The organism is Flavobacterium kingsejongi, from assembly GCF_003076475.1.
In the GTDB taxonomy this organism is placed as follows: domain Bacteria; phylum Bacteroidota; class Bacteroidia; order Flavobacteriales; family Flavobacteriaceae; genus Flavobacterium; species Flavobacterium kingsejongi.
Map to the genome: position 1 here is coordinate 1,960,140 of NZ_CP020919.1, position 115,343 is coordinate 2,075,482.

General features: G+C 36.4%; 124 protein-coding genes (2 of these 124 cut by a window edge). 109 read left to right on the forward strand and 15 right to left on the reverse strand.

Annotated features, from left to right (window positions below; genetic code table 11):
• From FK004_RS08475 to FK004_RS08485, 3 genes are all read left to right on the forward strand, one after another.
• Positions 1-209, forward strand: the end of a protein-coding gene (locus FK004_RS08475) for a VOC family protein (protein ID WP_108736880.1). The gene continues 220 nt to the left of window position 1, outside the view; only the last 209 of its 429 coding nucleotides appear in the window; its start codon lies beyond the left edge, outside the window; it ends in the stop codon at positions 207-209.
• 192 nt (positions 210-401) lie between these two features.
• Positions 402-656: a hypothetical protein gene (locus FK004_RS08480; RefSeq protein WP_227871692.1), complete on the forward strand. Its 255-nt coding sequence runs from the start codon at positions 402-404 to the stop codon at positions 654-656.
• Positions 657-676: 20 nt separating this feature from the next.
• Positions 677-1,051, forward strand: coding sequence for a VOC family protein (locus FK004_RS08485; protein ID WP_108736882.1), 375 nt, complete (start codon positions 677-679; stop codon positions 1,049-1,051).
• Here the strand turns inward: FK004_RS08485 and FK004_RS08490 are convergent.
• The 4 genes from FK004_RS08490 to FK004_RS08505 form a co-directional block, all read right to left on the reverse strand.
• The gene (locus FK004_RS08490) at positions 1,048-2,280 is read right to left on the reverse strand and encodes a cation:dicarboxylate symporter family transporter (protein ID WP_108736883.1); all 1,233 of its coding nucleotides are present in this window, start codon (positions 2,278-2,280) and stop codon (positions 1,048-1,050) included. The two genes, FK004_RS08485 and FK004_RS08490, sit on opposite strands and share 4 nt — an antisense overlap.
• Positions 2,281-2,378: 98 nt before the next feature.
• Complete coding sequence (locus FK004_RS08495; protein ID WP_108736884.1) at positions 2,379-2,930, reverse strand: hypothetical protein; 552 nt, start codon at positions 2,928-2,930, stop codon at positions 2,379-2,381.
• 34 nt (positions 2,931-2,964) lie between these two features.
• Complete coding sequence (locus tag FK004_RS08500) at positions 2,965-5,040, reverse strand: TonB-dependent receptor family protein (RefSeq protein ID WP_108736885.1); 2,076 nt, start codon at positions 5,038-5,040, stop codon at positions 2,965-2,967.
• A 169-nt stretch (positions 5,041-5,209) separates the two neighbouring features.
• On the reverse strand, positions 5,210-6,493 hold the full coding sequence (locus FK004_RS08505; protein WP_108736886.1) for a PQQ-dependent sugar dehydrogenase: 1,284 nt from the start codon (positions 6,491-6,493) through the stop codon (positions 5,210-5,212).
• Between the two features lie 171 nt (positions 6,494-6,664).
• On the opposite strand from FK004_RS08505, the gene FK004_RS08510 reads away from it, so the two are divergent.
• The 5 genes from FK004_RS08510 (at position 6,665) to FK004_RS08530 (ending at position 10,907) form a co-directional block, all read left to right on the forward strand.
• Positions 6,665-7,192: a phosphoribosyltransferase gene (locus tag FK004_RS08510; RefSeq protein ID WP_108736887.1), complete on the forward strand. Its 528-nt coding sequence runs from the start codon at positions 6,665-6,667 to the stop codon at positions 7,190-7,192.
• A 66-nt stretch (positions 7,193-7,258) separates the two neighbouring features.
• The gene (locus FK004_RS08515) at positions 7,259-7,831 is read left to right on the forward strand and encodes an adenylate kinase (RefSeq protein WP_108738788.1); all 573 of its coding nucleotides are present in this window, start codon (positions 7,259-7,261) and stop codon (positions 7,829-7,831) included.
• Positions 7,832-7,892: 61 nt separating this feature from the next.
• Complete coding sequence (locus FK004_RS08520) at positions 7,893-9,116, forward strand: hemolysin family protein (RefSeq protein ID WP_420358896.1); 1,224 nt, start codon at positions 7,893-7,895, stop codon at positions 9,114-9,116.
• A gap of 139 nt (positions 9,117-9,255) precedes the next feature.
• Positions 9,256-10,263 (forward strand): GTPase ObgE, encoded by a 1,008-nt coding sequence (obgE, locus tag FK004_RS08525; protein WP_108736889.1) that lies wholly within the window; start codon positions 9,256-9,258, stop codon positions 10,261-10,263.
• Between the two features lie 329 nt (positions 10,264-10,592).
• Complete coding sequence (locus tag FK004_RS08530; RefSeq protein ID WP_108736890.1) at positions 10,593-10,907, forward strand: DUF7716 domain-containing protein; 315 nt, start codon at positions 10,593-10,595, stop codon at positions 10,905-10,907.
• A gap of 57 nt (positions 10,908-10,964) precedes the next feature.
• On the opposite strand, the gene FK004_RS08535 is transcribed toward FK004_RS08530, so the two are convergent.
• A complete protein-coding gene (locus tag FK004_RS08535) occupies positions 10,965-11,666 on the reverse strand; it encodes a LytR/AlgR family response regulator transcription factor (protein WP_108736891.1) in 702 nt (233 codons plus the stop codon).
• On the reverse strand, positions 11,663-12,709 hold the full coding sequence (locus tag FK004_RS08540) for a sensor histidine kinase (protein WP_108736892.1): 1,047 nt from the start codon (positions 12,707-12,709) through the stop codon (positions 11,663-11,665). Before FK004_RS08540 ends, FK004_RS08535 begins: the two co-directional genes overlap by 4 nt.
• Positions 12,710-12,721: 12 nt before the next feature.
• On the opposite strand from FK004_RS08540, the gene FK004_RS08545 reads away from it, so the two are divergent.
• The 6 genes from FK004_RS08545 to FK004_RS08570 all read left to right on the forward strand — a co-directional run bounded on the left by FK004_RS08545 (position 12,722) and on the right by FK004_RS08570 (position 19,834).
• Complete coding sequence (locus tag FK004_RS08545; protein ID WP_108736893.1) at positions 12,722-12,916, forward strand: hypothetical protein; 195 nt, start codon at positions 12,722-12,724, stop codon at positions 12,914-12,916.
• Positions 12,917-12,928: 12 nt separating this feature from the next.
• Entirely contained in the window at positions 12,929-13,741 is an 813-nt protein-coding gene (locus FK004_RS08550) for a DUF5694 domain-containing protein (protein ID WP_108736894.1), read from the forward strand.
• A gap of 14 nt (positions 13,742-13,755) precedes the next feature.
• Positions 13,756-15,165: a S41 family peptidase gene (locus FK004_RS08555; RefSeq protein WP_108736895.1), complete on the forward strand. Its 1,410-nt coding sequence runs from the start codon at positions 13,756-13,758 to the stop codon at positions 15,163-15,165.
• A 252-nt stretch (positions 15,166-15,417) separates the two neighbouring features.
• Positions 15,418-17,559, forward strand: coding sequence for a S46 family peptidase (locus FK004_RS08560; RefSeq protein WP_108736896.1), 2,142 nt, complete (start codon positions 15,418-15,420; stop codon positions 17,557-17,559).
• Positions 17,560-17,730: 171 nt separating this feature from the next.
• Positions 17,731-18,426, forward strand: coding sequence for a tetratricopeptide repeat protein (locus FK004_RS08565; protein ID WP_227871693.1), 696 nt, complete (start codon positions 17,731-17,733; stop codon positions 18,424-18,426).
• Between the two features lie 46 nt (positions 18,427-18,472).
• Complete coding sequence (locus FK004_RS08570) at positions 18,473-19,834, forward strand: UDP-N-acetylmuramate--L-alanine ligase (RefSeq protein WP_108736898.1); 1,362 nt, start codon at positions 18,473-18,475, stop codon at positions 19,832-19,834.
• 12 nt (positions 19,835-19,846) lie between these two features.
• Here the strand turns inward: FK004_RS08570 and FK004_RS08575 are convergent, their stop codons facing one another.
• Entirely contained in the window at positions 19,847-20,428 is a 582-nt protein-coding gene (locus FK004_RS08575) for a DUF1287 domain-containing protein (RefSeq protein WP_108736899.1), read from the reverse strand.
• A gap of 91 nt (positions 20,429-20,519) precedes the next feature.
• Between FK004_RS08575 and radC the strand changes: the two genes are divergently transcribed.
• The 6 genes from radC (at position 20,520) to FK004_RS08605 (ending at position 25,207) form a co-directional block, all read left to right on the forward strand.
• Positions 20,520-21,215 (forward strand): RadC family protein, encoded by a 696-nt coding sequence (gene radC / locus FK004_RS08580; RefSeq protein ID WP_108736900.1) that lies wholly within the window; start codon positions 20,520-20,522, stop codon positions 21,213-21,215.
• A gap of 79 nt (positions 21,216-21,294) precedes the next feature.
• Positions 21,295-21,921 carry an ABC transporter ATP-binding protein gene (locus tag FK004_RS08585; RefSeq protein ID WP_108736901.1) on the forward strand — a complete coding sequence of 209 codons (627 nt, stop codon included), beginning with the start codon at positions 21,295-21,297 and terminating at the stop codon, positions 21,919-21,921.
• Complete coding sequence (locus FK004_RS08590; protein WP_108736902.1) at positions 21,918-23,180, forward strand: ABC transporter permease; 1,263 nt, start codon at positions 21,918-21,920, stop codon at positions 23,178-23,180. The genes FK004_RS08585 and FK004_RS08590 overlap by 4 nt, the downstream gene beginning before the upstream one ends.
• 105 nt (positions 23,181-23,285) lie before the next feature.
• Positions 23,286-23,729 carry a hypothetical protein gene (locus FK004_RS08595; protein WP_108736903.1) on the forward strand — a complete coding sequence of 148 codons (444 nt, stop codon included), beginning with the start codon at positions 23,286-23,288 and terminating at the stop codon, positions 23,727-23,729.
• Positions 23,730-23,736: 7 nt separating this feature from the next.
• Positions 23,737-24,426, forward strand: coding sequence for a YjjG family noncanonical pyrimidine nucleotidase (locus FK004_RS08600; RefSeq protein ID WP_108736904.1), 690 nt, complete (start codon positions 23,737-23,739; stop codon positions 24,424-24,426).
• Between the two features lie 16 nt (positions 24,427-24,442).
• Positions 24,443-25,207 (forward strand): hypothetical protein, encoded by a 765-nt coding sequence (locus FK004_RS08605; RefSeq protein WP_108736905.1) that lies wholly within the window; start codon positions 24,443-24,445, stop codon positions 25,205-25,207.
• Positions 25,208-25,241: 34 nt separating this feature from the next.
• Here FK004_RS08605 and FK004_RS08610 read toward each other — a convergent pair whose 3' ends face one another.
• The gene (locus tag FK004_RS08610; RefSeq protein ID WP_108736906.1) at positions 25,242-26,519 is read right to left on the reverse strand and encodes a replication-associated recombination protein A; all 1,278 of its coding nucleotides are present in this window, start codon (positions 26,517-26,519) and stop codon (positions 25,242-25,244) included.
• A 190-nt stretch (positions 26,520-26,709) separates the two neighbouring features.
• On the opposite strand from FK004_RS08610, the gene FK004_RS08615 reads away from it, so the two are divergent.
• Positions 26,710-27,516, forward strand: a complete 807-nt coding sequence (locus FK004_RS08615) for a rhomboid family intramembrane serine protease (RefSeq protein WP_108736907.1) — start codon at positions 26,710-26,712, stop codon at positions 27,514-27,516.
• 46 nt (positions 27,517-27,562) lie between these two features.
• Here the strand turns inward: FK004_RS08615 and rlmB are convergent, their stop codons facing one another.
• The 4 genes from rlmB to FK004_RS08635 form a co-directional block, all read right to left on the reverse strand.
• Positions 27,563-28,297, reverse strand: coding sequence for a 23S rRNA (guanosine(2251)-2'-O)-methyltransferase RlmB (gene rlmB, locus FK004_RS08620; protein WP_108736908.1), 735 nt, complete (start codon positions 28,295-28,297; stop codon positions 27,563-27,565).
• Positions 28,298-28,365: 68 nt separating this feature from the next.
• On the reverse strand, positions 28,366-29,946 hold the full coding sequence (locus tag FK004_RS08625; RefSeq protein ID WP_108736909.1) for a SusD/RagB family nutrient-binding outer membrane lipoprotein: 1,581 nt from the start codon (positions 29,944-29,946) through the stop codon (positions 28,366-28,368).
• Positions 29,947-29,964: 18 nt separating this feature from the next.
• Positions 29,965-33,090, reverse strand: a complete 3,126-nt coding sequence (locus FK004_RS08630; RefSeq protein WP_108736910.1) for a SusC/RagA family TonB-linked outer membrane protein — start codon at positions 33,088-33,090, stop codon at positions 29,965-29,967.
• A 520-nt stretch (positions 33,091-33,610) separates the two neighbouring features.
• Positions 33,611-35,278 carry a BamA/TamA family outer membrane protein gene (locus FK004_RS08635; protein WP_227871694.1) on the reverse strand — a complete coding sequence of 556 codons (1,668 nt, stop codon included), beginning with the start codon at positions 35,276-35,278 and terminating at the stop codon, positions 33,611-33,613.
• 180 nt (positions 35,279-35,458) lie between these two features.
• Between FK004_RS08635 and rpsL the strand changes: the two genes are divergently transcribed.
• The 42 genes from rpsL (at position 35,459) to FK004_RS08845 (ending at position 62,589) form a co-directional block, all read left to right on the forward strand.
• Entirely contained in the window at positions 35,459-35,842 is a 384-nt protein-coding gene (gene rpsL / locus FK004_RS08640; protein WP_007136570.1) for a 30S ribosomal protein S12, read from the forward strand.
• Positions 35,843-35,868: 26 nt separating this feature from the next.
• Positions 35,869-36,345 carry a 30S ribosomal protein S7 gene (gene rpsG, locus FK004_RS08645; RefSeq protein WP_108736911.1) on the forward strand — a complete coding sequence of 159 codons (477 nt, stop codon included), beginning with the start codon at positions 35,869-35,871 and terminating at the stop codon, positions 36,343-36,345.
• A gap of 9 nt (positions 36,346-36,354) precedes the next feature.
• Entirely contained in the window at positions 36,355-38,511 is a 2,157-nt protein-coding gene (gene fusA / locus FK004_RS08650) for an elongation factor G (protein ID WP_108736912.1), read from the forward strand.
• An 11-nt stretch (positions 38,512-38,522) separates the two neighbouring features.
• Positions 38,523-38,828, forward strand: a complete 306-nt coding sequence (gene rpsJ / locus FK004_RS08655; RefSeq protein ID WP_108736913.1) for a 30S ribosomal protein S10 — start codon at positions 38,523-38,525, stop codon at positions 38,826-38,828.
• A 93-nt stretch (positions 38,829-38,921) separates the two neighbouring features.
• Complete coding sequence (gene rplC / locus FK004_RS08660; RefSeq protein ID WP_108736914.1) at positions 38,922-39,542, forward strand: 50S ribosomal protein L3; 621 nt, start codon at positions 38,922-38,924, stop codon at positions 39,540-39,542.
• Positions 39,542-40,171 (forward strand): 50S ribosomal protein L4, encoded by a 630-nt coding sequence (rplD, locus tag FK004_RS08665; protein ID WP_108736915.1) that lies wholly within the window; start codon positions 39,542-39,544, stop codon positions 40,169-40,171. The genes rplC and rplD overlap by 1 nt, the downstream gene beginning before the upstream one ends.
• 6 nt (positions 40,172-40,177) lie before the next feature.
• A complete protein-coding gene (gene rplW, locus FK004_RS08670) occupies positions 40,178-40,468 on the forward strand; it encodes a 50S ribosomal protein L23 (protein ID WP_108736916.1) in 291 nt (96 codons plus the stop codon).
• A gap of 15 nt (positions 40,469-40,483) precedes the next feature.
• On the forward strand, positions 40,484-41,308 hold the full coding sequence (gene rplB, locus FK004_RS08675) for a 50S ribosomal protein L2 (protein ID WP_108736917.1): 825 nt from the start codon (positions 40,484-40,486) through the stop codon (positions 41,306-41,308).
• Between the two features lie 9 nt (positions 41,309-41,317).
• Complete coding sequence (gene rpsS / locus FK004_RS08680) at positions 41,318-41,596, forward strand: 30S ribosomal protein S19 (RefSeq protein ID WP_014085019.1); 279 nt, start codon at positions 41,318-41,320, stop codon at positions 41,594-41,596.
• Between the two features lie 6 nt (positions 41,597-41,602).
• Positions 41,603-42,013 (forward strand): 50S ribosomal protein L22, encoded by a 411-nt coding sequence (rplV, locus tag FK004_RS08685; protein WP_108736918.1) that lies wholly within the window; start codon positions 41,603-41,605, stop codon positions 42,011-42,013.
• Positions 42,014-42,021: 8 nt separating this feature from the next.
• Positions 42,022-42,774, forward strand: coding sequence for a 30S ribosomal protein S3 (rpsC, locus tag FK004_RS08690; RefSeq protein ID WP_108736919.1), 753 nt, complete (start codon positions 42,022-42,024; stop codon positions 42,772-42,774).
• 20 nt (positions 42,775-42,794) lie between these two features.
• Positions 42,795-43,214 carry a 50S ribosomal protein L16 gene (gene rplP, locus FK004_RS08695; RefSeq protein WP_108736920.1) on the forward strand — a complete coding sequence of 140 codons (420 nt, stop codon included), beginning with the start codon at positions 42,795-42,797 and terminating at the stop codon, positions 43,212-43,214.
• Between the two features lie 12 nt (positions 43,215-43,226).
• On the forward strand, positions 43,227-43,418 hold the full coding sequence (gene rpmC / locus FK004_RS08700; RefSeq protein WP_108736921.1) for a 50S ribosomal protein L29: 192 nt from the start codon (positions 43,227-43,229) through the stop codon (positions 43,416-43,418).
• A 17-nt stretch (positions 43,419-43,435) separates the two neighbouring features.
• Complete coding sequence (gene rpsQ / locus FK004_RS08705; protein ID WP_108736922.1) at positions 43,436-43,693, forward strand: 30S ribosomal protein S17; 258 nt, start codon at positions 43,436-43,438, stop codon at positions 43,691-43,693.
• Between the two features lie 2 nt (positions 43,694-43,695).
• A complete protein-coding gene (gene rplN, locus FK004_RS08710; RefSeq protein WP_007803649.1) occupies positions 43,696-44,064 on the forward strand; it encodes a 50S ribosomal protein L14 in 369 nt (122 codons plus the stop codon).
• A gap of 13 nt (positions 44,065-44,077) precedes the next feature.
• Entirely contained in the window at positions 44,078-44,392 is a 315-nt protein-coding gene (gene rplX / locus FK004_RS08715; protein WP_108738790.1) for a 50S ribosomal protein L24, read from the forward strand.
• Between the two features lie 2 nt (positions 44,393-44,394).
• On the forward strand, positions 44,395-44,946 hold the full coding sequence (gene rplE / locus FK004_RS08720) for a 50S ribosomal protein L5 (RefSeq protein ID WP_108736923.1): 552 nt from the start codon (positions 44,395-44,397) through the stop codon (positions 44,944-44,946).
• Between the two features lie 3 nt (positions 44,947-44,949).
• Positions 44,950-45,219, forward strand: a complete 270-nt coding sequence (gene rpsN / locus FK004_RS08725) for a 30S ribosomal protein S14 (RefSeq protein ID WP_108736924.1) — start codon at positions 44,950-44,952, stop codon at positions 45,217-45,219.
• 69 nt (positions 45,220-45,288) lie between these two features.
• Complete coding sequence (rpsH, locus tag FK004_RS08730) at positions 45,289-45,687, forward strand: 30S ribosomal protein S8 (protein ID WP_108736925.1); 399 nt, start codon at positions 45,289-45,291, stop codon at positions 45,685-45,687.
• 15 nt (positions 45,688-45,702) lie between these two features.
• Complete coding sequence (gene rplF, locus FK004_RS08735; protein ID WP_108736926.1) at positions 45,703-46,245, forward strand: 50S ribosomal protein L6; 543 nt, start codon at positions 45,703-45,705, stop codon at positions 46,243-46,245.
• A gap of 11 nt (positions 46,246-46,256) precedes the next feature.
• Positions 46,257-46,613 carry a 50S ribosomal protein L18 gene (gene rplR, locus FK004_RS08740; RefSeq protein ID WP_108736927.1) on the forward strand — a complete coding sequence of 119 codons (357 nt, stop codon included), beginning with the start codon at positions 46,257-46,259 and terminating at the stop codon, positions 46,611-46,613.
• A gap of 6 nt (positions 46,614-46,619) precedes the next feature.
• Positions 46,620-47,144: a 30S ribosomal protein S5 gene (rpsE, locus tag FK004_RS08745; protein WP_108736928.1), complete on the forward strand. Its 525-nt coding sequence runs from the start codon at positions 46,620-46,622 to the stop codon at positions 47,142-47,144.
• A gap of 12 nt (positions 47,145-47,156) precedes the next feature.
• Positions 47,157-47,339 (forward strand): 50S ribosomal protein L30, encoded by a 183-nt coding sequence (rpmD, locus tag FK004_RS08750; protein WP_108736929.1) that lies wholly within the window; start codon positions 47,157-47,159, stop codon positions 47,337-47,339.
• Positions 47,340-47,351: 12 nt separating this feature from the next.
• Positions 47,352-47,804, forward strand: a complete 453-nt coding sequence (gene rplO, locus FK004_RS08755; protein ID WP_108736930.1) for a 50S ribosomal protein L15 — start codon at positions 47,352-47,354, stop codon at positions 47,802-47,804.
• A gap of 13 nt (positions 47,805-47,817) precedes the next feature.
• The gene (gene secY, locus FK004_RS08760; RefSeq protein ID WP_108736931.1) at positions 47,818-49,152 is read left to right on the forward strand and encodes a preprotein translocase subunit SecY; all 1,335 of its coding nucleotides are present in this window, start codon (positions 47,818-47,820) and stop codon (positions 49,150-49,152) included.
• Between the two features lie 4 nt (positions 49,153-49,156).
• Positions 49,157-49,372, forward strand: a complete 216-nt coding sequence (gene infA, locus FK004_RS08765) for a translation initiation factor IF-1 (RefSeq protein ID WP_007136545.1) — start codon at positions 49,157-49,159, stop codon at positions 49,370-49,372.
• Positions 49,373-49,384: 12 nt separating this feature from the next.
• Positions 49,385-49,501, forward strand: a complete 117-nt coding sequence (gene ykgO / locus FK004_RS08770; RefSeq protein WP_108736932.1) for a type B 50S ribosomal protein L36 — start codon at positions 49,385-49,387, stop codon at positions 49,499-49,501.
• Between the two features lie 2 nt (positions 49,502-49,503).
• Complete coding sequence (rpsM, locus tag FK004_RS08775) at positions 49,504-49,878, forward strand: 30S ribosomal protein S13 (protein ID WP_108736933.1); 375 nt, start codon at positions 49,504-49,506, stop codon at positions 49,876-49,878.
• 8 nt (positions 49,879-49,886) lie between these two features.
• The gene (gene rpsK, locus FK004_RS08780) at positions 49,887-50,270 is read left to right on the forward strand and encodes a 30S ribosomal protein S11 (RefSeq protein WP_108736934.1); all 384 of its coding nucleotides are present in this window, start codon (positions 49,887-49,889) and stop codon (positions 50,268-50,270) included.
• An 84-nt stretch (positions 50,271-50,354) separates the two neighbouring features.
• Positions 50,355-50,960 carry a 30S ribosomal protein S4 gene (gene rpsD / locus FK004_RS08785; protein ID WP_108736935.1) on the forward strand — a complete coding sequence of 202 codons (606 nt, stop codon included), beginning with the start codon at positions 50,355-50,357 and terminating at the stop codon, positions 50,958-50,960.
• A 21-nt stretch (positions 50,961-50,981) separates the two neighbouring features.
• On the forward strand, positions 50,982-51,974 hold the full coding sequence (locus FK004_RS08790) for a DNA-directed RNA polymerase subunit alpha (RefSeq protein ID WP_108736936.1): 993 nt from the start codon (positions 50,982-50,984) through the stop codon (positions 51,972-51,974).
• A gap of 38 nt (positions 51,975-52,012) precedes the next feature.
• Positions 52,013-52,504 (forward strand): 50S ribosomal protein L17, encoded by a 492-nt coding sequence (gene rplQ / locus FK004_RS08795; RefSeq protein WP_108736937.1) that lies wholly within the window; start codon positions 52,013-52,015, stop codon positions 52,502-52,504.
• 230 nt (positions 52,505-52,734) lie between these two features.
• The gene (carA, locus tag FK004_RS08800) at positions 52,735-53,847 is read left to right on the forward strand and encodes a glutamine-hydrolyzing carbamoyl-phosphate synthase small subunit (protein WP_108736938.1); all 1,113 of its coding nucleotides are present in this window, start codon (positions 52,735-52,737) and stop codon (positions 53,845-53,847) included.
• A gap of 174 nt (positions 53,848-54,021) precedes the next feature.
• Complete coding sequence (gene eno, locus FK004_RS08805) at positions 54,022-55,314, forward strand: phosphopyruvate hydratase (RefSeq protein WP_108736939.1); 1,293 nt, start codon at positions 54,022-54,024, stop codon at positions 55,312-55,314.
• A gap of 356 nt (positions 55,315-55,670) precedes the next feature.
• The gene (locus FK004_RS08810; protein ID WP_108736940.1) at positions 55,671-56,954 is read left to right on the forward strand and encodes a citrate synthase; all 1,284 of its coding nucleotides are present in this window, start codon (positions 55,671-55,673) and stop codon (positions 56,952-56,954) included.
• Positions 56,955-57,106: 152 nt separating this feature from the next.
• Positions 57,107-58,021: a dimethylarginine dimethylaminohydrolase family protein gene (locus FK004_RS08815; protein WP_108736941.1), complete on the forward strand. Its 915-nt coding sequence runs from the start codon at positions 57,107-57,109 to the stop codon at positions 58,019-58,021.
• Between the two features lie 35 nt (positions 58,022-58,056).
• On the forward strand, positions 58,057-58,992 hold the full coding sequence (gene ctlX / locus FK004_RS08820) for a citrulline utilization hydrolase CtlX (protein ID WP_108736942.1): 936 nt from the start codon (positions 58,057-58,059) through the stop codon (positions 58,990-58,992).
• Positions 58,993-59,406 carry an RrF2 family transcriptional regulator gene (locus tag FK004_RS08825; RefSeq protein ID WP_108736943.1) on the forward strand — a complete coding sequence of 138 codons (414 nt, stop codon included), beginning with the start codon at positions 58,993-58,995 and terminating at the stop codon, positions 59,404-59,406.
• Positions 59,407-59,483: 77 nt separating this feature from the next.
• Positions 59,484-59,720 carry a DUF2061 domain-containing protein gene (locus FK004_RS08830; RefSeq protein WP_108736944.1) on the forward strand — a complete coding sequence of 79 codons (237 nt, stop codon included), beginning with the start codon at positions 59,484-59,486 and terminating at the stop codon, positions 59,718-59,720.
• The gene (locus FK004_RS08835; protein ID WP_108736945.1) at positions 59,717-60,433 is read left to right on the forward strand and encodes a phosphoadenylyl-sulfate reductase; all 717 of its coding nucleotides are present in this window, start codon (positions 59,717-59,719) and stop codon (positions 60,431-60,433) included. Before FK004_RS08830 ends, FK004_RS08835 begins: the two co-directional genes overlap by 4 nt.
• Positions 60,434-60,435: 2 nt before the next feature.
• The gene (gene cysD, locus FK004_RS08840; RefSeq protein WP_108736946.1) at positions 60,436-61,341 is read left to right on the forward strand and encodes a sulfate adenylyltransferase subunit CysD; all 906 of its coding nucleotides are present in this window, start codon (positions 60,436-60,438) and stop codon (positions 61,339-61,341) included.
• 3 nt (positions 61,342-61,344) lie between these two features.
• Complete coding sequence (locus FK004_RS08845; RefSeq protein WP_108736947.1) at positions 61,345-62,589, forward strand: sulfate adenylyltransferase subunit 1; 1,245 nt, start codon at positions 61,345-61,347, stop codon at positions 62,587-62,589.
• A 60-nt stretch (positions 62,590-62,649) separates the two neighbouring features.
• Here FK004_RS08845 and FK004_RS08850 read toward each other — a convergent pair whose 3' ends face one another.
• Positions 62,650-63,270, reverse strand: coding sequence for a MarC family protein (locus tag FK004_RS08850; protein WP_108736948.1), 621 nt, complete (start codon positions 63,268-63,270; stop codon positions 62,650-62,652).
• 112 nt (positions 63,271-63,382) lie between these two features.
• Here FK004_RS08850 and FK004_RS08855 point away from each other — a divergent pair, with 112 nt between their 5' ends.
• From FK004_RS08855 to FK004_RS08865, 3 genes are all read left to right on the forward strand, one after another.
• The gene (locus tag FK004_RS08855) at positions 63,383-63,958 is read left to right on the forward strand and encodes a carboxypeptidase-like regulatory domain-containing protein (RefSeq protein WP_108736949.1); all 576 of its coding nucleotides are present in this window, start codon (positions 63,383-63,385) and stop codon (positions 63,956-63,958) included.
• Complete coding sequence (locus FK004_RS08860) at positions 63,945-64,469, forward strand: hypothetical protein (protein ID WP_108736950.1); 525 nt, start codon at positions 63,945-63,947, stop codon at positions 64,467-64,469. The genes FK004_RS08855 and FK004_RS08860 overlap by 14 nt, the downstream gene beginning before the upstream one ends.
• Positions 64,470-64,540: 71 nt before the next feature.
• Complete coding sequence (locus FK004_RS08865) at positions 64,541-64,906, forward strand: CoA-binding protein (protein WP_108736951.1); 366 nt, start codon at positions 64,541-64,543, stop codon at positions 64,904-64,906.
• Between the two features lie 84 nt (positions 64,907-64,990).
• On the opposite strand, the gene FK004_RS08870 is transcribed toward FK004_RS08865, so the two are convergent.
• Complete coding sequence (locus tag FK004_RS08870) at positions 64,991-66,508, reverse strand: sodium:solute symporter (protein WP_108736952.1); 1,518 nt, start codon at positions 66,506-66,508, stop codon at positions 64,991-64,993.
• A gap of 149 nt (positions 66,509-66,657) precedes the next feature.
• On the opposite strand from FK004_RS08870, the gene recR reads away from it, so the two are divergent.
• The 28 genes from recR to FK004_RS09010 all read left to right on the forward strand — a co-directional run bounded on the left by recR (position 66,658) and on the right by FK004_RS09010 (position 99,542).
• Positions 66,658-67,275: a recombination mediator RecR gene (recR, locus tag FK004_RS08875; RefSeq protein WP_108738791.1), complete on the forward strand. Its 618-nt coding sequence runs from the start codon at positions 66,658-66,660 to the stop codon at positions 67,273-67,275.
• 107 nt (positions 67,276-67,382) lie between these two features.
• Positions 67,383-68,165, forward strand: a complete 783-nt coding sequence (locus tag FK004_RS08880; protein WP_108736953.1) for a polysaccharide biosynthesis/export family protein — start codon at positions 67,383-67,385, stop codon at positions 68,163-68,165.
• Between the two features lie 6 nt (positions 68,166-68,171).
• The gene (locus tag FK004_RS08885; RefSeq protein ID WP_108736954.1) at positions 68,172-70,613 is read left to right on the forward strand and encodes a polysaccharide biosynthesis tyrosine autokinase; all 2,442 of its coding nucleotides are present in this window, start codon (positions 68,172-68,174) and stop codon (positions 70,611-70,613) included.
• 4 nt (positions 70,614-70,617) lie between these two features.
• A complete protein-coding gene (locus FK004_RS08890) occupies positions 70,618-71,481 on the forward strand; it encodes an ABC transporter permease (RefSeq protein WP_227871695.1) in 864 nt (287 codons plus the stop codon).
• 23 nt (positions 71,482-71,504) lie between these two features.
• Entirely contained in the window at positions 71,505-72,485 is a 981-nt protein-coding gene (locus FK004_RS08895; RefSeq protein WP_108736955.1) for an SDR family oxidoreductase, read from the forward strand.
• A 135-nt stretch (positions 72,486-72,620) separates the two neighbouring features.
• On the forward strand, positions 72,621-74,021 hold the full coding sequence (locus FK004_RS08900; protein ID WP_108736956.1) for a nucleotide sugar dehydrogenase: 1,401 nt from the start codon (positions 72,621-72,623) through the stop codon (positions 74,019-74,021).
• A gap of 2 nt (positions 74,022-74,023) precedes the next feature.
• The gene (locus tag FK004_RS08905; RefSeq protein ID WP_170108550.1) at positions 74,024-75,301 is read left to right on the forward strand and encodes a nucleotide sugar dehydrogenase; all 1,278 of its coding nucleotides are present in this window, start codon (positions 74,024-74,026) and stop codon (positions 75,299-75,301) included.
• Between the two features lie 35 nt (positions 75,302-75,336).
• Positions 75,337-76,341, forward strand: a complete 1,005-nt coding sequence (locus FK004_RS08910) for a mannose-1-phosphate guanylyltransferase (protein ID WP_108736957.1) — start codon at positions 75,337-75,339, stop codon at positions 76,339-76,341.
• 127 nt (positions 76,342-76,468) lie between these two features.
• Positions 76,469-77,518 (forward strand): dTDP-glucose 4,6-dehydratase, encoded by a 1,050-nt coding sequence (gene rfbB, locus FK004_RS08915; protein ID WP_108736958.1) that lies wholly within the window; start codon positions 76,469-76,471, stop codon positions 77,516-77,518.
• Positions 77,519-77,523: 5 nt separating this feature from the next.
• Positions 77,524-78,063: a dTDP-4-dehydrorhamnose 3,5-epimerase gene (gene rfbC / locus FK004_RS08920; RefSeq protein WP_108736959.1), complete on the forward strand. Its 540-nt coding sequence runs from the start codon at positions 77,524-77,526 to the stop codon at positions 78,061-78,063.
• Positions 78,064-78,077: 14 nt separating this feature from the next.
• A complete protein-coding gene (rfbD, locus tag FK004_RS08925) occupies positions 78,078-78,944 on the forward strand; it encodes a dTDP-4-dehydrorhamnose reductase (RefSeq protein WP_108736960.1) in 867 nt (288 codons plus the stop codon).
• Positions 78,945-79,042: 98 nt separating this feature from the next.
• Positions 79,043-79,921, forward strand: coding sequence for a glucose-1-phosphate thymidylyltransferase RfbA (rfbA, locus tag FK004_RS08930; protein ID WP_108736961.1), 879 nt, complete (start codon positions 79,043-79,045; stop codon positions 79,919-79,921).
• Between the two features lie 115 nt (positions 79,922-80,036).
• Positions 80,037-81,377, forward strand: coding sequence for a lipopolysaccharide biosynthesis protein (locus tag FK004_RS08935; protein ID WP_108736962.1), 1,341 nt, complete (start codon positions 80,037-80,039; stop codon positions 81,375-81,377).
• Positions 81,358-82,554, forward strand: a complete 1,197-nt coding sequence (locus tag FK004_RS08940; RefSeq protein ID WP_157956062.1) for a glycosyltransferase — start codon at positions 81,358-81,360, stop codon at positions 82,552-82,554. Before FK004_RS08935 ends, FK004_RS08940 begins: the two co-directional genes overlap by 20 nt.
• On the forward strand, positions 82,551-83,786 hold the full coding sequence (locus FK004_RS08945; RefSeq protein ID WP_108736964.1) for an O-antigen ligase family protein: 1,236 nt from the start codon (positions 82,551-82,553) through the stop codon (positions 83,784-83,786). Before FK004_RS08940 ends, FK004_RS08945 begins: the two co-directional genes overlap by 4 nt.
• On the forward strand, positions 83,783-84,991 hold the full coding sequence (locus FK004_RS08950) for a glycosyltransferase (RefSeq protein WP_108736965.1): 1,209 nt from the start codon (positions 83,783-83,785) through the stop codon (positions 84,989-84,991). The genes FK004_RS08945 and FK004_RS08950 overlap by 4 nt, the downstream gene beginning before the upstream one ends.
• Positions 84,988-86,124, forward strand: coding sequence for a glycosyltransferase (locus tag FK004_RS08955; RefSeq protein ID WP_108736966.1), 1,137 nt, complete (start codon positions 84,988-84,990; stop codon positions 86,122-86,124). Before FK004_RS08950 ends, FK004_RS08955 begins: the two co-directional genes overlap by 4 nt.
• Positions 86,125-86,140: 16 nt before the next feature.
• A complete protein-coding gene (locus tag FK004_RS08960; RefSeq protein WP_108736967.1) occupies positions 86,141-87,175 on the forward strand; it encodes a polysaccharide biosynthesis protein in 1,035 nt (344 codons plus the stop codon).
• A gap of 162 nt (positions 87,176-87,337) precedes the next feature.
• Positions 87,338-88,456 (forward strand): polysaccharide biosynthesis C-terminal domain-containing protein, encoded by a 1,119-nt coding sequence (locus tag FK004_RS08965; RefSeq protein WP_108736968.1) that lies wholly within the window; start codon positions 87,338-87,340, stop codon positions 88,454-88,456.
• A gap of 45 nt (positions 88,457-88,501) precedes the next feature.
• Positions 88,502-89,641 carry a non-hydrolyzing UDP-N-acetylglucosamine 2-epimerase gene (gene wecB, locus FK004_RS08970; RefSeq protein ID WP_108736969.1) on the forward strand — a complete coding sequence of 380 codons (1,140 nt, stop codon included), beginning with the start codon at positions 88,502-88,504 and terminating at the stop codon, positions 89,639-89,641.
• Between the two features lie 4 nt (positions 89,642-89,645).
• A complete protein-coding gene (locus FK004_RS08975) occupies positions 89,646-90,854 on the forward strand; it encodes a glycosyltransferase family 4 protein (protein ID WP_108736970.1) in 1,209 nt (402 codons plus the stop codon).
• Positions 90,851-91,753 carry an NAD-dependent epimerase/dehydratase family protein gene (locus FK004_RS08980; protein ID WP_108736971.1) on the forward strand — a complete coding sequence of 301 codons (903 nt, stop codon included), beginning with the start codon at positions 90,851-90,853 and terminating at the stop codon, positions 91,751-91,753. The genes FK004_RS08975 and FK004_RS08980 overlap by 4 nt, the downstream gene beginning before the upstream one ends.
• Before the next feature lie 3 nt (positions 91,754-91,756).
• A complete protein-coding gene (locus FK004_RS08985; RefSeq protein WP_108736972.1) occupies positions 91,757-92,719 on the forward strand; it encodes an MraY family glycosyltransferase in 963 nt (320 codons plus the stop codon).
• A complete protein-coding gene (locus FK004_RS08990) occupies positions 92,716-93,150 on the forward strand; it encodes a WxcM-like domain-containing protein (protein ID WP_227871696.1) in 435 nt (144 codons plus the stop codon). Before FK004_RS08985 ends, FK004_RS08990 begins: the two co-directional genes overlap by 4 nt.
• Positions 93,137-94,276: a DegT/DnrJ/EryC1/StrS family aminotransferase gene (locus tag FK004_RS08995; RefSeq protein WP_108736973.1), complete on the forward strand. Its 1,140-nt coding sequence runs from the start codon at positions 93,137-93,139 to the stop codon at positions 94,274-94,276. Before FK004_RS08990 ends, FK004_RS08995 begins: the two co-directional genes overlap by 14 nt.
• Positions 94,277-94,357: 81 nt before the next feature.
• Positions 94,358-96,322 carry a polysaccharide biosynthesis protein gene (locus tag FK004_RS09000; RefSeq protein ID WP_170108551.1) on the forward strand — a complete coding sequence of 655 codons (1,965 nt, stop codon included), beginning with the start codon at positions 94,358-94,360 and terminating at the stop codon, positions 96,320-96,322.
• Between the two features lie 90 nt (positions 96,323-96,412).
• Positions 96,413-97,189 (forward strand): polysaccharide biosynthesis/export family protein, encoded by a 777-nt coding sequence (locus tag FK004_RS09005; protein ID WP_108736974.1) that lies wholly within the window; start codon positions 96,413-96,415, stop codon positions 97,187-97,189.
• Between the two features lies 1 nt (position 97,190).
• Positions 97,191-99,542 carry a GumC family protein gene (locus FK004_RS09010; RefSeq protein ID WP_108736975.1) on the forward strand — a complete coding sequence of 784 codons (2,352 nt, stop codon included), beginning with the start codon at positions 97,191-97,193 and terminating at the stop codon, positions 99,540-99,542.
• 84 nt (positions 99,543-99,626) lie between these two features.
• On the opposite strand, the gene FK004_RS09015 is transcribed toward FK004_RS09010, so the two are convergent.
• Positions 99,627-100,352, reverse strand: a complete 726-nt coding sequence (locus FK004_RS09015; protein ID WP_108738796.1) for a tyrosine-protein phosphatase — start codon at positions 100,350-100,352, stop codon at positions 99,627-99,629.
• 236 nt (positions 100,353-100,588) lie between these two features.
• Between FK004_RS09015 and FK004_RS09020 the strand changes: the two genes are divergently transcribed.
• The 15 genes from FK004_RS09020 to FK004_RS09090 form a co-directional block, all read left to right on the forward strand.
• Positions 100,589-101,851 (forward strand): ABC transporter ATP-binding protein, encoded by a 1,263-nt coding sequence (locus FK004_RS09020; protein WP_108736976.1) that lies wholly within the window; start codon positions 100,589-100,591, stop codon positions 101,849-101,851.
• A gap of 8 nt (positions 101,852-101,859) precedes the next feature.
• On the forward strand, positions 101,860-103,404 hold the full coding sequence (locus FK004_RS09025) for a glycosyltransferase (protein WP_108736977.1): 1,545 nt from the start codon (positions 101,860-101,862) through the stop codon (positions 103,402-103,404).
• Positions 103,401-104,300 carry a glycosyltransferase family 2 protein gene (locus FK004_RS09030; protein ID WP_108736978.1) on the forward strand — a complete coding sequence of 300 codons (900 nt, stop codon included), beginning with the start codon at positions 103,401-103,403 and terminating at the stop codon, positions 104,298-104,300. Before FK004_RS09025 ends, FK004_RS09030 begins: the two co-directional genes overlap by 4 nt.
• 5 nt (positions 104,301-104,305) lie before the next feature.
• On the forward strand, positions 104,306-105,190 hold the full coding sequence (locus tag FK004_RS09035; RefSeq protein WP_108736979.1) for a glycosyltransferase family 2 protein: 885 nt from the start codon (positions 104,306-104,308) through the stop codon (positions 105,188-105,190).
• Positions 105,191-105,203: 13 nt separating this feature from the next.
• On the forward strand, positions 105,204-106,112 hold the full coding sequence (locus FK004_RS09040; protein ID WP_108736980.1) for a glycosyltransferase family 2 protein: 909 nt from the start codon (positions 105,204-105,206) through the stop codon (positions 106,110-106,112).
• A gap of 4 nt (positions 106,113-106,116) precedes the next feature.
• Entirely contained in the window at positions 106,117-107,328 is a 1,212-nt protein-coding gene (locus FK004_RS09045; RefSeq protein WP_108736981.1) for a glycosyltransferase family protein, read from the forward strand.
• 5 nt (positions 107,329-107,333) lie between these two features.
• Positions 107,334-108,248 carry a glycosyltransferase family 2 protein gene (locus FK004_RS09050; protein WP_157956063.1) on the forward strand — a complete coding sequence of 305 codons (915 nt, stop codon included), beginning with the start codon at positions 107,334-107,336 and terminating at the stop codon, positions 108,246-108,248.
• 5 nt (positions 108,249-108,253) lie between these two features.
• A complete protein-coding gene (locus tag FK004_RS09055; RefSeq protein WP_108736983.1) occupies positions 108,254-109,216 on the forward strand; it encodes a glycosyltransferase family 2 protein in 963 nt (320 codons plus the stop codon).
• Positions 109,200-110,213 carry a glycosyltransferase gene (locus FK004_RS09060; protein ID WP_108736984.1) on the forward strand — a complete coding sequence of 338 codons (1,014 nt, stop codon included), beginning with the start codon at positions 109,200-109,202 and terminating at the stop codon, positions 110,211-110,213. The genes FK004_RS09055 and FK004_RS09060 overlap by 17 nt, the downstream gene beginning before the upstream one ends.
• 6 nt (positions 110,214-110,219) lie before the next feature.
• Positions 110,220-111,134, forward strand: a complete 915-nt coding sequence (locus FK004_RS09065; protein ID WP_108736985.1) for a glycosyltransferase family 2 protein — start codon at positions 110,220-110,222, stop codon at positions 111,132-111,134.
• On the forward strand, positions 111,124-111,798 hold the full coding sequence (locus FK004_RS09070; RefSeq protein WP_108736986.1) for an acylneuraminate cytidylyltransferase family protein: 675 nt from the start codon (positions 111,124-111,126) through the stop codon (positions 111,796-111,798). Before FK004_RS09065 ends, FK004_RS09070 begins: the two co-directional genes overlap by 11 nt.
• A complete protein-coding gene (locus FK004_RS09075; RefSeq protein ID WP_108736987.1) occupies positions 111,798-112,841 on the forward strand; it encodes an N-acetylneuraminate synthase family protein in 1,044 nt (347 codons plus the stop codon). The genes FK004_RS09070 and FK004_RS09075 overlap by 1 nt, the downstream gene beginning before the upstream one ends.
• A 41-nt stretch (positions 112,842-112,882) precedes the next feature.
• Positions 112,883-114,004, forward strand: coding sequence for a UDP-N-acetylglucosamine 2-epimerase (gene neuC / locus FK004_RS09080; protein WP_108736988.1), 1,122 nt, complete (start codon positions 112,883-112,885; stop codon positions 114,002-114,004).
• A gap of 8 nt (positions 114,005-114,012) precedes the next feature.
• Positions 114,013-114,939, forward strand: a complete 927-nt coding sequence (locus tag FK004_RS09085) for a polysaccharide deacetylase family protein (protein WP_108736989.1) — start codon at positions 114,013-114,015, stop codon at positions 114,937-114,939.
• A gap of 97 nt (positions 114,940-115,036) precedes the next feature.
• Positions 115,037-115,343, forward strand: partial view of a hypothetical protein gene (locus FK004_RS09090; RefSeq protein WP_108736990.1) — the 5' end (the start) only. Its footprint extends 1,085 nt past the window's final position; only the first 307 of its 1,392 coding nucleotides appear in the window; it begins with the start codon at positions 115,037-115,039; the stop codon falls past the right edge of the window.

The window sequence follows — 115,343 nt, forward strand, 5'->3', positions numbered from 1 at the left end:
ATAAATTTGACCTCATCGTAGGAAATAATTTCTCGATGTCATTGAATACGGATGCCGAAGCCGAAGCGACTACACTTTTTACAGCCTTATCGGAGGGTGCAGAAATCAGGATGCCCTTGCAAAAAACATTTTGGGGAGCTTACTTTGGGATGCTGGTTGATAAGTTTGGCATTCAGTGGATGGTAAACTACGATTACGAACAGGAATAGTTTTTACCTTATGGATAAAACCACTTTAAAGGAACATATAAAGCTCGGTATTTTTGTAGGCGAATAGGAGACCAGCGGTTGTGTTTTTGCCACCGAAACTTCCCAGGCAGTTGCTATTCAGGTACTGATGTCTATGAATGGCTTCCGGGTGGTTTTTTCCTGTTACACCGGGTAAAAGTTACCATCGGAAATGTGGGAACAGAAAGTACGGAGATTATAGGCTGGAATGCCAAGGAGCAGCTCTTCTTAGTGCGTAGCTTTGATGCTTTTGGCAATTGTGAAGAATATTCGATGGATTTGTGTAGTGGATTCCTGTCATTCCGAAGTACAGAACTGCGGTTTCGTGGCGCTTTTTCGGAAGATAAGCAGGAGCTTTCCGGGATTTGGGAAAAAGATGATGGCGTTGGCTGGTATCCACAGATGGAAATCAGGGTGATCCGTCGGTAATGCATTTAAAAAAAGATAGTATGCTACAATTTAAACAAGCATTCAGTAGTTTTTCAGTGAAAGACCTGGAAGGTGCTAAAAGATTTTACGGGCAGACCTTAGGGCTTGAAGTCACCACAGGAGCAGAAGGCGTGCTGGAATTACATGTTCGCGGACAGGATATTATTATCTATCCGAAATCTGATCATCTGGCGGCAACATTTACAGTGCTGAATTTTACCGTAGCCCATCTGGCCGCAGCGGTACGGGAACTTTCTAAACTGGGTGTAGTATTTGAAAAATATGATCTTCCCGGAATCCAGACGGGGACGGATGGTATCTTTAGGGACGGTGATAGGGCTATGGCCTGGTTTAAAGATCCAGATGGAAATGTGATTGGCCTGATCGAAAATTAATCGAGCTTCATTGGATTCTCGACCTGCAGGAATTCATTTTCATTTTTGGAAATTACAATCGTTGCCACACCGTTCCCGATAAAATTGGTAATGGCGCGGGCTTCGCTCATAAATTTATCAACGCCCAACAGGAATGCAAGGCCTTCTACCGGGATTTTATGAATGGCCGTCAGCGTGGAAGCGAGTACGATAAAACCACTTCCGGTTACACCGGCAGCACCTTTGGAAGTAATCATCAGGAGCCCGATGATGGTTAGGATTTCGCCAAAGCTGAGGTGTACGTCATAGAGTTGAGCCAAAAAGATGATACACATGGAAAGGTAGATGGAAGTACCGTCCAGATTAAAGGAATAACCGGTAGGGACGACGAGCCCGACCACCGATTTGCTACAGCCCATGCGCTCCAGTTTTTCCATAAGGCTTGGCAGCGCAGGTTCCGAAGAGGAAGTGCCCAACACAATGAGCAACTCTGCTTTCATAAACTTCAGGAAATCCAGGATACGAATCTTGTAATACCGTAAGATACTGCCCAGTACCACAAATATAAAGAGCGCCATCGTGATGTATACGGTGACCATCAGTTTTCCCAATGGAATTAATGTCTGCAATCCAAACTTTCCGATTGTATAGGCCATTCCCCCAAAAGCACCTAATGGGGCAAGGTACATGACGATTTTAAGAACCCTGAAAACCACTTTAGAACATTTATATAAATAGCCTACAATAATTTCCCTCTTACTGTAATAATTCAGTGCGATACCGCAAATTATAGCGGCAAGCAACACCTGTAGCGTGAAGTTGTCCAGAAAAAAATGCCACCAGTCAAAATCGGTTTTGGGATTGGTGGTGTATTGGCTGGCATCCTGAATGTCGAGACCTGACTTGTCGATTTTTCCCGGTTGAATAATATAGGCGGCAAGGATTCCAATCGCAAGGGCAAATGTGGTAACTACCTCAAAATACAGTAGTGCCTTGATACCGATGCGCCCTACTTTCTTTAGGTCTCCCATACCACTAATACCCAATACAATCGTCAGGAAGATAATCGGGCCGATAAAAAGTTTAACTAATGAGATAAAAGAATCGCCCACAACTTTCATTTGTACTGCAGTATCGGGTTTATAATTCCCCAACAATATTCCTGAAACAATAGCAATCAATACCCAAAAGGTAAGATTGGTAACGATATTAAATAGTAAACTGTTTTTTTTGGTTGGTACGTCCTGCATGATATAGCCTTTGTATAAAAAGTGGCTAATATATCATTTAATTTGAGAAGTAAGCGATCACAGGAAAAATGTAAAACTATAATGCTCAGTGCCTGATTTTATATTTTTCTCAGCAGTTCTTTGGCGGCAGCCTGATAGGCAGGGGAATGGTGTGCGAAATCCTTGGATAGTATATCCCGGAGTTCGGGATATACCCAGTCTATCTGTTTTCCGGTTTCGTATAATGCCCGCATCGCATAGGCCTTTGTGGCTGTCTTACTGTCGTTAATCAGCCAGTCGAAGCAGGATTCAGTAATTAGGATAATCTGTTTATCATCTAAAAAAGGAAGATTGTGTTTTGCTTTTTTGCTATGGTGCTTTGCGGCAAACATACAGATTTTGGAAATCGATCGCAGCGCACCTTCATGACGGTATTCCGAAAGGGTACGGCAAAACAGATCCAGGTAGGGAACGAGCCATTCAATTTGGCTTTCCAAAACCAGCTCCAGTATCCAACAGGCTTTATGGTGGTTTTTATCGTTAAGGTTAAATGTTACTGACATAAGGTCCGGAAATAATTCGGGATGTTCAAAGATATAACCTGAATTAAAATCCCGGCTGGGACGGTGTGCCGAACTGTTTTCGATATTGCGGTAGAGCGTTTCATTCATCTTTTCCGGAAATTACAGTGGCAAAATACAACAATTAAAAAGAATAATTAAAAGAGAGACTGGCATAATAGTTTACGGGTAATCCGGGATAATAATACCGTGGAGTAGCACTGCCCACACCAGTAGCATTTACCAATACCATTGCTGCATACTTCTCATTTAATGCGTTGTTGATGCCGGTGGCAATGTGGGAAGTGAAACCCGGGAGCAGGGTAAACCGGTAGCCGGTTTTAAAATTGACAATCCGGTAAGCATCGGAATACATGGTATTTCCATCATTTAAGGGAATACGGTCTACGAATTCAAATTCTCCCGAAAGGTATAGGCCAAAACGGCTCGTGATCATAATACCGCTATTCACCTTGTTCGAGGGTACGCCAGTGAGGTGGTTTCCAGAAAAATCGGTTCCGTTATTCAGGAAGGTGTCAAATCTATAGCGTCCCAAAGAGGCTGTTGCAAAAGGCTGCACTGAAAAAGTGCCGTTTAGCGAAGCGTTGTAATGTATACTGACTTCAAGGCCCTGATGAATGGTTTTGCCGGCATTAATCCCGATGTATTGGTCATCACCCACCCGTTGGGCAACAAGCAGGTCTTTGATCTGCATGTGGTACAATGTGATTTCGGTGTATAATCGTTTGTCCAGCCAGTACAGTTTACTGCCGATTTCAAAATTATATCCGGTTTCGGGTTTGATTTCAGCATTGATATTTCCCGAATCGGTAAGGGTTTCTGCGACACTGGGCAACGAGAATCCTCGGCTGGCCGAAGCATAAAAGGTTTGATGACTGGTAGGTTTGAACAGGAAAGCCAGTTGTGGGGACCAAATGGGGTCATAACTATAGGTTTCCGGAGGCGATTGAGGCATTCGGTTCTCGAGTTCAAATTGTGTCGTGTTAACGCTTAATCCGGCCTGTATTTCGGTTTTTGGGGAAAATTGGATCCGGAACTGTAAAAAAGCATTGTAAAACTCCCGGTATTGCTGGGTATCGGAAATAGGATTGCCTTCGAGGCTCCCCACGCCATTGTTTTGCTGGTACAGGTTCTCAAGCGTTTTACCTTTATAATGATCCCGAAAATATTCGAAACCTGCAATAAACCTGCTGTCCAGGCTGGCGATATGGAAATTCCCGGTGAACTGCGTACGTCCGCCAAATGCGGCTGTTTTTTGTTTTAGAATATCAAAAGGGCGAGGCTCGTTGCTGTCCTTGGTAGCGGCATACACAGAGGTATTGTTCCGGATGCCTGGTGACAGGTCGAATTCGTAGGAAAGGCCCACCATATAAGCGGTATAGTCTTCAAATCCCTTAGCGGCTTTCCAGGTGGGCGCGGCTAAAGAGGGTGTTTGCTCAAAACTTTCCCGGCTTACGGAGCTCGGGATAAAAGCTTTCATGTCGGTATAATTGGCAATGTAGGTGAGTTTGCTGTGGGGTTTCCGAAACAGCTCGCCGGCCAATGTAACCCCTTCCCGGTTGTAGGCACTGTTTTCGCGCCATCCGTCAGTTTTGAGTTTGTGGTAGTTGATGTTCAGGCTGGATTGTGGCGTGTCCAGGCTGTAATTGATATTGTTTTTGACCAACCCGAATGAGCCGTGTGTACTTGTGATGGAAGCGGTGCTTCCGGGAGCAGCGGCAGTAATAGGCGTGAGTAGGATGGCGCCGCCCAATCCTGCACCATATACACTGGACAAAGGCCCTTTGATGATTTCAACCTGTTGTATGTTTTCAATATTGAGGTCTTCGATAGTGGTCTCGGCATCTCCGGAGGTGAGTGGAATGCTGCCATAAAAAGCACGGATCTTATTGGTGCCGTAGGGTGTCCGGGCACCGATGCCACGAATACTGATGCGGTTGGTGTTGATCACAGCAGACTGCATGTACACTCCTGCAATACGATTCAGTGCCGGGCTGATGTCCGTAAGGTTATTCCGCTGGAGGTCGGCAGCGCTTACGATGCCAATTGCAGCAGGTGCATTGAGCAGGCTGTCATTGATATGGAAGGCGCTGATGTGGACTATTTCCAATTGCTGCGAAAGGGAATCTTTGGGTTTTTCCTGGGCAGATGCCAGAAAGGCAGTACCCAAAAAACAGAGTAAAAAGTAATATTTGGACATAGGCCTTTACAGTGTAGATAAGCGGGTTTATGGTGTAAGAGTAGCCCCGATGGAAACAATTATCCTTTTTCCCGGACCGATAACTCCCGGCCGGGAAAAAGATAATGTGTACAGCGGGAACAGGGATCAATGGTAAATCCCGAACCTTTTGCTCCTTAATAGTTGTAGTTTATTTTTTATTGGCGGTTACTTGCCAAATGGTATTGGCACTGTCATCATTCACCAATAGGGAACCGTCTTTCATCACTGTGACAGCTACGGGACGGCCATAGACTTCGGCTTTATCTTCATTGGCGATAAATCCCGTCAGGAAGTCCTGTGGCTTGCCGGAAGGTTTACCGTCTTTAAACGGAATGAATAAGACTTTATACCCGCTGAGTTTGGATCGGTTCCAGGAACCATGCTGTCCTACAAAAGCACCATTTTTATAACTGGCAGGAAAGGCATCTTTAGTATAAAATGCAAAACCGAGGGAAGCGGTATGCGGGCCAACGGGAACGTCAGGAACAATGGCTTTGGCCACCAGGTCTTTGGCGTGTCCTTTCATACGGGGATCTTCGATTTGCCCATAATAAGAATAAGGCCAGCCATAAAAGCCGCCCTTTTTAACGCTGGTTACATAGTCCGGAACCAGTTCGTCACCCAGTTCGTCACGCTCATTAACAGCAGTCCACAATTCGTGATTGACCGGATTCCAGTCCATCCCAACAGGATTACGGATCCCACTGGCATAGATGATTTCGCCAGAACCATCGGGATTGATTTCAAGGATATTGGCACGACGCACTTCTTTATCCATGCCATTTTCGCCGTTATTACTCCCTGAGCCTACAGAAATATATATTTTAGAACCGTCGGCACTGGCCAACAGGTTACGCGTCCAGTGGTTGTTATAGCCACCTGCGGGAAGGGTTACGATTTTTTCGCCTTTGCCTTCCAGTTTCAGTTGGCCTTCTTTATAAGGAAAGCGGTATAAGCCGTCAGTATTGGCGATATAGAAATAATTGTTGAGTATGAGCATACCAAAAGGTTTATTGAGGCCGTCTTTGAATACCTGGCGGGTTTCAAATACACCATCTTTATCACTGTCGCGGAAAACGCTAATCTGGTTGGCACTACTGGAAGTATTGCTTTCTACGACGAATATATCATTATTAGGAGCGATATACGTCGAACGCGGATTTTTGAGGCCGTCGGCAAATTTAGTAACTGTAAATCCGGCGGGTGCTTTTGGTGTCGTTCCTACCGGCCAGTCTTTCATACTGCTGTTCTTGGTTACGGATTCTGAGGAATAAGGTGCAGGAAGTACCAAATCGCCAATAGCGGTTTTGACAGTTGTGCTGCCTTGCTTGGCAATGGCTTCTTTTTCAGATTTTTTTACCTGGCCGTTACCATTACATGAGCTGAGTAATAGTCCTCCGGCGAGGAATAAATAGAGGGGAATGGTTTTCATAGATTTGGGGTTTTGGAAGTTATTTCATTGCTAAAGAGTACAATTTACCAAATTCAGAATCGGAATAAAAAAGGAAGCTCTAATATTAATTATTATTTAACTGTTAAAAGTAGTTTCCATAACTCGCTACAATTTCTGTATATTTGCAAATTATTTTAAAAACTAATACAAGTGATACAAATTCACGATAAAGAGTTCGTACCTTTTTTAAGTGCCTCAGCCATTGATAGTGCGATAGCAGCGATGGCCCAAAAAGTAGCAGAAGACCTGCAGGATGAAATCCCAGTTTTCATCGGTGTACTGAACGGTGCATTTATGGTCGTTTCCGATTTTATGAAACACTATTCGAAGCCCTGTGAAGTAAGTTTTGTGAAGATGGCCTCCTATGAAGGGACTTCAACAACCAATGATGTGAAACAACTGATCGGGCTGAACCAGGATTTATCCGGGAAAACAGTGGTGATTATTGAAGATATTGTCGATACAGGAAACACAGTAGTGGAACTGAAAAAGATATTTGAAGGCCAGAACGTAAAAGATTTTAAAATCGCCACCCTGTTTTTCAAGCCGGAAGCGTATAAAAAAGATATCAAAATTGATTATATTGGTATTGAAATTCCAAACAAATTTATTGTAGGCTTTGGACTGGATTATGACGGATTAGGGCGTAACCTGCCGGAAGTATACCAGCTAAAGTAAATGAATGGGGCATTCCCAGTGTCTGCCCAGATCCAATCGAACAACTATAAACAACCATACAACAGAATGATTAATATCGTATTATTCGGGAAACCGGGAGCCGGAAAAGGAACACAGGCAGAATTTTTAAAAGAAAAATACCATCTCACGCACATTTCTACTGGAGATGTTTTTCGTTACAATATTAAAAACAATACTGATTTGGGCATCGAAGCTAAATCATACATGGATAAAGGCGAACTGGTTCCGGATGCAGTAACCATCAAAATGCTACAGGATGAGGTAGAAAAAAATCCGGGTACGAAAGGATTTCTTTTTGACGGGTTCCCAAGGACACTGGCACAGGCAGAAGCTTTGGAAGCATTTTTAGCGACTAAAGGCTGGTCTATTACCGCGACAATAGCTTTGGAGGCTGATGATGAGATTTTAGTGCAGCGTTTGCTGGAAAGAGGGAAAACGAGTGGACGACCAGACGATCAGGATGAAGATAAAATCCGGAACCGTTATGAGGAATACAATGAGAAGACAGCTCCATTAATTGAATATTACCAGGCAAAAAACCTGTTCCGTCCGGTAGATGGAATCGGCTCTGTTGCTGAAATCACCGAACGCCTGAGTAAGGTGATCGATAATCTATAATTTATAACCCTTGGAAATAGCCATAATATTTTTCTTAATTCTCCTGAACGGAGTTTTCTCGATGTCGGAAATCGCTTTGATTTCTGCACGGAAAAATCGTTTGGAAACTTCCGCTAAAAAAGGAAATGCCAGTGCAAAGACTGCATTGGATTTAGCCAATTCACCCAATAAATTCCTGTCTACAGTACAGATTGGAATTACACTGATTGGTATCCTTACCGGTATTTATTCCGGGGATAAAGTGACCACTGACGTTAAAGTATTCCTGGATAGTTATCCGGCATTACATCCTTATTCCGGAAATCTTTCGGTAGGGATCGTTGTGGTTATACTGACCTTTTTCTCCCTCGTACTCGGAGAATTGGTTCCCAAACGTATCGGATTGAACTATCCGGAGGCCATTGCCAAAATGGTGGCGGTACCGATGAAAGTCATTTCGATTATTACGGCGCCTTTTATCTGGTTGCTGACCAATTCTACGGAATTCCTGTTGAAAGTGTTCCGGATCCGTCCGACCGCTGATGGGAAAGTAACCGAAGAAGAGATTAAAGCGATCATTAAAGAAGGTACTGAAGTAGGGGAAGTTCAGGAAATTGAACAGGATATTGTGGAACGTGTTTTTCACATTGGAGACCGTAAGGTAAACTCGCTGATGACACACCGTAAGGCTCTCGTATACCTTTCTATGGAAGATAATACGGAAGAACTTAAAGCTAAAGTGCTGGAAGAAATCCACTCGGTATATCCGGTTTGTGAAGATAACCTGGATGATCTGGTTGGGGTGGTACTGCTGAAAGATTTATTTGCCAATTTTGAAAAAGGCACGGTTGACCTTCGGGCGATTACTAAAGAACCGGTCTACCTGATTGAGCATACCTCGGCATATAAAGCTTTGGATGTTTTTAAGAAAACCAAGGTACACTATGCCATCGTTACTGACGAATACGGCGTCGTACAAGGTATGATTACCTTAAATGATATTTTGGAAGCCCTCGTAGGAGATGCTTCTGATTTTTACCATGAAGAATTTCAGCTGATCGCCCGTGAAGACGGAACGTGGCTGGTAGACGGTCACTATTCGCTGCATGACTTCCTGACGTATTTTGACCTGGATGAGCTCATCAATGATTATGAGGTCACTACAGTAAGCGGATTGATTATGACCGAACTATCCTATATTCCCAAAGAAGGCGAAAAACTGATCTGGAACCTGTTTGAACTGGAAGTAATCGATATGGACGGGGTGAAAATTGACAAAGTATTGGTACGTTCCCTAAAAGAATAAAGTCACGGAGCGTGACAGCAAAAATAGCGTTGGATTTCAAAGCCGGCCATCGCAGGCTTTGATAGTGTTGAATGAAGAATAACGAATGCCGGATGATAAGGATTAAAAACCACAGCATCGAGGCAGTAAACAAAACAAAATGACAGAAGGAAATTTCGTAGACTACGTAAAAATTTATGTTTCATCCGGGAAAGGCGGAAAAGGATCTACGCACCTGCACAGGGAAAAATTTATTGAAAAAGGAGGCCCTGACGGAGGTGATGGCGGTCGTGGTGGACACGTTTACCTGATTGGAAATAAAGGATTATGGACGTTGTTCCACCTGAAATTTGCAAGACACGTCAAAGCCGGTCACGGTGGCGATGGTGGAAGCGCACGAAGTACAGGTTCTGATGGAGAAGATAAATTTATCGAAGTGCCGTTAGGAACTGTAGTACGGGACAAAGAAACCGATGAAATCCTGTTCGAAATTACCGAACATGGGGAAAAAAGAATTATAGCCAAAGGTGGTAAAGGTGGTTTGGGGAACTGGCATTTTAGGAGCTCCACCAACCAGACACCACGGTATTCCCAGCCGGGTATGCCAGCGGAAGAGAATGATATTGCACTGGAACTGAAAGTGTTGGCGGATGTAGGCCTGGTAGGTTTTCCAAATGCAGGTAAATCGACATTGTTGTCGGTGCTTACTTCTGCAAAACCAAAAATTGCCGATTATCCTTTTACGACCTTAAAGCCGAATTTAGGAATCGTCGCTTATCGTGACTTTCAGTCTTTTGTAATTGCCGATATCCCGGGGATTATTGAAGGTGCTGCAGAAGGAAAAGGACTGGGGCATTATTTCCTGCGTCATATCGAACGGAACTCAACATTGCTGTTTTTGGTACCCGCAGATGCGCCAAGTATCAAGGAAGAATACGATATCCTGATCAATGAGCTGACGAAATACAATCCAGAGATGCTGGATAAAGAACGCCTGTTGGTTGTGTCCAAATGCGACATGCTCGATGAGGAACTTCAGGCAGAGATGAAAATACAAATGGATGCCGACTTTAAGGATATTCCATATATGTTCATTTCTTCTGTGGCACAACAGGGATTGACAGAATTAAAAGATAAACTTTGGAAAATGCTGAACGAAGAAGTATAAGCCTAAAATAGAATACTATAAAAAAGATCACCTTTTCGGGTGGTCTTTTTTTATGGGTTACTAATAGATCAATAAAAAATGATCCTGGGTTTTGTATCCAGTATAAGCAGCACTGAAGTATTGTATCAAATAAGAATTAATTTGCCCCTACCGAAATGCTATCTGCTATAGCATAAAGAAAAACATAATGATTTGTTGCGGGCTACAGTTACTATAGCTATAAAAATCTATTTTATGTAGTATCTTGTTCATTAAATCAGGCAATAGGAATGAAGACGAAGAATGAAAGCAATGCAATAACAAACAATACTGATTAAACACTACAAATCATGGATGAGCATACGATTAGAATGGTATTAGAGACTATAGATCAGCAGCCTGAAACCTGGCTGTATCTGCCGCCCCAGCAATGGACTCTGGAAACAAAAGGAATATTCTCTCAGGACAGCAGTGAATTGGCCGAAGATGAAATTGGAATTCCTCAGGAATATCAGGACAAAGGCTGGATTGCAGCGTTGGATCAGGCGACTATAGAAGATATAGTGCTGAACGCAAAAGAGCAAAAAGAGACGGTATCGGTTGAAGAACTATTTGAAGCTTTCCTGTTTTATTATGAGAATGATGCCTTTATTTCATTTGAATAAAGTAACTTTTACATGCGATTAAGCGGTAGGAAAGTATCATAATCCGGAGCCTCACTTTCATATTTTATACTCTTCGATTTTTCGAAAAAAAGCATCTTTATAAGTCGCGCCGACAGGCAGTTCTTTGCCATGGAGGAACACCGAAAAGTTATCAGTAGATTCGATATGCTGGAGTGCAATGATATATGATTTGTGGATTTGTACAAAATCAGTTGAGGGTAGCGATTCCAATATGTTTTTCAGGGAAGAATGGGTAATCAGCATAGTAGCGGTAGTATGCAGGCAAACATAATTCTGTAATGCTTCCGCATATAGGATATCCCGGATAAACACTTTTGATAATTTGTTTTTACCATCTGTCCGTACAAAGAGGAAATCCTGTTGCATGACCGGAGTTGTTGCTACAGGAAGGGTATTCAGTTTGGAAGCCGCCTGGTAAAACCGTTCAAAAGCGATGGGTTTCAGCAGATAGTCTGTTGCATTCAGGTCAAATCCTTCCAAAGCAAAATCGGGATAAGCCGTGGTGAAAATTACTTTACAGGATTTTGGGATAATCTTAGAGAGTTGTAACCCGGTAAGCTGTGGCATCTGTATATCGAGAAAGACCACATCTACTTCATTTTGTCCCAGGAATGCCAGTGCCTGTAAGGAATCGGAAAATGAACCGACTTTATCCAGGAACGTAATTTTAGCGACATAATTTTCCAGTAACCGTATGGCTGGTGGTTCGTCATCTACAATGATACATTTCAGTTTCATAGACCTTGATTTAGGGGAATCTTAAGATAGGTCGTAAAGATATCATTTTCCTGTTTTTTATCCAGTATAAAGTTGTCTTTATAATAATACTCCAGCCTTTTACTCAGGTTATTAAAGCCAATCCCGGTAGAATCGTATTGTTCCCCCCGGGCAATAGTATTAACGGTATGGATTTCGAGCTGATTGTCACCAATTTTAATGGTGATACGGCCCGGTTTATCCCGTTGGTTCAGTATCGCATGCTTGAAGACATTCTCCACAAAATGAATTAATACTGCAGGAAGCAGCGTTTGCGTTCCGGGAGTCCCCTGTACAGTAAAGTCTAGGAAAAGCTGGTTTTCAAAACGTTTCTCCTGAAGCAGGATATAATTTTTGATAAAGTCAATTTCCTTGCTCAGGCTGGTGGTTTCCTTGTCGTTTTCGGTAATTACATAGCGCAGTAAATCGGATAATATAAGCAGGTCTGCAGCAGTATTAGGATCGCGTAAAGCAAGATCACTGTAGAAGGAATTTAGCGTGTTAAAGAGGAAATGAGGGCTTACCTGTGCTTTGAGCAGGTGTAGTTGCGCCTTTTGGTTCTCGAGCAGCAGTTCCTGGTTTATTTTCTGATAGGCCTGGAATTGCCAGAATAAATAGGAAAAAGTACTGATAACCCAGGCTGGAAGCCCATAGAAAAAATTATCACGGATATAGTAGCCTACTTTCCTGGTATTCTCCCCATAATTGTGTGCGCCGGTCAGGTTGTAAATTATAACTTCTTCGATGACGTAGCGGATACCTGCAAACAGGAGCAGTATAACCGGAATCATGAGCAGGTAAAAGAAGATCCGTTTACGGTTCAGAAACCAATGGCAAAAAGTATAAAAATTAATGGTATAGGTGAACAGTGTTGCCAGCATGTAACTGATCGAAAACAGTATGGTGGGCCATTTGAACGCTTCTGCAATTGGATTCTGATCTATACCAATATCCCAAAGGATATTAAGCAGCAGCAGTCCCAGGAAAAGCAGTAAGTGGTAATAAAAGGGGATTTTTGGTTTCATAGTAACGGAATAATGATCAAAAATACAATTATTGGAGCAAGCTATACGCTATTTTACGGCAACAGTAGATTTGTAGTGATGAACGGCCAAAATATGGTGATGAAATTGGCAATGCCCTTTTTTAAGGCGTTCGTCTACCGTAAAAAAGCATTGGTCAAACGCTTTTCGAGAGTTCGGATAATGCCAGTAGCTTTGGATCAAATTTAAAAAACATACATCATGGCAAAGCTTACCGTATTGATTACCCTATTCCTATTGGCAACTGCTACAATGCTTCAGGCACAGGCACCCATAGCTAAAAAGAAAATCCTGTTGATCGGGTCTTTTCATTTTCAAAATCCCGGTTTGGATGTCGCTCAAGTGAATACCTTTAATGTAATGACCGAAAAAAGTCAAAAGGAACTGGAGCAAATAGCCAATAAGATCCAGAAATTTGGTCCCGATAAGATTTTTGTAGAGTGGTCGGCTGCTAAACAGAACACGTTGGATAAGTTCTACAACCTTAATAGCGACAGCCTCCTGAGATCGAGTGCTGATGAAATTGTGCAGGTCGCCCTACGATCGGCTAAGAAACTGCACCATACCAAGCTGTATGGTATTGACAACCGCAATAGCGAATTTCCCTATGACAGCCTTGTGAAAGGAATGAAGGATGCCGGGCAGGATGCTTTGTTAGAAGCGAATGAACAGAATATGAAAAACTACGAAATAGAATCGAACAGAAAACGAAAAACGTATACGCTAACCAAACTGTTACTGGATTTGAACGGAAAGGACTATGTCGATATGGATCTTCAATGGTATCTGAATATTGCCAACCGCGCTGGAAAACCAGATAATGGCGTAGGAGCATACCTGGTTTCGGAATGGTACAAACGTAATTTATATATGTATGCATTGGTACAAAAACTGACAGAGAGCAAGGATACGTCTGTTATGGTACTGTTGGGGGCAAGCCATGCTGCGATGTTCCGGGAATTCATACGTCACGATCCACAATTTGAGTTAGTGGAACTGAAGTCCATTTTATAATTCCGACAGTATAGATGAGACCGTATTGTATAGTGCTATTCCTGCTCTTGTGTGGTTGGAATAGCATCGCTCAGGATAGTACCTGGATTTCGAAGAAAGCAATGCTTCAGGATATTGATCTTTTGATTGCTAAAATAGAATATTCACATGTGAACGCATATCATTACAGAACAAAAGAGGAATGCCAGGAATTTGTGGCACAGCTGAAACAGGAATTACCGGACTACTGCAGCCCATTTGATTTTTGGCGTAAACTGGAAACTATTTTCGTTTTTATGAATGATGCCCATACCCGGACATATCCACGGGCCTATTATAAAGCCTACATAGAACGGAAAGGATTGTTTGTACCTTTTACGATTCAAAAAAAAGAAGAGCAGTATACTATTGCTAAAAATCTTTCTGCATCTGCTGCGATTGATAGTTGTAGCACCCTGAAAGCGATTAACGGAATAGCGATGCCTGATATCTTTGCACAATTGTTGCTCCATTCGTCACAGGAACTTGATTTTTTGGATGAGAATTATATCACGACTTCTTTTCCCTACCTGATTTGGAAAGTATACGGATGGGAATCGCCCTATACGATTGATTTTTATGATCGTCAGGATAAGGAACATACAATTGTTGTGGAAGGGATTTCGGCCAAGGTAAAAAATGAGGCGAATGGAACAAAGCAGCATCGGGAAGTAGCTACGTTGGAATTTGTACAGGATACGATCGCAGTGATGACCATCCTGGATTTTGCCCAAAAGTCAAGACGGTATTATCGCAGATTTTACCGGAAGAGTTTCCGGGCAATGGATAAGCACAAAAGTACAACCCTGATTCTCGACTTTCGGGGGCATAACGGAGGCGACAGCCGATATGGTGATGACCTGGGGAAATATTTTGCCAACAAGCCTTTCCGGAGTTCCGCTGAAATCCAATGGAAAGTGACACCGGAATTCAAAATGCAATTTGCGGCACTGTATATTCCCGGAGTTTTGCGATGGGCAAAATTCTTATATGGGATTAATCCGCATACTAAAGCAATCTGGCATACCAAGGACAATGCTATTGCAGTAGTGCCAAGTCCAATGATCAAGCCGTACAAAAAAATATTGAGGTGTAATAGAAAAACCTATTTGCTAATTGATAATGATACTTTCTCGGCAGGCTCCATGTTTGCCGCAATGGTTAAGGATTATGGGTTAGGAACTTTGGTAGGGCAACCTACAGGCAGTGTTTCTTCTTTTTATGCGGATCCGATTATGTGGTACCAACTACCCAATTCCGGAACTACTTTTCAAGTTTCTACAAGCCTGAATATAAGGCCCAATGGTAAACTAGATCATCAGAGCATACTGCCGGACGAGATTGTCCCTGATGGTAAAGACAGCCTGGAATATCTGTTACAGAAAATCGGTGGGATGACACCGTAGTAGTGCTGATATCTGAAAAGGGAGGAATTGAGAAAATTAATTATCGTATTGCAGCCAAAGGCATTTCAAAATTAAAAGTTAAAAGATATCGTAGAAAAGTGAGTTTTAAGGCGTGTTTTATTATCAAATTCTCAAAATAAACTATATTCGCACTTCTAAAGAGAAAGTTAATTTTCATCCGGTAATGTAACATTATTAGGTTCCGGAAGACTATTAGCTTATTCAAAACTAACTTTTATAAATTCATACGAAATGAAAAAAATTATTTTATTCCTGGCCATGTCTATGATGGTTATCCCTGTAAAAGCGGATGAAGGAATGTGGTTTTTGATGTTCATCGAGCGTCTTAATCACAGGGATATGGAAAAAATGGGGCTGCAACTGACTTCTGAAGAAATCTACAGCATCAACCACTCCAGTATCAAAGATGCAATTGTACAATTTAACGGTGGCTGTACAGCTGAAATTATTTCCAACCAGGGATTAGTTTTGACCAATCACCACTGTGGTTATGATGCTATCGCAGAGGTTTCAACCCCGGAAGCAAACTACCTGAAAAATGGATTTTGGGCTAAAACAAAAGGCGCTGAACTTCGCCCTAAAAATATGTCAGTTCGTTTCTTCGTACGAATGGATGATGTTTCCAAAAGAATCTTATCCAAAGTAAATGATAAAATGACAGAGCCTGAAAGAGCGAAAGCGATTCAGCAGGAAATTGCACTGATTGAAAAAGAAAACAATGAAGGTGGTAAATACACTGTGTCTGTTCGTCCTTTCTTCCAGGGTAATGAATATTACTATTTCGTATACCAGGATTTTACAGATGTACGTTTAGTGGGTACACCACCGGAAAGCATTGGTAAATTCGGAGGAGATACAGACAACTGGGAATGGCCTCGTCATACCGGTGATTTCTCAATGTTCAGAGTATATGCTGATAAAGATGGAAATCCTGCAGAATATGCTGCTACAAATGTGCCGTTACAACCTAAACATTACCTTCCTGTAAGTCTTAAAGGGGTTCAGGAAAATGATTTTGCTATGATCCTGGGCTATCCTGGAAGAACCAACCGTTGGATGCCAGCTGGAGGAATAGAACAAAACGTGAAATTCGCTTATCCTGCATGGGTAGAGTCTTCCAAAGTTGGAATGGACAAAATGAAATTCCACATGCTAAAAGATGAAAAAGTAAACCTTCAGTATGCTTCAAAATATGCTTCAGTAGCCAATTACTGGAAAAACCGCCAGGGTATGATTGATGCTTTGACCAAATTCAAAACTGCTGCCACAAAAGCGGAAGCGGAAGCGAAATTCAACAAATGGGCGAACAAACCTGCAAACAAAGCAAAATATGGTACAGTAGTCGCAACATTAAATGACTACTACAGCAAAACAAATGATAAAGCACGTCATGATAACTACCTGACTGGTTTATTAAGAAACAGTGCTTTTGCAGCGCTTCCGTATTCTTTAGGAAGAGGCCTGGAATATTATGCACAACAGAACGATGCTAAAAAAGCAGAAGTGAAAGTACAATTGGATGAGCAAATCGAATCTTCTTACAGTGAGATGTATCTTCCCGTAGAACGTGATGTGCTTATTGCAGAATTGAACTTATATGCTGCTAAAGCGGGTTATCCTATTGCTCCTTACGTAGCAGAACTGGCGAAAGCTAATAACGGAGACTTCACTAAATTTGTGGACGATGCTTTTGCAACCAGTATCTTTACTTCAAAAGATAAAGTTTTGGCATATATGGCCAAACCAAATGAAGAAGCTTTAAAAACAGATAAATTATACCTGTTATCCAGTGCTTTATTGACACACTACAGAGCGAAATCTGAAGAGATGACAAAATTGGATAATGACTACCAGAAATCATTCCGTCTTTTAGTTGAAGGACTTCGTGAATCAAAACTGAACAAAATCCATTACCCGGATGCCAACAGTACTTTACGTCTGACTTACGGAAAAGTAAGATCACTTCCTGCAGATAAAAGAAATGACGCTAAGGTCAATAACTACACAACTTTACAGGGAACTATCGCAAAATACAAACCGAATGACCAGGAATTTGATCTTCCAAAAAGATTAATTGAACTGAATGAGAAAAAAGAATTCGGACAGTATGCTGATAAAGCAGGGTATATGCCTGTAAACTTCCTTACCGATAATGATATTACAGGTGGTAACTCTGGTTCCCCGGTATTAAACGGAAAAGGAGAATTAATCGGTATTGCTTTTGATGGAAATATCGAAGCGATGGCTGGTGATGTTATCTTTGATAAAGAATTACAAAGAACGATCAACGTGGACATTCGTTATGTGTTATTTATCATCGATAAATATGCTGGTGCAACGAATATCATCGACGAGCTGACAATTAAAAAATAATTGTTCTGCTTTTACTATAAAAACCCCGCTTCAGGAAACTGAAGCGGGGTTTTGTTTTTTAGGATAGAATTGTATGAAAATAGGAATTTGATAAAACAATATTCAAATAGAAACTGGAGGCACGCTATTCCAAATCATTTTCCTATTTTTGAACCTTAAAATAGTGCAATTTTGAAGCTTGTAATCCTGTTTATATTTTGGTTGCCTTTTGCTGCATTTGCCCAGAGTGACCTGGAAAAAGCAAAGGCATTATTCCATCAGGAAAAATACGAACAGGCATCAGTTCTTTTTGAAAAATTAGATCGGGAAAATCCTGATGATGTATTGATTAATGAATACCTTGGAGATTGTGCAGGACATCAACAACATTGGGATAAAGCATTACAGTATTATAAAAAACTAAAAGCATTGCAGCCGAAATCGGCAACCTATCAGTATAAATATGGAGGTGCTTTGGGCATGAAAGCAAAAGGATCGAATGCATTTAAAGCGGTAGGGATGATAGATGGGATCAGAACCTCTTTTGAAAATGCAATCCGTTTGCAACCCAATCATATTGAAGCACGTTGGGCATTACTTACCTTATACCTGGAATTACCGGGAATCATAGGAGGAAGTGAAGCAAAAGCAAAACAGTATGCCGGTCAGCTGCTGGTATTATCCCCTGTGGATGGCTACTTGGCACAAGGCAGAATTGATGAATATTTTAAGCGCTATGCGGCAGCGGAAGAAAACTATAAGAAAGCAATTGCCGTAGGAGGATCAAAAGTTACCTACCAGATTCTAGCTGAATTGTATAGCAAGAAGATGAAATTGCCGGAGAAAGCCAAAGCAGTTATGACCCGTTACCAGAATACGAAAGAATAAAAAGAAATAAGATGTGTCTACATCTAACGTAAATATCAGAAAGAAAATGCGGATACATTTTATAGCCATCGGCGGAAGCGCAATGCATAATTTAGCATTGGCCCTACACAACAAAGGATATCAGGTTACAGGAAGTGATGATGCCATTTTTGAGCCTTCGAAAACACGTCTCGAAAAAAAAGGATTACTTCCGGAAACGATGGGATGGTACCCCGAAAAAATTACCAATGATATTGATGCGGTTATTTTGGGAATGCATGCCAAGGCTGATAATCCGGAATTGGTAAAAGCAACAGCACTGGGATTGAAAATCTATTCCTATCCCGAGTTTCTCTATGAGCAATCCAAAGATAAAACACGGGTCGTTATTGGTGGATCACATGGTAAAACAACTATCACCTCGATGATATTGCATGTCATGGCCTATCATAATATAGCCGTGGATTATATGGTGGGGGCTCAGTTGGAAGGGTTTGATACAATGGTACACCTGACCAGTGAAAATGACTTTATTGTTTTGGAAGGAGACGAATACCTTTCTTCACCGATTGACAGAAGGCCAAAGTTCCATTTATATCAACCGAACATCGCATTGATCAGTGGGATTGCATGGGATCATATCAATGTGTTTCCGACCTATGAAAACTATGTAGAGCAATTTGAAATATTTATCAAGAAAATTACCAATGGTGGTATTCTCGTATATAATGAAGATGACACAGAAGTAAAACGTATAGCAGAAGCTTCTACGAATCCGATTCGTCGTATTCCTTATGAAACTCCGCACTATACCGTACAGGATGGCATAACATTATTAGAAACTCCGGAAGGCGCTATGCCAATCGAAGTTTTTGGAGCACACAACCTGAATAACCTTGCAGGGGCAAAATGGATCTGCCAGAACATGGGTGTAGATGAAGCCGATTTTTACCAGGCGATCGCGAGTTTCAAAGGCGCATCAAAACGATTGGAGAAAATTGCCGAAAGTAAAAATAAAGTAGCCTATAAAGATTTTGCACACTCTCCGAGTAAAGTGGTAGCTACCACAAAAGCGGTAAAAGAACAATACCCGGATCGCAGGATCATTGCCTGTTTAGAATTGCACACGTACAGCAGCCTCAATGCCGAATTCCTGAAAGAATACCAGGGGACATTGGAGTATGCGGATACTGCAGTAGTTTTTTATTCTCCGGATGCCGTAAAAATCAAGCAACTGGAAGAAGTTACAGCAGAGCAAATTGCAGAGGCTTTCCAAAAGCAGGACCTTATCGTATATACCAATCCTGAAGCTTTTAAAGAATACCTGACGCACCTGAAATATGATACTGAAAAATCGGCGTTATTGTTAATGAGTTCCGGGAATTATGGAGGGCTTAATTTTGACGATGTAAAAGAATTAATACAATAAAAGCACTATAAATTATTGAACGGGAATATACCGGTAATGGCCGGTAATTTTATAGTTGAACAAACAATTTTCTAAAACCTGTCCGGCACCAACGTTATGAACAATAAGGGGAGTGCCGCTCAGGCTTTTTTTATGAGTGACAATTCCAATATGGGGTAATTTGTCACCAATCATCCAGGTCACCAGGTCACCGGTTTTATAGTCAGCTGCATTTGCCGTAACGGGTAGGCTTTTTCCAAAGCGTGTAAAAAACACTTGTAGATTAGGGACTCTTCGATGGTCGATATTAGTATCGGTAGTTTTTAGATTCCACGTATTTGGATATTTCGAAAAGTTCCTGACCATGTCGGTATGCACTTCTTTTTGAAGGTCTATTCCCAATTTTCGGTAGGCCCGGATTATCACATCAGTACAAACTCCTGTTCCTTTCGGAACGTCACCATTCGGATACGGCATCGTAACATACGAAGGATCATATACCACCTTGTCACGTGTCAGAAGTAGTGCCGCGTTGGAAAGCTTAGTACCAAAATCTGCCTGTGCCTGTGTCGTATAAATTCCAATAAAAAGAAATAGGATCCAAATGGATTTCATACATTAGTGTTTCATATTGAAACGGTTAGAAGCCTTTTAAAGTATACAGAAAGGATAAAATAAATCGTTTCAGGATTAAAAAATGAAGCATATGAAGGACACTATACCTTTTTCAATCAAAGAATGGGCAGAAGATGATCGGCCACGCGAGAAATTACTGCAAAAAGGCAAAACGGTGGTGAGCGATGCCGAATTGATCGCTATACTAATCGGAACGGGAAACCGCCATGAGAGTGCGGTTGGTCTCAGCAAAAAAATACTGGCGAGTGTCGGAAATAATTTAGCAGCGTTGGGCAAGTTATCAGTCCAGCAGTTGACGGAATTTAAGGGTATTGGAGAAGCAAAGGCTATTACTATCGTTTCGGCACTCGAACTCGGCAGGCGGAGAAGGAGCGAAGAGGGGATTGTATTGGACAAAATAGCCACCAGTAAATCTGTTTTTGAAATTATGCAACCGCTCATCGGGGAGCTACCCCACGAAGAGTTTTGGATTTTATACCTCAATAATTCCAATAAGATTGTGATGAAGTCACAGCTGAGTAAGGGTGGAATTACAGGAACTGTGGTAGATGTTCGTTTAGTATTTAAAAAAGCACTGGAAAACAATGCAGTGTCAATTATTGTATGCCATAACCATCCTTCGGGAATTTTACAACCAAGTGATGCCGATAAGCAGATTACGGAAAAATTAAAAGAAGCCGGAAAAAATCTTGATATCCGGCTATTAGACCATCTGATTATTACAGAGAAAGGATATTACAGCTTTGCAGATTCCGGAAATTTCTAATGTGTATATTTGCTTAACAAAATATTAAGATAATTCCGGAATAGCGTTGTGTATATTTCCGCCATATTTACAAGAAGATATGATTCAGACTAAAAACATTACATTCTCCTATCCGAATGTAAATTTTCATTTTCCTGATATAACCGTAGCTCCTGGAAAAGCACTACTAATTACCGGAGGGTCAGGAAAGGGAAAAACGACCTTGCTGCATTTATTGGGTGGGCTTTTGGCCCCACAAACTGGAGAAATCCAAATTGGTTCAACCCAGATAGGATCATTATCATCCAAGGCGATGGATAAGTTCCGCGGAGCGAATATTGGATTAGTATTGCAGCAGTCTTATTTTATCGCAGCACTTTCTGTCCTTGAAAATATTGTATTAGCCTCCTGGCTTGCTACTGGGAAAAAGGAATACGAAAAAGCACATGTTTTGCTTTCCCAACTTGATCTGGAAGCACAGGCACAAAAACTTCCTTCCCAGTTGAGCATTGGTCAGCAACAACGTGTTTCTATTGCCAGGGCACTTATTAATGATCCAAAACTGCTTTTGGCAGATGAACCTACCTCAAGCCTTGATGATGAGAATGCCGATAAAGTAGCAAGCCTGCTTACGGATCTTTCTGCAAAGCACCAGGCCTCCCTGATTATAGTAACCCATGATCAACGATTGAAAGATCGCTTTGAAAACCATATTTCATTATTATGATTGTAAAAATTGCATGGAAAAATATGGTATTCAAGCCATTGAATACCATATTAAGCATTGTATTACTAACTGCCAGCGTTGCAATAATTTCACTATTGATTTTACTGCAGGAACAGTTTGAAAATAAATTCTCTAAAAACATTGAAGGAGTTGACCTTGTTTTGGGTGCACAGGGAAGTCCCCTGCAGTTGATTTTATCTTCCGTATACCAAATGGATGCCCCGACGGGAAATATCAATTATAAAGAGGCGCAAATCTGGATGCGGCATCCTTATGTTAAGAAAGCAATACCGTTAGCCTTTGGGGATAATTATCAAGGCTATAAAATCCTCGGAACGACTGAGGATTATATTCAAAAATATGACGGTAAGCTGGAATCCGGTATGACTTTCCACGATAACTTTGATGTGGTTCTTGGGAGTGCTGTTGCAGAAAAAATGAAATTAAAGCCAGGGGATGAATTTTACAGTTCCCACGGAGATAGTAAAGAAGGAGAAGTGCACAAGGATTTTGCATTTAAAGTCAAAGGCGTGCTTTTGCCTACCGGTAAAGTGATGGATAATCTTATACTGACAACTATAGAAAGTATATGGGCAGTCCATGATCATCATGAAGAAGAAGAAACTGTAAATGCTTCTGATGAAGTGGGAAACAATGAGCAGCATCAGGAGCACGAGCATCATCATGAAGAACAAATGGTACCTGAGGAAGATCGGGAGATTACAGCGGTCTTATTGCAATTGCGGAATAAGATGGCTTTTGTACTCTGGCCGAGGTTGATTTCTCAAAACACAAAAATGCAGGCTGCTTCACCAGCAATAGAGATAAACCGTTTGTTTACCTTATTTGGTTTTGGACTTGATGCCTTACAATATTTGGCCTACGGAATTATGCTGATTTCCGGGATCAGTATTTTTATCGCATTGTATAATACACTGAAAGAGCGAAAATATGAGTTTGCATTGCTCAGGGTCAGTGGAGCGAGCCGGTCACAGTTATTGAAATTGGTGCTTTTTGAAAGTATATTACTGTGTGTTGTCGGTTTTATCTTCGGTACAGTCTTGGGTAGAATAGGACTATGGCTTATTTCCAGCTCTACAGAGGAAGAATACAAAATGAGTTTTAACCCATTTGCTTTCGTATGGGAAAAAGAAGGAATTTTATTTTTAGTCACTATCTTTGTTGGAATTATTGCAGCCCTTATTCCTGCAGTGAAAGCATATCAATTGAATATTTCAAAAACACTGGCCAATGCGTAAAATATATTATTATTTCATAGCCCTATTTATAGGAATCTATTTTTTAGAAGCGAATTTCCCCCTTCTCAGGATAATATCGAAAAACCACAGATTGTAAACCAGCCTATGCAGCAGGCAGGATTTTTGGTGTCTGGTGTACAGCCATCTAATGGATATGAAACATCCTATACCGCAATAGACACGCTAAACTGGAAATTACTGGGGCAAATCACGTATCAAAAAAAGCCAAACAAACTATACGGAGAAGTGGAGTTTCCGATATTTAATTCCAAGTTGAAGGGGATTAATAAGAAAAAAAATGTGATGACAGGATTTGTGATTCCTATTGATAATACCAATTATGCATTGAGCAAAAATGTATTTGCATCCTGTTTCTTCTGTGGAAAAGCGGGACCGGAAACTATTATGGGAATTAAGTTCAGGAATCAGAAGACTAAACTGAAAACAGATCAGTATGTGACGTTGGAAGGGACTTTAAGGCTAAACGATGCCGATGTTGAAGACTGGATCTATCATATTGAAGATGCAGTAATTGTAAAAGGAAATTAAATAAGTAATGCAGAATAGAATAATTTCAGACGTTTTTTTTGATCTGGATCATACCCTTTGGGATTTTGAAAAAAACTCAGGGCTTACATTTCAGGCCATATTAAATAAAAATAATATTGGAGTAAATATTGCCGATTTTATGGTGGTATACAGCCGTATCAATTATGAATACTGGGAGTTGTACCGCGTCGATAAAATTACTCAGGAAGAACTACGCTATGGGCGGTTAAAAGATACCTTTGACGAGTTAGATCATGAAATTTCTGATGCTACAATCCACTTGCTTTCGGAAGAATATATTGCACATTTACCCGAGTTCAATTATTTATATGAAGGTGCAATTGAAGTGCTGGAGTATTTAAAACCGAAGTACCGATTGCATATTATCACCAATGGTTTTCATAAAGTCCAGGATCTTAAATTGAAAAATTCGGCGATTGACCATTATTTTGATACGGTGACGGATTCGGAGTCTGCGGGGTGTAAAAAACCAAATCCAATTATTTTTAAACATGCTTTACAGGTAGCGAATACGCAGGTTGAGAACAGTATCATGATTGGCGACTGTATCGTTTCGGATATTAATGCTTCACTCAGCCTTGGATTTGATGCGATTTATTTTAATGAGCATAATAAAGAAGTAGCCGTTGGCATCAAACACATAAACAATCTCTTGTCTTTAAAGACTATTTTATAAAATTAATACACCACCTATGAAAAAATACATCCTGTTTGTACTTTTGGCTCTTTCGGCCACTGGATTTTCCCAAAGTAAAAATATCAATAATTATAAATATGTTATTATTCCGGAACGATTCGGTTTTATGAAAGAACCTAATCAATATGGGTTAAGTACACTTGCTAAAGCTTTCATGGAGCGTAAAGGTTTTACAGTTTTTTTTGATGATACCCAATTGCCCTTGGAGCTTATAACAAATAAATGCAGCGCACTTTCAGTAGAAGTGGTTGAGGAGAGTACAATGTTTAATACCGTCCTTACGGTTTTACTTAAAGATTGCAAAGGGACTGTTTTGTTTAAAGGAGTACCGGGAAAAAGCCGGGAAAAAGCCTATAAAACAGCTTATAATCTTGCTATGAGAGAAGCATTTAAGTCTCTTGACGGCATGTCTTACAAATACCAAGAGTTATCGGGTACAGAAGTTACGACCGTGACTGCAAATTCACATTATATTCCTGCTTCTGCGAATACTGTTACAACTGTTTCATCCAATAGCAGTTCCGTTAATGAGTCAATTGCTACAGGTACTTTATATGCGCAGGCTACAGCCACCGGATATCAATTGGTGGACACAACTCCCAAAAAGGTGTTGACACTATTTAAAACGTCACAACAAGACTATTTTACGGCAAATAATGGTAAGAACCAGGGAATGGTTTTTAAAAAAGAAGGACAATGGTATTTTGAGTATTATCAAAATGACAAACTGATCTCTGAGAAGTTGGATATTAAATTCTAAATATGGAAAAGGTGTTGTTTTTACAGCACCTTTTTTAATACCCATATTTGTTTTTCCAGCGGTTTTTGAGAAACTCCCGTGTACCGTTTTCCCTTGAATTATTTCCGGGATCATATATCGTAGTGTTTTGCAATGCATCAGGTAAAAATTCCTGTTCCGCAAAATTATTCTGGTAATCATGAGCATACTTATACTCTTCACCATAGCCCAATTCTTTCATCAGTTTGGTTGGAGCATTTCTAAGGTGTATTGGTACAGGCAAGTCACCAGTCTGTTTTACGAGTTGTTGTGCTTTTCCAATAGCCATATAAGAAGCATTACTTTTTGGCGATGTGGCAAGGTAAACGGCACATTGGCTTAGTATAATCCGTGATTCCGGATATCCGATTGTTGTGACTGCCTGAAAGGTATTGTTGGCCATTATGAGTGCAGTAGGATTGGCATTTCCAATATCTTCTGATGCTGCAATCAGCATTCTTCGTGCAATAAATTTAACATCTTCACCGCCTTCAATCATTCTGGCGAGCCAATAGACTGCACCATTGGGATCACTCCCTCGTATGGATTTTATAAATGCTGATACAATGTCATAATGCTGTTCACCGGTTTTATCATACAGAACCGTATTTTGTTGTACCAAGCCCAAAACCAAATCATTCGTAATCACGATCGTTTCATCATTGGAAGCATTAACAACGAGTTCAAAAATATTGAGTAATTTACGACCATCACCACCGGATAACCGTAACAAAGCTTCGGTTTCTTTTAACTGTATGTCTTTCTCTTTCAGGAAAACATCGGTTTTCATTGCTCTCTCCAGCAAAGCTTCCAGATCTTTTTTAGAAAAAGCATTTAAAATATAGACCTGACATCGCGACAGTAAAGCGGGGATGACTTCAAAACTTGGGTTTTCAGTTGTGGCACCAATAAGCGTGATCCACCCTTTTTCGACAGCAGCGAGTAATGAATCCTGTTGGGACTTGCTGAAACGATGGATCTCATCAATGAACAGAATTGGGTTTTTTGCAGTAAATAACCCGCCACTTTGTTTCGCTTTTTCAATCACCTCACGCACATCTTTTACTCCGGAATTAATAGCACTCAGAATGTAAAAAGGACGTTTGGATTCTTGGGCTATGATTTGGGCTAAAGTTGTTTTTCCCGTGCCTGGAGGTCCCCAAAAGATTAGTGAAGGAATAATGCCTTTGGCGATTTGTTGTGTTAAGGAACCACTCGGGCCTACCAAGTGAGACTGGCTCACATAGTCTTCGAGTTGTTGGGGTCTGATTCTTTCTGCTAATGGTGCTTCCATAGTACAAAAATACAGCTTTTATGAATACTGTAAAATGTTTTACATCCTTTAGTCGATTGTATAAATACCTAAACAAAAGCTTTTAAAGTGTAATAGTATTTCTATTACGGGTCTGCCTGACAAAATAGCATCGTAATTATTTTGGATACATTTTTGACTGTTGACTGTTGATCAATTTAAGTGTAACACTATGGCTGACCATCAATTCAAATTTTCAACTTCCGTAATCGGAATACCACTATTTTTTGTATTGTCCTTATGGATTGTTTTCTGGATTGAAGTTCAGTTCAAAATCCGGTTATCAGAATTCGGAATCTATCCCCGTACTTTTGAAGGGCTGAGGGGAATTTTTTTTAGTCCTTTTTTACATGGAGATATTGAACATCTTTATAATAATTCAATTCCGCTTTTAATTTTACTTGGGATGCTTCGTTATTTTTATCGAAAACAATCTTTACGGGTCATTGTGTATGGGATCCTGCTTTCTGGATTTATTACCTGGGTGATTGGCAGGGAGAATTATCATATTGGTGCAAGTGGATTGATTTATGTATTGGTAAGTTTTATTTTTTTTAAAGGAATACTGACTAAATATTATCGATTAGTGGCTTTATCATTTACTATCATTTTAATTTATGGGGGTATAATCTGGTACATCTTTCCGGGTATGGGTGAGAATATTTCCTGGGAAGGCCATTTAGGCGGATTGATCACAGGATTACTTTTTGCTTTTATATTTAAAACGGAAGCCTATCAGAAAGAAGTAAAGTATGATTGGGAAGCCCCCGACTTTGATCCACAATCCGATCCTTTTATGAGCCGGTTCGATGAACAGGGTAATTTTATATATGTGATGGAAAAAACCGATCCTGAAGAATATGGTGTAATCTATGATTATATAGAAAACAGTATCGCTTCTGAGACCTTAGAAGAAGAACTGATATACCTTCCACACTCAAAAGCGCAAAATCCCTATTTTAGGAACAAGGAGGAATAGAAAAAGCCTGGCATTGCCAGGCTTTTGTATAAGTGATGATATAATTTTAGCTGCGTTGTCGTACTGTTTCGTAAAGAAAAGCACCGCAGGCAACAGAAACATTCAAGGAAGCAATAGTTCCAAACATCGGTAGTTTTGCTTTTTCGTCTACAATCTTTAAGACAGATGGATTTACACCGCGGTCTTCTGATCCCATGATGATTGCTAATGGTTCTGTCAAAGTGATATCATAAATGGTTTTGTCTGTTTTTTCAGTTGCGGCTACAGTTTTTATGCCGGATCCCTGAAGGTGAAATATCGCATCTTTAATATGCTCTACTTTACAGATTGGCACATTAAATACCGCACCGGCAGAAGTTTTTACTGTATCACCATTAACGGGTGCAGATCCTTGTTTTTGTACGATGATTCCATTGACTCCTGTACATTCTGCAGTCCTGATGATAGCACCAAAATTACGGGCATCGGAAATTTGATCTAAAATAAGAAATAACGGTGTTTTACCGGACTCTAATGTTTTTTCGATCAATGTTTCCAAATCATGAAAAGGAATAGGGGAGATCGTAGCTACGGCGCCCTGGTGATTGTTTGGAGTCAGTCTGTTTAATTTTTCAACGGGTACATAAGAGAAATTTACATTGCCTCTTTTCATGACCTTCATCAGGTCTTTCATTAATTCACTGGCGGCGTCTTTCTGAATGAATACTTTATCTACTTCTTTACCTGACTGAATGGCTTCAATAATAGCCCTGATTCCAAAAATCTGATGTTCTTTTTCCATGGCGCAAAGATATAAAAAAAACCATCCCGATTTTTCGGGATGGTTTAAGTATTCTAAAGGAATTTAAATTAGTTTAAATCCCAAATCAATTTAGTTGTAATCAAATCTCCTCCAATAGCTTGCGAGGCAGCTTGATAATTTGCTCCATTCAACGTTGAAAGTGTATTTGGGTAGGTAAACCTGGTCGGCATTTCCGTAACAGTTGGAATTGGCGTAAATACGTAAGTTGTTTGCGGAGGAGTGTCAGTAGTCGGATTGTTTAGTTCATATGTTTCTCCTGGTAGCAAAATGGTATTTGGAAAACCAGTTCTTCTATATTCTGACCATGCTTCATAGGGTTGCATGTACAATGCAACATATTTTTGATTTAGTACATTGGCCTGAGATGCTGCTGGTAAAGCTGCTACGAATGCGGTTATTTTTGCAGGATCTACATTCCAGCGTTCCATAGAAGCTGTAACTCCGTTTTTGTAATGTGCATCATCCCATCCGTTAACTTCAGATAATAAAAATTCAACTTCTGCATATTCCATCAATACTTCAGTGTAGTTTCTTTTTAGGACATTATAGCTAAACAAACACGCACCTGTTCTTTGTGATGGAGTTAATCCGTCTGGAATACCATATGGCATACCTTTGTATTTTGTTAAGTCATCGGTTTCAGCATAAGACTGGTTTTGTATTGTAGCCTTACTGGCGGTATTAGGTGCAGCATATTTTTGAAGTCTTGGATCTACTCCAAATACACCAAGCTCTCCTGTTAATAGGTCAATAAAGGTATTTGCAACAGCAAAATCAGTTCTGTTATCTACGAAGAAACTTTTATACATAGGGCTTGGGAATACATCATCGTTTTGATAAGCAAGGCCTACAGTGTCGTCATTAGAAAGCATTACGCCTGATGCGATAGCATCTGTAATATGATCCGTAGCTGTTGGAATTACCCCTTTTACACGATTAGCAATTCTTAAGCGTAGTGAATTCGCAAAACGTTTCATTTTTTCAGTACTACCAAAAATATGATCTCCTTCTGTAAAAATCAGTTCCCCATCATTAATCATTTCTGAAGCTTCTTTTAATTCTTTAAGAAGATCGGTATAGATTTTTGTCTGTGATGCAAATTTGGGAGTCAAATTTCCTGAAGATTGCAGTTGTAATGCCTGAAAATCAGGATCAGAATTACCATATGAGTAATATGGGATATCTCCATAAGCATCTACCAGATGAAGGAATGTTAAACTGAGCATAATACGTGCTGCAGCAATCTGATTGTCAATGTCACCATAATTGGCCATGGTGGCAGCAGTCGCAGGATTAGTACACAATTCGATGATTGTTTTGTAATTCTGAGCAGTAGTATATAGGTCGGTATATAATGCAGTGTTTGTTTCCTGACGAAATTGAAATCGATCTTCACTGGTATAATTCCTTTGGGCAGAATACTGGACCCAAGGAAGTGTCATTCTTCCAGAAGAAAAGTCACCACGTGTTGCGTCTGTTAATTGTTTGTTTGCATTATTGAATAATCCCGGAGTATTAACATTAATCGGTGCTGTTGGATTAGTGTTGATAGTATCGAAATCTTCCGAACACCCTACAAAAGCTAATGTTGAAGCTAATGCGAAAACGGTTAGAAATATTTTTTTCATTTTTTTTAGCGATTTTAATTAAAATTTAAACTGTACATTCATTCCGTAGGTTCTTGTAGATGGAAGTGATCCACCATCAATACCCTGTACGTTTCCACTTCCATAAGAAGCCATCTCTGGATCCATTCCTTTCCAATCTAATCCCCATGTCAACAAGTTTCTACCAAAAGCGGAAATTTGAATACTATCAAAAGGACCAACAAAGCTTTTGGGTAATGTGTAGGACAATGCAACTTCTCTTAATTTGAAATAATCAGCATCAAATACGTTTTGTTTGTCTACAGTAGAAAAGAATCCTTCGCCATAGGTCTGTGCTGTTATTGGCACTGTATTTACACTACCATCAGCCTGTACACCTTCTAAAATGATACCATTTTCACGAATACCATTAGCAACGGTATTTTCTAACATCCCAGAGTAGCTTCCAAACATATGATTCATAGAGTAGTAACTTCCTCCTTTTTGTCTGTCAATTAAGATAGTAAGGCTAACATTTTTATAACGAATTGTATTTCGTAATCCCATATTGTAGTCTGGTGTCGTTGTTCCAAGTGATTTTTGCTCAGAAGCAAGATACATACCATTTTCGCCAATCATTTTATTTCCATTGGCATCATAAACATAATCCGTACCATATATCTGACCGTAAGGTTGTCCTACTTCAGCCAATAGACGGGCTCTAAAAGGAGCTTGTGCTAATAAAAGCGTTTCAGTACCTTCTTTCAGTTCCAGTAATTTGTTTTTGTTTTTAGCAAAATTCCATGTGATGTCCCAGCTAAAATCTTCAGTTCTTACCGGAGTTATATTAACAGTTGCTTCAATACCTTTGTTTTCCAATTTACCTGCATTAAAATATTGAGAGGTGAAACCTGTCGCTGGATCAACAGCAATTGGTGTAATCAGATCATTTGTCGTTGTTTTGTATATAGAAACATCAAGACCAATTCTGCTGTCGAAAAGACGTGCCTCAAGACCAAATTCAGTTGTTTCTTTCAATTCCGGTTTTAAATTCGGATTGTTAAGTATTCTTGGGTTAGAATATCTTGGGTCAGAATTAAACGGCTGATTAATTGTTTTGTAATTTTCTAATGAATAAGGATCGGTATCATTACCTGTTTGTGCCCATCCACCACGAATCTTACCAAATGATAACCAGTTTACTTCGGGTAATAAAGTAGAGAATACAAAACTTCCTGTTACAGAGCTGTAGTTAGACGATCTTACTACAGTTGAAAACCAATCGTTTCTATTTGTAGCTTCAACGAAAAGCATGTCTTTGTAGCCCAAGGAAACAAATCCATAGACACTATTAGTTCTTTTTTCAGATTCAGAATTTTGGGCTAAAGCCTGCGCTCTACTGTTATTAAGGCTGAATAGATCTGGTAGTACCAATCCACCCACTGTATTGCCAAGTAATTGTGTTCTTGTGTACTGTCTACGGTTTACACCTGCAAATGTATTTAAACTAAAGTCGCCAAATGTTTTGTTATAATGTAGACGACCTTCATAGTTAATATCCATTAACGTGATGTTGTTTTGACTATAACTTGATTGAGCCTGTGATCCAATAGCTACTCTTTCCTTAACGCTGAAGTTATAAGTATCCATATAAACATTTCCTACAGCATAAAAATCAGGAGTAAAATTATAAGTTAATTTAGCATTACCATATAGTCTGTTTCTTTTGTCTTCCGATGTGTTTTCATAGACAGTCCAATATGGGTTGTCAGAATAGGCTGGTGTTGCATCATCATAAGCAGTACGGTTCCATGATCTTTGGTTTCCATTAGCCAGTTTATAAGCTTTTAGGTCATTGTAGTCAAGTTGTCTTTGACCAAAATGGAAAAACTTTTGCGCCAATGAATTGTCTCCGTATCCAACTTCTGGTCTGTTGAAACCTTTTGTTTGTGTGAAGTTAACCATTGCTTCAGCTTTAAGACGATCTGTTAATTTAGAATTCACATTCAAATTAAAAGTGTTTTTCTGAAGTTTGGAGTTTGGTACAATGCCTTCTGTCTGAGTATTTCCATAAGAAAAACGAAGGCTACCATCCTGAAAAGATTTCGATAGGGCAATGGAGTTATTACGTGTAACACCTGTATTGAAAAAAGATTTTACATCATTTTTAGGACTAACCCATGATTTTTCTTTTAAATGATCATTTGGAAATTCAGTATCAAATGCATTCCATGGAAGGTATTTCAGGTTTGCGTCATATTTAGGACCCCAGCTACTATCTGTAGCATAATCTGCAATATTATACGTTTGACCATTAATTGTAGCTGTTTCAAAAGTTTGGCTACCACCACCTCCATATTGTTTTTGAAGATCAGGCATGATATTAATACTTTCAAGCGTCAAGCCAGAATTGAAAATAATTTCTGTTTTTCCTTTTTTACCTGACTTGGTCGTATATAGGATCGCTCCATTTCCTGCACGGCTACCATAAAGAGCTGATGCTGGTCCTCCTTTAAGTACAGTAACAGATTCAATATCATTAGGGTTGATGTCTGCTGTAGCGTCACCATAATCTCTTCCTCCGGCACCTCTTTGTGTAGTTGCACTGTTAATATTTCCATTGTCCAATGGAATTCCATCAATAACAATTAATGGTCTGTTTTCGCCAGAAACAGAACCGACACCTCGTAATACAATGCGTGTGGATCCACCCATGGTTGATGGCGCTGTAACTTGAAGTCCAGCTACATTTCCAGAAAGACCACTTAAGGCATTTGTTTGTCCCGCTTCAGAAATTATACTTCCCTTTACTTCCTGGGAAGAATAACCAAGTGATTTCTTTTCTCTTTTAATACCCAATGCAGTGATGACTACTCCTTCCAGTTCTTCAGCCTGGCTTTCTTGAAGTGATACATTGAGATTAGAAGACGTTACTTTAGCTTCATGAGTGTTTAAGCCAAGAAAGCTAAAAGATAGGGTTTGTCCCATCTGAGTTTTAATGGAATACTTACCATCCATGTCGGTTTGTGTTCCATTAGTTGAGTTTTTTACAACAACATTTGCTCCTGGAAGCGGTAAACCGCTCGCGTCAGAAACAACACCGCTGACTGTTATGTCCTGTGCAGTGATGCTCTGCATAAACAAGATCATAAGCAAACCTAAGTAGTGATTAAGTTTCATTTTCATATTTATTAATTTTCGTTAGAAATTCAAAAGTCTTAATAATTAGTTAACAATCCAAATGTTTTTTGCTAAAAAAAATATTTTTATACGTTCTATTTGAGTTTTTAGCGTTTTTTAAGTAAGAAAATTTAGTAATTTCGTTGTAGGAATATAATTTTATTCTTCGGTGATTATTTTACTTTTTTTGTTAAATAGTAGGAAATATCGCTATTTTGTTTGTAATGGTGTTTTGAAATTCAATATTTTCCAAAAAATGGATTTTTATATGTAATCTTAGCGTATTCTAAATTTAAGATTTTATTTTGAATAAAATTAAATTTTCTTAATTTTTCAAATAATCAAGATATTAAGACAAGGTTGGGTTCTGATTAACGTAGGTTTAAGAATAAATTGGGTTAAAAATGATCAATTTTCTACTCAAAAAAGTAGTTGAGCGCTGTTATATTTTCTTTTTAGCACGAGAAGTGGAAGAATTTCTCTTAAACCGATTAGTGTTTTGTCGTGCTCTCTCCGGATAGAATTTTTAGAAATTTGCTTTAAAGCTTATGTGTACGATTGAGTTGGATAATTTGATTTGCTGCTCGTTTGTGCTGCCATTGGCATATACAAGATTGAGTAAGCCGTTTTTAGTCAATAGTCCAAATCCAAAACCCAGCCCTAATAATTTATTGCTGGTGTCGGAGAGTTTGTCCTGGTAGTATCCGTAATCGATAATGGAATGGATGTACAGATTAGGAGCGAGGATGTAGCGGTATTCGGTTAGTATGGAAGAGTAGAGGTTGCCCTGAAGGCTATTCTCATTGAATCCACGGATGGAATTTATTCCCCCAAATCGATGGAGCTCATTAAGGATGTAGTTTTCGCTTTGCAGATAGAATACCTGAGTTTTGATATTGACTACATTTTTAGGATTTAAATAGAAATTGTTTTTGGCATTTAGATTAACAAAAAATTGATTGTTGTTGGTGAAATTGGAATTGCGTTTTCCTGTCCCGGCTTTCAGGTTGATGTTGTACTGCTCTGGAAATAGAAAATCATCGGGCTTGTATTTTAGGAATTCAAATGTTCCGGTATAAAAAGCATTTTTGTAATCACTGATGCTGGAGTTATTCTGGTTTTGAATATCATTGGATTCTGTTGCGAGATAACCGAGATAGACCCGGGTGTTGTAATTGATGAAATAGCCAAGGTCAACAGCGGTTTGTGTATTTTGGAAAGTGCTGTCCTGGGTAAAGATGTTCAGGTTGGCTTTAAGTGCAAATGGTGATTGGAAAACGTAAGGCAGTTCGATCCCGACATTAAAAGTCTTTTGTTGATTGCCATCGCTTTTCCAATACAGCGTAAATTTTTCACCGGTATTTAATGCGTTGTTTAATACAAGGTCAAGATAGCCGTTGAATTGTAGTTTGTTTTTATCATCATTTGAGAATCCTATAAAGCCGTCAAAATTGTTTGATTTCGCTTTTTCAAGATAGACGTAAATTTTAGTAGAATCTTTTGTGAAAAGTATTTCCGGGTATTTGGTTTGGTTTGCGAACCGGAACTTTTCAAGGTCGCTGTACAGATTTTGTAAGGTTTCCTGATTGAAGGTTTTGTTTTTGTAGAGTCGTTTTAGATTTTTTTTGTGGCCTTCCGGAAATTTGTCATAGCCAGTAATGATAATGTCATTGAGTTTGCGTTGCTGCTGCAGGTTGGTCTCCAAGTCAGCGGTGAGGTGGTTGCTTTTTCTTTGTATATTGACGAGTTTAAGTTTGGCAAGTGAATACCCTTTGCGTTCTAATTTGTTCAGGGCTGAAGAAAGTGTTTGTTCGGTTTCCTGAAAAGCAATCGTGAGTGTGTCCGAGGTAGTGTTGAAAATTTCAAGATTTTTAATTTCGGGATTCTTACCTATATATATATGTAATGTAGTTAATCTTTGTCCTAAGCTAAAATTATAGGTAAAAGTGCTGTCGTTGGATTTTTCGTAATTTATAATACGGTTGTCGAGATATCCTATTTTACTTAATGTAGCTGTTAGCGTTGTCGTGTTGTCCAGAATGGACTTCGTGTTGCTGTGGTTTTTGATATAGCCAATAGAATCAATTACGGAAGTTTCTTTTGTTGTTTTTCCGTTGATTTTGAGGTAAAGATTTTGTGCTGAGAGCGTCAGGCTGAAGAAAAAAAAGAGGATTATGTACTGTAAGCTTTTCAAATCATAAACTATTTGGTAAATGTAACGCAAAAAAATAAAGAATAATATATTAAAATAAAATTGAGGATTAATGTCTTTGAAAATTAATGTATTAAGGTTTGTTTAGTTGATTTTTTTTTCTACATTTGCAACCCCGTAAAAAGCGGGAAATTAAAACATAAGAAATTTTTAGTATTAATTATGCCAACAATTCAACAATTAGTAAGAACAGGAAGAACTCAGATAACTAAGAAGAGTAAATCGGTTGCTTTAGATTCTTGTCCTCAAAGAAGAGGTGTTTGTACGCGTGTTTACACTACTACGCCAAAAAAACCTAACTCTGCAATGCGTAAAGTTGCAAGGGTACGTTTAACAAATGGTAATGAAGTGAATGCTTACATCCCTGGAGAAGGACATAACCTACAAGAGCACTCGATAGTATTAGTTAGAGGCGGAAGGGTAAAAGATTTACCAGGAGTTAGATATCACATCGTTCGTGGAGCGCTTGATACATCAGGTGTTGCGGGAAGAACGCAGAGAAGATCTAAGTATGGTGCTAAACGCCCAAAAGAAGCAAAAAAGTAATTTAAAAAGACTTTTAAAGTAAAGACATGAGAAAAAGACAGGCCAAAAAAAGACCGCTTTTGCCAGATCCAAGATTTAATGATCAATTGGTAACGCGTTTTGTGAATAACTTAATGTGGGATGGTAAGAAATCAACAGCTTTTAAAGTATTTTATGATGCAATTGACATCGTAGAAGCTAAGAAACAAGATGCTGAGAAATCAGCATTAGAAATCTGGAAAGACGCTTTAACTAACGTTATGCCTCACGTAGAAGTACGTAGCCGTAGAGTAGGTGGAGCAACATTCCAAATCCCAATGCAAATCAGACCAGACAGAAAAATCTCTATGGCAATGAAGTGGATGATACTTTATGCACGTAGAAGAAATGAGAAATCTATGGCTCAGAAACTAGCTTCTGAAGTTTTAGCTGCGGCTAAAGAAGAAGGTGCTGCCGTTAAAAAGAGAATGGATACTCATAAAATGGCTGAAGCAAACAAAGCATTCTCTCACTTTAGATTTTAATCATAAGAAATGGCAAGAGATTTAAAATATACAAGAAATATAGGAATTGCTGCTCACATTGATGCTGGTAAAACAACAACAACAGAGCGTATTCTTTTTTATACTGGTAAATCACACAAAATTGGTGAGGTGCACGATGGTGCTGCAACAATGGACTGGATGGCACAGGAGCAGGAAAGAGGTATTACTATTACTTCTGCAGCGACTACTTGTGAGTGGAACTTTCCAACTGAACAAGGAAAGCCGCTTCCGGAAACATTGCCTTATCACTTTAATATTATTGATACTCCAGGACACGTTGATTTTACCGTAGAGGTAAACCGTTCTTTAAGGGTATTGGATGGTTTGGTTTTCCTTTTTAGTGCAGTTGATGGTGTTGAGCCACAATCTGAAACTAACTGGAGACTTGCTGATCAATATAGAGTGCCTCGTATGGGGTTTGTTAATAAAATGGACCGTCAGGGATCTAACTTTTTGAATGTATGTCAGCAAGTTAGAGACATGTTAAAATCAAACGCAGTAGCGATCACTTTGCCAATTGGTGAGGAGAATGATTTTAAAGGTGTTGTTGATTTAGTAAAAAACCAGGCTATTATCTGGCATGACGAAACTCAAGGGGCAACTTTTGATATCGTGCCTATTCCAGAGGATATGTTGGCTGAAGTAAAAGAGTACAGATCTATCCTTATTGAAGCGGTTGCTGATTATGATGAGCAATTGTTAGATAAGTACATGGAGGATGAGAATTCTATTACTGAGGATGAGATTAACGTTGCTCTAAGAGCTGCGACTATTGATATGGCTATCATTCCTATGATTGCCGGATCTTCTTTCAAAAACAAAGGAGTTCAGTTTATGCTGGATGCAGTATGTAAATACTTGCCATCTCCGATGGACAAAGAAGGTATCGAAGGTATTGATCCTGATGATGTTGATTTGTTAGAAGAAGATCAAACTAAAATCTTGCGTCGTCCAGATGTAAAAGAGCCTTTTTCGGCTTTGGCATTTAAAATCGCTACTGACCCATTCGTAGGTCGTTTGGCTTTCTTCCGTGCTTATTCTGGTCGTTTAGATGCAGGTTCTTATGTATTGAATACCCGTTCTGGAAATAAAGAAAGAATTTCTCGTATCTACCAAATGCACGCTAACAAGCAAAATCCAATCGAGTATATCGAAGCTGGAGATATTGGTGCGGCAGTTGGATTTAAGGATATCAAAACTGGTGATACATTGTGTGATGAAAAACACCCAATCATTCTTGAAAGTATGAAATTCCCTGCTCCGGTAATTGGTATCGCAATTGAGCCTAAAACTAAAGCAGACGTTGATAAAATGGGTATGGCTTTGGCTAAATTAGCTGAGGAAGATCCTACGTTTACAGTAAGAACTGATGAAGCTTCAGGTCAGACGATTATCTCTGGTATGGGTGAGCTTCACTTGGATATCTTGGTGGATCGTATGAAACGTGAATTCAAAGTTGAAGTGAACCAAGGTGAGCCTCAGGTTGAATATAAAGAAGCATTTACAAAATCTGCTCAACACAGGGAAACATACAAAAAACAATCAGGAGGTCGTGGTAAATTCGGTGATATCGTATTTACACTTGAGCCAGCTGATGAAGTTGATGGAAAAGTGCCTGTTGGGTTACAGTTTGTTAATGCGGTAAAAGGTGGTAACGTTCCTAAGGAATATATTCCATCTGTAGAGAAAGGTTTCCGTGAGGCTATGAAAACTGGTCCTTTAGCAGGATATCAGGTTGATAGTTTAAAAGTAACTTTAACTGACGGATCTTTCCACCCTGTCGATTCAGATGCGCTTTCTTTTGAGTTAGCTGCTAGAATGGGGTATAGAGAAGTAGCTAAAGCTGCTGGAGCAATTATTCTTGAGCCAATCATGAAAATGGAGGTTATTACACCAGAAGAAAACATGGGAGATATCGTAGGTGATATTAACCGTCGTAGAGGTCAGGTGAATGACATGGGTGATAGAAATGGTGCTAAAACAATCAAAGCGGATGTTCCATTATCAGAAATGTTTGGTTATGTAACAACGTTAAGAACGTTATCATCAGGTAGAGCAACTTCTACAATGGAGTTCTCGCACTATGCTGAAACGCCTTCTAATATTTCAGAAGCAGTTATCAAAAAAGCAAAAGGAAACGCTTAATTCAAAAGAAAATGAGTCAAAAAATCAGAATAAAATTAAAATCTTACGATCACAGTTTGGTAGACAAGTCTGCTGAAAAGATTGTAAAAACTGTAAAGAGTACAGGTGCAGTGGTAACAGGTCCTATTCCTTTACCAACTCACAAAAAGATTTTTACTGTTTTACGTTCTCCACACGTAAACAAAAAATCAAGAGAGCAATTTGAAGTAATGTCATACAAGAGATTGTTGGATATTTACAGCTCTTCATCAAAAACTATTGACGCTCTAATGAAATTAGAGTTGCCAAGCGGAGTTGAAGTAGAGATCAAAGTATAAGTAAAAGTAAGTTCAGAAAATTGGGAGTCTGAAATTGTATGATTTCAGACTCCTGTTTCTAATTTAATATTTAATAATTAATAATTAATATTTATGTCTGGGTTAATTGGTAAAAAAATCGGCATGACTAGCATTTTCGACGAAAACGGGAAAAACATTCCTTGTACAGTAATCGAAGCTGGACCATGCGTTGTTACCCAAGTCAGAACCAATGAGGTTGACGGGTATGAAGCGTTTCAACTTGGTTTCGATGACAAAAAATCAGAAAAACACGTTACTAAAGCTGACGCAGGTCACTTTAAGAAAGCGGGAACTTCTGCTAAGAAAAAAGTCGTTGAATTCAAGTATTTCGAAACAGAGCACAAATTAGGTGATGTTATCACTGTAGATCTTTTTCAGGAAGGTGAGTTTGTAGACGTTCAAGGAGTATCAAAAGGTAAAGGTTTTCAAGGGGTTGTTAAACGTCACGGTTTTGGTGGTGTTGGACAAGCAACTCACGGTCAGCACAACCGTTTGAGAGCGCCTGGATCTGTTGGAGCATCATCTTATCCGTCAAGAGTATTCAAGGGAATGCGTATGGCAGGAAGAATGGGAGGAGACAATGTAACAATTCAAAACCTTAGAGTTTTAAAAGTAGTTTCTGATAAGAATTTACTTGTGATTAAAGGATGTGTTCCTGGACACAAAAACTCTTATGTAATCATTCAGAAGTAATGGAAGTAAAAGTTTTAAATTTCAACGGAAAAGAAACTGGCAGAACGATCACTCTTTCTGATTCAGTATTCGCAATAGAGCCTAATAAGCACGCTGTATATCTAGATGTTAAGCAATACTTAGCTAATCAAAGACAAGGAACTCACAAAGCTAAAGAAAGAGCTGAAGTTGCCGGAAGTACACGTAAGATTAAAAAACAAAAAGGAACTGGTACTGCTCGTGCCGGTAGTGCAAAAAACCCTTTGTTTAAAGGTGGAGGTACAGTTTTTGGACCAAGACCAAGAAGTTATTCATTTAAATTGAATAAGAACTTAAAGAGACTTGCTAGAAAATCAGCTTTCAGTATTAAAGCACAAGAATCAAATTTGATCGTAGTAGAAGATTTTAATTTCGAAACACCAAATACTAAAAATTTCATTAACGTTTTGAAATCTTTAGGGTTAGAGAATAAAAAATCCCTATTTGTGTTGGGAGAGTCAAATAAAAATGTATATTTGTCCTCACGCAATTTGAAGGCGTCTAGTGTTATAACTAACTCAGAATTAAGTACTTACGCTATTTTAAATGCGAATAATTTAGTACTTTTAGAGAGTTCTTTAGAAGGAATTGAAGAAAATTTAAGCAAATAATAGGCCATGAGTATCATAATTAAACCTATAATAACAGAAAAAATCACCAAGGAAAGTGAAGTTTTTAACCGCTTTGGTTTTGTTGTAGACAGAAAAGCAAACAAAATTCAGATTAAGAATGCTATTGAGGCAGCTTATGGAGTTACTGTTGTGAATGTCAATACGATGAACGTAAGACCGGATAGAACAACTAAATACACCAAAAGTGGTTTAATCAGTGGAAAGACAAATGCTTTCAAGAAAGCAATTGTACAAGTACAAGAAGGAGAAACAATCGATTTTTACAACAATATCTAGAAATAAGATAGGAAAATGTCAGTAAGAAAATTAAAACCTATTACCCCTGGTCAGCGTTTTAGAGTTGTGAATGGTTTTGACGCCATTACAACTGATAAGCCGGAGCGCTCTTTGATAGCACCGATAAAAAACTCAGGAGGTAGAAATAGTCAAGGAAAGATGACCATGCGTTATACGGGTGGTGGTCACAAACAGAGATATCGTATCATTGATTTCAAAAGAACTAAAGTTGGAATTCCAGCTTCTGTGAAATCAATTGAATATGATCCGAATCGTACAGCTTTTATCGCTTTGTTGGCTTATGCTGATGGTGAGAAAACGTACATTATCGCTCAAAATGGATTGCAAGTAGGTCAGAAAGTAGTTTCTGGTCCTGAATCTGCACCGGAAATTGGTAATACATTGCCATTAAGCAGAATTCCTTTAGGAACTGTTATTTCATGTATTGAGTTGCGTCCAGGTCAGGGAGCAGTTATTGCTCGTTCTGCTGGTACATTTGCTCAATTAATGGCAAGAGATGGGAAATATGCAACAATTAAAATGCCTTCAGGTGAAACAAGATTAATCTTGCTTACTTGTTCTGCTACAATTGGAGCTGTTTCTAATTCTGACCACCAGTTGGTTGTATCTGGTAAAGCAGGTAGATCAAGATGGTTGGGTAGAAGACCTAGAACAAGACCAGTTGCAATGAACCCTGTCGATCACCCAATGGGTGGTGGTGAAGGACGTTCTTCTGGAGGTCATCCACGTTCAAGAAACGGAGTACCTTCTAAAGGTTATAGAACTCGTTCTAAGAAAAACCCGAGTAACAAGTATATCGTAGAACGTAGAAAGAAATAATAAGAAGATATGGCACGTTCATTAAAAAAAGGACCTTTTGTACACTATAAATTAGATAAGAAAGTTCAAGAAAACATTGAAAAAGGGAATAAAGGAGTTGTTAAGACCTGGTCTAGAGCTTCTATGATTACTCCTGATTTCGTTGGACAGACTATCGCAGTACATAATGGTCGTCAGTTTGTACCGGTTTACGTAACAGAAAACATGGTAGGTCATAAATTAGGAGAGTTTTCACCAACACGATCTTTTAGAGGTCACGCTGGAGCAAAAAATAAAGGTAAAAAATAAGAAGCTATGGGAGTTCGTAAAAGAGAAAGAGCAGAGCAGACTAAAGAAGCTAACAAGCAGATTGCTTTTGCAAAATTGAATAACTGCCCTACTTCACCTAGAAAAATGCGCTTAGTAGCAGACTTGGTAAGAGGTCAGAAAATTGAAAGAGCACTTAATATATTAAGATTTAGTTCTAAAGAAGCTTCTCGTAAATTAGAGAAATTGTTGTTATCAGCTATTGCTAACTGGCAAGCTAAAAACGCAGAAGCAAATCTTGAAGAAGCTGGTTTGATAGTTAAAGAGATCCGTGTTGATGGTGGGATGATGTTGAAAAGACTTCGTCCTGCGCCACAAGGTCGCGCACATAGAATAAGAAAACGTTCCAATCACGTAACAATCGTTTTGGGAGCTATCAATAACACACAAAGTAATTAATAAACAGTATGGGACAAAAGACAAATCCGATTGGAAATCGCCTTGGTATCATTAGAGGATGGGATTCAAACTGGTATGGTGGAAATGATTACGGCGATAAGCTTGCTGAGGATCACAAAATCAGAAAGTATATCCACGCTCGTTTATCAAAAGCTAGTGTATCAAAAGTAATCATCGAGAGAACTTTGAAACTTGTAACCGTTACTATCACTACTGCAAGACCTGGTATTATTATCGGAAAAGGTGGCCAAGAGGTAGACAAGTTGAAAGAAGAACTTAAGAAAATTACTGACAAAGAGGTTCAAATTAACATCTTTGAAATTAAAAGACCAGAACTGGATGCTTACTTAGTAGGTACTAGTATCGCTCGTCAGATTGAAAGTCGTATTTCATACAGAAGAGCAATCAAAATGGCAATCGCAGCAGCAATTCGTATGAATGCTGAAGGGATTAAAGTGATGATTTCAGGTCGTTTGAACGGTGCTGAAATGGCACGTTCAGAAATGTTCAAAGAAGGTAGAATTCCTCTATCAACTTTCAGAGCTGACATTGATTATGCACTTGCTGAAGCACATACTACTTACGGTAGAATGGGTATCAAAGTGTGGATCATGAAAGGCGAAGTTTATGGAAAAAGAGATCTGTCTCCACTAGTTGGAATGGATAAAAAACAAGCCGGAAATGGTAAAGGTGGAGATGCTCCTCGTGGGAAATCTAACTTTAACAAAGGTGGGAAACCAGACGCTCGTAAAAGAAAGTAAATTTTTAAACTAAAGAAAAAATGTTACAGCCTAAAAGAACAAAATACCGTAAGGTACAGAAAGGTAGAATGAAAGGCGTTTCTCAAAGAGGACATGAGCTTTCTAATGGAATGTTTGGTATTAAATCTTTAGATTCATCTTTTTTAACTTCACGTCAAATCGAGGCTGCTCGTATCGCTGCAACTCGTTTTATGAAAAGAGAAGGACAATTATGGATTAAAATATTCCCGGACAAACCTATCACTAAGAAGCCTCTTGAGGTACGTATGGGTAAAGGTAAAGGTGCAGTTGAATTTTGGGCTGCAGTTGTTAAACCTGGAAGAATTATGTTTGAAGTTGGAGGTGTACCTTTGTCTGTTGCTAAAGAAGCTTTGCGTCTTGCAGCACAAAAACTTCCAGTTAAAACTAAGTTTATCGTTGCTAGAGATTTCGAAGCATAATCAATTATTATTATGAAACAATCAGAAATAAAAGATCTATCTGCAGCTGAGTTGCAAGAGAAACTTAGTCAGTTAAAGAAGACATATGCCGACCTAAAAATAGCTCACGCTATATCACCAATTGAGAATCCGCTTCAAATAAGAGGAGTAAGAAGATCAGTTGCTAGAGTAGCCACTGAGTTAAGCAAAAGAGAGTTACAATAATTGTATTCTGCTGAAAGATGGAAAAAAGAAATTTAAGAAAAGAGAGAGTTGGTGTTGTTACAAGTAACAAAATGGAGAAATCTATTGTAGTTGCGGAAGTAAGAAGAGTAAAACACCCGTTATACGGTAAGTTCGTGTTGAAAACAAAGAAATATGTTGCACACGACGAAACAAACGACTGCAATATTGGTGATACAGTAAGGATTAGTGAAACACGTCCTTTAAGTAAATCAAAATGTTGGAGATTAGTTGAAATCATTGAAAGAGCTAAGTAATTATGGTACAACAGGAATCAAGATTAAAAGTAGCAGATAACACGGGAGCAAAAGAAGTTTTGACTATCCGTGTGCTTGGAGGAACGAAAAGACGTTATGCCTCTGTTGGAGATAAAATTGTAGTATCTATTAAAGATGCAACACCTAACGGTAACGTTAAAAAAGGTGCTGTTTCAACTGCAGTTGTTGTACGTACCAAAAAAGAAGTGAGAAGAGCCGACGGTTCATATATCAGATTTGACGATAACGCATGTGTATTGTTGAATGCTGCTGGTGAAATGAGAGGAACTCGCGTTTTTGGTCCGGTTGCAAGAGAACTTCGTGAAAAACAATTCATGAAAATTGTATCATTAGCACCTGAAGTGCTTTAATTCTTTAGTAATGATGATAAAGCTAAAAATAAAATCAGGAGATATCGTTAGAGTAATTACCGGAGACCATAAAGGTGCTGAAGGTAAAGTTTTAAGAGTATATCGTGAGAAAAATAAAGCGATTGTTGAAGGTGTAAACATGGTATCGAAACATACGAAACCAAGTGCTAAAAACCCTCAAGGTGGTATCGTTAAGAAAGAAGCTTCAATTAATATTTCAAACATTTCTCTTATAGATCCTAAAACAAAGGAAGCTACAAGAGTTGGAATAAAAACTGAAGGAGATAAGAAAGTAAGATTTTCAAAAAAATCTAAAGAAGTACTATAGTGATGGCTTATATACCTAGACTAAAACAAGAATATAAGGACAGAGTTATCTCTGCCCTTAAAGAAGAATTCGGTTATAAAAACGTAATGCAAGTTCCTAAACTTGAAAAAATCGTTTTAAGCCGTGGAGTTGGTGCAGCAGTATCTGATAAGAAATTAATCGATTATGCTGTTGATGAGTTGACTAAGATTACCGGGCAAAAAGCGGTTTCTACAATCTCTAAAAAAGACGTTGCGTCTTTCAAATTGAGAAAAGGAATGCCAATTGGAGCAAAAGTAACTTTACGTGGAGAAAAAATGTATGAATTCCTTGATAGGTTGATTACATCTTCTTTGCCACGTGTAAGAGACTTTAGCGGAATCAAAGCTACTGGTTTTGACGGTAGAGGTAACTACAACCTTGGTGTTTTGGAGCAAATCATTTTCCCTGAAATTGATATTGATAAAGTAAACAAAATCTCAGGAATGGATATTACCTTTGTAACTACTGCGAAAACAGATAAAGAAGCAAAGTCACTATTAGCGGAATTAGGATTACCTTTTAAAAAGAATTAAGATATGGCTAAAGAATCAATGAAAGCCCGTGAGGTTAAGAGACAAAAAACGGTAGAAAAATACGCTGAAAAAAGAAAAGCTTTGAAAGAAGCTGGAGATTTTGAAGGTTTACAAAAATTACCGAAAAATGCTTCTCCTGTTCGTTTGCACAATCGTTGTAAATTAACCGGAAGACCAAGAGGGTATATGCGTCAGTTCGGTCTTTCACGTGTAACTTTCCGTGAAATGGCTAATAATGGATTAATTCCAGGAGTTAAAAAAGCCAGCTGGTAAAAACAATTATAAATTGGTTTTAGGTTCAATATAAAGTATAGCGAAAACCGGAACCGCAAATTAATAAATATGTATACAGATCCTATTGCGGATTATTTAACGAGAGTTAGAAATGCTGTGGCAGCAAACCACAAAGTGGTGGAAATCCCGGCATCTAACCTTAAAAAAGAAATCACTAAGATTTTATTTGATCAAGGATATATCCTTAGTTACAAATTTGATGATAACTCTGTACAAGGGTCCATCAAAATCGCTTTGAAGTATGATAAAGATACTAAAGAGCCTGTAATCAAAGATATCCAAAGAATTAGTAAACCAGGTCTACGTAAGTATGCAGGTGCTTCTAACTTGCCAAGAATCCTTAACGGATTAGGTATTGCTATTGTTTCTACATCAAGAGGATTGATGACTGGAAAACAAGCTAAGCAATTGAATATTGGTGGAGAAGTAATTTGTTACGTATACTAATAAAAAGACTAGACGATGTCAAGAATAGGTAAAAATCCAATCGTAGTTCCTGCTGGTGTAACTGTTGAAGTTGCTGAAGGTATAATTACTGTTAAAGGAAAATTAGGTCAACTTACACAGGAATATTCTGATGTAACTGTAAAAGTTGAAGATGGTCAGGTTCAGGTTGAAAGATCTTCTGATCATAAAGACGAAAGAGCAAAACACGGATTGTACAGATCATTAATCAATAACATGATTATTGGTGTATCTGAAGGTTTTACAAAACAACTGGAATTAGTTGGAGTTGGTTACAGAGCTTCAAATCAAGGGCAAAAACTTGATTTGGCTTTAGGATTCTCTCATAACATTGTTTTAGAAGTGGCTCCTGAAGTTGTAGTGGAAACGATATCTGAAAAAGGTAAGAATCCAATCGTAAAATTAACTTCATTTGATAAACAACTTTTAGGTCAGGTTGCGGCGAAAATCAGAGGTTTCCGTAAACCAGAACCGTACAAAGGAAAAGGAGTTAAGTTTGTAGGTGAAGTATTAAGAAGAAAAGCAGGTAAATCAGCTTAAAAAATAAGATTATGTCATTAACAAAATCTGAAAGAAGACAGAGAATCAAGTTCAGAATCAGAAAAATTGTAAGCGGTACTGCTGCAAACCCAAGACTTTCTGTATTCAGAAGTAATAAAGAAATCTATGCTCAGCTCATAGACGACGCAAATGGTGTTACTTTAGTCGCTGCATCTTCTCGTGAAAAAGAAATCAGTGCTACAAAAGTAACAAGCATCGAAACTGCAACTGCTGTTGGGAAACTAATCGCAGAGAAAGCAATAAAAGCCGGAATTGAAAATGTTACCTTTGATAGAGGTGGATATTTATACCACGGTCGTGTTAAATCATTAGCAGAAGGCGCTAGAGCGGCTGGACTTAAATTCTAAGAAATTATGTATCATAAATACAAAAATGTAGAGTTAGTAAAACCAAGTGGTCTTGAATTAAAAGACCGTTTGGTTAGTGTAAACCGTGTTACTAAGGTTACAAAAGGAGGTAGAGCTTTTGGTTTTTCTGCTATTGTAGTTGTAGGTGATGAAAACGGTGTTGTTGGTCACGGTTTAGGTAAGTCTAAAGATGTTTCTGAAGCAATTGCGAAAGCAGTGGAAGATGCTAAAAAGAATCTTGTTAGAATTCCCCTGGACAGTCAAACTGTTCCTCATGAACAAAAAGGTAAATTTGGTGGTGCACGTGTAAATTTAATTCCTGCCTCTCATGGTACAGGAGTTATTGCTGGTGGAGCTGTTAGATCGGTACTTGAGTCTGTAGGAATTCATGATGTATTATCAAAATCTCAAGGTTCTTCGAACCCTCATAACGTAGTAAAAGCAACTTTTGATGCGCTATTGCAAATGAGAAGTGCTCTTACTGTTGCAAAACAAAGAGGAGTATCTTTAGAGAAAGTATTTAAAGGTTAATTCAAGGAAATTATGGCTAAGATAAAAGTAACACAAGTAAAAAGCAAAATCAACTGTCCACTGACTCAAAAAAGAGGACTTGAAGCTTTAGGTCTACGCAAAGTAGGACAAGTTGTAGAACATGATGTAAATCCTGCTATCCTTGGAATGGTAAACAAAGTTAAACACTTGGTTTCTGTAGAAGAAACTAAATAACAATTTATAGTTATGAATTTAAGTAACTTACAACCGGCTGAAGGTTCAACACATAATCAAAATAAAAGATTAGGTAGAGGAGAAGGTTCTGGTAAAGGTGGTACTTCTGCAAGAGGTCACAAAGGAGCAAAATCCCGTTCTGGTTATTCTAAAAAGATTGGATTTGAAGGTGGGCAAATGCCACTTCAAAGACGTGTACCTAAGTTTGGTTTCACTAACATCAACCGTAAAAACTACGAAGGTGTTAATTTAGATACTCTTCAACTATTAGTTGATAACGGAATTATTACAGATACTGTTGATATGACTGTTTTTGTTGCAAACCGTTTGGCTACTAAAAATGAAATCGTAAAGATTTTAGGAAGAGGAGAATTAAAAGCAAAATTGAAGGTAACTGCTCATAAATTTACTGCAACCGCAAAAGCCGCTATTGAAGCAGCCGGAGGTGAAGCAGTAACATTGTAATCTATCTACCAGGATGAAGAAATTTTTTGAATCAATTGTTAATGTCTGGAAAATTGAAGAACTGAAAAACAGAATCTTAATAACCTTAGGATTGCTTTTGGTTTATCGATTTGGAGCTCAGGTAACACTGCCAGGAATTGACGCTAGTAAATTACAAAATTTATCAAATCAGACAGATCAAGGAATTGGTTGGTTAATCGATGTATTTACAGGTGGTGCGTTTTCGCAAGCATCTGTATTTGCATTGGGTATCATGCCTTATATCTCTGCCTCTATTGTGGTTCAACTGATGGGAATTGCGATTCCTTATCTTCAGAAATTACAGAAAGATGGAGAAAGCGGAAGAAAGAAAATGAACCAGATTACACGATGGTTAACCATCGGTATTACTTTGGTTCAGGGACCTGGATACATTTACAATCTGTACCGGACACTTCCGGCAGATGCATTCCTTTTAGGTTTTAATTCTTTTGCATTCTTGTTCTCATCAGTTTTGATTCTTGTAACAGGTACCATATTCGCTATGTGGCTTGGAGAGAAAATTACTGATAAAGGAATTGGTAATGGTATTTCACTGTTAATCATGGTTGGAATTCTGGCCAGAATGCCTCAGGCATTTATTCAGGAGTTCTCTTCACGTGTAACAGAAGACAATGGTGGTCCGATGCTAATTGTATTAGAAGTAATCATTTGGCTATTAATCATCATCGCTTGTATTCTTTTAGTAATGGCAGTGAGAAAGATCCCGGTTCAGTATGCAAGACGTACGACTTCCGGTGATTTTGAGCAGGGAAACAGACAATGGATTCCATTAAAATTGAATGCATCCGGTGTTATGCCGATTATTTTTGCCCAGGCGATTATGTTTATTCCTGCTGCAGTAGCCGGATTATCAACGTCTGACACAGCAAAATCAGTTACTACAGCCTTCCAGAATATATTCGGATGGCAGTATAATTTAGTTTTTGCTTTGTTAATCATAGTTTTTACGTACTTTTACACCGCAATTACGGTACCTACCAATAAAATGGCAGACGATTTAAAGAGAAGTGGCGGATTTATTCCAGGTGTTAAGCCCGGAGTTGAAACCTCAGAATTTTTAGATAAAGTGATGTCACTAATAACATTCCCAGGATCATTATTCCTTGCTCTTATTGCCGTGTTCCCGGCGATCATTGTAACGATAATGGGAGTTCAGTCTTCATGGGCTTTGTTTTACGGAGGTACGTCGTTATTAATTATGGTTGGAGTTGCAATAGATACTATTCAGCAGATCAATTCATATTTGTTGAATAAACATTATGATGGTTTAATGAAGAGTGGTAAAAACAGAAAAGCAGTAGCTTAATTTCATGGCAAAACAATCAGCAATAGAACAAGACGGATCAATTATTGAAGCATTGTCAAATGCAATGTTCCGTGTAGAATTAGAAAACGGACATATTGTAATCGCTCATATTTCTGGAAAGATGCGTATGCATTACATCAAATTATTACCAGGTGATAAAGTGAAACTGGAAATGAGCCCTTATGATTTGTCAAAAGCAAGAATTACTTATAGATATTAAAGGCTATTCACAATGAAAGTAAGAGCATCAGTTAAAAAAAGAAGTCCCGAGTGCGTTATCGTGCGAAGAAAAGGGAGATTGTACGTAATTAACAAAAAGAATCCTAGATTTAAACAAAGACAAGGATAGTTATGGCAAGAATTGCAGGGGTAGATATACCTAAAAACAAAAGAGGAGTTATCGCTTTAACCTATATCTTCGGAATTGGTAAAAGTAGAGCTATAGAGATTTTAGAAAAAGCTCAAGTTAGTCAAGATACAAAAGTTCAGGATTGGAATGATGACCAAATTGGAGCAATCCGTGAGGCAGTATCATTTTTCAAAATTGAAGGAGAATTACGTTCGGAAATTTCCTTAAACATCAAACGTTTAATGGATATCGGATGTTACAGAGGTATTCGTCATAGATCTGGACTTCCATTAAGAGGTCAGAGAACTAAGAACAACTCTAGAACAAGAAAAGGTAAAAGAAAAACAGTTGCCAACAAGAAAAAAGCAACTAAATAAGAAGTAGTATGGCTAAAGCAAGTGTAAAAAAACGTAAAGTTATCGTTGAATCAACGGGTGAAGCTCATATTAGTGCAACTTTTAACAACATCATCATTTCGTTAACAAACAAAAAAGGTGAGGTTATTTCTTGGTCTTCAGCAGGTAAAATGGGTTTCAGAGGTTCTAAAAAGAACACTCCGTATGCAGCTCAGATGGCAGCAGAAGACGCTAGTAAAGTTGCTCTTGAAGCGGGACTTAAAAAAGTTAAAGTATATGTGAAAGGCCCAGGTAACGGACGTGAGTCTGCTATCCGTTCACTTCACAATGGGGGAATTGAAGTAACTGAAATCATTGATGTTACTCCATTACCACATAATGGTTGTCGTCCTCCAAAAAGACGAAGAGTATAATTTAATAGTATAACCTAGGTAGGTATAAGATTATCGGAGGATAAGACCTGAATTCATAATCGCCTACCTTTTTATTTTTTAGAAATGGCAAGATATACTGGTCCAAAAACTAAAATTGCTCGTAAATTTGGCGAAGCAATCTTCGGAGATGACAAATCTTTCGAAAAAAGAAATTATCCACCCGGACAACACGGGATGGCTAAAAAAAGAGGTAAGAAATCTGAATATGCAGTTCAGTTGATGGAAAAGCAAAAAGCGAAGTACAGCTACGGAATTCTTGAAAAACAATTCAGAAACTTATTCGAAAAAGCATCAAGCAGCAAAGGTGTTACTGGTGAAGTTTTATTACAACTTTGTGAAGCACGTCTTGACAACGTAGTATTCAGAATGGGTATTGCCCCTTCTAGAAGAGCTGCGAGACAAATCGTTTCTCACAGACATGTCACTGTTAACGGTGAATTAGTAAACATCCCATCCTACCATTTAAAAGCTGGCGATAAAGTTGCAGTTCGTGAAAAATCAAAATCTCTTGACGCTATCGAACGTTCATTATCTAACTCTAGTCATGTTTACGAATGGATTACCTGGAATAATGATTTGAAAGAAGGTACTTTTGTTTCTGTACCGGCAAGACTTCAAATTCCAGAAAACATTAAAGAACAACTTATCGTTGAGTTGTACAACAAATAATAACTGAGATCAGTCTAAAATATGGCAATATTTAATTTTCAGAAACCCGATAAAGTTATCATGATCGATTCTACCGATTTTGAAGGCAAATTTGAATTTCGACCTTTAGAACCTGGATACGGATTGACTGTTGGTAATGCGCTTAGAAGAGTTCTTCTTTCTGCACTTGAAGGATACGCAATTACATCTGTTCGTATAGAAGGAGTAGACCATGAATTTTCTACGATTTCCGGTGTAGTTGAAGATGTTACAGAAATTATCCTAAATTTAAAACAAGTTCGTTTTAAACGTCAGATTGAAGATATAGACAATGAATCTGTTTCTATCTCAATTTCTGGTAAAGACCAAATTACTGCTGGTGATTTTCAAAAATTCATCTCTGGTTTCCAGGTGTTAAACCCGGAACTTGTGATCTGCAACCTTGACAGCAAAATAAATGTTAATCTTGAGTTGACTATTGAAAAAGGTAGAGGATATGTGCCTGGAGAGGAGAATAAAAAACAGAACGCAGCAATTGGAACAATTTTTACAGATTCAATCTTTACTCCGGTAAAGAATGTGAAGTATGCAATTGAAAACTTCCGTGTTGAACAAAAAACCGATTATGAAAAATTGGTTTTCGAAATCAAAACGGACGGTTCTATCAACCCAAAAGATGCACTGACTGAAGCAGCAAAAACATTGATTCACCACTTTATGTTGTTTTCTGATGAAAGAATAACACTTGAAGCTGACGAAATCGCTCAGACAGAATCTTATGACGAAGAGTCCTTACATATGAGACAATTGCTTAAAACTAAGCTTGTCGATATGGACCTTTCTGTAAGAGCTTTGAACTGTTTGAAAGCAGCAGAAGTAGATACTTTAGGCGACTTAGTGTCATTCAACAAAAATGACTTAATGAAATTCCGTAACTTCGGTAAAAAATCTTTAACGGAGCTTGATGAGCTCGTTGCTGTTAAAAATTTACACTTCGGAATGGATTTAGCGAAATATAAATTAGATAAAGAATAATTCTAAACCCTTAAAAAGGTTTAAATTGTAATATAGCAATGAGACACGGAAAAAAATTCAACCATTTAAGCAGACAGACTGCGCATAGAAAATCTATGTTGGCTAATATGGCTTGTTCTCTAATCGAGCACAAACGTATTAACACTACTGTCGCTAAAGCAAAAGCTCTTAAGCAATTCGTAGAGCCTTTGATCACAAAATCAAAAGAAGACACAACTCACAATAGACGTATCGTTTTCGCTTACTTAAGAAGCAAATATGCTGTAACTGACTTGTTCAGAGATGTAGCTGCTAAAGTAGGTGACCGTCCAGGTGGTTATACCCGTATTATCAAATTAGGTAATCGTTTAGGGGATAACGCTGATATGGCAATGATCGAACTTGTAGATTTTAACGAACTTTACACTGGTGGTAAAAAAGAAGTTAAAAAAGCAAAAAGCCGTCGTGGTGGTAAAGCTAAAAAAGCAGAAGAAACAGTTGCTGAAGCTCCGGCTGAAACAGCTCCTGATGCTACTGATGCTGCAGAATAATCATGAAGATGATGTTCTAATACAAATTAAGGATAAACTTTTTAAAGAGTTTATCCTTTTTTTTTGCCAAATCGGGACAGCCAGCCTTATCCAGCGGCTGTAGCTCATTGGTAATGAATGATGAATGACTGAAATACGGCCGTGATTATTTCGGAATTAAAGAAGATTAGAAATTTATAATAAAAAGTAAATTTTAATTAAATTTGCACACAGAAACTACACAACACAAAATGAAATACACAAATCGCAAGCAAGCCATACTATTATTGAATGACGGTACCATTTTTTATGGTAAATCTATCGGTATCGAAGGAACCGTTTTTGGCGAAGTATGTTTTAATACCGGAATGACCGGATACCAGGAAATATTCACCGATCCGTCTTATTTTGGTCAGATCATGGTGGCTACCAATGCGCACATTGGGAATTATGGTGTAAATGATGAAGACGTGGAGTCTGACAAAATTATGATCTCCGGATTGGTGTGTAAAAATTTCAGTTTCACCCATTCCCGTGTAAATTCTACAGAAAGCTTACAGGATTATTTTGCCAAACAAAACCTCGTGGTTATTTCGGATGTGGATACCCGTGCACTGGTAAGTTATATCCGTGATAATGGTGCCATGAATGCTGTTATTTCTACAGATACAGAGAATATTGAAGGATTGAAGGAGCAACTTTCAAAAGTTCCGGACATGAAAGGATTGGAGCTTGCTTCAAAAGTATCTGCCAAAGAAGCTTATTATGTGGGAGAGCCAACGGCCAAATATAAAATTGCTGCTTTAGACTTAGGAATCAAGAAAAATATACTCAGAAACCTGGTAAAGAGAGATTGTTATGTCAAAGTTTTTCCTTTTGATACGACTTTCGAAATCATGTCGGAATTCAATCCGGATGGCTATTTCCTTTCCAATGGTCCTGGTGACCCGGATCCTTTGTATGGGGCTATTGAAGTAGCTCAGAAAATCCTGTCTGCTGACAAGCCATTATTCGGGATTTGTTTAGGGCATCAGGTGATCGCATTGGCGAATGGTATTTCGACATATAAAATGTTCAATGGCCACCGTGGAATCAACCACCCGGTTAAAAATGTTATCACAGGGAAAGGAGAGATCACTTCTCAGAATCATGGTTTCGCCGTGAATAAAGAAGAAGCTGAAAATCACCCTGATTTTGAAATTACACATTTCCATATCAACGATGGTACGGTAGCAGGGATGCGCATGAAGAGTAAAAATTGCTTTTCGGTGCAATACCACCCGGAAGCCAGTCCAGGTCCTCAGGATGCGACTTACCTGTTTGATCAGTTTATTGAAAATATCAATAACGGAAGATCGAATTAATTCCTATTATGATTAAAAAAGAACGTTACTATTCGTTCGTTTAAAAATACTTATTAACTAAAACGTTTGAATTTTTTAGTTTGGGGTATTTGCTGAAAATACCTTTTTTAAGTACAATATATTTTATACATTTCGGAAAAATTAGATATAACAATTATTAAATAATCAAACGCAATGAGTATTATTATTAAAATTCACGCAAGACAAATTCTGGACTCCAGAGGAAATCCAACTGTTGAAGTAGATGTTGTTACAGAAAATGGTGTTCTGGGAAGAGCAGCTGTTCCTTCAGGTGCATCAACAGGAGAGCATGAAGCTGTAGAATTGAGAGATGGTGGGAAAGCTTATCTGGGCAAAGGAGTTTCAAAAGCGGTAGAGAATGTAAATACTAAAATTGCAGAAGAACTTTTAGGGGTTTCTGTTTTTGAACAAAACCTGGTAGATCGCATCATGATTGATTTAGATGGTACGCCTAATAAATCGAATTTAGGAGCGAACGCTATTTTGGGTGTTTCTTTGGCGGTTGCTAAAGCGGCAGCAAACGAATTAGGGTTACCATTGTACCGTTATATTGGTGGGGTTTCTGCCAATACGTTACCAGTGCCTATGATGAATATTATCAATGGTGGATCGCATTCTGATGCTCCGATTGCATTTCAGGAATTTATGATTTTTCCTGTAAAAGCAACTGATTTTACACATGCTATGCAAATGGGGACTGAAATTTTTCACCACCTGAAAAAAGTATTGCACGACAGAGGATTGAGTACTGCTGTAGGAGATGAAGGTGGATTTGCGCCAAATCTTGCAGGTGGTACTGAGGATGCTTTGGATTCTATCAAAAAAGCTGTTGAAAATGCAGGATATGTTTTTGGAGATGATGTTATGATTGCTTTGGATTGTGCAGCTTCTGAATTCTATGTAAACGGTAAATACGATTATACTAAATTTGAAGGAGAAACCGGAAAAATCCGTACTTCTGAAGAGCAGGCAGATTACCTGGCAGAATTGGCAGCTAAATATCCAATCATTTCTATTGAAGACGGAATGCAGGAAGATGACTGGGCAGGATGGAAATACCTTACTGATAAAATCGGTAAAAAAGTACAGTTGGTTGGAGATGATTTATTCGTTACGAATGTAGAGCGTCTTTCCAGAGGTATTAATGAAGGTATTGCTAATTCTATTTTGGTTAAAGTAAACCAGATTGGTACTCTGACCGAAACAATTGCTGCGGTTAATATGGCACACAATGCCGGATATACTTCTGTAATGTCACACCGTTCCGGAGAAACTGAAGATACAACTATTGCGGATCTTGCTGTAGCATTGAATTGCGGGCAGATTAAAACAGGATCAGCGTCACGTTCTGACCGTATGGCGAAATACAATCAATTGCTTCGTATTGAAGAAGAATTGGGCGATGTAGCTTATTTTCCTGGAATGAATGCTTTTAAAGTAAAATAATGGCGTAACGATATTCTTTTTAAAACACCTGACCGGGTTTCCGGTCAGGTGTTTTTTTGTACACAAAAATGAGGCTTTTATTTCGGGCTGATATGGCTTTTTTTAGTCCTTTTTTGCTCTTTGTAGTCTGTAGTGCTACAGCGCTTCTAAAGTGGTGTAAAATTGCTCTTTTTGCCGCCTGACGCTCCTGTTTTAAAAAAGGAAACAGGGCCTTGTTTTATAGTAGTTGTGTATAGTAAATTAGCAAAATTTAAGTAATTATTATCGTTTTCGTAACCCTCGTGTAGCCATAGTTAATATGAAAATGATTATATTCGCAAGAAGAAATATTAATTATATAAAATCACATACTAAAAATGTCAAATACAGCAATTTTAGAAATTGATGGCAAAAAATATGAGTTTCCGATCATCGTGGGGACTGAAAATGAAGTTGCTATCGATATCGACAAACTACGTGGCGCAACGGGCGCAATTACAATGGATCCCGGTTATAAAAACTCAGGGGTTTGCAAAAGTGAAATTACATTCCTCGATGGTGAAGAAGGGATTTTACGCTACAGAGGATATGCCATAGAAGACCTGGCTCAAAAAGCAGATTTCCTTGAAGTATCTTACCTTGTAATTTTTGGTGAATTACCAACCAGAGCACAACTGGAGCAATTTGAAAACGATATCAGAAAATATACTTTGGTGAATGAAGAGATGAAAAATATCATCGACGGATTCCCAAAAACAGCACATCCAATGGGTGTGTTATCTTCATTGACGAGTGCATTAACTGCTTTTAATCCTAAAGTGGTAAATGTTGAAAATGAAAAAGAAATGTATGAAGCTGTTTGTAAAACTATGGGTAAATTCCTGGTTTTGGCTACATGGACATACAGAAAAATTTCAGGTTTTCCATTGAATTATTACGACAATACTAAAGGATACGTAGAGAACTTTATGCGTTTGATGTTTGAATTGCCAACTTCACCGTATAAATCCAATCCAACTGTTGTAGCCGCACTTGATAAATTATTTATCTTGCATGCTGATCACGAACAAAACTGTTCTACATCAACAGTAAGAATGGTAGGGTCATCACATGCTGGTTTATTTGCTTCAATCTCTGCAGGTGTTTCAGCACTTTGGGGCCCATTACACGGTGGTGCAAATCAGGCCGTTTTAGAAATGTTGGAAGAAATCCAGAAAAATGGTGGTGATGCTGACAAATATTTAGCGAAAGCGAAAGACAAAGATGATCCATTCCGTTTGATGGGCTTCGGTCACAGGGTATATAAAAACTTCGATCCAAGAGCTAAGATCATTAAAAAAGCCGCAGATGAAGTACTTTCTACATTAGGGGTGAATGATCCAATTCTGAATATCGCTAAAAAATTGGAAGAAGCGGCTTTGGTAGATGACTATTTCGTATCCAGAAAATTATATCCAAACGTAGATTTCTATTCCGGAATTATTTACCGTGCATTAGGTATTCCTACTGATATGTTTACTGTATTGTTCGCTATCGGGCGTTTGCCAGGATGGATTGCACAATGGAAAGAAATGCGTATCAACAAGGAGCCAATAGGTCGTCCAAGACAAATATATACTGGACATCCATTACGGGATTTTGTTCCTTTTGAAAAAAGATAGTTCCAATCAGACTTATATAAAAAGAAGCCTCATTCCATTTCAGAATGAGGCTTTTTTAATACCCGGAGTAATTGGTTAAATTCAGCTGAATATTTTTTGAAAATAGCATTAATCAACACTCTTTTTCTATATTTGCCAAAAGCGAGAAAGCTATGTTACACTTAAATGTAAAAAACGAAACATCACGATTAAGAGCCGTTGTTTTAGGTTCTGCCGTCCATAACGGGCCCACTCCGAAAATAGAGGAAGCCTATGACCCTAAATCATTAGAGCATATAAAAGCAGGTACCTATCCGGTTGAAAAAGATATGGTGCTGGAGACCGAGGCTTTTAATGCGGTCTTTCAGAAATATGACGTAACTGTATTCCGTCCGGAAATGATTGAAAATTACAATCAGATTTTTGCGCGTGATATTGGTTTTGTTATCGATGATACCTTTGTGAAAGCGAATATCCTGCCGGATCGCGAAAAGGAACTGGATGCCATTCAGTATATTATTGACCAGATTGATCCCCTAAAAGTAGTGCGTCCACCGGAGGAAGTCCATATTGAAGGTGGCGATGTCATGCTTTGGAATGATTATATCTTTATTGGGACGTATAAAGGAAGTGATTATAAGGATTATATTACTGCCCGTACCAACATGGAGGGGGTTGAATACATCCGGAATTTGTTCCCGGATAAAATTGTGAAGGAATTTGATTTGGTGAAATCTAAAATTGAAGCCCGTGATAATGCCCTGCACCTGGATTGCTGTTTTCAGCCTGTAGGTACCAATAAAGGGGTTATCTATAAAAGCGGATTTCGGGAAGAAGCAGATTATATGTTTCTGGTGAATCTTTTTGGAGCAGAAAACCTTTTTCATATTACGCGGGACGAAATGTACCACATGAATTCCAATGTTTTTTCCATTGCACCCGATGTTGTGGTTTCGGAACGAAATTTCACGCGGCTTAACAACTGGTTAAGGGCAGCTGGATTTACAGTTGAAGAAATTCCGTATGCTGAAATAGCAAAGCAGGAAGGATTATTGCGTTGTTCAACGTTGCCGCTGATACGCGATTAGTACGATCAGTATTTTTAAACTAAGTACCTTATAAAATGAAACAAATTACAAACTCCATATTGATGATCCGCCCGGTTGCTTTTCGGATGAACGAGCAAACGGCAGTAAATAACTATTACCAAAAAGTACTGGATAATTTATTACCCGCTACAGTAAATGCTAAAGCACAACAGGAATTTGATGCTTTCGTTGAAAAACTAAAAGCAGTAGGTGTTGATGTCACTGTAGTAGATGACACACTGGATCCGGATACGCCAGATTCCATATTCCCAAACAATTGGATCTCTTTCCATGAAAATGGGGATGTGGCTTTATATCCAATGTTTGCAGAAAACCGCCGTTTGGAGCGTCGTGAAGAAATATTGGATCTGTTAGAAGAGAAAGGATTCCAAATCGATAACATTGTAGATTATACTGCTGCAGAAGAAGATGGTTTTTTCCTGGAAGGGACAGGCAGCCTTTTGCTGGACCGTGCCAATCAAAAAGCATATTGTGCCTTATCGCCAAGAGCCGATGAAGAATTGTTTATTGAATTCTGTGAGGATTTTGATTATGCACCAATTATTTTTGAAGCGTTTCAAAATGTAGATGGAGATCGAAAATTGATTTACCATACGAATGTGATGATGTGCCTGGGAGAGCATTTTGCTGTAATTTGTGCGGATTCAATTGATGACAAACAAGAACGTAAAGCCGTCATGGCAAGTCTCAAAGAAGATAAAAAAGAAGTGATCCTTATAAGTGAAGCACAGGTTAATAATTTCGCCGGTAATATGCTGGAAGTGGTTGGGAATGATAATAAGCATTACTTAGTCATGAGTACAGCGGCTCACCAATCCCTGACGAAAGACCAGGTTGCCAAACTTGAAAAACACGCAACAATCCTGAGTTCAAGCCTGGATACTATTGAAGCTTGTGGCGGCGGTAGTGCCCGATGCATGATGGCGGAAATCTTTTTACCCCTGAAATAAATGTTATCCAAAAAAACGAAATACGGTTTAAAGGCGCTGGTGTATATTGCCCGGCAGAATCCTTCGGTACCTATACTGATTTCGCAAATATCAGAAAGCGAATGCATTTCCAAAAAGTTTTTGGAAAGCATTCTGCTTGATCTGAAAAAATTCGGCATTTTAGGTTCCAAGAAAGGAAAAGGTGGCGGATACTACTTGATGAAAGATCCCAGGGATGTTACAGTCGCTACATTAATCCGTGTATTGGACGGCCCTATTGCCATGCTTCCCTGCGTCAGCCTTAACTTTTATGAGCGATGCAGCGATTGCCCGGATGAGCAGACCTGTGCCCTGAACAAACTAATGATACAGGTGCGCGATAATACCTTGAGCCTGCTCCAAAACAAATCCCTTTTTGATTTAACATTACTGTAACTTTTTTCCGACTCAATTAATCTATATAATCGATAGAGTAATGGTATATTTGAAAAATTAAAAAATATACCAGGATTATGATTGATTTATTAAAGGGGAAAAAGCCACTTTCTATTAAGGATAGTCCCAAAATATCAGCCATCAAAGCGGTGACCTGGCGTATAGTCGGGACAATTGACACAATGATTATCTCCTATATATTGACAGGAAATGTGAAAATCGCCGTGTCTATAGGTGGTTTTGAAGTGTTCTCTAAAATGTTTCTCTATTTTCTTCATGAACGGGCCTGGTCTAAACTCACACGAAAAGAATGAGAGGGCAATTAGAAGATCTTAACCGCAAATTGCAAGAGTTGGATCTGGAACAATCGTTAGCATTTGTGCTGGAAACGATAGTTGGAAAAAAAGTATTTTCGACTTCATTTGGTATCGAAGATCAGGTGCTTACACATTTTTTACAAAAGTATGCCAATACCATTACGGTTTTTACATTGGATACCGGAAGGCAATTTGATGAGACCTATGAGGTCTTCCATAAAACTCAGAAAAAATATCCTGCTCTTACGATTGAAACCTACACGCCAGAAGAAAAGGAAATCAAAAAATATATAAATGAATACGGTATTAACGGTTTTTATGATAGTATAGAAAACCGGAAGGCCTGTTGTGCGATTCGGAAAGTGGCCCCATTAAGCAGGGCGTTGCAAGGCGCTGATCTTTGGATTACAGGATTACGTTCGGAGCAATCGGCCAACCGGGAAAATATGGTATTTCTGGAATGGGATGAAGTAAACCAATTGGTTAAATTCAATCCGTTGCTGGCCTATTCTCTTCCTGAGATAGAAGCTCTGGTTACTTCCTTTAATATTCCAATCAGCAATTTATATAAAAAAGGATTTCTCAGCATTGGCTGCGCACCTTGTACCCGGGCATTATTGCCTGGAGAAAATTTCCGTGCCGGCAGGTGGTGGTGGGAAAACGGTAAAAAAGAATGCGGATTACATATTCATTCAGATAAAAACAATTAAGTATGGCAGAGTATTTACAAACGCACCTGCAGACACTGGAAGATGAAAGTATTTACATCATACGGGAGGTTGCGGCCCAATTCCAGAAACCAGTTTTATTATTTTCGGGAGGAAAGGATTCTATAACGCTGGCACGATTGGCACAAAAAGCCTTTTATCCTGCCAAAATACCTTTCGCTTTCCTGCACATTGATACAGGGCATAATTTTCCGGAAACGATCGCTTTCCGTGACCAGTTGGTAGAAGAGTTGGGGGTTGAGCTTATTGTCCGGTATGTTCAGGACAGTATCAATGCCAATAAAGTAAAAGAAGAAACCGGTAAATATGCCAGCAGGAATTCATTGCAAACGGTAACCTTACTCGATGCTATTGAAGAATTTGGTTTTGATGCCTGTATGGGTGGAGCCCGAAGGGATGAGGAAAAATCAAGGGCAAAAGAACGTATTTTTTCCGTAAGGGATGATTTTGGCCAATGGGATTCCAAAAAACAACGACCGGAAGTATTTTCGATGCTGAATGGTAAAATTCATTTCGGTGAAAACGTTCGCGCCTTCCCCATCAGTAACTGGACCGAAGAAGATGTATGGAAATATATCGATCAGGAGGAAATTGGATTGCCTTCTATTTATTTTGCGCATCCGCGAAAACTGGTTAAAAGAGATGGGGCACATTTGGCACATTCTCCTTTTTTGAATTTGGTGGATACCGATGAAATTGTCGAAACCATGGTGCGTTTCAGAACCGTAGGCGATATGACCTGCACTGCTGCTTTTATTTCTGAAGCCACTACGATTGATGCCATATTATATGAAAATAAAGCCTCGAAATCATCAGAGAGAGGCGCAAGAATAGATGATAAACGTTCTGAAGCTGCTTTGGAACAACGTAAAAAAGGGGGATATTTTTAAATTATGGATTTAATCAGAATAAATACAGCCGGAAGTGTTGACGATGGTAAAAGTACACTTATCGGGAGATTTCTGTACGATAGCCAGGCACTCACAATAGAGCAGGAAGCGCTAATTGAAAAGAAAACGAAAGAAAAAGGATTGGAAGACCTCGACTTTTCAGTAATTACAGATGGCTTGATTGCCGAAAGGGAACAGGGAATTACTATTGATGTAGCACATATTTACTTTTCTACTGAAAGCCGGAAATTTATCATTGCAGATAGTCCGGGGCATGTAGAATATACCCGGAATATGGTTACAGGAGCTTCAAATTCTGAAGTTTCGGTCATACTTATCGACTCCAGGAAAGGAGTGCTGGAGCAAACCCACCGTCATTATTTTATCAGCAGGTTACTGAAATTGCATACCGTTGTTTTTTGCATCAATAAGATGGATCTTTCTGATTATAGTGAAGATGTATTCCTGAATATTGCAGCCGACATTGATAAAATGATTGCGCAGTTTCCACCGTTAGCACAGCAAACACAGATTATCCCGATCAGTTCACTGAAAGGAGATAATATTGTACTCGCGTCTGAAAATATGGACTGGTACAAAGGTGCTACTTTATCAGGTATTTTGCATACTATTGATACAAGAGCTGTTCAGCCTTTGGGATTCCGTTTTGATGTGCAACAGGTGCAACATGTACAGAACACCGAGTTTACGGATTATCGGGCTTATGCCGGCAAGGTAACCAGCGGTACCGTAAAGGTAGGGGACGAGATACTAGTGATTCCTTCCTTACAAAAAAGTATCGTGACTGAAATCCGTAAATTTAAAACCACTTTTGATACTGCAACAGCAGGGCAATCGATCCAGATACGCTTAAGAGATAATATTGATATTAGCCGGGGTATGGTTCTCGTACATGAAATTTCGGAGCATCTGCTCAAACGGGAAATTGAAGCAACGGTAGTCTGGATGGATGAAAAACCTGCTACAACTTCAGGTAAATATATGCTTGAGGCTGGGAGTCGTAGTGTAGTAAGTAAAATACAATCCATAAATGCCGTAATTCCTCCGGAAAAACCTTTAGCGCCTTATCAGGCTTCCGAACTGAGGCTAAATGATATTGGACAAATACGCCTAAAATTAGGCGGGCCTGTATTTCTCGACGTTTTTGAGGATAACAGGCAAAATGGCGCCTTTATCCTCATTGATACACAGACCAATAATACGGTTGCCGTAGGTTTTGTAGCATAAAAAAGAAGCGGCTGTCACGTCACTGTGACAGCCGCTTCTTTTTTTGGAATGAAAGTGGTATTAGAATTTACAGATGTCTACCACTGATGTAATGATGTATTGTATACCAATTGCAATAACAATAAAGCCGACAATTCTCGAAATAGCGACAATACCTGAAGCACCCAGGATACGAGCCAGATAATGTGCACTTCTCAAAACAATAAAAATCATTAAGGCGATGGCAAGGATGGCGAGTGAAGCGATGATCTTTTCATTTATGGATTGATATTCCTGATAGAAAGTAATCAATAGTGACATAGATCCAGGACCGGCAAGCATGGGAATGGCCAGCGGTGTTAAAGCAATGTCGTTTCTTTTTTGAGCGTCATTTTCCACCTTTTTATTGACTCCTCTTTTTTTGCTAAAGTTACCGGCGAGCAGGGAAAACCCCGAGTTCACAATAATAATCCCACCTGCAATCCGAAGTGCATTGAGTGTAATTCCAAAAAAACTTAATACATATTCTCCCAGAAAGAAAGATACAATCAGAATAATAAATACATTTACAGCTGTCCATAACGAAATCCTGGACCGTTCTGCCATGCTATCATGCTGTGTTAATCCTACGAACATTGGAACTGTTCCAATGGGATTTAAGACAGAAAATAGCGCAGCGAAAATATAGATAAATAACTCCATGTTTTTTATGTAAAATTAAGTTTTTATTTAGGTGGTGTTGTAAATTTAAAAATAAAAAATTATTAATTGTTATAATTAGAGTGAATTATAGGGGTTGTTTTAAAAATTAATTATGAGATATATTGTTCTTTTCCTCCATTTAATATTGTTTTCTATTGGCAATGCCCAACAACTTGCTGGACATGTTTATGATAAAAACACTCAAAAACCAATTGAAGGCGCAAATGTCTATTTAGACGGTACTACATTAGGAACCATGACCAATAAGGATGGCTATTTTGCTATCACGGCAAAAAATAAAATGCCGAATGCATTGGTCTTTAGTTTTATCGGATATGAAACGATAACGGTAGAGGATCCATTTTCGTACGACAAGAATTTTAAAGTGCTGATGAAGGAAGATCTTATTGGCCTGGAAGAAGTCGTTATCGGCAGTCCGTTGTTCAGCCGTAAGAAGATGCTTGCCGCTTTCAAAGGGCAGTTTTTGGGTACATCCAAGTCCGCTTCTTCCTGTAAGATACTGAATGAGAATGATATTGTGCTGCATTATGATCCCGATAATCATGTGCTTTCTGCCAGTGCAGAGAATCCGTTGCGGATCGTAAACAACTACCTCGATTATGATATTATTTTTGACCTTTCTGATTTTGGGGTGAAATATAATTTCAATACCCTTGAACCTTTATAGTGTATCGCAGAGTTATTTTTTAGGGACTACTTTTTTCAAGGATATTTCCAAAGGCAAGAAGAATGCGCAAAAAAGGCGTAAACAAACCTATATGGGCTCGTCAGCGCATTTGATGAAGACAATAGCCGAAGGAACCTGGGAGAAGGAGAAATTTGAATTATTTGTGCATCAGTTTAAAGATGATCCTAAAATATATTTCAGTATTTCCGATACGCTAGGAATAAAGAAAATAACAGTATTAGAACAGCCTAAGAAAGAAATAAAAAGAGTGAATGTGCTTCGTACCCCTATGGTAGTGTCGGAAGGGAAAGATGGAACAATATGGGTAAAAGAATATTTTAATATCCGTTACAATGCCAATAAAGTTTCAATCATGGATTTTGTAGCACCCGAAATTTATGTCGACAAGAGTGGGAACTTTAATCCGGTAACCGGGGTGATTTTTGGAGGGTATATTGGTAGCCTAAAAGCAGGTGACCTATTGCCGGTTGATTATCAGGCTGAAGATTAGTGTGTTATAAAATATTTAAAAAATAGGAGCTTAGCTTCAAATTATAGTAAATTTGCATCAAAGCAAATCCAATGAAAAACAAAAAAACTTTAGTGCTCGGAGCTTCAGCAAATCCCGAACGATATTCGTATAAAGCAATTAACAGCCTGACGGCTAAAGAACATGCTGTAGTGGCAATCGGGCAAAAAGAAGCAGAAGTAGCCGGTGTAAAAGTTCATACAAAACAAATTCCATTAAAAAATATAGATACCGTAACGTTATACCTTAATCCAGCGCGACAACGAGACTATTATAATTACATCATCTCGTTACAACCCAAAAGAGTTATTTTCAATCCGGGGACAGAGAATCCGGAATTCTACCAGTTGCTGAAAGTGAATAATATACGTGTTGATATTGCCTGTACGCTGGTAATGCTGGCTACAAACCAATATTAGGTTATAATAAGTAATCCGTAAATATCCGGGATTAAAAGAATAAAAGGCTGTTTCGCAATTTGTGGAACAGCCTTTTGTAGTTATTTAAGATTTGCGCTCTTGCAATAATGGAGAAGCTGTAGATTTGCTGATAAGCAGCAATCCGATAAATGTGATTAATCCATTTATAATGATGAGCTCATTATCAAAAACATAGTTCCCGAAAAAGAACGTTGATTTCCAACTCAAAAGGAACGTCAATGCCGGGGCAAGGATACAAATTATAGGGACGAGCCTGTCATTAACACTTTTCCGTTTCATAAAAAGGCCAAAAGAATACAGTCCGAGTAATGGGCCATAAGTATAGGAGGCGACTTTAAAAATCATGCTGACAACTGAGGAATCATTGATGATATTAAATACGAGGATGACCAAGAACATAAGCAACGAAAAGGAAAGGTGCACAATGTGGCGGTTCCTGACATTATGAGGTTTGGCATTGTTCTCCGCTTTATCCATTCCAAGAAAATCCACGCAGAATGATGTGGTCAAGGCTGTAAGTGCTGAATCGGTGGTGGCAAAAGTAGCCGCAGTTAATCCTAAAAGGAATACTATGGCCGGAATAAGTGTTAGGTGTTTGAATGCGATTTCAGGAAACAGCAGATCGGTTCTGGGTTTGCCGCTGATCGCATCCAATGGAACTTCGATATTATACTTAGCCGCATAAATGTAGAGCAAGGCCCCAACACTAAGAAAGAAAATATTGATGATCACAAAGATTCCCGTGAAGGTAAACATGTTTTTTTGAGCTTCGCCGATATTCTTGCAGCTCAGGTTTTTTTGCATCAGGTCCTGGTCCAGTCCCACCATGGCTATAGTGACGAAAATCCCGCCCAAAATCTGTTTGGCGAAATGATTTTTTTCGGTGATAAAATTATCAAAGAAAAATATTTTAGAATAGCTACTGTTTTTAACCGCGTCAAAGGCTTCCGGTATGTTGTAATTTAGGCTGTCGCAAATGAAATAAATCGTAAAAAATACGGATGATACAAGGAATAATGTTTGTAGCGTATCAGTGATAATAATAGTTTTAAGGCCGCCTTTGTAGGTATAGGCAAAAATAAGTGCGAGTGAAATAAGTACAGTTGCCCAGAAAGGAATGCCATAGGCATCAAAAACAAAATGTTGTAATACGATCACCACCAGGTAAAGACGGAAGGCCGATCCGATCGTTCTGCTGATCAGGAAGATCAGTGCTGCTGTTTTATACGAATAATACCCCAGCCTGCTTTCAATATACCCGTAAATAGACGTCAGGTTCATGCGGTAATATAGGGGAAGGAGTACCTTGGCAATAATGATGAACCCGATGGCATTTCCAAGGACAAACTGGAAGTATTTAAACTGATTTGCCGGTAATCCCACTTCGCCCGGTACCGAAATAAATGTTACCCCGGATAAAGCTGTACCGATCATTCCAAAGGCTACAAGGTACCATTTGGAGTTTTTGTTGGCTTTAAAGAAAGCATCATTTCCGGAATCCTTTCGGCTCATAATCCTTGAAATCAGAATTAGGATCCCGAAATAGGCAATAATCAAAATTAAAATGGAGTTTGGTGACATCGTTTCATTTTTAGCTGATGCCAAAGTTAATTAAATGGAGCAATCGAACAATTTTTAGCCCTTATAATATTAAAAATGATCCGTTTTATAGCAGATTCCGTTCATTTGCATTATATTAGGTATGCTGTAAAATGATTATCTTTGCCCCAATGGAATTCTCTTCAAAATTATTAGAAAAAGCTGTTGGCGAAATGTCGCAGTTACCGGGAATCGGTAAAAGAACCGCATTACGTTTGGTATTACATCTGTTAAAACAGCCAAAAGACCAAACCCGCTTTTTATCGGAAGCCTTATTGGGGATGCGTGAAAATATAAAATTCTGTAAAAAATGCCATAATATTTCCGACGTTGAAATCTGTGAGATTTGTGCCAATGACAAAAGGAATCACGAACTTATTTGTTTAGTAGAAGATGTCCGGGATGTAATGGCGATTGAGAATACCGGCCAATACCGTGGAATATATCATGTACTGGGCGGAAAAATTTCTCCTATTGATGGTGTTGGCCCCAGCCAGCTTACTATAACATCACTCGTTGATAAAGTGAATTCCGGATGTATTGCCGAGATCATTTTTGCATTAAGTTCCACGATGGAAGGGGATACGACTAATTTTTACATTTATAAGCAGATAAAAGATACTTCAGTTGTGCTTTCTACTATTGCCAGGGGAATTTCTGTAGGGGACGAACTTGAATATGCCGATGAAGTTACCTTAGGGCGCAGCATATTGCAGCGGATACCTTTTGAGATTGCTTTGAAAAAATAAATTCAAGTGGGGTTTCAGCCGCTTTTGAAGGATACAATATATTAATGATAGTGCGTTTTATATGTGTAATTGAAAAACTATCTTTGTCTTACTAAATAAATTGCTACATGAATAGACTTTTACTGGTTGTTTTGATTTTTGCCGGGCTGGTAACCTCTTGTGTTCCTAATAAAGATCTGATCTATCTACAGAATAAAAATGCCGATGCAAAAGAATCAGTAATCATGCCTGTAGTTGCGAAGCCATATCGTGTACAGACCAACGATGTCCTTAGCATCAATATAAAAGCCTTAGATGCCAAACTGGTAGAGATTTTCAGTAAAAAAACTTCTGGTGATTCCAATACTGCCGAAGGATTATATTTTGACGGATTTACTGTAGATGACCATGGAAATATCAGGATACCTGTTTTGGGGGAAGTGAATGTTATCGGTTATACCCTGGATGAAATCAGGATTAAAATTGAAAAGCAACTTCTGGACGACTATTTCAAGAAAGAGGCTAATGTTTTTGTCAGCGTAAAATTGGGTGGATTCCGTTATACAATTAATGGGGAAATTGCCTCTCCGGGAACACAGATATTATTTCAGGAGAAAGTGAGCATTATGGAGGCAATCGCCAATGCGGGAGATATTACCGTAACCGGAAACCGGAAAGACGTTACAATCATCCGGCAATACCCCCACGGTACAGAAATACACAGTATTGACCTGACCGATGTAAAAGCCATGCAATCTCCTTACTTCTACATCCAGCCCAATGATTATATTTATGTCAAGCCATTGAAACAAAAGTCATGGGGAACGGGGACAACAGGAGTGCAAACATTGGCGACAATCTTTTCGGCCCTGTCTTTAATTACAACAATTGTATTGCTAAAAAATCTATAACCGATTATGCTCGATACTAAAGATTTTTCTTTTTTTGAAAACAACAATAATTTTGATTTTAAGGGATTCCTGCTTAAGATTCTTAGTTATTGGAAGTGGTTTATTGTTTCCCTGATTATCACATTTACCATTGCCTACCAGATTAACATTCGTAAAGAAAAAATTTATGGAATGGAATCGCTTATTGTCATAAAGGATGAAAATAATGCTTTGTTCTCTTCCAGTACCAATTTGGTTTTCAACTGGGGCGGTACATCCGATAAAGTACAGGCCGTTATTACCACTCTAAAATCCAGGCTTCATAATGAGGCGGTAGTCCAAAACCTGAATTTTTACATAAAATATTTGAAGACTGGGGAATACAATCTCCAGGATGCATATGGTGAAGTCCCGTTTTATGTTGTTATTGATAAAACAAAGCCACAGTTATCCGGCAGGCTGATTAAAGTTCGGTTTATCAATGATACCGAATATAAAATTACCATCATGTTTGATACGGAGAGTGTAGGATTGACTAAATATTCGGATAATTCATTTTCCAATACGACGGTGGCACTTCAGAAATTTGAAAAGAACTATCAGATAGGAGAAGAGGTAAATTTGCCTTTTCTTCATTGGAAACTGGAATTAAACGAGAATCCGGGATTTTATAAAGATGCTGAATATTTTGTGCAGTTTGATGATTTTAATGGCACTGTAGCTTCCTATAGAGGCTTAGGAGTGGATATTGATACCAAAGGCGCTTCAATATTGCGGTTGACCATGCAAGGTGCCAATAAGGCACGTATGGTAGATTATTTAAATGCTACTGTAGAAATCCTTCGAAAAAATCAATTGGATAGTAAAAATCAATTTGCCAATAATACCATTCGTTTTATCGATAGTACTATTGTAGCCATGGGGAGACAGCTTGCCGAAAATGAAGATGAATTAAAATCATTCCGGAAAGACAAAAATATCTTTAACCTGGAGAATGGCGGAGAGATGATCAATGAAAAAATATCAGCTTTTGATCTGGAAAAAGAAGCCATTAAGCGAAAGATGTCCTATTACAACTCATTAGAGAGTTACCTGAATAAAAGTGATGATTATTCGCGACTGCCTGCTCCGAGTGTTGCCGGGATTGAAGATCCTAATATTGTGGTCAATGTAGCCAAACTAATTTCTTTTTCAACGGAAAGATCAGAAATGGCTTATTCTGTTAAAAACGACAAATTATTCCAGGAATTTGACAATCAGATGGAAGCGGTAAAACGTGTGTTGGTCGAAAATATTAAGAGTGCCAAAGTTTCGCTGGGTGGTGATCTGCAGCAGGTCAATACCCGGCTTAATTCAGCCGAAGCAAACATCAGGACATTACCAGAAGACCAACAGGATTTGTTGAAAATTACCCGAAAATATGACCTGAATGAAAATATCTACAAAACGTTTCTGGAAAAAAGGAGCCAGGCCGATATAATTAAGGCCTCAAACCTGTCAGATATCCAGTTTATTGATCCAGCTAAGGATATTGGTGGCGGTCTTATTGGCCCCAAAACCTCTGTGAATTATGTAATGGCTTTGTTTTTAGGGATGCTAATTCCATTACTGATTGCCTTTACCATTACCATTTTAGACAATAGTATTCATACGATAGAAGATATACAGGCTTTGACCCAGATTCCGGTATTGGGAATAGTAGGAAAAAAGACCACATTAAATAATCTGGCTGTTTTTGAAAAACCAAAATCAGCATTAGCAGAATCTTTCCGGGCGATACGATCGTCCCTTCAGTTTATGTATAAAAAGCAGAACATTGCAGGGGCTAAAACCTTAATGATTACTTCGTCCATTAGTGGGGAAGGGAAAACATTTTGTTCGATCAATATTGCGACTGTTTTTGCGCTAAGTGAGAAGAAAACTGTTATTGTAGGGTTGGATTTGCGGAAGCCTAAAATTTTCGAGGATTTTAATATTGAAAATACCTATGGTGTAGTCAATTTTTTGATCGGTCAGAAGACAGTCGATCAGATTATCCAAAAGACCCATATCTCCTACCTTGATGTTATTCCGTCCGGTCCGGTTCCGCCCAATCCGGCTGAATTGATTTTAGGGGACAGCATGAAAGTATTGCTGGATGAACTGAAGGCAAAATACGATTATATTATTTTGGATACCCCACCAGTAGGCCTTGTTTCCGATGCGTTGGAATTGGCGCCTTATTGTGATGTGACATTGTATATTGTACGACAGAATGTAACCAAAAAAGGAATGCTTTCTATTGTGAATACAAAGCACAAAAGAGGGGAGCTGCATCATATCAGTATGGTGCTGAATGGTTTTGAAAACAAGACCAAATATGGATATGGATATGGATATGGATATGGGGATTATTCCGCAGGGTATCATGAAGAAGAGCCTAAGGGGTTTTTCGGGGAACTGAAAAGTAAAATTCTTAAGAAAAAATAATAAAGTGAGCTCCGAAAAAGAAGAATGGCTGTACGAAATAAAACCAAAGGATAAATTACTATCGCTAAATTTTGAAGAAATTTGGCGCTACCGTGATTTGTTGCTAATGTTTGTAAAACGAGATATTGTTACTTATTACAAACAAACCATCTTAGGGCCATTATGGTTCTTGATCCAGCCCCTCATTACTTCGGTGGTACAGTTTGTGATTTTTGATGTCATTGCCGATATACAATCGGATGGAGTTCCCTATTTTCTCTTTGTATTGGCAGGAAATACACTTTGGTCTTATTTTTCCGAATGCTTTAAATCAACTTCAGATACTTTCAAAACCAATCAGAGTATTTTTGGGAAAGTATATTTTCCAAGAGTGATTATGCCTTTGTCGGTAACCGTATCCAGTTTATTAAAATTCGGAATACAATTTGCGCTTTTTATTACGGTGTTACTCTATTGTTGCTACCGGGGACTTGACGTCCACCCCAATTGGACAGCACTTTTTATCCCCTTTATATTATTGACAATGGCGCTATTGTCTTTAGGGTTTGGAATGATCATCTCTTCTTTAACAACGAAATACCGAGATCTCACTTTTGTGGTTTCTTTTGGAATACAGTTGTATATGTATGTTACCCCCATTATCTATCCGCTATCGACAGCATTGGAAAAGGTACCAGAAAAATGGCATTGGCTTTTATATGCCAATCCGTTAACTAACCTATTTGAATTCTTTAAGTATGGCTTCTTAGGGAAAGGGACTTTTTCGATTGGCGGATTGCTGTATTCTTTTGCCTTCTCAGTTATTGCCTTTTTGCTGGGATTGATTATTTTTAATAAAACTGAAAAAAGTTTTATCGATACAGTTTAATTTAAACCGGAAGTAATATTATTATGGAAGACCAGAAAAAAACGATTCTAATTACCGGTGGTGCTGGATTTATAGGATCCAATCTTTGTGCACATTTTTTAGGTCAAAACTACAACGTAGTATGCCTGGATAATTTCGCCACAGGTTTTCGATCCAATATAGAGGCTTTTTTAGAGAACCCTAATTTCACCTTAATTGAAGGCGATATACGCAACCTTTCCGACTGTAAAAAAGCTGTTCAGGATGCAAATTATGTATTGCATCAGGCAGCTTTAGGATCTGTGCCCCGTTCGATCAATGACCCTATTACAACCAATGAAGTAAATGTTTCCGGTTTTCTCAATATGCTGGTGGCAGCGAGAGATGCTAATGTAAAACGTTTTGTCTATGCGGCAAGTTCTTCTACCTATGGCGATTCACAAGGATTGCCTAAAGTCGAAGCAGTAATCGGTAAACCATTATCGCCCTATGCAATTACTAAATATGTCAATGAGCTTTATGCTGAAATATTCAGTACTACATATGGATTAGAGACAATTGGGCTGCGTTACTTTAATGTTTTTGGCAGAAAACAAAATCCAAAAGGCGCCTATGCGGCCGTTATTCCTAAATTCGTAATCCAGCTGATGCAACATGAAAGCCCGGTAATTAATGGGGATGGAAATCATTCCAGGGATTTCACTTATATCGATAATGTGATACAGATGAATGAGCTGGCAATGCTGACTGAAAATAAAGAAGCCTTAAATACAGTTTTTAATACGGCTTATGGTGATCGCAATACACTGAATACTTTGGTGGGGTATCTTAAGGAATACTTGAGTGAATACGATCCGGAAATTGCCAATATAGCGACCATACATGGAGAAAACAGGCAGGGCGATATTCCTCATTCGCTGGCCAGCATCGATAAAGCAAAGAAGCTTCTGGGTTATAATCCTAAATTTTCCCTCCAGGAAGGATTAAAAGTTGCTGTACAATGGTACTGGCAAAATTTGAAATAAAACGGTTGCATGCTTCGGTTGCGATAGCCCATTTTTAAATGTGAAACCGTTGTTAAATATATCACATAATGAAAAAAAATAGCGATAATTGCCAAATCCTTTTAACTTTGCATTCTTGCTGAAAAAGATTATATAATGAAAATAAATACTATTTGCTGCATCGGGGCAGGTTACGTTGGCGGCCCTACTATGGCAGTGATTGCAAAAATGTGTCCTCATATTAAAGTAATTGTGGTGGACTTAAACGCAAGCAGGATTGCGGCATGGAATGATGACAATGTAAACAATATTCCGATTTATGAACCAGGCCTTAGCGAAATTGTTGCTGAAGCCCGGGGACGAAACTTGTTTTTCTCTACAGATGTAGAAAATGCGATTTCGGAAGCACAAATGATTTTTATTTCTGTCAATACCCCAACGAAGACCTATGGTTCGGGAAAAGGGATGGCGGCTGACTTAAAGTATATTGAATTATGCGCGCGGCAGATTGCAAAAGTTGCCGTGAATGATAAGATAGTAGTAGAAAAATCGACACTCCCTGTTCGTACTGCAGAAGCGATTAAAAATATATTGGATAATACGGGAAACGGAGTAAAATTTCAAATTTTATCCAATCCTGAGTTTCTGGCAGAAGGTACAGCTGTGCAGGATTTATTAAATCCGGACAGAGTGCTTATCGGAGGCGATACAACTGTAGAGGGAGAAGAGGCAATAGCAGCATTAGCTGCTATATACGGAAACTGGATATCAGAAGACCGGATTTTAAAAACGAATGTATGGTCCTCGGAATTATCAAAATTATCGGCGAATGCATTTTTAGCACAGCGCGTTTCTTCGATTAATGCCTTATCGGAATTGTGTGAAAAAACAGGTGCTGATGTAAATGAGGTTGCCAGGGCTATTGGGATGGACAGCAGGATTGGATCTAAATTCCTGAAATCATCTGTTGGTTTTGGCGGATCTTGCTTTCAAAAAGATATTTTAAACCTGGTATATATCGCAAAATCCTATGGACTTACTGAAGTGGCAGACTACTGGGAACAGGTGATTATTATGAATGATCATCAAAAACGCCGTTTTGCCAATAATATAGTTAAAACACTTTATAATACAGTATCGGCTAAAAAGATTACGTTTTTAGGGTGGGCATTTAAAAAAGACACCAACGATACCAGAGAATCGGCTGCGATTTATGTTGCAAATGATCTGCTGAATGAACAGGCAAATATTGCCGTTTATGATCCAAAAGTTACAGAAAAACAAATCCTGTTCGATCTTGATTATCTGCATTCCAGAACAGAAGCAGAAAACAGGGATGGGGTTGAGGTATTTGAAGATCCGTATGAAGCCTGTAAAGATGCTCATGCAATAGCAATCCTTACAGAATGGGATGTTTTTAAAACCTATGATTGGGAAAAAATATACGAACAGATGCATAAGCCAGCTTTTATCTTTGACGGTAGGAACCTACTGGATGGAGAAATGCTGAGCAGGATAGGATTTAAATACCAATCGATTGGATCTGCAAAAAAATAGATATGATTAAAATAGCCATTATAGGATTAGGATATGTAGGGACACCTTTAGCAAGATTATTTGCCACAAAATATCCTGTGGTTGGCTTTGATATAAATCAAAAGCGAATTGAAGCATTAAAAAAAGGGATAGATTCCACACTCGAACTCGATAAAGAAAGCCTGCTTTCGGTATTGGTTGAAAAACCATCGGACAATGTAGGATTATACTGTTCGGCAGATTTAGAAGATATCCGGGACTGTAATTACTATATTGTTACAGTGCCTACGCCTGTAGACAAACACAATAGACCCGATCTGGATCCGTTATACCGCTCCAGCGAAACCGTTGGGAAAGTACTCAAAAAAGGAGATACCGTGATTTATGAATCGACAGTATATCCCGGAGTAACAGAAGAAGAATGTGTGCCCGTATTAGAGCGAATTAGCGGTTTAAAGTTTAATGAAGATTTTTTTGCAGGATATTCACCGGAACGAATTAATCCCGGAGATAAGGAACATACCGTAGATAAAATACTGAAAATCACTTCCGGGTCAACACCAGAGACCGGACATGCAGTCAATGCATTATACCAATCTGTAATAACCGCAGGAACCCATTTAGCCCCATCAATAAAAGTAGCAGAAGCAGCGAAAGTAATTGAGAATTCACAACGCGATATTAATATTGCTTTTGTGAATGAACTGGCAAAAATTTTTAACCTCTTAGAGATTGATACCCATGCGGTATTGGAAGCTGCAGGAACAAAATGGAATTTTCTCAATTTCAAGCCTGGTTTAGTTGGTGGTCATTGTATTGGGGTTGATCCTTATTATCTCGCACAAAAAGCACAGGAGAAAGGATACAATCCTGAAATAATTCTTGCAGGCAGGCGTTTGAATGATAGCATGGGCGAATACATAGCAACACAAGTAGTGAAACTCATGATTAAAAATGGAATTATTGTCAATGATGCCCATTTATTAATGCTGGGAATTACTTTTAAGGAAAATTGCCCTGATGTGCGCAATACTAAAATTGTAGATGTAATCCATGCTCTTTCAGAATATGGGATGCAGATTATAATATATGATCCCTGGGCAAATCCTGAAGAAGTGATGCAGGAATATGGAATAACTACGACTGCCGTATTACCAGAAGACACTTTTGATACCATAATTTTGGGAGTCGCACATGATGAATTTCTGAAACTGGATTTTGATCAGTTAAAATCGACAGAGAAAAGTGTGGTCTATGATGTCAAGGGAGTTTTAGGGAGGAAATCCGATGGTGGGTTATAGTCAATAGATTTAACGAATAAGCTTATATAATTGTTATGAAAAGAAATAGTATAAAACACGTTATTCTTTCTGGAGGAGTTGGCAGCAGATTGTGGCCATTATCCCGGAAAAGTTTCCCGAAGCAATACCTCGATATATTTGATGGTAAGTCATTGTTTGAAATGACTGTTGAGCGGAATTATAATTTGGCTGATGAAGTTATTGTAATTGGAAATCTTGAAAATACACATTTAAGCCAGTCTGTCATGGACAAGTCTAAGATAGCATATGTGAATATCATTGAATCGACACCTCGTAATACTGCAGCAGCGATAGCCTTTGCAGCCTTTGCTTCAGAGCCGGATGATATTTTAATTGTAACGCCTTCCGATCATATTATAGATGGTGAAGAGGAGTATAATAATGCGATTAGCGCTGCTATAGCGAAAGCAGAAGAAGGGAACATTGTTACTTTCGGAATACTGCCTACCAAACCCGAAACAGGCTATGGCTATATAGAATATAAAGGTGATAGGGTCGTGTCATTTCGCGAAAAGCCTAATTCAGTAACAGCTCAGGAATTTATTTCAAAAGGAAGTTTTTTATGGAATAGTGGTATGTTTTGCTTTAAAGCAGGCGTTTTATTAGAAGAATTGAAATTGTACAATCCTGAGGTGTATGAGAAGTCAAAAATTGCCTGGAAAAATTGTAAAGATGGAAAGTTAGACCGTGAGCTATCGATGGATATTCCTTCAATTAGTATTGATTATGCTGTAATGGAGCGTAGCAAGAAGATAAAAGTGGTTCCGGCAAAATTTGGATGGTCGGATTTAGGGTCTTTCGAATCCGTATATGAGTATTTAAAAACTATTGGACATCCTGTCGATGCGTATGGAAATATGGTGATAGGTACTAAAAATTATACGGCATTCTTAGGGTTGGAAAATACCATTTTTGTGCACACCGAAACTGCCAATCTAATTTTACACAAGGATCAATCACAGGACGTTAAGACATTATACAACCAATTGGAAAAGTTGAATTCTGATTTATTAAATTAATTAGACTTCTAACTTGTATTAATATAATAATAAGTTATTTTTTTTAACAAAACAGAGTTAAATTCAATAATAAATGTATTTTTACAGTTTTTTAGTATTTTGAAATTCACGTAGCTATATCGTTATAATGAAAAAAATTTTAATTACGGGTGGTGCAGGTTTTATAGGATCTCATGTTACGAGACGATTTGTGATAAATTATCCTGAATATCAAATTTTTAATCTCGACAAATTGACTTATGCGGGTAATCTTGAGAATCTTACAGATATTGAAGATGAAGCTAATTATAAATTTTTATTTGGTGATATAGTAGATGAAGATTTCGTCAATTCCATTTTTAGAGATCATGATTTTGATGGTATTGTGCATTTGGCTGCTGAATCACACGTGGACCGATCGATTAAGGATCCATTAGCTTTTGTAAAAACAAATGTAATTGGTACAATGAATTTGCTCAATGCAGCGAAAAATCAATGGGAAGAAAATTTTGAAGGTAAACGCTTTCACCACATTAGTACGGATGAGGTTTATGGTTCTTTAGGAACTGAAGGGCTTTTTACCGAGACAACAGCATACGATCCAAATTCGCCTTATTCAGCATCTAAAGCGAGTTCTGATCATTTTGTAAGAGCCTATGGTGAAACCTATGGTCTTCCGTATGTAATTACCAATTGCTCCAATAATTATGGGCCCAATCATTTTCCTGAAAAATTAATTCCTCTTTTTATTAATAATATTATTACTAATAAACCGTTACCAGTATACGGTGATGGGAATTATACCCGGGATTGGTTATTTGTAGAAGATCATGCCATTGCTATAGATCTTGTTTTTCATAAAGGAAAAAATTATGAGACTTATAATATTGGGGGATTCAATGAATGGAAAAATATTGATTTAGTAAAATTATTATGTTTCATTATGGATGAGAAACTCGGTAGACCTAAAGATACATCATTAGGCTTAATTACTTATGTTAAAGATCGTCCAGGACATGATTTGCGTTACGCCATTGATGCTTCTAAAATTAATAAAGAATTAGGATGGAAGCCATCGGTTACTTTTGAGCAGGGATTAGAGCATACTATTAATTGGTATCTGTCAAATCAAGAGTGGCTTAATAATGTAACAAGTGGGGATTACCAAGAGTATTATAAAAAACAATACAATAAATAAAAAAAATGCTGATTGAAAAAATGTTTATTAAAGATTTATTAGTGATAACTCCACAAGTATTTGAAGATGAGCGTGGTTATTTTTTTGAATCCTACAATGAAGTATCATTTTTAGATAATGAAATTGCAGTAAAATTCATTCAGGATAATCAGTCTTTCTCCCATAAGGGGGTAATTAGAGGATTACATTTTCAAGTTCCTCCTTTTGCACAAACAAAATTAGTTCGCGTACTACAAGGTGAAATAGTAGACGTTGCTGTAGATCTTCGAAAAGATTCAGAAACATTTGGCGAGTATTATAGTATTCATCTTTCAGAAGAAAATAAAAAACAATTATTAATTCCAAAGGGTTTTGCTCATGGCTTTTCAGTGTTGAGTACAACTGCGATGGTTAGTTATAAAGTTGATAAATTATATAATAAAGAATATGAAAGGGGAATACGTTTCGATGACTCCCTGTTGAATATCGATTGGAAAGTTACTGTCGAAGAACAAATTGTTTCTTCAAAAGATTTCTCGTTGATGGGATTTGATGCTATAGACTGAGAGTTATATTGATCATGAAAAAAATACTTGTAACCGGCTCTAATGGTCAATTGGGCAGCGAAATAAAAAAGCTAACAGAGTATTATTCTCAGTTTGATTTTGTTTTTGCAGATAGATCTGATTTTTCGTTAGATGATGGTAAGGCTATTGTCACTTTTTTAAATAAAGTAAACCCCGATTTTTGCATAAATTGTGGAGCATACACTGCAGTAGACAGAGCAGAATCAGAACCAGAATTAGCAGATTGTATAAATCATATTGCAGTTAGTATTATTGCTAAATGGACAGCAGAAAATAATTGTAGGCTTATTCATATTTCAACAGATTATGTTTTTGATGGTAACTCTTCACTTCCGCTCTTAGAAGATGCTGAAAATATACCAGTGAATGTGTATGGAGAAACAAAGCTTTTAGGAGAAAAAGCTAGTATTGAAAATAATACTCAGAGTATAATAATTAGAACATCATGGGTATATTCTGAATTTGGTAATAATTTTGTTAAGACAATTTTGCGCCTAATGTCAGAAAGAGATGTTATCAATGTGGTAAATGATCAGATTGGAAGTCCTACATATGCTGCAGATTTAGCAGAAGTGGTATTAAAGATTATAGATACTGAGAATTGGGTGCCTGGCATCTATCATTATTCTAATGAAGCGGAGATTAGTTGGTTTGATTTTGCAGTAGCAATAAAAGAATTAACAAATAGTGACTGTGATGTCAGGGGAATTGCAACTTCAGAGTATCCAACACTGGCAAAACGTCCCGCTTATTCATTACTGAATAAAAATAAAATAAGGAATATCTATAAAATAGAAATTCCAAATTATAAGCAAAGCTTAATAAAATGTTTGAATAAGTTAATTGATACAAGTAGGTAGATATAGGATAATGTAACTAAAATAAACCCTGAAAACCACAACTGATTGTAAATCAGGTTTGGCTAACTGTTTCAGAAACTAAATCTAATGCAACTAATATGAAAGGAATAATCTTAGCTGGAGGTTCCGGAACTCGTTTATACCCGCTTACAAAATCAATATCCAAACAGTTAATGCCTGTTTATGATAAGCCAATGATATATTATCCATTGTCGGTTTTGATGTTAGCAGGGATCAAAGAAATATTAATAATTTCTACACCACATGATTTGCCAGGGTTTAAAAATCTTTTGGGAAATGGTAGTAATTTTGGTATTATTATTCAATATGCGGAACAACCTAATCCTGATGGTTTAGCTCAAGCTTTTATTATAGGAGAAGAGTTTATAGGGGCTGATAATGTATGTTTGATTTTAGGAGATAATATTTTTTATGGGCATGGATTAACGGCTCTCTTGAAAACAGCGATTGATAATGTACAGTGTGATAATAAGGCTACGGTTTTTGGTTATTATGTACAAGACCCACAGCGATATGGTGTTGCAGAATTTGATGAAGAAGGAAATGTAATTTCTATCGATGAAAAACCAGCTTTTCCTAAAAGTAATTATGCTATAGTGGGACTTTATTTCTATCCTAATTCTGTAGTAGAAAAAGCAAAGAATATTGCCCCGAGTGAGCGTGGTGAACTTGAAATAACAACAATAAATCAAGCCTATCTTTTAGAGAAAAATCTTAAAGTTGAACTTATGGGGAGGGGGTATGCCTGGTTGGATACAGGAACGCATGAATCCTTATTGGAGGCTTCAAATTTTGTTCAGACTATTGAAAGGAGGCAGGGTTTAAAAGTAGCATGTTTGGAAGAAATTGCTTATGATAAAGGGTTAATCTCTAAGGAGAAACTATTCATTCTGGCGACTGAGTTAGAAAAAAGTGCATATGGAAAGTACTTATTGGGAATTTTTGATAGAAAATAAAATTTTTAATCTTCAATAGAACAATTCTTGCATATATCATTTTTTGAGATTGCAAATTTTAAATTGAAATGAATTTTTTAAAAGAGTATTATTGTTAATTAGGTAATTAAATATTATGGTTTCTGAAAGCGGTCTAAGTGATCATAGAACTAAAAATGTAAAATTTCAAATAATTTTATCTTTTTGCATTAAGATTGTTAGTGTAGTTGCTAATTTGTTGCTAGTTCCGTTGTTAATTGATATTTTTGATAGTAATCAATATGGTATTTGGTTGACAATTTCGTCTATAGTAAGTTGGTTTGCCTTATTTGATATAGGATTAGGAAATGGGCTTCGAAATAAATTAACTGAAGCAATATCATCAGGTGATGAAAAGCTGGCAAAAGAATTAGTAAGTACTACTTATATTGCATGTATTTGTGTGTTTAGTTTTGTAATTATTTTATTTTTATGTGTCAACTATTTTTTGGATTGGAGAAGTATTATAAATAACTATTCTCTTTCACGGGATTATTTATACCTTTTTACAAATGTTGTTTTTGTAATGTTTTTGCTTCGTTTTATTTTCCAATTGATTGGGGTGATCTACATATCATATCAAAAACCTTCTTACAATAACTTATTATTTACTGTTGGCACTGTTTTATCAATATTCTTTTTAATAGTCCTAAAAGATTTTGTTTCAGGTAGTCTGTTAATATGCTCGCTTATATTAGTTGGTATTCCATTATTAGTCTTGGTGATATGGAATTTTGTAGCTTTTCAAAATACATTTAAAAATATTAAACCCTCCTTTTTAAGCTTTAAAAGTGTACTTCTAAAGTCTCTTTTTGGACTTGGGGGGAAGTTTTTTATAATACAAATTTCTGCAATTGTAATTTTCTCAACTGGAAATTTATTAGTCTCTCAGTTATTTAGTTCTTCTGATGTAGTATCTTACAACTCTGCCTTTATGTTATTTCAGTTGCCTGTAATAGCGTATAGTATAGTTATGACACCTATTTGGAGTGCGGTTACTGAAGCAATGATTAAAAATGATATAGTATGGTTGAAAAAGTGCCTTAAAAATTTAAATAAATTATCTGTTCTGTTTGTATTTGGGATAGTTATAATGCTTTTTATTACCTCTTTTATTTACGAAATATGGTTAGGTAATAGGGTTCATATCCCTTTCAATCTATCTGTTTGTATGGCTTTATATGCAATTATAAACGTTATCTTGTCGCCATATACAAGTTATATAAACGGTATTGGTAAAATAAATTTGACTCTATATATTGTTACTTTCACAACTATTGTTTTTTTTCCTCTAGCAATTTTTTTATCTAAATATTTTAATAGTCCAGTAGGAATTATATTAGCAACTTGTATTGTAAATTCTATAGGATTATACTTTCAGCCTAAACAGGTTCATAAATTAATAAATGGTAAAGCGAATGGAATCTGGAATAAGTAAAAAAAAAATATTAATAATTCATCATGGTTCTGGTTTAGGTGGCGGTCTTGTGGCACTGATTGGACTCATTAAAGAATTAAAAATTGATCACGATGTAAGTGTTTTTTGTGTATTTGATAGTGATGCTGTTGATTATTTAAAAGCACTTAATGTTACTGTTTATTTATCTCAAAGTAAATTTTATAAGAAGTATTATAATCTTTTCACGCATAGTGCGGCTTCCTACAATAATCTAATGAATTCATTAAAAAAAATATACTTATTTTTTTTAAGTCTACTAAATATTTTTTTCTTTTCAGCTCGTGAGCTGAAAAAATTTAATGGTAAGTTCGATGTGTTATACCTCAATTCATTATTTATAGCGGACTGGATTCCTGTGGGTAGAAAATATGGATTTAAGAAAACAGTAGTGCATGTTAGGGAGCCTTTAGATAGCGGATTTGCAGGCAAGTTCTGGTTTAGAATGTTGTTGAAGAAATATTCTGATCTTATAATTTGTGTGTCAAAAGATAATTTAAAACGGATAAATATTAAAAATAAATCAATTTGTGTTTATGATCCTGTAGTAGTTCGAGAATCTCAAATTGTAAATCTTGATATACGAGATAAGAATTTTATTTATTTGGGCGGTAGTCAAAGGATTAAAGGATTTGAGCAGTTGATAAATTCGCTTGAATATTTAAATGATAATATCCGTATATTATTTCTTGGGCCGATTGATGAAATCACAGAAAATTATAGCTCAATGAATTTTAAAATACGGTCTGTATTTTCATCATATTTACGTTATGATATTAAAAAATTAAAATTAAAATTTGAAAATTCTGATAAAATTATACGAATAGGAAAAGTAAACAACGTATTTGATTACTATCAGAATGCAATAGGTATAATATGCCCCTTTGCTAAACCACATGCCTGTTTGCCTATTTTGGAAGGTTTGAGTATTGGGAAGCCATTTATCTTATCCAATGTTGAAGGTTTAAATGAACTTCCGATAAATGACGTTTTTTTACAATTTAAAAATGGAGATTATTTGGATCTAGCAAATAAAATCAATCAAATGTCTGAATTTTCGGCATCAAAGTTTTTAGAAATTTCAGATTTAGCTAAGGATAATTTTAAAAATATCGTTCGAACTAACCCTAATGTTTCAATAATTTTAATGAAACTATGAATAAAATAATGGAAGAAGGCAATAATAATAAAAGTAAAAAAGCATTATTTTTAGTTTTAACAATTATTTTTTTAACTGATGATACTCTGTTATTTGGGACGAATAAAAATGATCTTTTTGTCTATGGGAAATATTTCATATATATTATAATTCTGTTGCTTACAGTACTTTTTAGTGCGAAAAATATTGTCAGTAAGTCTAACTTTAATGGAATCATAACTATACTGGTTCTGATATTAATACTTTTTTTATCTACAATTATCAATAATGATTTTAAAACGGGAACCTTAGTTTATGCAATTACTTTTTTTACAGGAATAGCTATAGTCCAAAATATTTCATTTCCAGTTTTTACAAAATTGTATTCCAAAATAATGTACTTCTTAGCGTTTTTCTCTTTAATAGTATATACCATAAATTTAATCAGTCCTGATTTAATCAGTATTTTTCCGACTATTTCTAATTATGGTGATGTAGAATATAAATTTGTTCTTTTTTCAAACACATTTAACGGTTTTAATGAATTCCGAAACACTGGCATTTTTAGAGAGCCAGGTGTTTATGTGATACACTTAATTTTTGCAGTATTTTTTGAAGTCTTTTTTATTAAAAGTTCTAAATTAAATTATAGGAAACTTCTAATTTTTGTATTGGCAATACTTACAACATTATCTACTACAGGAATATTATTGCTTCCAGTAATATTGATTATTTATTTTATAAAAAACTCAAATTTGAAAAATGCATTTTTCATTTTTGGTATTTCTATGTTTTTCGTTTTTATATTAAACTATTTTCCGGAATTAAATGATAAGGTTTTTTCAAAATTAACTCAGGATGGAGCTGAATATGAAAGTTCATTGGCGCGTTTGTCTTCTTTTTTAACTCCTCTATATATTATAAAGGATAATATGATTTTTGGTTCAGGTTTAAGTAATTTTGTAACTTATTACTCATATTATTCAAGAAGTATTTTTGGAATTGAATTTCTTGCCGAATCTGCTGCAACTAATACAATATTGAATCTGACTGCTGTTTATGGTATTATATACGGCTTGATAATTACAATATTACTTTTTCGCGCCTCTAAATTAATTGAGAAGAAATATTATATAATTGTTTTTATATTGATGCTATTACTATTTAGCTCACAAGAATTAAAATTCTCACTTTTCTTTAATGTCCTATTAGGATATGGATTATATTTTAATAAACAAAAAGATTTTTCATGAAAAAAATGATCCTGTTTTCAAGCTTAATCCCTAAAGGAGAGCAACATTATTATACTGAAAATAGTATAGGGGCAACATCAAATGCAAATAATAGTCTTCAATGGGCTATTGTGAAAGGATTTGTTGAAAATGATTATCAAGTAAAATTGTTTAATTTACCCAATATAGGAGCTTTTCCTTTTAAGTTTAAAAAACTAATTACAAAATCTTTTTTATTTAGGGAGGGAAATATTAGAGGAGAAAATATAGGGATTATAAATGTAAATATTTTTAAACATTTTTTTGCTTATCGAAATTTATTGAAATCAATTAAAATAAATAATTACCTAAGTGAAGAAACATTCCTTTTAATTTATGATGTTTATCCACCATTTTTGAAGGTTATAAAGAAGTTAAAGGATAAAAATCCACTTTTAAAAATTGGTTTGGTTATCCCAGATATTTACGGATATACAGGAGGGAAGGAATCCTTTCTTAGGAAAATAATTGCAAAGCATGATTTGAATATCATCGAAGAAAATATATTGAGTGTTGATGTTTTTGTTTTGCTAACGGAAAATATGATAGATAAACTTCCTTATCAAGTTAAGCAAAAGCCTCGAGTAATTATTGAAGGGGTCCTTAATCCCGATTATAACCTTGAAATCATAAGCAAAGTAAATGATCAGGATAAAATAATTTTATACACAGGATCTTTAGATCTAAGGCATGGAATAAAAAATCTTATAGATGCTTTTTCTATTTTACAATATCCAAATTTAAAATTACATATATGTGGTGATGGTGATGGCCGTTTTTATGTAGACGAAAAATCTAGTATACAGAATAATATGACATATTTTGGTCAGTTGTCACGTGAAGATGTAATTCAAAAGCAAAAAGAAGCTTTTTTGCTAATTAATCCTAGGACTTCAGAAGGGGAGTTTACAAGATATTCTTTTCCTTCAAAAATTATAGAGTATTTTGCTTCTGGAACACCAACATTAATGTATAATTTAGAAGGAATACCCCCTGAATATTTTGAACATTGTTTTTCGCTTGAGGATGAATCTGTGGAAGCATTAGCATTCAAAATAGATGAAATATATAAAATGGATGAGGAAAAATTATATAGAATAGGCTTAAAAGCAAAAAAGTTTATTACTGACGAGAAAAATTCTAAAAGTCAAGTAGATAAAATTATAAAAATATTAAATCGTTTATGAGGATAATAATTGATTGTACTAATTTACAAGTAGGTGGTGGAATTCAGGTTGCATTATCATTTCTAAATGATTTATGCCAAATGAAAAGGAATGAGGATTTTATTATTCTGATGTCACCACAAATATCAACATTAATTGATTTTAAAAGGTATGGTGAAAATTTTGAATTCATAAATTTGGATAAGCAATATTATAAAAATTTTATTACTAGAGGAAGAGCTGTTAAAAAAATTGAAAATAATATTAAGGGTGATGTTATATTTACTGTTTTTGGACCGTCATATCATAAGAGTGATAGTCCAAAAATTGTAGGCTATGCAATTCCACACTATATATATGAAGATTCTCCATTTTTCGAGTTCATTTCGTTTAAAGAAAAAGTTGTATTATTCTTAATGAAAAAAATTAAAATTCTTTTTTTTAAAAAAAATTCTGATTTTATAATTTTTGAAACTCAAGATGCACAACAGATTTTTTGCAAAAAATATGACTATGATATTTTGAATACTCAAGTTATATCAAATAAATTAAATCAAATATTTTTGAATACTGCACAGTGGAAGGATAAAAAATTTAATTTTAATGCTAAATATGTTTTTTTATGTCTGACAGCTAATTATAAACATAAAAATTTGAAAATTATTCCTCATGTAATAGATTTCTTATTGGCTGATTATGATCTATCTGATTTCAAATTTGTTATTTCTCAAACGAAAGAACAAGTTGACTTTGGTGAAAAATATGAAAAATATATTGAATATGTTGGGCAGGTGAATTTGGATGAATTACCCGCACTTTATGAATCAGTTGATGTTGTATTAATGTCTACACTTTTAGAAGTTTTTTCAACAACATATTTAGAAGCAATGTTTATGAAAGTTCCTATTGTTACTACGGATTTAAGTTTTGCAAGGGATATATGTCGTGATGCTGCATTATATTATAAACCATTAGATGCTAAAGATTGTGCAACCCAACTTTATAATGTAGTAAAAGACGATTTATTAACTAAAAATCTCATAGAGTTGGGAATAGAGAATGGATCAAGATTTGGGAATAGCTTAGATAGAACTAAAGATTATCTTGATGTAATTCTTGAAAAAGGAAATGAAAGTAATAATTCTATTAAATAAATAAACAACCAATAGCATGAAAATAAAGCATAAAACCCTCCTTATTACCGGAGGTACAGGGTCATTTGGTACTGCAGTCTTAAATCGTTTTTTGGACACGGATCATTTTAGCGAGATCCGCATTTTTTCCCGAGATGAGAAAAAACAGGATGATATGAGAAAGCAATATAATAATTCCAAATTGAAATTTTATATTGGCGATGTCCGGGATTATAACAGTATTGAGAGAGCCATGCGCAATGTGGATTATGTTTTTCATGCAGCAGCTTTAAAACAAGTTCCTTCGTGTGAGTTCTTCCCAATGCAAGCAGTACAGACAAATGTAATTGGAACACAGAATGTAATCGATGCAGCAGTAGCAAATGAAGTGGAAAAGGTAATTTGTTTAAGTACTGATAAAGCGGCATATCCTATAAATGCGATGGGAATTTCCAAAGCAATGATGGAAAAAGTTGCTGTTGCTGCTTCACGTAATTTGGAAAAAACAACTGTTTGTTTAACACGTTATGGAAATGTAATGGCTTCACGAGGATCTGTAATACCATTGTTTTTAGATCAAATAAAAGCAAAACAAGTACTAACAATCACCGATCCTAACATGACTCGTTTTCTGATGTCTTTAGATGAAGCTGTAGAATTGGTGTTATTTGCTTTTGAACATGGAAATCAAGGTGACTTATTTGTGAATAAAGCACCTGCAGGTACTATTGGGGATCTTGCATTAGCGCTAAAAGAACTTTGTGGGGCCCAAAATGAAGTAAAAGTTATTGGTACTCGACATGGTGAGAAATTATATGAAACACTATGTACCCGGGAAGAAATGGTGAAAGCAGAGGATATGGGAGATTTTTATAGAATTCCTGCTGATAATAGAGATTTAAATTATGCCCAGTATTTTTCTGAGGGTGAAGAAGATGTCTCGATTATTGAGGATTATCATTCTCATAATACGGAACAATTAGGGGTTGAAGGGATGAAAAAACTTTTGTCAAAACTTCCGCTGATAAGAAAAGAAATTTTTGGAGAAGATGTGCCTCAAATGCCAGGATAAATATGCATGCCTTTATATCTTAAGCAATTTAAGATACGTTATTAGCATGTTGATAATATAGAGATTATCGATTCTAATTGGAGATGTCTACGTATTAATTTAATTCTAAATTAAATTAAGTATAAAATTAAATTTACATATAAAAACATATAAAAAGTAAGAATGTTAAAAATTGGGATTACAGGGCAGGGCGGATTTATTGGAAAACATTTATATAATACATTAGGACTTTTTCAAAACGAATTTGAACAGATTGATTTTCAAAATGTTTTTTTTGAAAGTAAGGAGGCATTGGAGATTTTTGTCTCACAATGTGATGTAATTGTACATTTAGCTGCAATGAATAGGCATAATGATGCTGAAGTTATTTATCAGACTAATATCGAATTAGTGCGAAAATTAATATCAGCCTTAGAATCAACAAAAAGCAAAGCACATGTGCTATTTTCTTCTTCTACTCAGGAAGAGCGGGATAATCTTTATGGAAAATCGAAGAAAGAAGGACGGGAATTAATGATGCAATGGGCACAGAATTATGGAGGTAAGTTTACAGGGCTTATTATCCCAAATGTTTTTGGACCGTTTGGACTACCTAATTATAATTCAGTTGTTGCAACTTTCTGTTATAGACTTGCAAATAATGAATTACCAACAGTAGATGTTGACAGTGATTTAAAATTAATTTATGTAGGAGAGTTAGTAGATGGATTTATAAATGAAATTAGAACAGGGGAAAGTAAAGACCAAGTTCTAGTGCCACACACTTCAGAATCAAAGGTATCAGAATTACTTTCGTTGCTTGAATATTTTAAAAAAGAATATCAAGAAGCAGGTATAATTCCAGCACTCAAAAATCGATTTGAAGTAAATCTTTTCAATACTTTTCGATGCTACATGGATATTAAAAATCATTTCCCTGTAAAATTCACCCAGCATACAGACATTCGTGGTGCTTTCGTTGAAGTGATTCGACTGAATGTTGGTGGACAAGTATCATTTTCTACAACTGTGCCAAATGTTACACGGGGAAATCATTTTCATACTAGAAAAATAGAACGGTTTAGTGTAATAAAAGGAAAAGCATTGATTCAGCTACGACAAATAGGGACAGACGAGGTTTTAAATTTTTATTTAGATGGTGCTAATCCTGCATATGTAGATATGCCAGTTTGGTATACCCATAATATAAAAAATATTGGGCATGAAGAACTCTATACTATTTTTTGGATTAATGAGTTTTATGATCCAAATGATCCAGATACCTTTTTTGAGAACGTTTAATTTTAATTCATAACGTTTCAAAATTTAAAAAATAAAAAAGATTAAATGAAAGCAAAACTTAAAGTAATGACAGTCGTTGGAACACGACCAGAAATCATAAGATTATCAAGAGTAATGGCGGCATTAGACGCTTCAGAGGCAATTGAACATATCATTGTACATACAGGGCAGAATTATGATTATGAATTAAATCAGATCTTCTTTGACGATCTTTCAATACGGAAACCAGATTTTTTCTTAAATGCTGCAGGCACTACTGCTACTGAAACTGTTGGGCAGATTTTAATAAAAATTGATCCATTATTGGAAAGTGAAAAGCCTGATGCATTTATGGTTTTAGGAGATACAAATAGTTGCTTATGTGCAATTCCTGCTAAGAAAAGGCAAATACCAATATTCCATATGGAAGCAGGGAACCGATGCTTTGATCAACGGGTTCCGGAAGAGACGAATAGGAAAATTGTTGATCATATTTCGGATATTAATCTGACATATAGTGACATTGCTCGCGAATACCTTTTGCGGGAAGGGTTACCGGCAGACAGAATTATAAAAACAGGTTCTCCTATGTTTGAGGTACTAAATCACTATTTACCAGCAATCGAATCTTCAGATGTATTAAAAAGATTGAATCTAGAAGAAGGAAAGTTTTTTGTTATTTCAGCACATCGGGAGGAAAATATTAGTAGTGATAAAAATTTCAGGGGATTGATGGAAAGTCTTAACATAATAGCTGATAAATATAAATATCCAATTATTGTTAGCACACATCCAAGAACAAGGAATATGATTGATGCAAAAAATATTGAAATGCGTCCAGAGATTCAGTTTTTAAAACCTCTAGGATTTAATGATTACAATGCTTTGCAAATGCGATCTTTTGCAGTATTGTCTGATAGTGGAACAATCTCTGAAGAATCTTCCATACTCAATTTCAGAGCGTTAAATATTAGGGATGCTCATGAACGTCCAGAGGCTATGGAAGAAGGATCTGTAATGATGGTGGGAATGAATCCTGAAAGAATTATACAAGGATTGGTTCAGTTACAATATCAAAAGACTGGAAAAGATCGAAATTTTAGAACAGTTGCAGACTATTCTATGCCTAATGTTTCAGATAAAATGGTAAGAATATTATTGAGCTATACTGATTATATTAATAGAGTTGTGTGGAGAAAATCTTAGACTAATGAAGATTTTAATTGTTACACAATATTTTTATCCTGAAAATTTCAAGAGTAATGATTTAGCTTTTGAATTGCAAAAAAGAGGTCATGAAGTTTCTGTGTTGACAGGTCTTCCTAATTATCCAGAAGGTAATATTTATCCAGGATATGGTTTTTTTAAAAAAAGTGATAGAAAAATTAATGGCGTAAAAGTTTTTCGAACATGGCTCTTCCCAAGAGGCAGAGGTGGAGGAGTGAGGCTATTTCTTAATTATTTTAGTTGGGCCATTTTAGCATCAGTTAGAGCTTTTTTTTTGAGTTTCAATAATAAATTCGATGCCGTCATTGTACACGAACCTTCTCCTATAACTCAGGGATTCCCTGCAATTGTTATTAAAAAAATGCAAAAGATTCCAATGTATTTTTGGGTTTTGGATTTGTGGCCAGAAAGTTTAGTGTCAGGGGGGATTTCAAATAGTAAAATTATTAGTCTTTTTACAAAAATAGTGAGGTTTATCTATGATCGTTCAGACAAAATATTAATAAGTTCGAAAGGGTTTGAAAAGTCTATTTTAGAGAAAGGTAACTATGCTGATAAATTGATTTATTTTCCAAACTGGGCAGAGGATACTATTTCAGAGGGAGATATCCACCATGTTATACCCGATTTACCAAAAGGATTTAAAGTAATATTTGCTGGGAACATTGGAATTTCTCAGGATATGGAAAATTTGATGAATGCAGCGATTGAGTTGCGGGAGCATACAAAAATCAAGATCATATTAATTGGTGATGGAAGAAGCAAAGATTTTGTTGCCTCTTTTATTAGAGATAATAAATTGCAAGAGACTGTTTTTCTATTGGGTAAATTTCCAATCGAGGCAATGTCAGCTTTTTTCAATCAATCTGATGCTTTATTAGTATGTTTAAAAAGCGAGGATGTCTTTAATATTACAGTTCCTGCAAAAATCCAGGCATATATGAGCGCTTCAAAACCAATTCTTGCAATGATGAATGGAGAAGGTTCTCAAGTAATAGAGGAGGCAAAATGTGGGCTTTCAGCCCCTGCGGGAAATTTTAAAAAATTGTCAGAAATTATATTTACAATGTCTGAATTAGATAAAAACACAAGAGATTTGATGGGTAAAAATGGCTATCTTTATTATAAAAAGAACTATACGCTACAATCCTGCATAGATAATTTAGAGCATATACTTAAAAAATCGTTATGAATATTTTAATAACTGGAATCACAGGTTTTGTTGGTAATAACTTGCAAAAATATTTATTTAAAAAACAGAACATAGTAACCTCATTAGATCTTAGATCTAATGAATGGAAAAAAAAGTTAGATAATATGGCAGATGCGATAATACATCTTGCAGGAAAAGCACATGATACAAAGAAAACAAGTGGGGCTGCAGAATATTTTGAAATAAATACTGATTTAACAGCGACTCTTTTTGATGCGTTTTTGGCAAGTGGTATAAAAGATTTTATATATTTTAGTAGTGTTAAAGCTGTAGCAGATGAAGTAGCCACGATTTTGGATGAGACGGAAATCCCTAATCCAAAAACGCCTTATGGGCAATCAAAACTTCAGGCAGAGAAATATATTTTGTCTAAAGAAATTCCTCAGGGGAAACGGGTTTTTATTATCAGGCCATGTATGATTCATGGTCCAGGGAATAAAGGAAATTTAAATCTCCTATATAATATTGTCAATAAAAGAATTCCATATCCTTTAGCCGCTTTTGAAAATCAGCGATCTTTTTTAAGTATTGATAATTTGAACTATTTAATAGAGAATATATTAAGTAATAATAATGTTCCGTCTGGGATATATAATTTTGCAGATGATACGGGCATATCTACAAATGATCTGGTTAAAATAATAGGATCGGTTTCCGATCAAAATGTAAAACTAATAAATATACCGAAATTAATAATCTATACTATCGCTAAAGCAGGGGATGTTTTGAAATTACCATTAAATTCTGAAACATTGAAGAAGTTAACGGAGAACTATAAAGTTTCAAACAAAAAAATAAAAACAGCTCTTTCAATTGCATCGTTACCGGTTTCAACTCAAGTAGGATTAGAAAAAACAATTAAAAGCTTTATAATATAATTTATGCAATATTTACTTCTTACGATCTTTCTTTTTGGTTTAATTGTAATATATTTTAAAATAGCAGATAAGTATAATATAATTGATAAGCCCAACCATCGAAGTGCTCATACTGAAATTACGCTTCGCGGTGGAGGCGTCATTTTCTGGTTTGCAGCTTTACTTTATTTTGTACAAAATATGTTAGATAATTATTTTTTTTTTATAGGAATAACTTTAGTTAGTCTTGTGAGCTTTTGGGATGATATTCAAAGCCTTCCTAATAAAATAAGAGTCCTAACACATTTTACAGCTATAAGTTTAATTTTTTATTTTTTAAATATATTTCAATTGTTTCCTTTCTGGGCTATAATTATCGTTTATATAATGGCTATAGGGATTATAAATGCCTACAATTTCATGGATGGAATAAATGGGATTACAGGGCTTTATACACTTTCTGTATTGGGAGTATTAGTATATTTAAATCAATATATTTATACATTCATCAATTTAGATTTTATCGTTTATCCTATAATTGCCAGTTTTGTTTTTTTGTTTTTTAATTATCGAAAAAAGGCAAAGTGTTTTGCAGGTGATGTGGGAAGTATTTCAATTGCGTTTTGGATTATTTTTCTATTATTGAGTTTAATCTTAAAAACAAATACCATAATTTGGATTTTATTTTTAGCGGTATATGGTGTAGATACTGTTTGTACAATTATGCATCGTTTATATTTACGACAGAATATATTTGAGGCACATCGATTGCATTTTTATCAGATATTAAGTAACGAATACAAATTACCACATAGACTGGTTGCTTTAATATATGCTACTGCACAAGCTATCATATCGCTTTTGGTTATTTTTCTTTTTCAAAAAGTGAACGAGTATCAGATTTTCATAATTGTTCTACTACCTTTGATCAGTTTATATTTGCTAAAGTTTTATTTCTTACATAAAATCAATAAAGTGTCTATATGATGGAACCAAGAGTTATTGAGGGAAGTTTTTTTAATGATGAACGTGGATCTGTTGCTTTTGTCAATGATTTCAAATTTGATGAAATTAAAAGATTTTATATTATTTCTAATTCTATGGAACATTCCATAAGAGCTTGGCAAGGTCATAAATTAGATGAAAAGAATTTTTATTGTGTTCAAGGATCTTTTAAAATTCATTATGTAAAAATTGATGACTGGATTTCACCATCAAAAGATTTGCCTATTGGAAGTATAGTCCTGAAAGCTTCAGAAAGTAGGATATTACATATCCCTGCAGGGTATGCAAATGCTATTCAAACCTTGGAAAAAAATTCCAGATTAATTTCATTTTCAACACTTTCGTTGGATTTTGTTAAAGATGACGATGTGCGTTATGATAAATTAACCTGGCTGATTGATGAAAAAGGATAGGATTTTTTTATCACTTGGGCTAAAGAGTGGCTCAGAGTTGAAATATATCCAATCTGCTTTGTCTGAAAATTGGATTACCTTAGGTGGTCCTCATGTTGATGCGTTAGAAAAAAAGATAGAATGTTTTCTGGATAATAAAAAATATATTTCAGCGTTAAATTCTGGTACTTCAGCCATACACTTAGGATTAATTCTTTTGGGTGTTCAAAAGGAAGACGAGGTACTTTGTCAAACCATGACCTTTTCTGCCTCTGCGAATCCCATTGTTTATCTTGGAGCCACTCCCGTTTTTATTGATAGCGAACCTGATACCTGGAATATCTGTCCAGTTGCACTTGAAAAAGCAATTTTGGATAGAATAAGGAAAAATAAAATTCCAAAGGCTATCATAGCAGTAGATCTTTACGGTATGCCGTATAAGGCGGATGAAGTCAGGAATATTGCAAATAAATATTCAATACCAATATTGGAAGATAGTGCTGAAGCCCTCGGAAGTATTTATAAAGGGCGTCAGTGTGGTACTTTAGGCGATATAGGGGTTTTTTCTTTTAATGGTAATAAAATAATCACTACTTCAGGAGGAGGAGCTTTAATTACTTCATCGGATGAAGTTAAAAAAAAGGCTATTTTCTTAGCTACACAAGCAAGAGATGACTCTCCTTACTATCAACATAGTGAAATAGGGTATAATTATCGAATGAGTAATATTGCAGCAGGTATTGGTTGTGCACAGATGGAAGTTTTAGAACAAAGGATAATGCTAAGAAAGAGAATGCACGAATTCTATGTTGATTACTTTAAAAATATTGATGGGATAAAAATACTTTCTGAAACTTCTGATGATTATAAGTCTAATCACTGGCTTAACGCAATTCTTATTGATCCCGAAACTATAGGGGGAAATAACACAAAATTAAGAGTTGAATTAGAGCATGCAAATATTGAAAGTAGATTTTTATGGAAGCCAATGCATCTGCAACCTGTTTTTCGTAAATTTCCTTATTACGGAGGTGATATTGCAGAGCAATTATTTGACAGAGGATTATGCCTACCGTCAGGAGCAAATATAAATAAAAATCATAAATTGAGAATAAAGAAGGTTTTTGATAATTTTTTTAAATTATAGTGATATTAATAACGTTATATTTTATATTTGCGAACAATTGATTTCTGTTAATTAATGTAAATATGAGTAATTAAAATATAAATGGATAATCAGGAAATAGGTATGAGAAATTTACTTTCTAAGGGAAGAGGTTTTTTTATAAATGCATTGAAAATAAGCGAGTTGGGGTATCTTCCGCGATGGATTATTTTATCCATTGATGTTGTTGTGATATCGGTGACTAGCGCGATTACATATATGCTTTTGGACGGTATGGGACTTACTTATATAATTAAGTCTTATATAATTTTTGGAATTGTAGCATATCTTTTTGTGAACATTTTCTTTTTTAGGGTTCTCAGAATTTATTCAGGCATTATTCGACACTCTTCTTTTATTGACGCAATAAAAATTTTCTTTTCACAAATCGCTTCATTATCCATTTTTTTAGTGATTAACTTTATATTATTGCTATTGGGACACGGAAAAATATTTCTGAATACTGGACTCTTTATCAATTTTGTGCTTTCTTTCTGCGCTTTATTCTCATATCGTATCATCGTTAAACAAATTTTTGAACGATATATAAGTGAAAATAAAAATGCAGTATTAATTCGTGCTATGATTTATGGTTCAGGTACTAATGCTATTGCAGTTGCAAGAGCTTTAAAAGCAGAGATTCCATCACGTTTTAAGGTTGTTGCTTTTATCGATAAAGGGAGTCATAATTCGAGTAAAAGGATATTAAATCTTCCAATTTTTAGCCAAAATAGAAAATTACCAGTTTTAATGCGGTCTAAAGGTGCTCAAGCATTAATTATAGCGGATAAAAATTTAACTAAAGAAGAAAAGCTAAATATTATAGATGATTGTCTTGAATATAACTATAAAGTATATACCGTACCAATTATTAAAGATTGGGAAGATGAGAAAGAAATTTCTACAAAAGTAAAGACATTTGAAATTCAGGATCTATTGGAACGTAAGCCTATAGTATTAGATAATAATGCAATTTCAGGTCAGATTGAGGGTAAGAGCATTCTGATTACTGGTGCAGCAGGGTCTATTGGAAGCGAAATTGTCCATCAGGTAATAGGATTTAACCCTCGCCGATTAATAATTTTGGATCAGGCTGAAACTCCACTGCATCACCTGTCGATTGAAATAGAAAAAATGAACCTTAATATTGAGATTCATTCTAAAATAGCAGATATTCGAAATAAATCTGTTATTGAACGTGTTTTTAAAGAGTATGATATTAATGTGGTTTTTCACGCTGCGGCCTATAAACATGTACCGCTGATGGAGGAAAATCCAGCACAGGCAGTTTTTGCGAATGTATTGGGTACTATGAATCTTGCAGATTTAGCTGCAGAATATGGAATTGATCGGTTTGTAATGGTGTCGACTGATAAAGCGGTAAATCCTAGTAATGTTATGGGAGCAAGTAAGCGAATTGCTGAAAAATATGTACAGTCATTGCATTTTAAGTTACAGAAAAATAGCACCACTAAACACACTAAATATATCACAACCAGATTTGGAAATGTTTTAGGCTCAAATGGTTCAGTAGTACCTTTATTTACAAAACAAATTGCACAGGGAGGACCATTGACGATAACACATCCGGATATTATCAGGTACTTTATGACAATTCCAGAAGCTTGTCAATTGGTATTAGAGGCTGGCGTCATGGGAAAGGGAGGTGAGATATTTATCTTTGATATGGGAAAACCTTTAAAAATTATTGATTTGGCATATAAAATGATCCGTTTAGCAGGCTTTACGCCTAATAAAGAAATTAAAATTGAAATTGTCGGGCTCCGTCCAGGAGAGAAGTTGTATGAAGAATTGTTGAATAATTCTGCAAAAACACTAGCAACACATCATGAAAAAATTATGATAGCTGAGGAGCTTTGTGATGAATATGAATATGTTAAGGGAGAAATAGAAACTTTAATTTATAATGCAAATTTGTTTGATAATGATAATATTGTTTCACAGATGAAAAAATTAGTTCCTGAATTTGTCAGCATGAATTCGACTTTTCAAGCTTTAGATAAATGAAATAAATATAACAATCACTACAATTAATTTAAGTGTTAATTACATAAACGATGTTAAAAGTTTATATTTGCACTTTAAAAAAAATAAAAAATGAATCTCAAGCGCATAAAATTTTTTTTTCAATTATTCCTTTTTGTCCTAATTTTAAATTCGTGTACCTCTAAAAAAAATGTTGTCTATTATCAGGATATAGATAAATTGGCTCCTAATGATTCTAATACATTTGAACAAAAAATACAACCTGATGATTTATTGATGATTGTAGTTATGGGAGAAAATCCAGAAGTAGTAGCACCATTTAATCTTCCTAATTTTACGTTACAATCTGTTACAGAAATGGAGAATGTGCAGCCTAGAATAAATACGTATTTAGTAGATATAAAGGGTAAAATTCAATTTCCTGTACTTGGAGAAATTGAGTTAGGAGGCTTAACAATAACTGAGGCAATTAAAAAAATGAATACTATTTTATCGGGATATATAGTTAAACCGTCAGTCAATTTCAGAAGGTTGAATTTTAAAGTTACGGTAAGTGGAGAAGTTACTCAGCCTAAAACCCACACAATTACCACAGATCGGGTTACATTGATTGAAGCTTTGAGTATGTCGGGTGATTTAACTATTTATGGTAGAAGAGATAATATATTGGTCATAAGAGAAGAAAATGGAAAAAAGATGCATGCGCGTATAGATATGACTAAATCTGATTTTATTAATTCACCATTTTATTATCTTTCTCAGAATGATGTGGTGTATGTTGAACCAAATAAAACAAGGGTTAATTCAGCAGGTGTAGGGCCTAATACATCAATTATAATATCTGCAATCTCATTACTAGTAACTGTAATTGCCTTAACCATCCGATAAAATGCTAAATAATTTAGAATCTTCAGAAGAAAATAAAGAATCCGATTTCAATATACGTGAGCAGTTAGAAAAATATATTTACCATTGGAAATGGTTTTTATTAGCTACAATTTTTACAATAATGCTGGCATTTCTTTACATAAGATATGCAACGCCACAATATAGGGCTGTCGCTGCAATATTGATAAAGGATGATAAGAATGGTGGATTAGCTTCTGAATTTGCTTCAGCTATTGGCGAATTTGGGAAAATGTCAGGTGCAAAAAGTAATGTCGAAAATGAAATTGAAGTAATAAAATCAAGGACTTTAACAGAGAAAACCATTAAGACTTTAAAGCTTGATGTTTCTTATATCAATCAGGGCAGAGTAAAATCGGGAGAAATATACTTAGAATCACCAATTTCCTTAGAATTTAATTCTGATAGTACTCAATATCGATCTGAAATTAATTATTTTACAATAGAACATGTTGATTTCGATACTTTTATTCTAAAAGTTAAAGATTCTGAATTAGGGATTTTTAAATATGGTAGTGTCATAAAGATAAAAAATGGAACAGTTATAGTTACAAGATCAAATCAAAAATTTAAAAATAAGCCATTTTTAATAGATGTTGTAATTCGTCCTATATCTGTTGTAACTGAAGATTATAGAAAGAGATTGGGCATTAATTTAGTAGGTAAAAACACCTCTGTAATTGAGCTGTCATTAATTGATCCTGTCAAAAAGAAATCAGAAGATTTTTTAAATACATTGATTAAGATCTATAACGATGATGCTATTGAAGACAAAAATTTAGTCTCTCAAAAAACATCTAAATTTATTGCTGAAAGACTTGAGCTTATCACAGAGGAACTCACTGATGTTGAAAAAAATGTTGAAGGTTTTAAGAATAAAAATAAATTAACAGACATTCCTTCTGAAGCTGAGCTATTTCTTGAAAATGGAGCAGAATATGAAAAAAATCTTATTGAAACGGAAATTCAATTAAATGTAGTTAATTCAATGGCAGACTTTCTAAATAAAAGTAAGCCAGATGATTTAGTTCCTGGTAATCTTATTGGGTCTGAATCTGAAGCGGCATCTTTAATAGGAGACTATAATAAGTTGGTGATTGAAAGAAATAGAATCGCTGCAGGAGCTACAGTGAATAATCCAGTTGTTAATAATTTAGATCAAAAAATAATAGCATTAAAATTTAATATTAGTCAAAGCTTATCTCGTTTAAAATCATCGTTAGTTATTAAGAAAAGAGATTTAGATAGGCAAGGATCTGTAATTGGAGGAAAAAAGGCACAAGTGCCAAGATTAGAACGTGAGTTTAGAATTATTGATCGTCAGCAAAAAGTGAAAGAGGCATTATATCTTTTCCTCTTACAGAAGAGAGAAGAGACTGCCATTACTTTAGCTGCTACTGACCAAAATGCAAAAGTTATTGATTCTGGATTAACAGGAGAATTACCAGTTTCTCCAAAAAAGGGTGTTATATTTTTAGTTGCTTTGATACTTGGGATACTCATACCTTTTTTAATTATATATATATTAGATTTACTGGATACTAAAGTAAAAGGTCGTCCCGATATTGAAAAAAATCTAACTATACCATTTTTAGGAGATGTACCAAGGTCTGAATCACACGAAGAAATTATTAGTGTGAATAGTCGTTCAAGTTCTGCTGAAGCATTACGTATTTTACGTACTAATGTTGAATTTATGCTGAATCATGTGCCGGAGAATAAAGCTAAAACGATATTCCTGACTTCTACATTACCTGGCGAAGGTAAAACGTTTATTGCAGTTAATCTTGCTGGAACATTTGCCTTATCAGGTAAAAAGGTTTTGCTCATAGGTATGGATATTAGAAATCCTAAACTGGATGAGTATATGTCTTTGCCGAATAAAGGATTAACAAATTATTTGTCATCGAATGATATCAGATTGAATGATATCATTATAAAACAAAATGATTACGAAAATTTCTCTGTAATGCCGGCAGGAATTATTCCTCCAAATCCAGCAGAACTATTGATGAATAAAAAATTGGAATTGATGTTTGAACAACTTAAAGATGAATATGATTATATCATCGTGGATACAGCTCCTGTGAGTTTGGTAACTGATACATTATTAATTGCTAAAAATGCGGATGCATTTGTATATGTAATACGTTCCAATTATTTAGATAAGCGTCTTTTGAAAATACCTCAAACCTTATATAATCAGGGAAAATTACCAAACATGTCAGTTGTTTTGAATGATACTGATACTAAAAAGGGATATGGCTACGGTTATGGTTATGGTGCCACAGAAGAAAAGAAACCTTGGTATAAAAATCATCGTTTCTCGAAATAGGAATCTATTAAAAATCCCCAAATGAGTTAATTCATTTGGGGATTTTTAATTTTATGCTGATTGAATAAATTGACTTCCTTTCTATTAGCGGAAAAATATATTTCTTTCCATCGCTTCTTTTAGTACTATACTTTCTTTAAGTTTAATTTTACTATCAAAAGCTGCAACATGGTTTTTATGGTGTACATCGGAACCTGTAAAATCAATCATGCCTTTTCCTAAAAGTTGCTGTGCTGCTTCAAGCACACCTTCGCCGTAATATCCAACGGTGGAAAGTAAATTCAATTGGAAAAGGCATCCTGCTTTCTTCAGTTTAGTGTATTCATTAAAATTTTTATGATAGAAAACATAACGTTCCGGGTGTGCTAATACGGGTTTATAACCAGACACCTGTAATTCAAATAAGATATCGTACAGCTGCATTGGTGCATTTAGGTACGACATTTCTACCAATACATAATTGTCTTTTAGAGTAAGTAGCTTTTCATTTTTGAACAAACGAGAAAACGAATCGTCCATCATGTATTCCGCTGCTGCTTTAAACGGTATTTTTAAATCTAATTCTCTTTGTGTCTCCTGTCTTTTATTAATGATACCATCTGCAGTATTATCCCAAACCGTGTTTATAATATGAGGCGTTGTGATTATCTCGTTAAAACCTATTTCATGTAGTGAATTAATTAAATAGCGACTGTCTTCCATGTTTTTTGCGCCATCATCTATCCCCGGCAACAAATGCGAGTGAATGTCAATGTAGCCCTCGGGTACAAGATCTCTAAGTATTGTTTTCTTTTTGTTGAAAAATAGCAAAATAGGCATGTTTAAAATGAATTACAAAACTACTCAAAATATCGCAAATTGTTATATTCTATTTGGATTTAGAGTGATTCTATTTGTGGTTACACAATATTCTAAAAGTGGGTTCGGTGTAGACATATTGGGGGATTGATTACAAGAATAGGATAACCAAAAGCTATATATATACAAAAATAGGCTAATTTAGCGCAGAATAAAGTTTGGGTTTAGTACTGAATCCATTGAGAAGTATGAGTAAAGATATTATTTTAAAAGCAGAAGGAATTTCCAAGCAATACCGTTTAGGGGAAGTAGGTACGGGGACCATCAGTCATGATCTTAATCGGTGGTGGGCGAAGATTCGGGGGAAGGAAGACCCGTATTTGAGAATTGGAGAAAGTAATGATCGAAGTACGAAAGGGAGTAGTGATTATGTTTGGGCATTACAGGATATTAATTTTGAAGTAAAAAAGGGAGAAGTACTGGGGATTATTGGAAAGAATGGAGCCGGAAAGTCAACATTGCTGAAAATACTTTCGAGGGTTACCAATCCAACTACAGGATCTATAAAGACAAAAGGACGTATTGCCTCATTACTTGAAGTTGGTACCGGCTTTAATGGAGAAATGACAGGGCGTGAAAATATTTTCCTGAATGGTGCGATACTGGGCATGACTAAAAAGGAGATTACTGGTAAACTCGAAGAAATTATTGAATTTTCAGGTTGTCAGCGGTATATTGATACTCCTGTAAAGCGTTATAGTTCCGGGATGACTGTTCGTCTTGCGTTTGCCGTAGCAGCTTTTTTAGAGCCCGAAATTTTAGTCGTTGATGAAGTGTTGGCGGTGGGTGATGCGGAATTTCAGAAAAAGGCTATAGGAAAAATGCAGGATATTTCTAAAACGGATGGACGTACAGTACTTTTTGTGAGTCATAATATGGCCGCTGTAAAAAGCCTGTGTACCCGTGGAATAGTTTTGGAGCATGGAAAAGTAAAATTCACTGGAGATATAGATAGTTGCTTATCAGTATATCAGGATGATTCAACGGCTAACCTGAGTGCAAAATTTTATGGAGAAAAAATTATAAAATACGCTGCAATCATAAACCAGGATAGTACTTTAAAATATAGATCACCATTTACATTAGGGGTTCATATTGAATCCGTAATTGCTATTAAAAATTTAGTTTTGGGTATTGTAGTTAAGGATTTGAATGATGTTGAGTTATTTGGAATTAATAACAGGCATTATTCCCATGATAAAATTAATGAAGAAGAAGTGTTTGAAGGTGAAATTTCAATTACTATTGATGAACTACTATTATTTCCAGGTATTTATAAAATTGATATTTATTTGGGTGATGGGACAAAAGATATCGAAGTTGTGATGGATGCCATAAAATTTACAGTTTCAGAAGCGTTTGATTTTGAAATAATAAATAAATTAAACTTTAAAATAAACAAAGTATTCCACCAAAATGTAATTTGGAAATACATTGAAAATATAAGATAGATTTAAAGATGAGATTTTTTAGAAAAATAAAAAAAATAATACTGGGTAGGAATAAAAGAGTGATAGAACCAGATTATTACGAACAATTATTTGTTCATAATACGTATTGGAATACGCCACAGCCGAATGATGAAGAAATTTTAAGATTTAAAATAATTCATAATTTTATAGAGTATCTCAAATCTGATTTTTCACTAAAAAAAGAAGACCGCCTAAAAATCCTGGATTTAGGAAGTGGTAGGGGATGGCTATCGAGTTTATTATCGAATTATGGGACGGTATTGGGTGTGGAACCTGTAGCAAAAGTTGTTGACCATGCAAAAAAAATGTTTCCAAATTTAAATTTTGTTTGTGGAACTTCAACGGATCTTTTAAAAATTACAGATCATGCTCAATATGATTTAATTGTTTCGTCGGAAGTTATCGAACATATTGTTGATGAAGCTAAACCAGGTTTTATGAATGATATTAAAAGATTGCTAAATGACAATGGTTTCCTTATTATAACTACACCTCGTAAAGAAGCTGAAATAGAATGGAATGCCTATGTATTGCCTGGCCAACCGGTTGAAGATTGGATAACAGAACTGGAACTTGAAAAATTAGCAACAGAAAATTCTTTTAGGGTAATCAAAAAAGAAAGGCTGGCAATTCCCCCGCTACAGGAGCTCCAAGCATTGAAATATATCAACTCTGGCTATTTCAAAAAATATAAAATGAGAATTCAAATATCAGTGATAGTGCCCTGCTATAATCAGGGGATATTTCTTAATGAAGCATTAAAGTCGGTTTTCGATCAAACCTATTTTGATTGGGAATGCATCATCATTAATGATGGTAGTACTGATAATACACAAGAAATTGCTGAGCTTTGGGTAAAAAAAGATAGAAGATTCAGTTGTATTACCCAATTGAATTCGGGTTTATGTGCTGCCAGGAATGCAGGGATAGAAAAAGCGATTGGTGTTTATATTCTTCCATTAGATGCAGATGACAAAATAGGACGTGATTATTTACAATTGGCGATGCAGGCATTTGAAAATGAGCCATCACTGAAATTAGTGTATTGCAAAGCTGAAAAATTTGGATTTGAATCGGGTCCATGGATGTTGGAGGATTTTTCACTTAAAGCGTTAGCAACGGAAAATATGATTTTTTGTAGTGCTGTATATAAAAAAGAAGACTGGCTTGCGATTGGTGGATATGACAAAAACATGAAGTTTGGACTGGAGGATTGGGAGTTTTGGATTTCGCTACTAAAAAATGGAGGGAGCCTTTTATGCCTGGAATACATAGGTTTCTTTTATCAGGTAAAGCCCATATCAATGGTGAAACTTTTGAATCAGGAAAAAAGGAAATATTTGTTTAACTATTTAAGTATAAAGCATGCTGATTTTTTTGTGAATCAGCTGGGGTCATTTCAGCAACTCATAATTGATCGGGATCATAGTGAAGCTAATTTTTATGCTAAAACTAAAAGCCGCAAGTTTATCGTTGATTTTATCACGGTTTCATTTTTTAGCTTTTCGATTTTTAAAAAGTATAAAAAATGAAATTAGCTATTGTCATTCCTTTTTATAAACTGCTTTTTTTTGAGCAAACGCTTGTTTCATTAGTGAGCCAAACGGATAAACGATTTAAAGTTTATATAGGGGATGATGCTAGTCCGGAGGATTGTATTCCTCTTATTGAAAAATATAGTGAGCAACTTGATATTGCATATCATAGATTTGAAGAAAATCGAGGTAGTACATCATTAGTAGCACATTGGGAGCGTTGTATTGCAAGAATTGATGAGGAGGAGTGGATGATGATATTGGGTGATTATGATACACTGGAGAAGAATTGTATTGGGGCATTTTATAACTATATTGAAAATTTTTCAATGCCATTGAGTACCGTTATACGTTTTGCAACTAGGGAGATAAGTGCTGATAATAAGTTGCTCACTTCTGTTTTTTACCATCCGGATAGTGAGCCATCTACGAATTTCCTCATTAGAAAATTAAAAAAACATACAAGGAGTTCATTAAGTGAATATATTTTTTCTACGAAAAAATATATTCAATATAAATTTAAGGATTTTCCATTGGCATGGTCATCAGACGATTTAGCCTTTTTAGAGTTTTCAGATTTCGGAACTATTCATACGCTCAATGAAGCAATTGCTAATATCAGGGTGAGTGATCTTAGTATTTCAGGAAGAGATGATAATAGCAAACTTAAAGAAAAAGCTTCCTATGAATTCTATAGTTTATTATTATCCAAATATCACGATAAGTTTACGTATTTAGAAAAAGAAAAAATAATTCAAAAAATCGAAGCCATTTTTTTTAAAAATAAAAAGTTTAAAACTTTTGCTCTGTTAACAGGCTTTCATCTTAACTATATGAGCCCTTTGAGTTATTTTAAGTTCTTACGGCGAATTATTATTAATTATAAAAATTGAACATTATGGAGTTGCCATTAGTTTCCATAATAATTCCAACCTACAACAGGGCTGCCTTAATTTCTGAGACACTGGATTCATTAGTATCTCAGACATATTCTAATTGGGAATGTATAATTGTAGATGATTTATCGAGTGATAACACACTTCAGGTTGTATCGGAATATTGTGAGAAAGATGGTCGTTTTAGAGTATATAAGAGACCGGAAGAAAATAAAAAAGGACCTTCTTCCTGTCGTAATTTTGGATTAGAAAAAGCCAATGGGCTTTTTATACAATTTTTGGATTCCGATGATTTTTTGGCGCCTTCGAAATTAGAACAATCAGTTCATGAAATTAATAGTAGTCATCGAACCGGAAAAGAAATTTGTATTTCTAATTTTCAAATGTTTATTCTTACTGCGGCAGATGCAACAGCACCTTATTGTCATTTACATTCGGGGCTCTTTACTTTTGAAAACATACTTTACAAATGGGAAGAATTATTTACAATTCCAATTCATTGCGGTTTTTTTAGCGTAGAGTTGTTTCAGGACTTTAGATTTCCGGAAGAATTACAGGCAAAAGAAGACTGGATCATGTGGATTACGCTATCTAAGAATAATGCTATAGTTTCATTTATAGATGAGCCATTGGCCTTATACAGAAAGAATCCTGAAAGTATTACAATGAAAAGCGATGCTTTGGCAGATCAGATAAAAGTCTGCCACTATTTAAAAAACATACTTACGGAATCTCAGTTTGATAAATTATTATTTAAAATAATTTCAAATTATCATAAGACTAATATGGAGTTGAAACTAAAAATAGAGGCGATGAAGAAATCCTATGGCTACAAATTAGAAAGACTGATTCAAAAAGGGTTCAAGAGATTGGGACTTTTAAACTGATTCATTTTTAAATATGCTAGCAATTATTATCCCTTATTATAAGCTGCGTTTTTTTGAAGCAACGCTTTTATCATTGGCTCGTCAGACGAATAAAGCCTTTAATATCTATATTGGTAATGATGCAAGTCCGGAAGATCCATCTTTTGTCCTTGATAAATATACTAATGAACTGAGAATACAATACCATTATTTTGAAGATAATTTGGGTGCCATATCACTGACAAAACAATGGGAGAGATGCCTGCAAATGATTAGTGATGAAGACTGGGTGATGTTTTTGGGAGATGATGATATGGTGGATGAAAACTGTGTAGATGAATTTTATAAAAGTGTTGCGAAGGTAGAACAGCTGAACATAAATGTAATTCGTTTTGCTACTCGTGTTATAAATGAAAAAAATGAAAAGTTACAAGAGATTTATCACTATCCGGTAATTGAAAAATCTACAGATTTTTTGATGAGAAGATTGGCTGGTGAGACAAGAAGTTCTTTGAGTCAATATATTTTTAGAAAGTCAGTTGTAAGTGAGGTCGGTTTTGTTGATTTTCCTTTAGCATGGCATTCAGATGATCTGGCAGTTTTGGAATTTTCAAATTTTGACTCAATCTATTCTTTAAACTCAGCTATAGTTTATTTTCGTAAAAGCGGAATCAATATAACCAGTAAAAATGATAACCTTAGAGCGAAAAATACAGCTTCCTTTGAATATTATTATTATTTATTAAAGCATAAAAGCCGTTATTTTGATCGTATAAAAAAAGATATTCTATATCAAAAGATCGAAAAGGCATTCTTAAATGATAAAAAAAATAGTGCCTTTTGGCTTGCTCTGACAAAATTATATTGTTGTAATCTGATGTTTTATAGGTATTTAATGTTGCTTATTAGTGCTGTAAAATCCTTTTTAAATCGTAAAAAATAAATCGATGAAATTTTTAATCATAGTTCAGGATTTGAGAATCACAGGAACCAGTGAAGGAATAGTTTCCAGGTCTTTTTTAGGCAAGTTGAGGAGTGTTTTTCCAAATGCTTATATTGAAGTATTATATTTGAAAAATCATGATAATGAGGACGATTTGAATTTACTCCCAATAGATTCCATTCGAGATTTTCATATCAATCGTACGATTCCTTTTTTTACAAAATGGATTAATAAAATATACTGGCGTTTATTTCACGAATCATTGAATGAAAAAAAAATTCAGGAAAGGTATGCAACAGTAATGGCAACAGCTGATTTTGAAAAGTTTGACCATATTTTCATCAGAAGTTCAGGCTTAGACTATGAGACTATTCTTGCTGCCAAAAAACTTCCGGTCTTAAAAAATGCGATTATTAATTTTCACGATCCATTTCCTGTTTTTTGGGATACTGGATCACGAAAAAAATTAACAGCAATCGAATTGTTTCGATTGAAAAACATGTGGGAAATTGTACAGCAGGCAAAAGTGTGTATAACACCAGCGTTGCTCCTCTCAGAAGATTTGGAACATCTGTACGGTTCAGAGAAAAAATTCTATACCTTACCGCATCAATACGACAAAAAAGTTTTTAATTTGAGTAGCACTGATAAGGTGAGGCAAAAAAATAAACCGGTGACAATTTCGTATCATGGTGCTATCCAGTTGGGTCGGAATATAGATATTGTCCTGGATGCCTATCAGGAATTGATAGCGAATTCTATTTTTCATAAAGAAAATACAGAGTTTGTGTTGCGCTTACGAGGAAGTCAAAATCAAAGGCTTAAAAATAAGTACCAGGAAACGGCTAATATTATTATATTGGATACATTGGATTTTGCAAATTCCTGTAATGAACAATCGAATGAGACAGATATTTTGATTATTTTGGAAAATTCATCACCGCACAGTAATATCTTGGGTGGTAAAGCACCTTTCCTGGCATCACTACATAAGCCAATATTAATTATCGCACCAAATAGAAGTGAAATGCGAAGGATTGTTTCTGATAATCAATTTATTGCAGACTGTAGGAATAAAGAGGAAATTCGCGAGAAATTAAAAAATTTGATTGATAAAAGAATAGCAAATCCAGCATCACAGTTTCCATTTGGCGATTATTTCGAGGAACAGAATTTTAAGGAATCTTTATTGCGAATTCTGGAAGTTGCCAAATGAGCAATATGAAAATGGATAGCGATACAGAGATGTTAGCGATAGTAATACCCTTTTATAAGGCAAAATTCTTTGATGCAACACTAAAATCATTGTCAGCCCAAACCGATAAACGGTTTAAAGTCTATATCGGTGATGATAGTAGCCCGGATGATATCACAAAAATGTTGGATAATTATCGCGAACATTTTTGTTTTGAATATAAAAGGTTTGAAGAGAATTTAGGAAAAAAAGCATTACCACGTCAATGGGAGCGTTGTGTCAAGATGACAGCAGGAGAAGAATGGATAGTATTACTGGGAGATGATGACGTTTTGGGAGATGGTGTAGTTGCTGCTTTTTATAAAAACATTTCACTCAAGGCTAACGCTATAAATAGTATACGTTACGCAAGTTGTACAATCGATGAAAATGGAGTGCAAACGTCTAAAGTTTTTTTTAATCCAACAATTGAAAGTGCAATAGATTTTTTCTTTAGAAAGCAACGAAGCTCCTTAAGTGAATATATATTTAAGGTCAGTAAAATAAATCAAGTAGGTTTTAAAAATTTTGAATTAGGTTGGTGTTCTGATATTTTGGCCGTTTTGGAGTTTTCAGATTTTGGTGCTGTATATTCTATCAATGAAGCTTTGGTTAATGTTCGTATATCGAGTCAAAGTATATCGGGGAATCAGGATAATCATAAATTAAAGTTCAAAGCAGCATTTCGGTTTTTGTATTATTTAATTGCCAACAAAAAAGCATATTTTTCTGATTTTCAGCAAAAAAAAATACTCGAGGAAATGAGCAAAGTATACCTGAATCAAAAGAAAAATTTATTTTTTTTCGCAAAGGTATCAACCCAATATTGGATTCGCGGTTTATTCAGGGAGTATTGTATTTTTATACTTTCATTTTTTAAGATAGTTTTTAAAACAAAATAATAAGAATGGATCAGGACGTTTTAGTTACAATTATAGTACCTGTTTATAATCGTGCAATCACTATTGTAGAGACCCTGGAATCTATTGTGAAACAGACTCATAACAACTGGGAATGCATAATTGTTGATGATAACTCTACAGATGCAACAGTAACAGTTGTAGAATCGCTTATAAGTAACGACATTAGATTTCAATTATTTATAAAACCAGAGGGGCATAAACGTAATGCAGCGACTTCGAGGAATATAGGTTTGCAGAACGCTAAAGGGGAATACATTCAGTTTTTAGACTCAGATGACATTTTATCTGTTGATAAAATAGAAAAACAATTAGAGATTCTCACACAACACAGTACATTTACGATGGCTACCTGTAAATGGGGTAAATTTACACTGATAAATAATCCTATCCAGCTTTATGATGACAGTCTTGATTATAGAAATTTCGAAAATAGTCGTGACTATTTCCAGGTCATAGGAAAACAGGGTGGTTTTTTTCCGTTACACAGCTTTTTAGTCCATCGTGATCTGATACGTTTTTCAGGATATTGGAATGAAAATTTAAGTATTAATGATGATGGGGAATTTTTCTTTAGGATCATTAAGAATTGTGATAAAATCATTTTTTCGGAAGAAGGCTATGTTTTGTATAGGCAAAATACAGATAATAATTTAAGTGTACTCAATTCAGAAGCTAAAGCAAAAGATTTGGTAAGTAGCTGGAAGATTATTGAGGCTTTATATGAAGCAACATATAATGAGTCAGGTGCCGACTATATTCTTAAAAAGAAAAGAAGTATTTATAACGAATTAAAAATAAATTATAGTGGAATTATAAAAGCCAATAGACACTTTTTTTATATCCAAAGAAAGGAAGATACATTTATACTCCGGTTAAAAAAAATAAGAAAAAGAATAAAGAATAAAATAAAATTATTTTATAAAAAGACTAATGAGGGTAGGTTTTAATCCACATAAAGACAAAGTTGAATCTGATACGAGATACCTTCATCAGGTTATCATACCGGTTTATATACCGAATGAAGAAGGCTATTTTGGCGATAGTATAACCATCTTTAAATATTGTTTGCAATCCCTGTTTAAAACCTGTCATGAAAAAACATTCTTTACAATTGTAAATAACGGCAGTTGTCAAAAAGTTTTAGACTATTGTAATCAATTACTTTTCGAAAAAAAAATACATGAAATCATACACACCAGCAATATAGGAAAGTTAAATGCCGTTTTAAAGGGCGTTACAGGACATAATATACCATTAGTTACTATAGCTGATGCCGATGTGCTATTTTTAACCCATTGGCAAAACGAAACCAATAATGTTTTTGCCCGCTTTCCAAAAGCAGGAGTCGTAGGTATTGTTCCGCAGTTCAAGCAATTTGAAGGAGGTTCCGTAAATGTCATAAGGGAAATGTTTTTTTCCAGAAAATTACGCTTTACAGACGTTAAAAACCCATTAGCTTTAATTCAATTTTACAAAAGCATTGGTTGGGATCATGATTATAATAAAGATTATCTTTTGAAAAATCTTACCATAGCCTCAAAAGGCTATTTTGCCATCGTAGGATCCGGACATTTTGTAGCGACCTACAGGAGGGACTTATTCGATAAAATCATAACATTTAACGAGGCTAAAATGGGAGCGGGTTCTGAAAAATATTTGGATGATTTGCCACTAAAGCAAGGCCTGTGGAGATTGACTACAGCGAATAACCACGCTTTTCATATGGGAAATGTAAAAGAAAGCTGGATGGAGGAAGAACTCAAAAATCTCATGCCTGAAGATTTAGAAATGTGTCCTGGTGCAACATATGAAAACCTTGAGAAAAGTGCACTGGGGCTGGGTATTACAAATCGGATATTCCAAAAACTTTTTTCAAAAAGATGGTTTCGTAAATGGTTTTATAAATATAAAGGATTGCCTCCTAATATGATTTCCAATTATTAAGCACAGATGACTGATATAAAATTCTCCCTTCTCCTTACTACCAAAAACCGTAAAGAAGACCTTCTTTTTACACTACATAAAATAGGACACTTACTCGACAGGCCCGATGTAGAATATATTATTTGTGATGACGGTTCAACAGACGGTACTTCTGAAAGGCTCACCGAAGATTTTCCGGGGCTACAGTTATTCCGGCATGAAAAATCGAAAGGCTTGATTTACAGCCGGAACCGTTTGATGGAACGGGCAGCAGGGGAATTTGCAATTTCACTGGATGATGACCTTCATTTTTTGACCGTAAATCCTTTAGAAGAAATCGATACTTTTTTTAATATTCATCCTGAATGTGCAGTAGTCAGTTTCCGGATATACTGGAACACATCTGCTCCCGAAACCATTATGAGTAATCATAAAACGGAACGGGTAAAAAGTTTTGCCGGAGGCGCACATGCCTGGCGAATGTCAGCTTGGAAAACGATACCCGACTATCCCGATTGGTTTGTGTTTTATGGAGAAGAGGATTTTGCAGCCTATCAGTTGTTTAAAAAGCAAAAACAGATTTATTATCTGCCAAGTGTCCCGGTCCATCATCGGGTTGATTTGAAAGAACGCAAAAATAAAAAAGACTACAGGCTTCGTTTGAGAAGATCCCTGCGCTCCGGATGGTATTTGTATTTTATGTTTTATCCGTGGCTACTTATTCCCCGGCGACTGGCTTATTCCCTTTGGATACAGTTGCGAAAGAGAACATTGAAAGGTGATGGAAAAGCTACAGTAGCTATATTCCAGGCAATGGGAGATGTGATACTAAATATTCCCAGGCTGTTGCGAAATAGCAACCGGATGACGCGACAGGAGTTTGAAGAATTTAGTACTTTGGCGGAGACAAAACTATATTGGACACCTGAAGATGAAAAATAAAACGATAGCCATCATTCCTGCCCGCGGAGGATCAAAGCGACTACCCGGTAAAAATCTCCTGCTTTTAGGAGGTATTCCTTTATTGGGGCATAGTATTCTTTATGCACAAAAACAGGAGTGTATCGCTGACGTATATGTTTCTACCGATGATGATGCAATTGCAGCAGTGGCAGTTCAATTTGGAGCAAAAGTCATTAAGAGACCGGAAGCGCTTTCCGGAGATTTTGAACCCACAGTCTCCGCACTGCGGCATGTGTTGGAGTCAATAGCCGAAACGGTGGATGATATTATCCTCCTGCAAGCCACAAATCCATTGCGCCCGGAAAACTTACTAAAAGAAGCTTATCAAATTTATACATCGGGGAATCATGAAAGCCTGTTTACCGTTACGCGGAACCATCACAAACTGGGAAGAATAGTTGCGGATAAATACGTGCCATTTAATTATACACCGGGGCAGCGCAGCCAGGATGTGGAACCGCTTTATTTTGAGAACGGTCTGCTGTATATTTGCAAAGCTAATCTGATCATGAAGGATTGTATTGTAAGCCCGGAAGCATTCCCGATGATAGTTGACCATCCTTTTGCTTTAATCGATATTGATACGGCAGCAGATCTTGATTATGCTACCTATGTATATAAAAATAATTTTACAGAAAAATAATGAAACCCTATATAGAAATAGCCGGTAGAAAAATCGGTCCCGATTATCCACCATTAGTAATTGCTGAGATTGGCATTAATCATGAAGGTTCTTTAGCTGTAGCAAAAGAAATGGTTGATGCTGCACAACGTGCCGGAGCAGAAGTAGTCAAACATCAGACCCATATCGTCGCAGATGAGATGAGTGCTGCAGCCAAAAAGGTAATTCCCGGAAATGCCACGGTATCTATTTATGATATTATGGAACGCTGTGCCCTGGACGAATCAGACGAATGGGAACTGAAACAATATGTCGAAAGCAAAGGCATGATTTTTATTTCTACGCCCTTTTCAAGAGCAGCAGCAGAACGCCTTCATAAATTTGACCTGCCGGCCTACAAGATTGGTTCCGGAGAGTGTAACAACTATCCACTTTTGGAGCATATTGCAGCATTTGGGAAACCGGTAATCCTAAGTACAGGGATGAATACTATTGAAAGCGTCCGAAAAGCCGTAGCAATATTTGATCGTCATAAAGTTCCTGTTGCCTTATTGCATACCACAAACTTATATCCTACACCCATCCACCTGGTACGTTTTGGAGCCATGACACAATTGCACGAAGCATTTCCGGATAAAGTTTTTGGATTAAGTGATCATACACTGAACAATAATGCCTGCTTGGGAGCTGTTGCTTTGGGAGCTTCTATTTTAGAGCGTCATTTTACGGATCACATGCAGCGTACTGGCCCGGATATTGGGTGCAGTATGGATGAAAAAGCGTGTAAAGATCTTATTATAGCGTCTGAAGAAATTTGGCAGATGCGTGGTGGAATTAAAGCACCGGCTCTGGAGGAACAAGTTACTATTGATTTTGCATTTGCCACTGTTTGTACGATTTCATCCATAAAAAAAGGAGAAGTTTTTACCAAAGAGAATATCTGGGTGAAACGACCAGGAACAGGAGCCATACCTGCAGAAGATTATTCTATTATTTTAGGAAAAAAAGCGCTTACAGATCTTGAACAGGATGAACAGTTAACGTGGGAAGATATTGAAGTGTAATTTTAGGACACAAGCAATTTATAGCGATCAAACGAATGCAAATGAAAAAAATACTTTTCCTTACAGGTACAAGAGCCGATTTTGGTAAAATCAAATCACTGATCCAAATTTTGGAACAGACGGATGATTTTGAAGTTTATGTTGCTGTAACAGGGATGCATTTACAGGAAAAATATGGTTATACTTTGATTGAGATTGAGCGTTGTGGTTTTAAAAATATTCACACCTTTTCCAATCATACCCATGAGACAACAATGGATCTTACTCTGGCCAAAACCATTGAAGGATTATCTTCCTACACCAAGACTATTGTTCCCGATCTGATTGTGGTGCATGGTGATCGTGTGGAAACCCTGGCTGGAGCTATTGTAGGGTCACTTAATAATATATTGGTTGCCCACATCGAAGGGGGAGAATTGTCAGGAACTGTAGATGATTTAATTCGGCACAGTGTGAGTAAATTGAGTCATATTCATTTTGTGTCCAATAAGGCTGCTAAAAAACGGTTGATTCAAATGGGTGAAATCACCAATGCTGTAGTCACTATTGGTTCTCCCGATATTGATATTATGTTTTCGGATCAGTTGCCCAGTATTGAAACAGTAAAGCAATATTATAAAATTGATTTTGAGGATTATGCCATCGCGATGTTTCATCCGGTAACGACAGAGGCCAATGCAATGAAAGAATATGCAAAAGAGTTTGTAGCCGCGTTATTAGAAGATTCCCATAACTATGTTATTATTTATCCTAATAATGATTTAGGGAGTGCTACTATTTTTGAAGCATATGAAAAACTACAGGATAATGCACAATTCCGTATATTCCCATCGTTGCGTTTTGAATATTTTCTCACCCTGTTAAAAGAATCCCAGTTTATAATAGGCAATAGTAGCGCAGGAATCCGGGAGGCGCCCTATTATGGGATTCCTGCTATAAATATTGGTACCCGACAGCAGAACCGGGCTTTAGAGGGAGCAATACTCCATGCTGATTATGCTAAGGAATCTATTAGCCAGGCATTAAAAGAGATAACATTTCAAGAAAAAAAGGAAGTCCAAAATGATTTTGGAAGTGGGAATAGTGCACAATTGTTTTTAGAATCTCTGCAGAAGGGTGATATTTGGTTGTTGAATCACCAAAAACAGTTCAGGGATATATAACAGTAGCTATGAGATTTTTAAAATCAGTTTATTATAAAGTGCTCAAATTCAAAAACAGGTTGTTGGTTGGAAGACCGGTTCTGGTACTCATGTACCACAGGATAAATGATGTAGTAGATCTACCCGCAGCCCATTTGACAGTTTCTGTAGCTGATTTTGAAAAACAATTGCAATACTTTACAACGAACTATCAGATTTTAGGGCTGCGAGACAACTGGACAAACTTAAAAAAAACAGGAGTAGTACTCACGTTTGATGATGGTTATGCGGATAACTATACCAAAGCGTTGCCGCTCTTGGAAAAATACAATATACCCGCTACTTTTTTTATAGCTACAGAAAATATTGATACAGAGGAGGGATTTTGGTGGGATCGCCTCAATCAGGATTATATACAATGTGATGACACCTTTTTTCTTCCAGGAAGCATTGATAAAGTATCTAAAAATAATAATTTGTTACGAAGCTTATCGATAGAACTTACAAAATTAAAGCAAGATGAAAAAAGGGAATGGCTGGAAGAATGGGAAAAAAAGAACGGTATTTCCTATCTGCCAAGACCGGAATACCGATCAATGACTGTAGCAGAAGTAACGGCTGTTGAAGAGCACCCGTTACTGACCGTAGGATTGCATACCCACAATCATTATCCCTTAGGTCAACTATCGTATGACGATCAAAAAGAAGAATTGGAATTGTCAATCCAAAAACTCAAAGAACTTGGGGTAAAGAAGATTGATTACCTGGCTTTGCCACATGGATCTTATAATACAGAAACCATAAGGCTATGTGAGGAATTTAATTTTTCCGGAGTCCTATTGGCGAATAACTATTATTCCAATATAGGAAATAAACATAAAAAGAAAATCAACCGGATTTTGATGCCTTCTCTATCAGGGAAGAAAATATCTGAATATTTGAAAAAATATGATTAATTAAAATGAAAGGTAGAGTTGACTGGCATATCTTAAATTGATCATAAAGAGACTACCTTTGCATTTTTGGAACTTATTAGAAAAGAGGAGCAATACAATGAAGAAATTAGGAGTGGTGATAACAGATGGTGTAGGCTACAGGAATTTTATCTTAAGTGATTTCTTAAGTGAAGCTGGGAAAACTTTCGATGAAGTGGTGCTGCTTTCCTGTTTACCGGCGAGTATTTATGGGACATTATCTTCCAATTGCAGAGTAGTGGAAGTTCCTGTTTTTGAAGAGACATTTAAAACCTGGTTTTTCCGAAAAGCGAAAGAGGTAGCCCACCTGCAACTCCATAAAAAAAATAATTTTGGTATTCAGGATGCATTACATACCAATAAGTCGGATACAAAAACACCGAGAG

Coding starts and splice junctions, on each gene's coding strand:
- FK004_RS09040 (WP_108736980.1), top strand. CDS start 105,204: ATGCTAGCAATTATTATCCCTTATTATAAGCTGCGTTTTTTTGAAGCA.
- FK004_RS08585 (WP_108736901.1), top strand. CDS start 21,295: ATGATTCAGACTAAAAACATTACATTCTCCTATCCGAATGTAAATTTT.
- rplE (WP_108736923.1), top strand. CDS start 44,395: ATGGCTTATATACCTAGACTAAAACAAGAATATAAGGACAGAGTTATC.
- rfbA (WP_108736961.1), top strand. CDS start 79,043: ATGAAAGGAATAATCTTAGCTGGAGGTTCCGGAACTCGTTTATACCCG.
- FK004_RS09010 (WP_108736975.1), top strand. CDS start 97,191: ATGCTAAATAATTTAGAATCTTCAGAAGAAAATAAAGAATCCGATTTC.
- FK004_RS08550 (WP_108736894.1), top strand. CDS start 12,929: ATGGCAAAGCTTACCGTATTGATTACCCTATTCCTATTGGCAACTGCT.
- rplF (WP_108736926.1), top strand. CDS start 45,703: ATGTCAAGAATAGGTAAAAATCCAATCGTAGTTCCTGCTGGTGTAACT.
- rpsD (WP_108736935.1), top strand. CDS start 50,355: ATGGCAAGATATACTGGTCCAAAAACTAAAATTGCTCGTAAATTTGGC.
- FK004_RS08910 (WP_108736957.1), top strand. CDS start 75,337: ATGAAAAGAAATAGTATAAAACACGTTATTCTTTCTGGAGGAGTTGGC.
- rplO (WP_108736930.1), top strand. CDS start 47,352: ATGAATTTAAGTAACTTACAACCGGCTGAAGGTTCAACACATAATCAA.
- FK004_RS08570 (WP_108736898.1), top strand. CDS start 18,473: ATGCGGATACATTTTATAGCCATCGGCGGAAGCGCAATGCATAATTTA.
- FK004_RS09050 (WP_157956063.1), top strand. CDS start 107,334: ATGAAAATGGATAGCGATACAGAGATGTTAGCGATAGTAATACCCTTT.
- FK004_RS08960 (WP_108736967.1), top strand. CDS start 86,141: ATGAAAATAAAGCATAAAACCCTCCTTATTACCGGAGGTACAGGGTCA.
- rplP (WP_108736920.1), top strand. CDS start 42,795: ATGTTACAGCCTAAAAGAACAAAATACCGTAAGGTACAGAAAGGTAGA.
- FK004_RS09075 (WP_108736987.1), top strand. CDS start 111,798: ATGAAACCCTATATAGAAATAGCCGGTAGAAAAATCGGTCCCGATTAT.
- FK004_RS08595 (WP_108736903.1), top strand. CDS start 23,286: ATGCAGCAGGCAGGATTTTTGGTGTCTGGTGTACAGCCATCTAATGGA.
- rpmC (WP_108736921.1), top strand. CDS start 43,227: ATGAAACAATCAGAAATAAAAGATCTATCTGCAGCTGAGTTGCAAGAG.
- rpsN (WP_108736924.1), top strand. CDS start 44,950: ATGGCTAAAGAATCAATGAAAGCCCGTGAGGTTAAGAGACAAAAAACG.
- rpsM (WP_108736933.1), top strand. CDS start 49,504: ATGGCAAGAATTGCAGGGGTAGATATACCTAAAAACAAAAGAGGAGTT.
- rfbD (WP_108736960.1), top strand. CDS start 78,078: ATGAAAAAAATACTTGTAACCGGCTCTAATGGTCAATTGGGCAGCGAA.
- recR (WP_108738791.1), top strand. CDS start 66,658: ATGGAATTCTCTTCAAAATTATTAGAAAAAGCTGTTGGCGAAATGTCG.
- rfbC (WP_108736959.1), top strand. CDS start 77,524: ATGCTGATTGAAAAAATGTTTATTAAAGATTTATTAGTGATAACTCCA.
- rplC (WP_108736914.1), top strand. CDS start 38,922: ATGTCTGGGTTAATTGGTAAAAAAATCGGCATGACTAGCATTTTCGAC.
- FK004_RS08790 (WP_108736936.1), top strand. CDS start 50,982: ATGGCAATATTTAATTTTCAGAAACCCGATAAAGTTATCATGATCGAT.
- FK004_RS09005 (WP_108736974.1), top strand. CDS start 96,413: ATGAATCTCAAGCGCATAAAATTTTTTTTTCAATTATTCCTTTTTGTC.
- secY (WP_108736931.1), top strand. CDS start 47,818: ATGAAGAAATTTTTTGAATCAATTGTTAATGTCTGGAAAATTGAAGAA.
- rpsJ (WP_108736913.1), top strand. CDS start 38,523: ATGAGTCAAAAAATCAGAATAAAATTAAAATCTTACGATCACAGTTTG.
- rplV (WP_108736918.1), top strand. CDS start 41,603: ATGGGAGTTCGTAAAAGAGAAAGAGCAGAGCAGACTAAAGAAGCTAAC.
- rpsQ (WP_108736922.1), top strand. CDS start 43,436: ATGGAAAAAAGAAATTTAAGAAAAGAGAGAGTTGGTGTTGTTACAAGT.
- FK004_RS08600 (WP_108736904.1), top strand. CDS start 23,737: ATGCAGAATAGAATAATTTCAGACGTTTTTTTTGATCTGGATCATACC.
- FK004_RS08555 (WP_108736895.1), top strand. CDS start 13,756: ATGAGACCGTATTGTATAGTGCTATTCCTGCTCTTGTGTGGTTGGAAT.
- FK004_RS08520 (WP_420358896.1), top strand. CDS start 7,893: ATGTCGGAAATCGCTTTGATTTCTGCACGGAAAAATCGTTTGGAAACT.
- FK004_RS08985 (WP_108736972.1), top strand. CDS start 91,757: ATGCAATATTTACTTCTTACGATCTTTCTTTTTGGTTTAATTGTAATA.
- ctlX (WP_108736942.1), top strand. CDS start 58,057: ATGAAACAAATTACAAACTCCATATTGATGATCCGCCCGGTTGCTTTT.
- FK004_RS08850 (WP_108736948.1), bottom strand. CDS start 63,270: ATGGAGTTATTTATCTATATTTTCGCTGCGCTATTTTCTGTCTTAAAT.
- FK004_RS08995 (WP_108736973.1), top strand. CDS start 93,137: ATGAAAAAGGATAGGATTTTTTTATCACTTGGGCTAAAGAGTGGCTCA.
- rfbB (WP_108736958.1), top strand. CDS start 76,469: ATGAAAAAAATTTTAATTACGGGTGGTGCAGGTTTTATAGGATCTCAT.
- FK004_RS08485 (WP_108736882.1), top strand. CDS start 677: ATGCTACAATTTAAACAAGCATTCAGTAGTTTTTCAGTGAAAGACCTG.
- FK004_RS08870 (WP_108736952.1), bottom strand. CDS start 66,508: ATGTCACCAAACTCCATTTTAATTTTGATTATTGCCTATTTCGGGATC.
- rplR (WP_108736927.1), top strand. CDS start 46,257: ATGTCATTAACAAAATCTGAAAGAAGACAGAGAATCAAGTTCAGAATC.
- FK004_RS08865 (WP_108736951.1), top strand. CDS start 64,541: ATGAAAAACAAAAAAACTTTAGTGCTCGGAGCTTCAGCAAATCCCGAA.
- rpsL (WP_007136570.1), top strand. CDS start 35,459: ATGCCAACAATTCAACAATTAGTAAGAACAGGAAGAACTCAGATAACT.
- FK004_RS08625 (WP_108736909.1), bottom strand. CDS start 29,946: ATGAAAAAAATATTTCTAACCGTTTTCGCATTAGCTTCAACATTAGCT.
- rlmB (WP_108736908.1), bottom strand. CDS start 28,297: ATGGAAAAAGAACATCAGATTTTTGGAATCAGGGCTATTATTGAAGCC.
- fusA (WP_108736912.1), top strand. CDS start 36,355: ATGGCAAGAGATTTAAAATATACAAGAAATATAGGAATTGCTGCTCAC.
- FK004_RS08830 (WP_108736944.1), top strand. CDS start 59,484: ATGATTGATTTATTAAAGGGGAAAAAGCCACTTTCTATTAAGGATAGT.
- FK004_RS08815 (WP_108736941.1), top strand. CDS start 57,107: ATGTTACACTTAAATGTAAAAAACGAAACATCACGATTAAGAGCCGTT.
- FK004_RS08505 (WP_108736886.1), bottom strand. CDS start 6,493: ATGAAAACCATTCCCCTCTATTTATTCCTCGCCGGAGGACTATTACTC.
- eno (WP_108736939.1), top strand. CDS start 54,022: ATGAGTATTATTATTAAAATTCACGCAAGACAAATTCTGGACTCCAGA.
- rplB (WP_108736917.1), top strand. CDS start 40,484: ATGTCAGTAAGAAAATTAAAACCTATTACCCCTGGTCAGCGTTTTAGA.
- FK004_RS09060 (WP_108736984.1), top strand. CDS start 109,200: ATGAGGGTAGGTTTTAATCCACATAAAGACAAAGTTGAATCTGATACG.
- rplD (WP_108736915.1), top strand. CDS start 39,542: ATGGAAGTAAAAGTTTTAAATTTCAACGGAAAAGAAACTGGCAGAACG.
- FK004_RS08835 (WP_108736945.1), top strand. CDS start 59,717: ATGAGAGGGCAATTAGAAGATCTTAACCGCAAATTGCAAGAGTTGGAT.
- FK004_RS08965 (WP_108736968.1), top strand. CDS start 87,338: ATGTTAAAAATTGGGATTACAGGGCAGGGCGGATTTATTGGAAAACAT.
- FK004_RS09035 (WP_108736979.1), top strand. CDS start 104,306: ATGGAGTTGCCATTAGTTTCCATAATAATTCCAACCTACAACAGGGCT.
- FK004_RS08935 (WP_108736962.1), top strand. CDS start 80,037: ATGGTTTCTGAAAGCGGTCTAAGTGATCATAGAACTAAAAATGTAAAA.
- rplN (WP_007803649.1), top strand. CDS start 43,696: ATGGTACAACAGGAATCAAGATTAAAAGTAGCAGATAACACGGGAGCA.
- FK004_RS08615 (WP_108736907.1), top strand. CDS start 26,710: ATGGCTGACCATCAATTCAAATTTTCAACTTCCGTAATCGGAATACCA.
- FK004_RS08605 (WP_108736905.1), top strand. CDS start 24,443: ATGAAAAAATACATCCTGTTTGTACTTTTGGCTCTTTCGGCCACTGGA.
- FK004_RS09055 (WP_108736983.1), top strand. CDS start 108,254: ATGGATCAGGACGTTTTAGTTACAATTATAGTACCTGTTTATAATCGT.
- rpsK (WP_108736934.1), top strand. CDS start 49,887: ATGGCTAAAGCAAGTGTAAAAAAACGTAAAGTTATCGTTGAATCAACG.
- FK004_RS09025 (WP_108736977.1), top strand. CDS start 101,860: ATGAGATTTTTTAGAAAAATAAAAAAAATAATACTGGGTAGGAATAAA.
- FK004_RS08880 (WP_108736953.1), top strand. CDS start 67,383: ATGAATAGACTTTTACTGGTTGTTTTGATTTTTGCCGGGCTGGTAACC.
- FK004_RS09065 (WP_108736985.1), top strand. CDS start 110,220: ATGACTGATATAAAATTCTCCCTTCTCCTTACTACCAAAAACCGTAAA.
- FK004_RS08885 (WP_108736954.1), top strand. CDS start 68,172: ATGCTCGATACTAAAGATTTTTCTTTTTTTGAAAACAACAATAATTTT.
- FK004_RS08945 (WP_108736964.1), top strand. CDS start 82,551: ATGAATAAAATAATGGAAGAAGGCAATAATAATAAAAGTAAAAAAGCA.
- FK004_RS09085 (WP_108736989.1), top strand. CDS start 114,013: ATGAGATTTTTAAAATCAGTTTATTATAAAGTGCTCAAATTCAAAAAC.
- FK004_RS08610 (WP_108736906.1), bottom strand. CDS start 26,519: ATGGAAGCACCATTAGCAGAAAGAATCAGACCCCAACAACTCGAAGAC.
- FK004_RS08955 (WP_108736966.1), top strand. CDS start 84,988: ATGAGGATAATAATTGATTGTACTAATTTACAAGTAGGTGGTGGAATT.
- rpsG (WP_108736911.1), top strand. CDS start 35,869: ATGAGAAAAAGACAGGCCAAAAAAAGACCGCTTTTGCCAGATCCAAGA.
- FK004_RS09020 (WP_108736976.1), top strand. CDS start 100,589: ATGAGTAAAGATATTATTTTAAAAGCAGAAGGAATTTCCAAGCAATAC.
- rplX (WP_108738790.1), top strand. CDS start 44,078: ATGATAAAGCTAAAAATAAAATCAGGAGATATCGTTAGAGTAATTACC.
- FK004_RS08900 (WP_108736956.1), top strand. CDS start 72,621: ATGAAAATAAATACTATTTGCTGCATCGGGGCAGGTTACGTTGGCGGC.
- rpsS (WP_014085019.1), top strand. CDS start 41,318: ATGGCACGTTCATTAAAAAAAGGACCTTTTGTACACTATAAATTAGAT.
- FK004_RS08845 (WP_108736947.1), top strand. CDS start 61,345: ATGGATTTAATCAGAATAAATACAGCCGGAAGTGTTGACGATGGTAAA.
- FK004_RS08950 (WP_108736965.1), top strand. CDS start 83,783: ATGAAAAAAATGATCCTGTTTTCAAGCTTAATCCCTAAAGGAGAGCAA.
- FK004_RS08855 (WP_108736949.1), top strand. CDS start 63,383: ATGAGATATATTGTTCTTTTCCTCCATTTAATATTGTTTTCTATTGGC.
- FK004_RS08630 (WP_108736910.1), bottom strand. CDS start 33,090: ATGAAAATGAAACTTAATCACTACTTAGGTTTGCTTATGATCTTGTTT.
- FK004_RS08905 (WP_170108550.1), top strand. CDS start 74,024: ATGATTAAAATAGCCATTATAGGATTAGGATATGTAGGGACACCTTTA.
- FK004_RS09070 (WP_108736986.1), top strand. CDS start 111,124: ATGAAAAATAAAACGATAGCCATCATTCCTGCCCGCGGAGGATCAAAG.
- FK004_RS08895 (WP_108736955.1), top strand. CDS start 71,505: ATGGAAGACCAGAAAAAAACGATTCTAATTACCGGTGGTGCTGGATTT.
- FK004_RS08990 (WP_227871696.1), top strand. CDS start 92,716: ATGATGGAACCAAGAGTTATTGAGGGAAGTTTTTTTAATGATGAACGT.
- FK004_RS08810 (WP_108736940.1), top strand. CDS start 55,671: ATGTCAAATACAGCAATTTTAGAAATTGATGGCAAAAAATATGAGTTT.
- FK004_RS08975 (WP_108736970.1), top strand. CDS start 89,646: ATGAAGATTTTAATTGTTACACAATATTTTTATCCTGAAAATTTCAAG.
- wecB (WP_108736969.1), top strand. CDS start 88,502: ATGAAAGCAAAACTTAAAGTAATGACAGTCGTTGGAACACGACCAGAA.
- FK004_RS08515 (WP_108738788.1), top strand. CDS start 7,259: ATGATTAATATCGTATTATTCGGGAAACCGGGAGCCGGAAAAGGAACA.
- rpmD (WP_108736929.1), top strand. CDS start 47,157: ATGGCTAAGATAAAAGTAACACAAGTAAAAAGCAAAATCAACTGTCCA.
- obgE (WP_108736889.1), top strand. CDS start 9,256: ATGACAGAAGGAAATTTCGTAGACTACGTAAAAATTTATGTTTCATCC.
- rpsH (WP_108736925.1), top strand. CDS start 45,289: ATGTATACAGATCCTATTGCGGATTATTTAACGAGAGTTAGAAATGCT.
- rplW (WP_108736916.1), top strand. CDS start 40,178: ATGAGTATCATAATTAAACCTATAATAACAGAAAAAATCACCAAGGAA.
- rpsC (WP_108736919.1), top strand. CDS start 42,022: ATGGGACAAAAGACAAATCCGATTGGAAATCGCCTTGGTATCATTAGA.
- FK004_RS08540 (WP_108736892.1), bottom strand. CDS start 12,709: ATGAAACCAAAAATCCCCTTTTATTACCACTTACTGCTTTTCCTGGGA.
- FK004_RS08535 (WP_108736891.1), bottom strand. CDS start 11,666: ATGAAACTGAAATGTATCATTGTAGATGACGAACCACCAGCCATACGG.
- FK004_RS08500 (WP_108736885.1), bottom strand. CDS start 5,040: ATGTCCAAATATTACTTTTTACTCTGTTTTTTGGGTACTGCCTTTCTG.
- FK004_RS09000 (WP_170108551.1), top strand. CDS start 94,358: ATGGATAATCAGGAAATAGGTATGAGAAATTTACTTTCTAAGGGAAGA.
- infA (WP_007136545.1), top strand. CDS start 49,157: ATGGCAAAACAATCAGCAATAGAACAAGACGGATCAATTATTGAAGCA.
- FK004_RS08495 (WP_108736884.1), bottom strand. CDS start 2,930: ATGAATGAAACGCTCTACCGCAATATCGAAAACAGTTCGGCACACCGT.
- FK004_RS08575 (WP_108736899.1), bottom strand. CDS start 20,428: ATGAAATCCATTTGGATCCTATTTCTTTTTATTGGAATTTATACGACA.
- FK004_RS08530 (WP_108736890.1), top strand. CDS start 10,593: ATGGATGAGCATACGATTAGAATGGTATTAGAGACTATAGATCAGCAG.
- FK004_RS09045 (WP_108736981.1), top strand. CDS start 106,117: ATGAAATTTTTAATCATAGTTCAGGATTTGAGAATCACAGGAACCAGT.
- neuC (WP_108736988.1), top strand. CDS start 112,883: ATGAAAAAAATACTTTTCCTTACAGGTACAAGAGCCGATTTTGGTAAA.
- FK004_RS08490 (WP_108736883.1), bottom strand. CDS start 2,280: ATGCAGGACGTACCAACCAAAAAAAACAGTTTACTATTTAATATCGTT.
- FK004_RS08590 (WP_108736902.1), top strand. CDS start 21,918: ATGATTGTAAAAATTGCATGGAAAAATATGGTATTCAAGCCATTGAAT.
- radC (WP_108736900.1), top strand. CDS start 20,520: ATGAAGGACACTATACCTTTTTCAATCAAAGAATGGGCAGAAGATGAT.
- FK004_RS08560 (WP_108736896.1), top strand. CDS start 15,418: ATGAAAAAAATTATTTTATTCCTGGCCATGTCTATGATGGTTATCCCT.
- rplQ (WP_108736937.1), top strand. CDS start 52,013: ATGAGACACGGAAAAAAATTCAACCATTTAAGCAGACAGACTGCGCAT.
- FK004_RS08980 (WP_108736971.1), top strand. CDS start 90,851: ATGAATATTTTAATAACTGGAATCACAGGTTTTGTTGGTAATAACTTG.
- cysD (WP_108736946.1), top strand. CDS start 60,436: ATGGCAGAGTATTTACAAACGCACCTGCAGACACTGGAAGATGAAAGT.
- FK004_RS08825 (WP_108736943.1), top strand. CDS start 58,993: ATGTTATCCAAAAAAACGAAATACGGTTTAAAGGCGCTGGTGTATATT.
- FK004_RS08545 (WP_108736893.1), top strand. CDS start 12,722: ATGATCAAAAATACAATTATTGGAGCAAGCTATACGCTATTTTACGGC.
- FK004_RS08940 (WP_157956062.1), top strand. CDS start 81,358: ATGGAATCTGGAATAAGTAAAAAAAAAATATTAATAATTCATCATGGT.
- ykgO (WP_108736932.1), top strand. CDS start 49,385: ATGAAAGTAAGAGCATCAGTTAAAAAAAGAAGTCCCGAGTGCGTTATC.
- rpsE (WP_108736928.1), top strand. CDS start 46,620: ATGTATCATAAATACAAAAATGTAGAGTTAGTAAAACCAAGTGGTCTT.
- carA (WP_108736938.1), top strand. CDS start 52,735: ATGAAATACACAAATCGCAAGCAAGCCATACTATTATTGAATGACGGT.
- FK004_RS09030 (WP_108736978.1), top strand. CDS start 103,401: ATGAAATTAGCTATTGTCATTCCTTTTTATAAACTGCTTTTTTTTGAG.